The sequence below is a fragment of the Brevibacterium sp. Marseille-P9724 genome (assembly GCF_902500275.1).
Classification (GTDB): domain Bacteria; phylum Actinomycetota; class Actinomycetes; order Actinomycetales; family Brevibacteriaceae; genus Brevibacterium.
Genome location: NZ_LR722991.1, coordinates 1 through 115,343 on the forward strand (window position 1 = coordinate 1; position 115,343 = coordinate 115,343).

The window sequence follows — 115,343 nt, forward strand, 5'->3', positions numbered from 1 at the left end:
CGCGACAGCCGGCCGAGCCCGCAGCAGGCTCGGCCGCTCAGCGCAGCCGCTGGGGCTTCTGGCAGGCGGGACACCAGTGGGATGAGCGTCCTGCGACGGCGCTGCGCCGAACGGTCGCCCCGCAGCGCGTGCACGGACCACCGGCTTTTCCGTACACTCCGAGGCTGCGGTCGAAGTAGCCGGATTCGCCGTTGACATTGACATACAGCGAATCAAAGCTCGTTCCACCGGCTTCAATGGCCCGGGCCATGACTTCCCGAGCGGCGCGCAGAGTGTTTTCGATCCTGCTGATGCGCAGCCGGTCGGTGCGGGCGGCGGGGTGGACTCTCGCGGCGAAAAGCGCCTCGTCAGCGTAGATATTGCCGATTCCCGACACCAGACTCTGATCCAGCAGAGCCGCCTTGACAGCAACGCGCCGCCCTTTGAGCGTGCGGGCAAGGGCGGCCGCGTCGAAGCCCTCTTCAAAAGGATCCGGTGCAATCCGGGCCGCGGATGCTGCGACCAGACGCGGCGAACCAATCCCTGTCACAAGCGGTTCCAGGCCAATATGGCCGAAGATCCGCTGATCGACAAAGCGCATCTGCCACTGGGTCCCATCGGCTGAGCGCATGTCGAACACGGCGCGCGTGTGCCGGTGCATGGCTTCTGCGGCGGTGTGGATCCTCACCTGCCCTGACATGCCGAGGTGGAGGGCCACTGCCCAGCCGGACGGCACCTCGGCTGCGGAGTCGGGAAAGACGGTGCCTGCTGCCAGGGGCAGCCACATGAACTTGCCTCGGCGGCACGCCCCTTCGACAAGAGCTCCGGGCACAGCCGCAGTCAGCCTGTCAACGGCGGCGGGCTCGACAGTGCGCTGCGATGTTGTGCCCAGAATCCGCGGGTCGAGCACCCGCACCGCTTCTATCCGCGAACCGACCGCCCACGGTTCAAGCCCGGCACGGACGTGCTCGACCTCGGGCAGCTCCGGCATCAGGCGCGGGACCAGTCGGGGTGTTTGGCCCGAATCGCCTTGACAGCGGCTTCTGCTGCAGCGAGTTCGGCATTCTTCTTCGACGTGCCCTCACCGCTGCCCCACGTGGCTGTGCCCAGGCGGGCGTGCGCTGTGAAGACACGCGCGTGGTCGGGGCCCTCAGAGGTGATGTCGTAGGCAACAACCCCAAGGTTCAAGTCTGCGGCAGCTTCCTGCAGGGTGGTTTTGTAGTCCATGCCGGCGCCGAGGTTGACGGCGTCATCGAGCATGGGGTCGACAAATCTGTGCACGAGGTCTTCCGCCGTCTGCCGACCCTGGCTGACATAGCAGGCGCCGATGATCGCTTCGCCCGTGTCGGCCAGAATGGAGTCCTTGTTCCGCCCGCCGGTGAGCTCTTCCCCTTTGCCCAGCAGCAGATAGTCGCCTATCCGGTACTGGCGGGCCACGGCTGCCAGGGCGCGGGTGTTGACGACAGCGGAGCGCATTTTCGCCAAACGCCCTTCGGCCATCGCCGGATTGTTGTGGAAGAGCCATTCGGTGGCCACCAGCTGCAGCACGGAGTCGCCCAGGAACTCCAAACGCTCATTGGTGGGGATGCCGCCGTTTTCAAAGGCGTAGGAACGGTGTGTGAGTGAAAGACGAAGCGTCTCGAGATCAATGTCGATCCCGAGACGCTCGTTGAGTTCACGCAGATTCTGCGCTTGAGTCATAGTGTCAGGCGTCAGCGACCTTACGTCCCTTGTATTCAAGGAACAGCGGGTTGCCGTTGGAGTCTTCCACCAGCTTTGCGTGGTGGGGGCGCGAGTACACAACGCGACCGTTCTCCACAGTCTTGACCAGGCCGGGGACCTGAGCCTTCCACTGCGAACGACGGTGGCGGGTGTTGCTGCGCGACATCTTACGCTTCGGAACAGCCACGTCTAGCTCTCTTTCTTCTCTAACTGATGTTTCAGTGCCGCGAGGCGATCGTTGACCGATCCCGCTTCTTCGTCTTCGGGGAATTCGCCGACGGTGTACGTGAATTCACCATCGTCGTCGGAGTTCACCGGGTTGAGCGGAAGCGCCATCACGACTGCATCGCGGATGAGCGGTTCGAGGTTGATCTTATCGCGTTCAACGGCGTAGGAGTCTTCATCTTCTCCAAGTTCGTAGACGAAAAGCTCCTGGACGTCGACCGACAGCGGCAGTTCGAGATCCTCGAGCGTCCGCGCGTCCTGGCCTTTGGCCAGGGCTTCGAAGGTTCCCGAGGCATAGATGCCGTCGACAACGCTTTCCAGCCGCAGACTGACCCTGAGTGGATCCCCTTCCGGGACGCCGATCATTTCGTTCCGCAGATCCTCAGGGGCGGCAACGGTCTCTTCGACGTCCGTCCACGCGCCGGGCTTGTCGGCAATGCCGAGCTTCCGCAGGTCGAGCTGCAGATCTTTGCGTTCCACGGCTCTTCCCCTTTCGCGTTTCCCAAGCGTCGATCACCGTCGAAATCAGTGCGCCCCTGATGACACACAGCGCTCTATCATAGTCCAGTCCGCCACGGCCGGGCAAATCACCTGCGCACCGTGCAGATAGAGCCCTTTGCACACTGTTCTGTGCTCTGTCGCCGCGGCATCGGAGTGGCCGCCGGCTTCTGCCCGTAGAATCGTTCTGACCCGCATTTCAACAGTGAGGACCCTCCTATGGCCGGTGGTCTTGCCGCCCTTCTTGACGATGTTGTCGCACTCTCGCGCGCAGCCGCCGCATCCATCGACGACATCGGTGCGGCCGCCGGGCGCGCTTCGGCCAAGGCCGCCGGCGTTGTCGTCGACGACGCCGCTGTGACTCCGCGCTATGTCGACGGCTTTTCACCGGCCCGCGAACTTCCCGTGGTGTGGAAGATCGCCCGCGGGTCGATTATCAACAAACTGGTGTTCATCCTGCCTGCGATTATGCTGCTCAGCCAGTTTGTCCCCTGGGTGCTCACCCCTCTGCTCATGATCGGCGGGCTCTATCTGAGCTATGAGGGTGCCGAGAAGCTGTGGGAGCTCGCGCTGGGCCGTTCGCAGGCGAAGGAAGCCCCTGCGGTCGAACGCGGTCCCGAACAGGAAAAGCAGATTGTCCGCGGCGCTGTGCGCACCGACTTCATCCTGTCGGCCGAAATCATGGTCATCGCGCTGTCCACGGTTGACCACATGGGCTTTTGGACCCGGCTTATCTCACTCGTTGCAGTCGCGCTGTTCATCACCGCTTTGGTCTACGGTGTCGTCGCCGTCATTGTGAAGATGGACGACATCGGCCTGCACCTGGCGCAGAAGCCGACAACCGAAAAGCTGGGACTCGGCATTGTGAAGGCCATGCCGATTGTCATGAAGACCCTGTCGATTGTCGGCGTCATCGCCATGCTGTGGGTGGGCGGACACATTCTGCTGGTCGGCATGCACGATCTGGGCTTCAGTCCCCTCTATGAGTTCGTCCACGCCTGTGAAACAGCTGTCGCCTCTGCGACCGGAGCATTCGGGGCCGCCCTGGGCTGGCTGGTCAACACGTTCTTTTCGGCAGTTTTGGGTGCAGCAGCCGGCACGGTCGCCTTTTGGGCTCTCTACCCCGTGCTCCACAGAAAGGGCGAGGCGAATGCCGACGAAGACGACGCTGAGGCAGCCGGGCACGACTCTGCGGGGCGGACACAGTGAAAGCGCTGCTCATAGGCATGGGCACCATCGCCAACGACATTCGGAGTCTGCTTGAGAACCGCGCCGTTGAGCTGTGCGGAGCCGTCGTCCACCGTGACACCGACCGTGAGGCCGATATCCCGATCTTCAGGCAGGAGCGCCTGGAAGAGGCTGCTGAACGAGCCGATGTCATCGTTGAGTGCGCTGGTGGTGCCGCGGTGCGCGCCTACGCCCAGCGGATAGCCGCGATCGGCAAGCCCTTCGTGCTGACCAGTGTCGGAGCCCTCGCCCACCAGCCGACTGCCCAGGCGCTGCTGGACATGCCTGACCTGGTGGTCACCAACGGCGCGATCGGCGGTTTCGACGTGCTGCGCTCGGCTGCTCTGCTCGGTTTTGACCGTGTGTCCATCACCACCACGAAAAAAGCGCCGACCCTCATGCAGGACTGGATGAGCAAAGATGAGCGCACTCGGCTGGCGCAGCTGCCGGCGGGGCAGACTGCGCGCGTGTTTGACGGCGACCCGGCAGAGGCGATTGAGAAGTTCCCCTCGAACCTCAACGTGGCAACAGCGCTGGCATGGGCAACCGCCGAAAGAGATCTCTCCGACGGCCGTATTTCGCCCGAGTCCCTGCGAACCTCGCTGGCCAGGGTGCGCGTTGAGCTGATCGGGAATGGATCGGATGATCCCACCTTCCACGACATCGAAGCGGCAGGACCCGCGGGTGACTTCACCTTCCGCATCTCCAGTGCGCCCTCACCGCACAACCCGTCGACGAGTGCACTCACTGCCATCTCGATCGTGGGCGACCTGCTGGACCTGGCAGGCAGATGAGCTTAACGGTCAGACGCCTGGGCTGATTGCGGGCGCGGTGCCCGCATTGTGAGTCCTGCCGCCAGCACCAGCACCGAACCGGACAGGAAGAAGATCGCACCGACCCCGGCCAAGGATGCCACGGCAGATGCCGCAACCGGCATGACCACCTGTGACAGCCGATTGCCCGCCAGGCGAATCGCCATGACAGCCGCCCGGTTGCCAGATGCCGCGAGCATCGACACCCACGTCATCGTCAGCGGCTGAGTCAGCCCGAAGGCGAAACCCGACACCACCATAATGAACACCAAAAACGGCACCCACACCCACAGCGGTATGGCAAAAACCGTGATCCCGGCAGCCAACGACGACAACCACAGCAGCAGCATCGAATCGAACCGAGCCGTCAGAGAACCCATAACAGCACGCGACACAATCGTGGCTATCGTGCGCACCGTGATGAGAGCGGTGACCACGACAACAGACAGGCCGTGTTCCTCTCCGATGACCGGCAGATAGGCGCTCATCAGATCAATGGCGGCCAGGGTGGCCATGGAGGCGAATATTGCGGACTTCATGCCCGGAGTGCCCAGAAGCGTCAGCGGCGGAACCGCGGCAGCTTTCGCCTGGGCCTTGGCAACCCGCTCGGCGGCGGGACGGCGCATGACAACAAGCACACAGGGGAACGCAAGAACCGCGAGCGCGCACATTGCCCACAGCCCCGCCTCGGCATTCGGGCCGTCACCACTGCTCGCCCAGGCAGCGACAGCCCCCGCCAGCGGCATGCCGAGCGTCTGCCCAATCGACACACCCAGCGTGAGAGTGCCGAAACGAGAATTGAGCTCTCTCGGACCAAAGGAAGCCGGAATGAACGCCTGCGACGACACCGTCATGAGCAGCTGTCCCAACCCCAGAAGCATCGAGAACAGCAGGAGAGCCGGTATCCCCGAACACAGTGCGGCACCAGCCAAAGCTGCAGTACAGGCAGCCGTACCCACCCAGAGGACAGGCACGTACAGGCCGCGGTCCACAAGCCTGCCGACCGCAAGTGCTGCAAACAGCGGAACGAACGAATAGGCCGTGACCATCAGACCGACGGCAAAAGCATCCCCGCCCTCAGCCAGGGTCTTATAGGACACCATGACCTTTGCGGCATTGAACGTGCCGTGCAGAAGGACCGTGTGGAGAACGAGCCCGAAAAACCAGCCTGGGCGCACTACTTGTTCTTCAGAGAGTCAAGCGCTGTGAGAACGGGGCTGGGCACCATAGATGAAACATCTCCGCCGAGTGCGTGCACTTCGCGGATGAGCGACGACGACACGTGTTCCAAACGCGGCGAGCCGGGCAGAAAAATGGTCTCGATATCCCCGATCTCGCTGTTCATCCGCGCCATCGGGAGCTCATAGGCATAGTCGGTGCCGCCTCGTATGCCCTTGACCACACCAACTGCGCCCACTTCGCGGCAGTAGTCGACCAGCAGACCACCGGGCACATCGTCAATTGTGAGATTGTCAGGCCCGCCGGCTTCGGCGAGAGATTCGCGGATCAGCCGGACCCGCTCGGCAACGGGAAAGGTGCCGGTCTTATTCGGATTGTGCACAACGGCGAGCACAACCTCGTCAAAAAGCTTTGCCGCACGCAGCGCCACATCTATGTGTCCCAGGGTGATCGGGTCGTAGGAGCCCGGGCAGACGACCTTCATTCTCCGCTCCTCTCAACAAGCCACAGCGCGGTTTCGCCGTGAAGAGACTTCGCGTACACGCTAAGACTATGCGGCAGCCGGGGCCGAGGCGAACGTGCGCTTCGCTCTATGACAAGAAGCGAAGCATCGTCTTTCAGCAGCAGCGCGGCAGTTTCGAGCAGCTGGGCGAGCTCGGACTCCCCCAGCGGATAGGGCGGGTCGGCGAAGATGACATCAAAGCGCTCGTCTGAACCCGCAAGGGCTTCGACGACCGGCTGGGCGGCGCGCACCTGCACGGAACACACATCTTCAAGATCCAGCATGCGAATGTTCTTCTTCACGACCTGGGCTGCCTTGCCGGCGCGCTCAACAAACACGGCCCGGGCGGCACCCCGGGAGATCGCTTCGAGGCCCAGGGACCCAGAACCGGCGAACAGGTCGAGGACGTTTGAGTCGACGAGCATTCCCAGGGAGTCCAGGCGGGCGAAAAGGGATTCGCGCACCCGGTCAGATGTGGGACGGGTATCAGACCCAGAAGGGGTGTCGATCCTGCGCCCGCCCAGCTGACCTGCGATGATGCGCGTCATGACACCTCCATGAGGTCATCGCCCACAAGGCCGTCAACATAAGCGTGCAGTTCGGCAGTGCCATCCGGGTGAGCGTCCATATAGGCGTGCGCGGCGGTGCGAGCCGCAGCGACAATACCCTCGTCGCGCAGAACCCGCAGATAGCGCAGCGAACTGCGCGAACCCCACTGGCCGCGGCCCAGAACATCACCTTCGCGGCGGTTGTCGACATCGTGTTCGGCAATCCGGAAGCCGTCCAAGGTGCTGGCGACCGTGGTCAGTCGCTGCACAGCCTCGTCGTCGGTGCTTCGGGACGTGACGAGGAAGCAGATCGCCTGCTGGCCGTCACGGCCGATCCGGCCTCGCAGCTGGTGCAGTGTGGCCAAGCCGAAGCAGTCAGCGTCGAGGATGACCATGGCGCGGGCCCGGTGGACGTCCACGCCGACCTCGATGACGGTTGTCGAGACGAGAACGTCAATGTCACCGGCGGTGAACTCCGCCATGACGGCGTCCTTGTCCTCCTGCGACATCTGCCCGTGCAGTGCTTCAATCCGACGGCCTGCCAGCCGAGGAACAGAGTTGATCGCAGCCAGCGCCGAATCAATCCCGAACAGCTCTGGGTCGTCTTCAATCCTGCTGACGACAACATAGGCCTGCAGTCCCAACTCGACGTGCTCGGCCACAACCTCCCACACCCGGGAGATCCAGTGCGGATGGGTGCCCAGAGCGACAACGTGAGTTGCGATCTTCTTCGGCCCGCCCGGCATGTCCGTCAGAGTGGACACGTCGAGGTCACCGAAGACCGTCATGGCTACCGTCCGCGGGATCGGAGTTGCGGTCATGACGAGAGCGTGCGGGATGACTCCCCCGGCTTTTGTGCGCAGAGCTTCGCGCTGATTGACGCCGAAGCGGTGCTGTTCGTCGATGACAACCAGGCCAAGGGCCGCGAAGATCGTCGTTTCCGACAGCAGAGCGTGAGTGCCGACGATGATGTCGATCTGCCCGCTGGCCAAATCCAGCAGGGTGGTGCGCCGCTGAGCCTGCGGTGTCGAACCTGTCAGCAGCGCAATCCGCACCCCTTCAGCACGCGAGAAAAGGGTGTCATCGGTGCGCAGCTGACCGAGCATGCGGGAGAAGCTCTCAAAGTGCTGTGCCGCGAGAACTTCCGTGGGAGCCATAATCGCCGCCTGCCGACCGGAGTCAACCGCCTGCAGCATTGCCCGCATTGCCACGAGAGTCTTACCCGAACCGACGTCACCGTGCAGAAGCCGGTTCATGGGCGAATCCGAATCGAGATCGCGCGAGATCTCCGTGCCCGCCCGCCGCTGCGATTTGGTCAGCGACCACGGCAGGGACTCATCGAAAGCGGCCAGCAGCCCGTCGACCTTGCCGGGCAGGCGAACGGACTGTTCGGCCTTAGCCCGCTGCCGCCGACCGTAGAGTTCCGCCTGCAGAGCAAAGGCCTCTTCGAAGCGAAAGCGCGCCATGGCTTCTTTCACATCGGACTCGCTGCCGGGACGGTGAATCATGGTGAGGGCCTGGCGAAGACCGGGCAGGCCGTGGTCGGCGAGCACTTCTGCGGGGATGGGGTCTGCGAAGTCTTCTGGGCCGAGGGCATCGAGGACGGTGCGGATGGTTTTTGCCAGCCGATCGGATGCGAACTGTTTGCTTGACCGGTAGATGGGGATGGGATTTTCGATGTCGCCGCGGTCGATGTAGTCCTCGTGTCCCAGCCAGCGGGGATTCTGAATCTGCAGGGAGTTTCGGTAGACCTTGATGTCGCCGGTCAGGACCATGCGAGTGCCGGTCTTGAGCTGTTCTGCGAGGTATTTCTGGTTGAAGAAGGTCGCAGTGATCTTGGCGTGTTCGTCTGCCAGTGTCACTTCGGTGATGGTGCCGCGCCGGTTGCGCATGGGCCTGGTGTTCACCGATTGGATGGTGGCGTAGACGATTGCTGTCTGCCCAGCCTCCAGTCGACTGATTTCGGTGACGGTGCCGGGGTGGATGTAGGTGCGCGGGAAGTACCGCAGCAGTTCGCCGACCGTGCTGACGCCCAGCTTGGCGAGCGCTTTTTCATCACGGCTGCTGACGAAGTCTGTCAGTGTTGTCATTCCACACCCACATCAGCGCAGACCCCGCTGAGGTCAGAATCGAAGATTTCGGCTTCCGCCTGCGGGTAGGTGCTGCGGACGGCGGCTTCTATCGCCCCCCGCATGTGCGGAGCTGCCTGCTGGCCGTAGCTGATGGTGATGAGTTCGGGGTCACCTTCTGGGGCCAGACGCGCAATGGCCTCGACGATGGCAGCTTCCGGAGTGTGTTCAATGAAGAGGATGCGGCCCTCGGACAGGACCAGCACATCGGTTTTCGAATACACCAGCGGGCCGGCTGCGGACTGTCCGGCAAAGCACAGCCTGCGGATGTCGATTCCAGCCGCATCGGCCATGTCGTCTGCGACTTCGGCGGCGTCTGCGTTCGGGTCGAATACCGCCAGTGCGCTGACCATCGAAATGGGACTGCCGGTGGTGATCGCGTGAACCCCGTCAGCGGCTGCGGCGTTGATGGCGGCTTGCCCTTCGGGGCTGTCGGCAACGAGCACCGTCGTGTTGCCGTCGGAGACAACGTCAAGCAGGGTGTGAGCTTGTCCGCCGCGGTCCAGCAGGACGGCGACCGCCCCTGTCAGCGCGGCCCGCAGCATGAGCGGCGCTGTGGAAACCGCAGCCGCTGCGCGCAGCGGCCCGTGGTCTGCGCCATTCACCAAGTCTTCCGCGCGCAGCTGCGCCAGCCCGTACTGTTCAACCTCGCGCAGAACGCGCAGCGCGTGGTCTTCATTCTTCACGTGCACGTGCACCATGGGCCACGAAATGACAACCGAGCGGGCATCAGCCTTCGCGAGAATGCGCTTGAGAGGGCGTGTTCGATCCTTGCTGTCGCTGAGTGTGAACACGAGTTCCAAAGTGTCGGCCCCAGCGGCAGCCTGCCCCGCGGCACCGGCCCCTCGGGCACTGGCAGCACCGTCCTCGTGCGGCCTGCACCCCAGCTCTCCGCTGGTGACTTTCGGCGGGACTGCCGTCAGATTCGCGGTGGGACTGGCGGCTTCGCCGACCGCTCCCCCGGTGACGGTGAGGTACAGCAGGTCGAAGATCTCAACAATTCCGGTGGCGCCGGCGTCGACGACCTGCGCCTGACCGAGCACGTCCAGCTGCCCCGTTGTGTCCCGCAGCGCGGCAATCGAGCAGGCCCGCACCGCCTCAATCTGCTCAACCAGTCCCGCACCCCTATCAGCCTGTGCGCGGGCGGTTTCAGCCATTGCGTGCAGCACCGTCAGCATTGTGCCGTGGGTCGGTTCGGCAATCGCATCCTGTGCCCGCTGTGCGGCCAGTTCAATTGCCGAGGCAAAGCGATCGGGCGTGAGACTGCCGTCGGCAAGCTGCGCCTGACCGAGCTCGTCGGCCACTCCCCGCAGGGCCACAGCCAGGATGAGACCCGAATTGCCCCGGGCACCGCGCAGCGCACCGGCGGCCATCGCCTCGACCACTTGGGGAAGAGTCGCCGACCCGTCGAGGGCTTCAACTGCACTGTAAGCGGATTTCACGGTCGCGTACATGTTCGAACCCGTGTCACCGTCAGCCACCGGGAACACGTTGATGGAGTCAATGCTGTTGCGCTGGCGGCGCATCCGATCCACTGCCTGCCGCGCCCAGCGGGCAGCCAGCAGTCCGCCCAAGCGCATGCTGTTGTCGTTTGCCATGTCCGTTTCCGCCAAGCCGTGTCAGAAGTGTCGATAGGCGCTGTCAGCTGCCGAGCGGGTGCCCACGAGGACATCCGGCTGGCCTTCTTCGCACGCGCCGATTCGCGTCCACCCTACCGGAGCGGAGTCGGCTGGGCCGCAGGCGAGGAAACCATGGTCTTCCCCACCGCCGAGCACCCATTCGCGGGCGACTTCCGGGGTGCCCAGGTGCTGTGCTGCCGGCAGCAGCGGCTCAGCAAGTCGCTCAACAGCGGCTTCATCCAAGCGGATGCGCACACCGGAGGCTCGGGCAACGCGGCCCAAGTCGCCGACCAAACCATCCGAGGCGTCGATCCCGGCTGCCGCCCACCTCGCCAGGTCCCGCACCGCCGCATAATCAGGGCGAGGCGCCAACTGCACCTCGATAAACGGGTCGAGCCGGAGGTCGTCTCCCAGCCGCACTCCGGCAAAGAGCAGAGCGAGTCCCGCAGCCGCCCAGCCGACGGTTCCGGCAAGGAACACATCGTGGCCGGGCTCGGCCGCAATCCGTGTGACCGGGGTCAGGCCCCGGTCGAGAAAACCCAGTGCCGTCACAGTCGAGGTGAGACAAGCCGAAGACGACAGGTCTCCCCCGATTACAGAAGCTCCGCCTCGTGCGGCTTCGTCAGCCAACCCCTGCGCCAACAGGCGGACCGTGCTGACGGGGGTGTCATCTGGGGCTGCCAGAGCCAGCAGCAGACCGTGCGGCTGCGCACCCATGGAGCAGATGTCGGCGAGGTTCTGTGCGGCGGCTTTCACGCCCAGTCTGTAGGGGTCGAACCATTCGGGCAGGAAGTCAGCACCCTCGGTGAGGATGTCGACGCTGGACACCAGATTTCCTTGCGCCCGGGACACGGCGGCGTCGTCGCCGGGGCCGACGACCAGCCCGGAGGCAGGTTCCGACGCCTGCCCCAGAACCGAGAAGATCTGGTCGAGAACCCCGTCTTCGCCGACATCGCTCAGGTTCAGATCTGCAGGGTCAGGACTGCATTGGGACGCGGAGCCAGAGCTCGCGACGTTGGCTGTGCCGTCGCTGGTCTCGGGTTCGGCGGACCCCGGATGGTTCGGCTTGCTGGACATGGGCCTCAGCCTAGTGCGAAACGGCGGGCGATACCCTTAATGACATGGTTTTGAGGAAGCTCTCCGCCGCAGCCATCGGCCTTTCGACGGTTGTCGGGCTGGCGGCGTGTGCGCCGGTTGTCGTCGTCGAACCGCAGCCGCACGCAACTGACCCGGCCTGTGCCGACGTCATGCTGCGACTGCCGGAAGTCATCGGCGAACACGAGAAGCGCCGCGCGTCTTCCCAGGCCACAGCCGCGTGGGGTGACCCAAGCGCCATTGTTCTGCGCTGCGGCGGGGAAATGCCCGCCCCGTCGACCGACCACTGTGTGCGCGCTGACGACGTCGATTGGGTCTCCCGCGAAGGCGAAGGAGACACGTGGACTTTTGAATCCTACGGCCGCAGCCCCTCCGTTGAGATCACGCTCGACACCACGCAGGCTGCCGGCGCTGAGTCTTTGTCGGCTCTGTCAGCTGCCGTCAAGCAGATCGAAGCGCAGCGCGAATGTGTTGGAGCCGAGGACGTAGGCGGCAAAGCCGAAGGCTGAGGCTCTTTGCCCAGCCCACCGCGCCCAAATCTGCTGGTCAGGGGAAACATTGCGGCGAAATCGCACGGATCGCCTCAACCTTCGCCCTTATCAGCAGAACCTACTGTGGCGAGCAGAGGCGGGAGCACTCGTCTGGGCCCACTCCCCCGGCCCAGCTTTCACCGCCGGTCGACGTCGACGAGCGCGATCTCGATAAGCCGTGAAATGAGTTCGGAGTAGCTCACCCCGGACTTACCCATCATGTGCGGATACCCCGATGTCGGGGTGAAGCCCGGCGACGTGTTGATCTCATTGACAAGCACGGTCCCGTCGGCTTGCACAAATGTATCGACCCTGGTCAGTCCGGAGCACTCAAAAGCGCGGAACGTGGCTTCTGCGATGTCCTGCACGGTGCGAGCGGCGTCATCCGGGATGTCTGCGGGAGCCTCGAGGCGGACATCGTCCGCGGAAAGGTACTTGGCTTCGAAGTCGTAGAATTCGTGGTCCCCGGAGATGACGATCTCACCCGGCACGGACGCGGTGAGTTCGTCGTCCCAGTGGGAGCCCAGAACCGCGCACTCGATTTCACGGCCGTCAATGCCGGGTTCGACAATGACCTTGTGATCGTGTTCGAAGCCCTCTTCCATAGCCGCGTCGAGGTCTTCGGCGGACCCGACTTTGCTGATCCCGACAGAGGATCCGGCCCGAGCCGGTTTGACGAAGACCGGCAGCCCCAGCTCAGCTATCCGCGCCCGCACCCCGGCGGGGTCATCTGCCCACTGTTTCGCGGTCACGGTCTGCCACTCAGCCGTGGGAATCCCAGCCGAACGCAGCACGGTCTTCATGAAGTGCTTGTCCATGCCCGCGGCCGAGGTGAGCACACCGGGTCCGACAAAGGGAACGCCTTTGAGCTCCAGCAGTCCCTGCAGCGTGCCGTCTTCGCCGAACTGACCGTGCAGCACGGGGAAGAAGACATCGATCTCACCAAGATCTCGAACAGCGCCGTCGGCGGTGCGCTCAAGCAGCGAAGCACCCTGCGTGGACGGCGACACGAAGACAGCCGAACCGTTCTCTTCGACTTCTGGCATTGCGCCGTCGGCAAAGCTGAAGGCGGTCGGGTCTTCGACCGTGACCCAGGTGCCGTTCTTGGTGATGCCGATGGGCACGGGACGGTACCTGTCCGGGTCAAGGGCGCCGATGACGCCGGCTGCGCTGACGCAGCTGACCGAGTGTTCACTGGAACGACCGCCGAAGAGAACGGCGACGGTGGTGCGCGGGGTGCTCATAGGGGCTCTCAGAGTTCGTAGTGCGTTTCGATCCAGGCGCGCCCGATCGACTTGAAGAAGATGTTGAAGCCGACGAAGGCCGGTGTCGCGTTTTCGTCAACGCCCAGCGGCTCCGACAGAGCGTGGACGATGAAGAAATACCGGTGAGGACCGTGGCCTTCGGGCGGTGCGGCCCCGACAAAGCGGCGGTCACCGGCGTCGTTGCGGACCGTGACTGAGCCTGCTGGCATAAGCCCCGCCTCGGGATTTCCGGCATCGGCCGGAAGCGAGGTGACGGTTCCGGGAATATCGGCGACAGTCCAGTGCCAAAAGCCGGATCCGGTGGGTGCATCCGGGTCGTAGCAGGTGACGGCAAAGGCCTTGGTCTCTTCGGGGAAGCCGCTCCACGAAAGCTGTGGAGATACGTCTTCGCCGCCGTCAACGCCCATGAGCCCGGAGGCCTGAGCCTGCGGAAGGCGCTGCCCTTCGGCTACATCGGTGCTGGTCAGTTCGAAACGCGGTACGTCGTTGAGCCTGGCAAAAGGTGAGTTCGGCATTGTTCCTCCTCTGTTGGGCTTGCGCGGCCAGCCTATCCGCCCGGCCTTCAGATGCTCTGTGATTCGTCTTTGCGCTTGCGGGCAAGGAGCAGGCCTGCGACATCGTCAACGTGCAGGCGCCCGTCGATGACTGCGGACACAGCCTGTGTGATGGGCAGGTCGACGTTGTGTGCTGCGCCGAGTCCCAGCACCGCGGGGGCTGACTTGACGCCTTCGGCGGTCTGCTTGGTCTTTTCTGCGGCTTCTTCGACACTGAGGCCTTCGCCCATCAGACGGCCGAAAGAGCGGTTGCGCGACAGGGGTGAGGCACACGTGGCAACGAGGTCGCCCATTCCGGCAAGACCGGCCAGAGTGTGCGCCTGTGCTCCCATCACCAGACCCAGACGGGTGATTTCCGCCAGGCCGCGGGTGATGATCGACGCCTTCGAATTGTCGCCGAGCCCCTGACCGTCGGCAACGCCGACTGCCAGCGCGATGATGTTCTTCACGGCGCCGCCGAATTCGACTCCGACAACATCGGAGTTCGTATACGGGCGGAAGTAGGAGTTTGCGCTGCGCCGGGCGATTTCCTCCGCGTTTTCAGGGCAGGAGCACGCAACAACCGTCGCGGTCGGCTGATGTTCGGCGATTTCACGGGCCAGGTTGGGTCCAGACACCACGGCGATCTGCTTGTCGTCAAAGCCGGTGACTTCTGCGATGACCTGGCTCATGCGCAGGCCGGTGTCCAGTTCGATGCCCTTCATGAGGCTGACGATGATCGCGCTGGGCCGAATGTGGTCTTTCCACTGCTGAAGGTTCTCCCGCAGCGACTGCGCGGGAACGGCGAGCACAACGACTTCGGCATCGCGCAGTGCTTCCACGGGGTCGCTGGTGGCACTGACCCGATCGTTGAAGCGAATGCCCGGCAGGTACTTGGAGTTCGTGTGCTCTTCCCGCAGTTCGCGGGCAGCCTCTTCCGAACGCGCCCAGACAGTCACGGGGAACCCCGCGTCGGCAATCACACCGGCATAGGTTGTTCCCCACGATCCGGCGCCCATGACGGCTGTTGTCACGCTTTCCTCCATTCAAGTGCAGTGCGGAACCGATCGGGCACTGCCTCTCCGCGCAGATCGGCCAGCTGAGAGGCGATGCGAGCGGTGATGTGCTCGGTCAGCGACACGACGTTGTCCTGAGTGTCAGGGACGCTTTCGGTGACGATCGGCTCGGAGAAGTCTACGGTCATCACGCGGCCTGGTCCAAGCTTCGGGCGCAGAGATTTGCCCGGCAGCGCATCCTGCACACCCCAGTGGGCAGCGGTGATGATCGGCGTGCCCGTCTGCAGGGCCAGCCTCGCGGTGCCGGACTTCGACGGTCCGGGCCACATGTCGGGGTCCTTTGTGTGGGTGCCCTCGGGATAGATGGTGACTGTTTGGCCAGCGGCGAGAGCAGCTTTTGCATACGCCAGGGAGTCCCCTGCCTCGCGGGACCCGCGGACCACCGGGATCTGGCCCAGAGTGCGGGTCAGCAGTCCCACGGGGAACGTGAACAGGGTGTGTTTGGCCATAAAACGCGGCAGCCTGCCCTGGTTGTATATGGCCACGCCCACGACCAGCGGGTCAAGGTTCGACTGGTGGTAGGAGGCGATAATGAGCGGACCGTCCTGCGGGATGTTTTCGGCACCGCGGACGGCGATCTTTCCCAGGGGGCGGAGAGCTCCGCGCACCACAGGAGCGAGAAGTGACGCCCGCCGGTGCTGGCGCTGGGTCGACTTCGGGTCGTAGGAGACTTCGAAGCCGAGGCTTCCCCTCGGTTCACCCCCGCTGCTTTGGTCTTTGCTCACGACAGGCTCACCTGGGCCCCCAGGCCGCCGAGCTTGGCGATGAAGTCTTCGTAGCCGCGATTGATGATCTCGATTCCGGACACTTCTGACCGGCCCTCGGCGGCAAGCGCGGCAATGATGTGGGAGAACCCTCCGCGCAGATCGGGCACGTCGATGTTTGCGCTCTTAAGCGGTGTGGGCCCGTAGATCACAGCGGAGTGGCGGAAGTTGCGCTGTCCGAAGCGGCAGGGTGTGCCGCCGAGGCATTCACGGTACAGCTGGATCTGCGCGCCCATTTTGACAAGCGCACCCGTGAATCCCAGCCGGTTTTCGTACACGGTTTCGTGCAGGATCGACAGACCGGTGGCCTGTGTGAGTGCTACGACGAAGGGCTGCTGCCAGTCGGTCATGAAGCCCGGGTGGACCGCTGTTTCCAGTGCCAGCGACTGCAGGCGCCCGCCGGGGTGGGTGAACCGGATGCCGTTTTCCTTCACTGTGAACTGCCCGCCGGCTTTGCGGAAGGTGTTGAGGAAGGTCAGCATGCTGGGCTGGTCTGCGCCTTCGACGAAGATGTCGCCGCCGGTTGCCAGAGCCGCAGAAGCCCACGATGCCGCTTCGATCCTGTCCGGCAGCGCCCGGTGGGTGTAGCCGCTGAGTGAGTCGACTCCCTCGATCCGAATGACCCGGTCTGTGTCGACCGAGATGATGGCGCCCATTTTCTGCAGAATGGCCACCAGGTCGAGGATTTCGGGTTCGACAGCGGCGTTTTTGAGCTCGGTCAGGCCCTGGGCGCGCACCGCGGTGAGCAGCACCTGTTCTGTTGCGCCCACCGACGGATAGGGCAGTTCGACTTTGGTTCCGGCAAGTCGAGTGGGTGCGGTGAGGCTGATGCCGCCTGCGGTCTTTTCGATCTGCGCACCGAAAGAGCGCAGAACGTCGAGGTGGAAGTCAATGGGCCGGTCTCCGATTCGGCAGCCGCCGAGGTCGGGAATGAAGGCGCGTCCCAACCGGTGCAGCAGCGGACCGCAGAAGAGAATCGGGATGCGCGACGAGCCCGCGTGGGCGTCGATGTCTGCGACTGATCCCTGTTCGACGCGCGAGGGGTCCATGCGCAGCTCTCCGTCGGGGCGGTCACCGTCGGGATGCTGGGTGACGCTGACCCCGTGGAGTTCGAGAAGTCCGGTGACAATGTCGACGTCGCTGATTCGCGGCACCCCGCGCAGCGCCGATGGCGTGTCCGCCAGAAGACTGGCCACCATCGCCTTGGGCACCAGGTTCTTTGCGCCTCTGACGCGAACGGTGCCTGTGAGCGGATTGCCGCCGTTGACCTCGAGCATGTTCCTCCTGTACTTCTGCGTATCAGCCGGACTCTATGCTATCCGGTACGGCTGAGGCCCAGGACCTTCAGTGGGTGTCGGTCCTGGGCCTTGCGCGTTTGGTGCTCTCTGCCCTGCCCTGTCTGGCCTGCCCGTCGTCTGAAGCGCAGCTGCGCCCGGGTCAGTCTTCCGTGCGGGCCGGCAGCGTCAGCGGCTTGTAGCTTGGCCGCTGTGCTTCAAAAGCGTCGATTGCGTCGGCATCGCGCAGGGTCAGGCTGATGTCGTCGAGGCCTTCCATCAGCCGCCAGCGGGTGAAGTCGTCAATCTGGAACGGCACCGTGACGGTCTCAGCCGACACGGTCTTCGTTTCGAGGTCTACCGTGACTTCCGCGTTCGGGTTGTTGTCGATGACCTTCCACAGCAGTTCGATGTCGGACTGTTCAAGCTGTGCTGCGACGAGGCCGTTTTTGCCCGCATTGGACCTGAAGATGTCGGCAAAGCGGCTGGAGAGCACGGCTTTGAACCCGTAGTCTTTCAGCGCCCACGCTGCGTGTTCGCGGCTGGAGCCCGTCCCGAAGTCCGGCCCAGCGATGAGCACGGATCCACCCGAGAACGGTTCGCGATTGAGGATGAACTCGGGATCTTTGCGCCAGTGGGCAAACAGTGCGTCGTCAAAGCCGGTCTTGGTCACCCGTTTGAGGTAGACCGCCGGGATGATCTGGTCGGTGTCGACGTTCGAACGGCGCAGCGGTACGCCGATCCCGGTGCGCTTGGTGATCTTCTTCACAGCTTTCCTCCCTCAGTCCAGATCCGCCGGGCTTGACAGTGTTCCGCGCACCGCGGTCGCGGCGGCTACGAGCGGGCTCACCAGGTGGGTGCGTCCGCCCTTGCCCTGACGCCCTTCGAAGTTGCGGTTCGAGGTCGATGCACAGCGTTCGCTTTCTGCCAGCTGATCAGGGTTCATGCCCAGGCACATCGAGCAGCCTGCAAAGCGCCACTCAGCGCCGAAGTCGGTGAACACCTTGTCCAGCCCCTCCTGTTCGGCCTGCAGGCGGACACGAGCCGAACCGGGCACCACGAGCATCCGAACCTCAGGGTCTTTGGTGCGGCCTCGGATGATGTCGGCGGCACCTCGGAGGTCTTCAATCCGGGAATTCGTGCACGAGCCCAGGAAGACCGTGTCCACCCGAATGTCCCGCAGCGGTATGCCGGGTGTCAGCCCCATGTATTCGATTGCGCTTTCGGCGGCGAAGCGCTCGGTTTCGTCAGCAATTTCGGCGGGGTTGGGCACGGAAGCCGACAGCGGCAGGCCCTGCCCGGGGTTGGTGCCCCACGTGACGAACGGTTCGATGTCTTCGGCTTCGAGGACGACTTCGGCATCGAAGACGGCGTCGTCATCGGTGCGCAGGGTCTTCCAGTATTCGACGGCTTCATCCCAGTCTTTGCCTTGTGGGGCGTGCGGGCGGCCCTTGATGTAGTCGAAGGTTGTCTGGTCGGGCGCGACCATTCCTGCGCGAGCACCCGCTTCGATAGACATATTGCAGATGGTCATGCGCGCTTCCATCGACAGCTTTTCGATGGCCTCACCGCGATATTCGAGGATGTATCCCTGCCCCCCGCCGGTGCCGATCTTGGCGATGATCGCCAGGATGATGTCCTTTGCGGTCGATCCTTCCGGCAGTTCGCCGTTGACGGTGATCGCCATGGTCTTGAACGGTTTGAGGGGCAACGTTTGGGTTGCCAGGACGTGCTCGACTTCCGAGGTGCCGATCCCCATGGCAATCGATCCGAATGCTCCGTGGGTCGAAGTGTGGGAGTCACCGCAGACAACCGTCATTCCCGGCTGGGTCAGACCGAGCTGGGGTCCGACCACGTGCACGATGCCCTGTTCGGCATCGCCCAGGGAGTGCAGGCGAATGCCGAACTCTTCGGCGTTTGCCCGCAGGGTTTCGATCTGGGTGCGGCTGGTGGGATCGGCGATCGGCTTGAAGATGTCGAGCGTTGGGGTGTTGTGGTCCTCCGTCGCGATTGTGAGATCGGGACGGCGCACGGGGCGTCCGGCCAGGCGAAGGCCTTCAAAGGCCTGCGGCGATGTCACCTCGTGGACAAGGTGGAGGTCAATGTAGATGAGATCGGGGTCTTGGCCCTCTCCGGCTTTGACCGTGTGGTCATCCCACACTTTTTCCGCAAGCGTCTTGCCCACAGTGCGCGTCCTTTCGCATCGGCTTTCCCTGATGTGGCTTTCACTGTACGAGCGAATGTCCAAGCATCGGACTTGCATCTTGAATCCTGAGACGCTTGAATAGTGGCATGAGCAGTCAATCCGGAAGCGGCGTCGGTGTTATAGACAAAGCATCGGCCGTTCTAGCCGCACTCGAAGCCGGGCCCGCCTCGCTGGCAGAACTTGTTGCGCTCACAGGGCTCGCCCGCCCGACAGCGCACCGCCTGGCAGTCGCGCTGGAATACCACCGTTTTGTCGGCCGCGACCTCCAGGGTCGGTTCATCCTAGGCCCCCGCCTGACCGAACTTTCTTCAGCCGCCGGCGAAGACCGCCTGCTGGCTGCAGCCGGGCCGATCCTCGCCCAGCTGCGCGACCGCACGGGCGAATCAGCTCAGCTGTTTCGCCGTCAGGGCGATCTGCGCCTGTGTGTTGCCGCTGTTGAGCGCCCCGTCGGTCTGCGCGACTCGGTTCCGGTTGGAGCGACCCTGTCGATGCGCGCCGGCTCTGCCGCCCAGGTGTTGCTCGCGTGGGAAGAACCCGACCGCCTGCACTCCGGTCTGCGCGGGGCGCGCTTTTCTGCCACCATGCTCTCCGGTGTTCGCCGGCGCGGCTGGGCGCAGTCGATTGCCGAACGCGAACGAGGTGTCGCCTCCGTTTCCGCGCCCGTCCGGGGGCCGTCAAACCGGGTTGTTGCCGCAGTGTCGATTTCCGGTCCGGTTGACCGTCTGACGCGCCAGCCCGGTCGTCTGCACGCACAGTCTGTTGTTGAAGCTGCGCGCGCACTGACAGAAGCTCTCAACCGCGCCTGAGCTTGGCGGGCGATACTGCTGATTCGGCAGTAAACAGAGGCGAACCGAGCCCTGGGTTCAAGGGGTCGTTGCAACACCTCTGGTCAGAAGAGGTTTTGGTTGTGCCTAGGTATCGGTTGCCGGTGGAAAAAGAGGCTGAGTTTTGGGATTGGGTGCGTGAAGGGAAGGTTCCTGATGCGGTTCCTGCGTTGATTGGCGTGTCAACGGGGTCGTGTTTTCGGTGGTTGGCTGATCGTGGTGGTGTGAAACCACCAGTGGGATATGGACGTTCGAAACGGTATTTGACGTTTGCTGAGCGTGAAGAGATCGCTGTGTGCAACGCGGAGGGGCTTAGCGTGCGTGCTATCGCGACGTTGTTGGGGCGCAGTCCTTCGACGATCAGTCGTGAACTGCGTCGTGCTCCGCGTAATCCGAATAATGTCAGGCCTAGTAGGCCGTCGTATCGGGCAGGGGCAGCGCAGGAAGATGCGGACCTGAAGCGCAAGCGGGCCAGGGGTGGCAAACTTGCCTGTAATGAGCGGCTGCGTCGTGAAGTGCAGGAACGGTTGAATAAGAACCATTCGCCTGAACAGATCAGCTGCCGTTTGCGTGCAGACTTTCCCGATCAGCCGGAGATGTGGGTGTCACACGAAACGATTTACAAAGCCCTCTACGTCCAAGGCCGGGGTGAGCTCAAACGCGAACTGGTACGCCATCTGCGTACCGGCAGAAGCCTGCGCAAACCCCGCAGAACCACAGACAAACGCCCAGGCCGCATACCGGGGATGGTCAACATTTCCAAGCGCCCGAAGGAAGCCACAGGCCGTGCTGTGCCCGGACACTGGGAAGGGGACCTGATCCTAGGCAAAGCAGGAACCGGTTCTGCCATCGGCACCCTGGTCGAGCGAGCCAGCCGGTTCACCCTGCTGCTGCACTTTCCCGGTAAACACACCGCCCAGGAAGTCGCTGATGCCATGATCACCAAGATCCACCAGCTGCCGGAGCAGCTGCGCATGTCCTTGACCTGGGATCAAGGAAGAGAAATGGCTCAACACGAACGCATCACCGATGAAACCGGTATGGAGATCTACTTCTGTGACCCGCACTCACCCTGGCAGCGCGGCACCAACGAAAACACCAACGGACTACTGCGCCAGTACTTCCCCAAAAGCACCGACCTGAGCCAATGGGGACCGGGATACCTCGATACAGTCGCAGCCGAACTCAACAGCCGACCCCGAAAAACCCTCGAATGGGAAACCCCAGCCGAACGACTCGTTAAACTACTCAACCAAGACAACACACCAGGTGTTGCAACCACCACTTGAATCCACCAGCGTTTTTGCCTCAATATTCCACCTAGCCAGCAGAATCGCCCTCCCGGTGACAAAGCCGCGCTCTGGAAAGCAGAAAGCCCCAGCCGACTGGCTGGGGCTTTCGCCTTTTGCACCCCCGAGCAGGTTCGAACTGCCGTTTCCGCCTTGAGAGGGCGGTGTCCTGGACCGCTAGACGACGGGGGCAAGACTGTTGAATTCTATGAAGGTTGGCTGGGGTACCAGGACTCGAACCTAGACTAAATGAACCAGAATCACTCGTGCTGCCAATTACACCATACCCCAATGAGCTGGCGGGAATTCCCGCTCGGCAACAGAAGTAAACTCTACATCATTGCCGGGCAGGAATGCAAAACCCAGCTCAGGCTTGCGCGTTCAGCCCCTGCAGGAGCCCGCCCAGCCTCCGCAGAACCTCGCCCCCAGAAGCGGCCAGACCGTTGTGCTCATAGGCATCGGTCTCCCACACTTCACAGTTGGCGAGCATCCCGGCCGTCTCCAGAGACATATCGCGGGGCACAAAGGCGTCGTGCGTGTAGACCGCGGCCGCGGTCGGAACCGATGCCGCACGCAGCTTCTCGACATCCCACATGACAGGCCAGTCCCGTTCAGCGAGCGCCTGTGCAACGTCGTCCCACACGGCCAGTGGACCCGTGCGGAAGAGCTCGGGGTCCACGTGTTCACCCGACAGCCACAGCGGATCATCGGCAACTTCGGCCGGGCGTGCGCGCAGAGCAGCCCAGGCGGTCTTAGCGCCGCTTGCCCAGCAGGTTTCGTGGAAGGCTGCGTACAGCGGATTGCGCGCACTGAACGGCAGCGAGGCCTGAAGGTCGTGCCCCAGGGCTGCCGAATCGATGTCGTGCTCCAACAGGAAGCGCAGCTGCTGATCTCCGCCGCTGGCACCCAGCAGGAGTCCGAGCGAACGGACGTGGGCCTCTGCGGCGACAGTGCCGTCCGGCAGGGCTATGCCGTCGGTGACAGCACGGGCGTGAAGCCTCTTCATGGCGTCAGCCGCACCGGGATACTCCGCAAAGAACTTCTGTGATTTCTCGCGCATAATCTGCCACGTACGGGCGTATGCAATCGCCGGATCGGGGTCGGCGCCGGGCTGTGGAACACGGGTCAGTCCCCCGGTGATACGCGCACTCAGCAGAGATTCGGGGTGTTCGGCCAGGTATCGCAGCGAGGTGAATCCGCCGAACGACTGACCGAGGATCGCCCACTGCTCCACCCCGAGAGCCCGGCGGACGGCTTCTGCGTCCTCAACGATCGCATCGGCCCTGTAGAAGCTCATGCGTTCAGCGACCGCTTCGGGATCCTGTGCTCCCCCAGTGCCGACAAACCGGCCGTCCACCCAGCCGATTGGCGAAGACAGCCCGGTGCCGCGCTGATCGAGCATGACCACCCGGTGGGTTTTCAGTGCTTCTGGCAGCCACGAGGGGCTGTTCACTGTCGGTCGGAAAGCCTCAACACCGGGCCCGCCCTGCAGGTAGAGCAGATACGGCTTGCTGTCGCTGTCGGCAGTGCCCACGATGCGCGCGTAGACCTCGATTGTTCCGGGTGTGTCCCCAAAGTGATCGAGGGGAACCTCAATGCGCAGGTCTTCGCATTTCAGCACAGTGATTCAGCCCTCCAGGTGGTTGAGAAGGCCGCGCAGACGGCCCATCGTGACGTCCTTGCCGAGGATTTCCATCGACTCGAACAGCGGTGGGGAGATCCGCCTGCCCGACAGCGCAGTGCGCAGCGGGCCGAAGGCAAAGCGCGGTTTGATTTCCATTTCCTCAACGAGCTTCGTCTTAAGAACCGCCTGCAGCGTTTCCGCCGTGAAGTCCTCCAGCGGGTCCAACACCTCGATGGAGGCACGCAGAACCTCGGGCGCGGTTTCGCGCAGGGTCTTCAGCCCGTCTTCGTGGAGTTCGAACTTATCTTCGTCTACAAACAGGAAGCTCATGAGGTCTGGAGCTTCGCTCAGCAGGTTCATGCGGGTCTGAACGAGAGGCACGGCCTGGCGCAGCACCTCGAGCTGACGTTCGGTGGGCTCAGCGTCAATCAGCCCGGCATTCTGCAGGAACGGCAGGAGCCTGCGGCCGAAGTCGTCTTCGTCGAGCATGCGGATGTGGTCGGCGTTGATGGCCGTGGCCTTCTTCACATCAAAGCGGGCCGGGTTGGGCAGAACGTCGTGGATGTCGAAGGCCTGCAGCATTTCTTCGACCGTGAAGACATCGCGGTCGGCAGCAATCGACCAGCCCAGCAGAGCCAGGTAGTTGATGAACCCTTCGGGAATGAAGCCGTTGTCGCGGTGGTGGAACAGGTTCGATTCGGGGTCGCGCTTCGACAGCTTCTTGTTGCCCTCGCCCATCACATAGGGCAGGTGGCCGAACTCGGGGGTGAATTCAGCAATGCCGATGTCCTTGAGCGCTTCGTACAGCACAATCTGACGAGGTGTCGAGGACAGGAGGTCTTCTCCGCGCAGCACGTGGGTGATCCCCATGAGTGCGTCGTCAACCGGGTTGACGAGCGTGTACAGCGGCTGGCCGTTGGCGCGCACAACCACAAAGTCCGGAACTGAGCCCGCCTTGAAGGTGATTTCTCCGCGCACCACGTCGGTGAACGTGATGTCCTCATCCGGCATGCGCACGCGCAGCACGGGTTCGCGTCCCTCTGCGCGGAAGGCGGCCTTCTGTTCTTCTGTGAGGTCGCGGTCGTAGCCGTCGTAGCCCAGTTTGGGATCGCGCCCGGCTGCGCGGTGGCGCGCTTCGGTTTCCTCCGGGGTGGAGAACGATTCGTACAGGTGGCCTGCGTCTTTGAGTTTCTGGATGACGTCCTGGTAGATCTCACCGCGCTGGGACTGGCGGTAGGGGCCGTGGGGGCCGCCGACGTCAATGCCCTCATCCCAGTCCAGTCCCAGCCAGTTCATCGCTTCGATGATCTGCTGGTAGGACTCTTCGGAGTCGCGGGCGGCATCGGTGTCTTCGATGCGGAAGACGAATGTGCCGCCGGTGTGGCGGGCATACGCCCAGTTGAACAGTGCGGTGCGCACCATCCCGACGTGCGGGGTTCCGGTAGGCGAAGGGCAGAAGCGAACTCGTACGCTCACGTTTTTCCTTTTCTTGTTTCAGGCGTCCATGGCTGGGTTGGACAGCAGTCCCAGCCCTTCGACTGCGATGTTCATGCGCTGGCCGGCTTCGACTTTTCCAACACCGGCCGGTGTGCCGGTGAGGATGATGTCTCCGGGCAGCAGCGTGATGGTCTCGGTAATGGATTCGATGAGTGCGGGGACGTCGAACACCATGTCTGCCGTGGTGCCGTCTTGGCGCAGTTGACCATCGACCCACGAGCGCACTCTGAGGTCTTCCGTGTCGAGCTCGGTTTCGATCCAAGGTCCCAACGGGGTCGAGGTGTCAAAGCCCTTCGCGCGGGCCCACTGCAGATCGGTTTTCTGCAGGTCGCGCAGCGTGACGTCGTTGGCCACCGTGTAGCCGAGCACGTGTTTGAGTGCGTCTTCGCGGCGGACCTGCTTGGCCACGCGGGAGATGATGACGGCCAGTTCGGCCTCGTAGGACACCTCTTCGGACACTGCGGGCAGGCGGACGGGTTCATTCGGCCCGACCACGGCGGTGTTGGGAATAAAGAAGTACTGCGGGCTTGCGGGAACTTCGTTGCCGAGTTCCCGGGCGTGGTCGGCGTAGTTGCGGCCGACGGCGATGATTTTCGAGCGCGGGATGATGGGGGCGACCAGGCGCACGTCCGCGTACGGCAGGCGTTCGCCGGTGGACCCAGCGGGGCTGAAGAAGGGGTCTCCTGACAGGACCGCGATTTCCAGGCCCGATGTGTCGAAAGTGCCGTCGTCTGCGGGTTCGGGAACCTGGCCTTCGAGCACCCCGTAGGTGGGTTCGTCGTTGTGGACAAATCTGACAATGCGCATGCCCCTTAGTCTACTGGGGTGAGTGTTTTCGACCTCGATGCCATTGGGCGCGGACTTCCGGCGGCTTCTCTTGTCCCCCGCTTGGCTGACTGCTGTGTGCCTGGACCTTTGCGCGCGGTGATCGAGGCTCCTCCCGGCACGGGCAAGACGACGATTGTTCCGCCTGCGGTCGCGAATCTGGTGCCCGGTCGGGTGGTGGTGACTCAGCCCAGGCGGGTGGCGGCGCGTGCCGCCGCGGACCGTCTGTCGGACCTCTCGGGCGAGCGCGTGGGCCTTGCCGTGCGCGGTGAGCATCGGCGGGGTGATCGGGTTGAGTTCGCAACGACGGGCGTTCTTCTGCGCCGCCTGCTGAATGACCCCGAACTGTCCGGCATTGGCGCTGTTGTCATGGACGAGGTGCACGAACGCGCCCTCGAATCTGATCTTGTCTTCGCCATGCTGCGCCAGTTGGCAGATCTGCGCGAAGATCTGAGCCTCGTGGTCATGTCCGCCACGGTGGATGCGCAGATGTGGGCTGACCTTCTGGGCGAACCGAGTACTCCCGCACCTGTTCTAAGCGCCCCAGCCCAGCTGTATGACCTGAAGCACAGCTGGGCGCCCGGGCCTGCCGCTCTGGGTGTGCGCGGGGTTGAGCGGGATTTTCTCGATCACGTTGCCCGGATCGCTGCTGACCACGCTCACGAGGTGGCACACGACATCCTCGTTTTCCTTCCCGGTAGGCGCGAGATTGCCCGGGTGGAATCAGCTTTGGCTTCGCTGACCGACACGGAGGTTCTCACCCTGACGGGCAGCACCCCGGCGCGTGAGCAGCGCCGAATCACCTCTGGCGGCGGTGATCGCCAAAGAATTGTTCTGGCCACGAATGTCGCCGAGTCTTCTCTGACGGTGCCCGGTGTTCGCACCGTGGTCGATGCCGGGCTCGACCGGCAGGTGCGGCTGGATTCTGTGCGCGGCATGTCAGGTCTGGTGACGGTCGGCGCGGCGAAGGACTCTATGGTGCAGCGGGCCGGGCGCGCTGCCCGACAGGGGCCTGGAACCGTGGTCCGCTGTATGGCCGAGGCGGATTTTGCCGCACGGCCAGCGCACGCTCCCGCGGAGATCACCACTGCCGATCTCACGCAGGCTGCCCTCGACCTCGCCTGTTGGGGTGCTCCCCGAGGTGAGGGTCTCGCACTGCCGACTCCGCCTCCTGAGCCGGCCCTGGACCAGGCCGAGGCGGTGCTGAACAGGCTGGGGGCACTCGAGGCGGGACAGCCCACTGACCTTGGGCGACGGCTGGCCGCGGTTCCAGCTGATCCGCGTTTGGCCCGCGCACTGTTTGACGGTGCGGACTTCATTGGAGGCACCGCGGCTGCGCAGGCGGCTGCGGCTCTGGTTTCGGATGTCCGCTCCCCCGGCGGTGCTCTGTGGCAGGGGTATCGCGCGGTCCGTGAGGCTGCGGATTTCCGCCGGGAGGTTGCCCGTTTCGCGGCTCTTGTCGAGGCGGAGGCCGGACCGAATCTTGATGAAGCCGGTCTGGCTTTTGTCACCGCGCTGGCTTTTCCAGAGCGGATTGCCCGAGCGGTCGACGAATCGACGTACAAACTGGCAAGCGGGACAGCGGGCGAACTTCCACGCGACAGCGCTCTTCGCGGCCACGAATGGTTGGCAATAGCGGACATCCGCCGTGCGGGCAGCCGCTCCGTCATCGGTGCGGCGGTGCCGATTGACTTTGAGCAGGCCCAGTTGGCGGCGGATTCTCTTCTGGGTGAAGACGACATCGCTCAGTTCGACGGTCGGTCAGTGCGTGCACGCAGAGTTCGGCGCTTCGGCGCAATTGAACTGTCATCTACCCCGGTTCAGGCAAACACCGAGACCGCCCGCCGCGCAATTGAGGAAGCAATCTCCGCTCGGGGACTGGCCGACGTGCTCCCGCTGTCGGAACAGGCCGAAGCTCTTCGCAGGCGCATGGCGCTTCTGCACCGCGAACTGGGCGAACCATGGCCGGATGTCAGCTTCGAGGCGCTGTCAGATGACCCAGCGTGGCTGGCCGGTGAAATCTCTGCTGTTGCTGCAGGCGGCAAACCGGATATGGAACGAGCGCTGACCGGTCTGCTTCCGTGGCCGGAGGCAGCGCGTCTGGACGAACTGGCTCCTGAGCGCATCCAAGTGCCCAGCGGTTCGCGCCACCGGGTGCACTACCCCGACGGCGACGAACCGCCGGTGCTGGCGGTCAAGCTCCAAGAGTGCTTTGGGTGGGAAGCCAGTCCGCGGATCGTGGACGGTCGCGTTTCCGTTCTGCTGCACCTGCTCTCCCCCGCCGGGCGGCCGCTGGCGATCACCGCCGACCTCGAATCGTTTTGGAACGGGGCCTATTCTGATGTGCGTGCCGAAAACCGCGGCAAGTACAGAAAACACCCGTGGCCGGAAGACCCGTGGAACCACGTGGCGACCGCGAAGACCACAAGGAGACTGAAGTGAACCGGGAAGCGGTCCTGGCGCCTCGTGAGTGGAGGGCGCGGCGTGATACTCACGTACAGGCCGTCAACAGCAGAACAGCCGCCCACCTAGCCAGGCGCTCCCGGGGCGAAAAGCACCCGGTCGAAGACTTCCTGTTCACCTACTACCCGTTCAAACCGGCAAAGATCGCCCAGTGGAACCCGGCCCCCGGCACTGTGCTGGGCATAGAAACAGAAGACGACCGGCAGTATTTCTCGCGCCGCTGGTACACCGTGACCGACCACGCCCGGGTCGATGCCGCCGAGTGGTGGCAGGATCGGGGCGACGGAGCGGTGTTCATCCGCGACCTGCTGCGAAGCACCCTGGGCAGGCAGGCAGCGTTCGGCTGTTTCGGCCTGCACGAATGGGCCATGGTGTACAAGCTCAAACCCGGCCAGCAGCGACACGAAGACGTCCCCCTGCGACTGAGCCAGGAGGAAACGGACAAGGTCGTCGAGAACCACCGAATTCAGTGCACCCACTTCGATGCATTTCGCTTCTTCACCCCCGATGCGCGCGGACTCAACACCGTCCAACCCACACGGGAGGGTATGCGCGACAATGAACAGCCCGGCTGTCTGCACGCCGGAATGGACCTGTACAAGTGGGCCATGAAGCTGCAGCCCATGGTTGAGGGAAGCATTGTGCTCGAAGCCTTCGACCTGGCACTCCAGCTGCGCACACTCGACATGGAGGCCTCGCCGTATGACGTCAGACCGTGGGGCTATGGTGTCGTTGCAATCGAAACCGCCGCCGGCAAAGCCGAATACATGAAGCGCCAGCAGAGTCTTTCCGAAAAGGCCAATAGACTCAGAGTCGCGCTCATCGACTCCGTCGACCGCGCCGAAGAACTCGCCCTCAACCAGTCGAACTGAGACCGTTATGAAAAGTCCCGTCAATTCTTTCCTCGAACGCATCTACGCCAACTGCAAGAACGAAGATTCGGGGAACCTGGCGGACTATATTCCAGAACTCGCATCGGTCGACCCTCACCGCTTTGCGATCTCTCTGTGCACCCCCGACGGAACGGTGTACTCCGCCGGTGACAGTGACGCACTGTTCTCCATCCAGTCGGTCTCAAAGCCCTTCGCCTACGCGCTGGCTTTGCGTGAATGCGGCTACGACGCGGTCATGGCCGCAGTCGGCGTCGAACCTTCCGGCGACGCCTACAACGAAGCTTCCCTGCAGGAGGGCACGGGACGACCGGACAACCCCATGATCAACATCGGGGCGATCGCCACTCACGGCGTGCTGCGCCAAGCTGTCGGCTGGGAGGGCGTCTATTCGGGACTGTGCGAATTTGCCGGACGTGAACTCGAAATCGACGAGGCGGTCTACGAATCCGAAGTCAGCACGGGATGGCGCAATCTGGCGCTGGCCTCGTTGGTGCGCGCCAACGGCATTTTCGATGCCGACCCGCACCAGGTCTTCGCCGGCTACATCCGGCAGTGCGCCGCCAAAGTGACGGTCGACGACCTTTCCGTCATGGCGATGACCCTGGCTTCCGGAGGCATCAACCCCGTGACTGAACGGCGTGTCATTCCCGAATGGGTGGCCCGTCAAGTGCTCTCTGTAATGACCACGTGCGGTATGTACGATGCGGCCGGCGACTGGCTCACAGGCATCGGCATCCCGGCGAAATCCGGTGTCGGCGGTGGCTTGGTGGGTGCACTCCCCGGCCAGGTGGGCATCAGCGCCTTCTCGCCCAGACTCGATTCCTATGGCCACTCGGTGCGCGGAGTCAAGGCCTTCCAGAAGATGAGCGAACAGCTCAACCTGCACATCATGGCAACTCCCGCTTCATCGGTCGAGGCCGTCTCGCAGCGCTCCACCACGCTCGACGGCGACACCCTCATTGAGATTCAGGGCGTGCTGGACTTCTCCACAACGGAGATGGTGCTGCGCCACCTGGAGCAGATCGAACAGGACGACAGCGACATCGTGTTCGATGTCAGCTTCGTCTCTGCCATCCCCACCGTCGGCGGGGAGCTCATGGCCGAAGCGCTGCGCCGTTTGGCAGCCGAAGGCCACGACATTACGATCGTCGACCCGCACGGTCGCCTGCCCCACAAGATCACGGCCCGCTTCGACCTGCTGGATGAGCGCCCCGAAGGCTATGTGGATGGCCTGGAAGTCCAAGAATGGGAAGAAGCGTAGGCCGCTCCCTACCGGCCAGCCCCACCCCGACAGCCAACGAAAACCGTACCTCCACCTCGTGGTGCCGTGTGGCCCTCGACCGCTAAAAGTTACTCTTCCACCTAGACGGTAGAGTTGCGGCACACAACAGAAAAGGCGCACAGCCTCAAGCTGTGCGCCTTTGCGGTCGAGATCAACCGCTGAAAGTCAATTGAATATGCTGACACCGCCGGGGCCGACAATCAGGCCGACAACGATCAGCACGATGCCCCACAGAAGCTGGCCGCGAAAGAGCGCGAAAACGCCGGATATGACCAGGATCGCTGCGAGGATCCACAGAATAACTGTAAGCATTGTTCTCCTTATCAGTGCTTAGCTGCTCAATGCACCCTAGCCGGGCTTGAGCATGAATGTCACACGCAATGCTGCTGTGGTGAGAATAGTCACCGGCATTGTTCACACGTTGTGGGCAGTCCTTGGACAACGCCCGCGGCATTGCAGAACCGCCCGACCAGGGGCGTGTCGGCGCTGCTCAGAGGAGGCTTGCAGCGGCTTCGTCCAGGGCGAACACGACGCTCGGGTGGGTCTGCAGGACCGACGCGGGAACGTCTTCTGTAACGGGGCCGAGAACTGAATCACGGACAGCTTCGGCCTTGTTCTCACCAAAGGCCAGCAGAACGATCCTGCGGGCGTTCATGATTGTGCCGATGCCCTGCGTGACCGACAGGATGGGAACTTCTGCCGTGTAGTCGAAGAAGCGCGCATTGTCGGCCCGGGTCGACTCGGTGAGAGGTTCCACGTGGGTCACAGAGTCAAAGGGCGTGCCAGGTTCGTTGAACGCAATGTGACCGTTGGAGCCAATGCCCAGAATCTGCAGATCGATGCCGCCGGCCTCAGCGATTTCAGCGTCGTAGTCGTCAATGACATCGCCCTGCGAATGGCCTTCGGCCAGCGGCACCCTCACATTCTGCGGCGCGAGCCCAATCTGCTTGGTGACGTGTTCGTCGATGAAGAAGTGGTAGCTCTGCGGGTGTGTGGTGTCCAGGCCCAAGTATTCGTCAAGGGCGAAAGCACGCAGGCGGCTGACGTCAATGCCGTCCGCCTGGACTCTGCGCGCGATTTCGCTGTAGACACCGGCAGGGCTCGAACCTGTCGCAACACCCAGATTCGCCGTGGGGTTGGTCTGGATGATGTCGCAGACCTGCTGAGCAGCCCACGCACTAGCCGCCGCTTTGTCGGCGAACACTTTGCATTCGATCACGCTGAAGTCCTTTCCTGCCGGTGACGTGATTTTAACGGCAGGGCAAACAGCCTACGCCAGCAGACGTGCTGATACGTACTCGTCTGCGTCGACTTTCACCTGCAGCTGGCCGGAAGGGGCTTCGAGCGCATCGACTGCCACCGGCGACGGCACCCGGAGGAAGCCGAGCTTCACTTCGCCGAGAACTGCCAGTGTGAGATCCCCGACAGTTTCGACAGTGACCTGAACCCTATCGGCATCTGTGCCCTGCGGAAGGTCGGAGATTGTCAGATTGGGTTCTGTGGTTCCCCACGCCTCAGCCGTATCCGTATTCTGCTCGAAACCGGTGTCAGTCTGCCAGAACTCGTCGACAGAGCGTCCGCCCGTGACGATAGCCCGCAGCGTCTCCAAAACGCACACGGGGTCGGCCACACCGTCGTACACCCACCTGTGGCCGAGTTTCGGATGATCCATTTCGGTGATCAGGTGCTGTTGCGCCCCGGCCAGCGGCGCGCCGCGGTACGTCAGCGGCACCTGGTAGACGGTGCCGTCTGGTGCTTTGACCAGATGAAACTCAACCCCGACCTCGCCAGCGGGATCGTCAAAGCGGAAAGACGAAACACGGCTCAGCTTGGCGCCGGGTTCGAGTTTCGCCCACGGCTGCTCGGGCAGCCACTTTTCGATCAGTTCGATTTTGCCGGGTGACAGATCAACATCGTAGAGAATCGCCATGGGAGCCTCCTTGCTCAGGCCTTGCGGGTGCCGGGTGTCCATTCGCCGTCTTCGACGGTGTAATCAGCGAAAACGGCGGGGGCTTCTTCGCGCATGATCTGACCGACTTTGTCGAAGATCAGGCGGATTTCTTCTTCTGCGCCCTTTGCGGTGCGCATTTCAATCACGTGACGCAGGGTGCGCAGGTTCGCGGTGAAGACGATTCCCGTGGCCAGACCTTCTGGCGCAAAGCGGCGCATGAAACTGGTCATGTGCTTCTTGTGCGTGAAGTTCTGGCCCTCTTCGTCGAGTTCAAAGTGCTCGGCCATCCACCGCTGGTGTTCTTCCAGCTGGTCCAGAAGCCCAAGGCTGCGCTCCATGAGTTCGGCGTCTTCGCGCGCCCAGTCGGGAAACCAGAAGGGAATGTCTTCCAGCCGCACGTAGCGCAGCGATTCCTGCGAATAGGCGGCACCGGCGCGGTGGCGAATGAGTTCGTGAGTGAAAACGCGTGACACGTTGTGGAAGATGAACGTGTAGTTGGCGTGTTCGAGAACAGAGCCGTGCTGGGAGCCGATGACATTGCCCAAGTATTGGGCCGAATCGGTGCGAACGCGCGACACGTTCGGGTTGAGGCCGGGTTCCCACGATCGGTAGCACATACGGCCGGCGAATTCGAGAAGATCTTCACCGTCCGGCGATTCTTGGGAGTGAACGCGATCCGACCAGGCGGTCCCGCCGACCTCGTCGAGGTAGCCGGTCATGGCTTCCCAGTCGATATTCGGTCGCGCGATGAGCTCTACGCGGGGTTCGACCTGGCGCACGGGCACTCCTCTGTCTGCGGAAGCTGTCTGTTCAGATCCTAGGCGAGGCTGGGACCTGCGACAACAGCAGGTGGTGGAAAGGCTCAGGCCAAAGTGTCCAGGCCCTGCTGCCCAGACCGAGCGATCAGTGCGACTGAACGTTGATGATCGTCAGTTCCGGGTTGATGGCCCACACCGTCGCCGGTGCGCCCTGCACGGGGCGCTTGCCATCGGAAGCCACGGAGCACACGCGCATCAGCGTGCCGCCGCAGTCCAGGATCACTTCGAGCTGTCCGCGCACGACTTCGCATCCGGCAACCCGTGCCGGCTGGCCGGCCTCGGTCGAGGTGAAATCTGCAAAAGCGCGCTTCTGCCGCTCAATCAGCCGCGCCCGCACGGGCAGCTTGCTGAATGTGCGGGCACCCAGGCTGCGGTCCGAGCGGCCTGCAATCCGGTAGTCTTCCGCACCGTCTAGGAGAACATCGGCGTCGTCGACGACCGCTGCGAAGGCGTACGGGTTGGTCCAGGCGGCGTCAGCCAGAAGCTCCGGCGGATACAGCGCGCCTGCACCGCGCTGGCGAGCGCTGGGTTTGTGAAGATCGCGTTCGAGGGTGTGTGCAGACATGCCATCACCATGACCGGCCCGCGTGAAGAGCGAGCCACCCCTGTGTGACGACAAGGTTACGGGACCCTGTGAGTCCATTCCTCAGTCCCGAACTTCTCCGCGACCAGAGTCCGGGCGCGCTCCACCTCGTCAGGGGTGACTTCGCCGAGTTGGGCGCCGGTTGCCCTTCGGAACGCTTCGATCATGGTCTCTAAGACCTCTTCGCGCGGCATGCCCGTCTGACTGCGCAGCGGGTCGACTCGCTTCTTGGCCGAGCGGATGCCCTTGTCGGAGATCTTCGCTTTGCCCACGCGCAGCACCTCGAGCATTTTGTCCGCGTCGATGTCGTAGCTCATGGTGTCGTGGTGGAGGATGACTCCCCCGCCTGCGGCCAGCCGCTTCTGTGCGGCTCCGCCGATTTTTCCCTTGTCGGAGGTGATGTCGTTGATGGGCTCATAGAATGCGTTGACGCCCATGCTGGAAAGGGCGCCCAGGACCCACTGGTCGAGGAACCTGTAGGACTCTTCGTAGTCCAGCCCGGCGACCAGCGACAGGGGCGCATACAGCGAGAATGTGACGCAGTTGCCGCCCTCCATGAACATGGCGCCGCCGCCGGAGATCCTGCGGACCACCTCGACCCCGTGGCGCTTTGCGCCAGCGGCGTCGATTTCGTTTCGGAAGGACTGAAACGATCCGATGACGGCGGCCTTGTCGTCCCATTCCCAGAAGCGCACGGTGGGCCCGCGTCGGCCGGCTGCGACTTCGCGCAGGAGCACTTCGTCAAGTGCCACGTTTTCGCGGGTGGGGCGGACCTTGTCGTGGATGATTTCCCATTCGTGGTCGTAGAACTCGGTGGCCCCGGTCATGCCGCGTTTGAGTGCCCACGCGATGTCGTAGGTTGTCACCCCCTGCAGGTCAGGCCGCAGTGGCTGTTCACCGGCTTCCACCAGTTCTCGGTACACAGTGTCGAAAGCGGCGTCGAGGCGGGCGGCGATGTCGGCTTTTGAATCGCTTAGGCTGACGCCTTCAAGGGCTGGCCCCAAAGCGGCGAAGGCCTCTTCCGGTTCGAGGAAGAAGTCACCGGAGATGACGACGTCTCTGGCCAGCTCGTCTTCGATCGTGCCGTCGACAACCACGAGTTTGCCGCCGGGCACTTTGCGCTGTGCTTGGAATGTGCGTGCTTCTGTTGTCGACCCTGTCTCAGTCATTGCGGTCCTCTCCTGTCAGCGCCCGCCACATGAACCGGTAGGTCAGTGCGCGAACGGCTGCGATCTGTTTGTTGTCCGATGCTGCCGAATGTCCGCCCTGGGTGTCTTCGAAAAACCACACGTCGGGGATTTCCTTCGCCTGCATCTTGGCGGCCATTTTGCGAGCCTGTACAGGGCCGACGCGGTCGTCCGAGGTTGCCGTCCAGAACAGCACCGGCGGGTATTCGTCCCGCGGTGCGGTATCCAGCAGGTGGTAGGGGCTGAAGTGCTGGATGAAGTCCCAGTCGTCAGTCGCGGGGTCACCGTATTCGGCAGCCCACGATGCTCCTGCGGACAGTTCGGTGTAGCGCAGCATGTCCAGAAGCGGCACGCCGCAGCTGATGGCGCCGAAGAGTTCCGGGTACTGGGTGAGCATGTTGCCCACCAGCAGTCCCCCGTTGGAACCTCCCGAGGCGCCGATTGTGTCGGCGCTGCCCACTCCCCTGTCGCTGAGGTCGCGGGCGACTGCCGCGAAGTCTTGGTAGGAACGCTGTTTGTTTTCGCGCCGGGCCGCTTCGTGCCAGGCGGGCCCGTATTCGCCGCCGCCGCGGATGTTGGCAAGTACGTACACGCCGCTGCGGCCGGCGGGAAGCGCGCCGGTTCCGTCGGTTGTCTGGTTGAGCCAGGCGATGCCGCTGATGACGGCGTAGCGGGGTGTGCGGGAGACTTCAAAACCGCCGTAGCCGTCTAGGAAGACGGGGTTCTGCCCGTCGAGCACCAGGTCACGCGGGGCCACTTGGAAGTACGGGATGCGGGTTCCGTCGTCCGATGTTGCAAAGTGCTGGGTGACTTCGAGGTTGTCAGCGTCGAACCGTGCCGGTGAGGTGCGCACGACCTGTGGTTCGGCAGTTGAGCCGAGTTCGCCTCGGGCCAGTGTTGTGGGGGTGGTGAAGCCGCTGATTGTCAGCCACACGTCATTGCCGATAGCTGGGTCATCTGCATCGACCGCACCGATGCCGATGACGTGGTTGGCCGGTGCTGCCGGTGCGGGAACTTCGCTGAAGTCATCCAGGCGGAGTGCGCGCAGGGTGGACTGCACGTGCTCCATGAGTGAGAGCACCAGGTAGTCCTGTGTGACGGCCCAGCCCTGGAGCGAGGTTGAAGCACTCGGTTCGAAGATCACCCGCGGAGCGGCCCCGGCCAGGAAGTCGTCGAGTTTGGCTGCAGCGAGTGCTCCGGCAGGCACGTTGAATTCAGTGCCGTCACCGGCGGTGCCCGTCCAGTCGGTGCGAGGGCGCAGCAGCAGGAGGTCCCGGTCAATGTCGACAACGACGTCGTCGGGAACGTCAATGCGCTGCCACCCGGAGGTGTAGTCGCTGCCGACCCCAAGTGGGCGCACCCACACGCGGGAACGGTAGAAGTCAATGGCGTCGACGAAGACCATGCGCTCCCAGCCCGGCGTGTGGTCAACGCCGACCGCGGCGAGAATATGGCTGCGGTCAACTTCACCGATCTGCTGGGCATCACTCAGGCTTTGGCCGCGCGTGAGAATGCGCGCGGTGGCCGGGTAGGACGATTCGGTCATGGAGCCTTCGCCGAAGTCGGTCGTCAGCGCCAGCGTGTTGTCGTCGACCCAGCTGGCAGAGCCCTTTGCCGCCGGTATGTGGAAGCCGTTTTCAGCGAACCTCTTGGTGGGAAGGTCGAATTCGCGGTGGGCAACCGCGTCGCCGCCGTCGGGGCTGAGGGCAATGAGTGCCCGCGCGTAGTCGCTGCGGCGCAGACGTGCTCCTCGGAACACCCACTCGATGTTCTCTTCTGCCGCAAGCGCATCGACATCCAGCAGAATGTCCCATTCTGTGGCCGCGGTATCGTCGCGTCCTGCCAGATAGGACTCCCATGTGGTGCGTCGCCACAGCCCGCGGGGGTGATCGGCGTCCTGCCAGAAGTTATAGAGCCAGTCGCCGGCTTTGGTCACAAAGGGGATGCGGTCGTCGTCATCGAGGGCCTCGCGCAGCTGTTCAGCGAGTGCGCGCGTGCGTGCGTCGGTGAATTCAGCCTGTGTGAGTTCATTCTGCTTTTCCACCCATTCCAGTGCTTTTTCACCGTGAATGTCTTCAAGCCAGAGCCAGTCATCGTGTGGGTTATCCGGAGTGAGGCGCATGGCTCCACACTAGTCCGTACCGGTTCAGACTGTCTGAGCCTCATGTGTGTGCATGCTCAGTCTGTGCGGACGAGCTCGCGGTCTTCCCGGCCCCACACCAGCATGAGCACCAGCCCGATGACGGTCAGAGCGCCGGTCGCCCCGAAAGTTCCGGTCAGCCCGATTCCCGGCAGCAGCCACGCCCCGTAGACAAACGGAGCGATGCCCGTGGCGATCCGGGACACACTCGAGGCCCACCCGAAGCCGGAGGCGCGCAGCTGCGTGGGATACGCCTCGGACCCGTAGGTGTAGAGGGCGGGCACTGCGGTTTGGATGGTGAAGCCGAAGCTGACGATGGCGAGCTTGGCCGCCGTTGTCAGCTCGCCGGGATGGGAAGTCAGTTCTATCGCGAACAGCGCCAGCAGCACAGCCGAACTGAACCCCGAAAGGGTCAGCAGCAGCCTGCGCCCCACGTAGTCGATGACGAGCGCGGCTGTCACAACGCCCAGCAGCCCGGCTCCTGTCATGGCGCCGGTGACGAGGAACGCGGCCTGGTCTGTCTGACCCTGTTCGCGCAGGACTTTCGGCAGCCATGTCAGTGCCGCGTAGTACAGCAGGAGTACGCCGATAAACACCGCCCACGTCGATGCTGTCAGCCGTGCCGAGTGCTTCCACAGGTGGTTCAGCTGGCCCAGAGCCGAGCTGATGCGGCTGCGCAGGGTGCGACTGGTCTGGACGGCTGCAGCCTGTGCGGTTGGCTGCGGGTGCTGCCAGGCGTCGATCTGCGCTCCTGTGCGCTTGATGAGCCTGCGCAGAACCGCATCGGCTTGAGCGTGCTTGCCCGCAGCAGCCAGGTGGAGGGGTGATTCGGGGACGAACAGGCGCACAAAGAACAGCAGGATAACCGGTGCCGCCATGAGCAGCATCATTGTTCGCCAGCTGCCGAAAGACAGAATCCACGCACTCGTCACGGCAGCGCCGGTTGCGCCGATCGGCCACCAGCCGTCCATTGCGGTAAGCACTCGACCCCTGTGCCGGGCCGGTGTGAACTCGGCGACGAGCGCGTAGTCAACAGGGATCGCTCCGCCCAGTCCGATGCCGGCTATGAAGCGCAGAACGAGGAAGGTCTCCAGGTTGGGGCTGAAAGCGCCGGCGGCGGTGAACAGCGAGAAGATCAGCAGCGTAATGGAAAACGCTGTGCGTCGGCCCAGCCGATCGGCAATGCCTCCCCACAGCACTGCGCCGACTGCCATGCCGATGAGGTTGGCAGTCGCTGCAAAAGCCGCTGTGCCCAAGGGCACGTCCCATTCGGCGGCCAGCAGCGGAATGAGCAGACCGCCGAGAGCGACATCCCAGGCGTCGAACATGAAGCCCAGACCGCCGACGATGAACACCGCCCCCTGGGTGTTCCACTTCCATGGGAGGTCGTCGATCACCTGGGCGGGTGTGGGCCGCTGTTTCGTCACTCGTGTGTCCATTCACATTTTCGGGCCGCCTCCGGTGTGGCGGAGACGGCCCGAAGATCTTGCTGTATGAATCTGGTTGTCAGCTCTCGGCGAGTTTGACCATCCAGCCTTCAGGGCCTTCTGCTCGACCGTACTGGATGTCCAGAAGAGTGCTGCGCAGCTTCATGGTGGCTTCGCCGGGCTCTTCGCCCATGTCGATGGTGTAGTCCTTGGACTTCAGCTGACCAATCGGCGTGATGACTGCTGCGGTGCCGCAGGCGAAGGCTTCGACGATTTCGCCGGAGGCCGCGCGGTCACGCCATTCAGCAACTTCGATGGGGCGTTCAACCGGGGTCAGGCCGAGCTGCGGGGCCAGTTCAAGCAGCGAACGGCGGGTCACACCGTCGAGGATGGCCTCAGAAACCGGCGGGGTCAGCAGTTCGCCGTCCTTGGTGACGAGCATGAGATTCATGCCGCCTAGCTCTTCGAGGTAGGTCGAAGTTGCCGCGTCAGTGAACATGACCTGCTGGCAGCCGCTGTCGGCAGCTTCGGCCGATGCGGCCAGGGAGGCCGCGTAGTTGCCGCCGCACTTGGCGAATCCGGTGCCACCCTGGCCGGAGCGCTTGACCTTTTCGGTCAGCCAGATGCTCACCGGCTTGATGCCGCCGCTGAAATAGGCGCCGGCGGGTGAGGCGATTACGTAGTAGTCGACTTCGTGGCTGGCCCTCACACCCAGGAAGGACTCCGAGGCGATCATGAAGGGGCGCAGGTAAAGCGAAACTTCGTCGGCGGAGTCCGTGGGTGTGGGCACCCAGTCGCGGTCGAGGCTGACGAGAGCGCGAATGGATTCGAGGAAGTCCGCTTCGTCCAGCTGTGGCAGGGCCAGGCGCTCGGCTGAACGGTTGATGCGGGCGGCGTTGCGCTCAGGCCGGAAGGTCCAAACGGAGCCGTCCGCGTGACGGTAGGCCTTCAGACCTTCGAAGACTTCCTGCGCATAGTGCAGGACCGCGGCGGCGGGATCCAGGGTCAGCGGGCCGTAGGGAATGACTTCGTGCGCGTGCCACCCCTGGTCTTGCGTGTAGCGGACGTGGGACATGTGGTCGGAGAAGTATTCGCCGAAACCGGGATTTTCCAGCACTGCCTGACGCAGAGCCGGTGCGGTGGGGTCTTGGCGTTTGCGCAACTGGAATTCAGTCATCGTCACTCTTTCCTGACGAGTCGGGTTGGGGATCTATGGGTGATCCTATTCACTCTGTCAACACGCTTTTCGGTGACATGCCGCACACGCCCGCCGCAAAGGCGGCCACTGGGCCCAGTTTTGGGCCCTTACGGTACTGTAGACCCAGATATCAATACTGGTGTTGCACTGCGCCGCAATCTGACCCGGTGCAACTTCGGCCGGGGCCGCGCTCTCCCTTCCCAGGGCTGCCGCGAGCGTCGCTCAGGATTTTCAGGAAGGACTGAGGGATGGACTCCTCAAACAAACCGGCATTGCGAAAGCGCTTTGCGCGTACCCCAATTGCCGCCTTGTCAGCCCTCGCTTTGGCTGCAGGCACATGTGCTGCGCCCAGCCTCATGCCCACCGAGCCAGCCGCTGCCGCGTCAGCGCTCTCCGGCGGCATTCGGGATAAGTCGGGGGCTGTTGAGCAGGACCAGCAGAAAGCCTCGGATTTGCCTGATGGTTCGTGTGCTGTCGAAAATGGCGACCCGTCTGGCAGTCAGGCGGGTTTCACCTGGACCACCCTGGAGCCAGGCCAGGCCAGCTCCGATAAGACCAAATGGGGTTTGAGCCTCGCTTTCGACAATTCGAAGGATCGTACGTTTGCCGAATGGAGTTTTAGCAATTCTGGACTCCTTGGGGGTGTCCTGAACCCTGGAACCGTTTCCTCTATGGACGTCGGCCAGACTCTTTTCGGCGCTGAGGGACCGGTGACTGCTAAGGCCGACGAAAAGATCGCCATCACAAGCTCTCGCGTTCAAAGGAACCTAAACCTCAACTCCGAACTAACCGGGGATAAGGTCAAGCAGTTCGCAGAGGCGGACGCCTCTAACCCTGTGCGTTACGCCTGGCAGGGAAAGTACACGAAGGATAATATTGACGGCCTTAAAGCGACCCGGGGGTCTAACGCTGGATTTGAGGCTGTCGTAAATCCGTGGCCGAGTGAGAACGACAACTGCTCACCCATTTCTGTGTCCTGGGAGAACCAGGAAAAGCTGGTCGTCAAGCCGGGCGAGAAGCTCAAGGTGGGCCGTATCAGCGCAGATGCCGCGTCGATGCCGCGCATGGTGGTTGAGGCTTATGATTCTCAGGGCAAATTCATCGGCACCAGCAACACTGAAGCCTCCGGTGGCGAAGCACGTTTGAGCATCGAAGACAACGGCGACGTGTTCTTCACGATGCCCGAATACAAGGGCACTGTGCTCAGCGCCCAGCAGGGTGTGCGCTTCAGTGTTCTCGCCCTTCCGCGCTCAGTTGAACAGCTGCAGGCTGCGATCGACGATAATGGCGGCTACGGCCAGGCGTTCGATGAGTCCAATGCGCTGCCTCGCTACAGCAAAGCCAACGTCATCGGATCGCACCAGTGGAGCCTTGACGATACCCAGTTCCACGACCCGAAGTACGACAAGCGTGACGCCTCGATCATCTCTGGCGTTGAAAGTGCCCAAGGCCCGCTGGCGAAAGATCGCCAGTCAGTGACCTTCACCCAGGTGCCGGACCTGATCAAGGACCTGGTGAAGAAGAAGGAAGACGGCGGCTTCGATGCTGAAGTCGAAATGGACGAGAAGTACGTTTTCGAGGGCTGGGACGCAGCCCTGGACCCAGACACCTATAACGTCACCGTCACGGCACCGAAGAACCCGACCCCCGGCACATTCGCACAGCCGCGGGTTGTAATCACGTACTCCAACGGTTCAAAGGACGAACTCCCCCTGCTTGTGGTTGTTGATCCGAACAACACGCAGGTAACGGACCTGGTCAAGCCCGACATCGCGCAGGGCAAACCGAACCAGGACATCGAATCCCAGATCAAGACCAAGGCCATTATGAAGGGCCACAAGGCTGTGGTGCCGGCCAAGTACGAAGTCGATGAATCTTCTGTGCCGTCGGGCTGGACCGTCACGGTGAACAAGAACGGCAAGGTCACTGCGAAGGCTGACGACACCGTTCCGCTTGGCACCGTGATCTCCCCGAAGGTCAAGGCCACCTACCCGGACCAAACCACCGACGAGGTCGAGGTCCAGTTCCAGGTCATCAACGACATCAAGGTCCCCACTTACGGCACCGAAGTCAAGAAGCCCGGCGAAAAGGCCAGCCTGAAGCCAACCCTGCCCGAAAAGGGGCTGAGCGGTAAGGAAAGTGACGAAGCACCAAACCGCTACACGTTCGAAGACGGCAAGACCGAGTTCTCCAAGGATGGGTGGACCGTCACAATCGATGAGAGCACTGGGGAGCTGACCACAACAGTGCCGAAGGGCGCGCAGCCGGGTGATCAGCTCGATATCCCGGTTCTCGCCCACTATGAGTCCGGTGCTAAGCCGCAGAAGGCAACCGGCACGGTCTACGTCATCAAGGGTGACGACGTGCCGGTCTACTCCGTCGAGTCCACCGGTCCCGGCAAGTCCGTAGACCACCAGGTTGAGGACGCCCCGAAGGGTTCGAAGTTCTCGTTCGGCACGGACGGCGATCAGCCGATCCTCGAACAGGACGTTGACGGCTGGAAGTACAAGGTCGACCCGAACACGGGTGTTGTGACGGCAACACCGCCGCAGGACGCCAAGCCGGGTGACCAGAAGACAGTGTCGGTGACTGTCACAGCGCCGGACGGCTCGAAGCCGAAGGTGCCCGTCACCACCGTGGTCAACCTGACCAACAATTGGGAAGCCGAACCGTCATACCCCACGGAAACGGTGTACCCGGGCGAAACTGTGAAGCTGCCGGTGACCATTGACAAACCGGACAACGTCAAGGTTGCCAAAGAGAACCCGTTCACGGTGGGCGATGTCCCTGCCGGCTGGACCGTCACGGTTGACGACAAGGGTGAGATCACCGCGACTGCACCGAAGGACGCGAAGCCTGGAGACGAAGTCAAGATTCCAGTAACGGTGACCTACGAAGACGGGTTTAAGGACACCGCCGCCGCTGTGGTCAAGGTTGTCGACGTCCCGACCCGCGAAGTTCCGTTCAAGGTCGAATACAAGTACGACGACTCTCTCCCCGCCGGCGAGTACAAGGTAGAAACCGAAGGCAAGCCCGGCAGGGAAAAGCAGAACAAGGACGGCACGTGGGAGCGCACCGCAGAGCCGGTCAATGAGGTTGTTCGCGTCGGCACGAAGCCTGCCGAAAGCGCGAAGGACATCACCTGGACGGTTCCGATCCCGTTCCCGACTGAGGTCCGCGAAAACCCGAACCTGGCACCTGGCGAAACCAAGGTTGTCCAGGAGGGCAAGGACGGCGAAAAGACCTTCACCGCGAAATTCAACGCCAAGGGCGACAAAGCCGAAGTGGCTGAAGAGAAGACCACTAGGGAACCCGTCACTCGCATCGTTGAGTACGGTCCGCGCCTGGGCGCTGATGAGCTGGTCACCACTGTGAAGAAGCCGGTTCCGTTTGAGACCGAGATTGAATTCGACGACACGCTCGAAGCTGGCAAACAAGAGGTCAAGCAGGCGGGCGAACTCGGCGAAGACACCGTGACTTCGACACAGAAGTTCGCTGACGGCAAGCCGTCTGGTGACCCTGTTGTGGAAACCAAACGCACCAAGGAGCCGAAGAAGCAGATCATCCGCGTCGGCACCAAGACGACTGGCACTCACACCTCTGAGTACGAAGTCGATGTTCCGTTCGAAACTGAGATTCAGTTCGACAACACGATGGAAGCCGGAAAACAGGAAACTGTTCAGGAAGGCAAACTGGGCAAGGACAAGGTCATCACGACCCAGACCATCGAAAACTCGAAGGTCACGGACACGAAGACCGAAACCAAGCGTGTGACCGAGCCGGTCAACAAGATCGTCAAGGTCGGCACGAAGGGCAAGACCACCTCCAAGACCGTCGAATGGACTGAGAACACGCCGTTTGAGGTCGAGGTTCGCCTCAACCCCGAACTCAAGGCCGGGGAAACCAAGGTGATCCAGGAAGGCAAGCCCGGCGAGGTCAAGCACACTGTGACTGTGACTTCCGACAACGGTGAGATCTCTACTGAGGAAAGCACCGAGGAGCTGCGCAAGCCGACCACCCACATCATCGAAGTGGGCACGGCGCCGACCCTGACCGAGCTGACGGACAAACACACGGAGAAGATTCCGTTCGAGACCGTCATTGAGGAAGACCCGAACCTCGAAGCCGGCACGATTATCGAAGACCAGGCCGGTGCGTACGGCGAAAAGGAAATCACTAAGACCTGGAAGCTCAAGGACGGCAAGACCGTGGGCGAGCCGGAAACATCCGAAAAGGTCACGAAGGAGCCAACAGCTCGCAAGGTCCGCGTGGGAACCAAGTGCAACTGTGACGAACCCACTGAGCAGCCGAGCGAAACACCGACCGAGGAACCTTCTGACAAGCCGAGTGAGTCGCCAAGTGAGTCACCCAGTGACAAGCCCAGTGAGTCGCCGAGCGTGTCGACGAGCGAAACACCGACCGACGAACCGTCTGACAAGCCGAGTGAGTCAGCCAGCGAGACTCCAACTGAGGAACCTTCTGACGAACCGAGTGAATCGCCGAGCGAAGCCCCCAGTGAATCACCCACTGAGACGCCAAGCCACAAACCGAGTGAGTCAGCCAGCGAGTCACCGAGCGGCACGCCCAGCAACAAGCCGAGCGAGTCGCCAAGTGAGTCACCGGACGACTCCCCCAGTGACAAGTCCAGCGAGACCCCAGGTGAGTCAGGCAGCGAGTCACCGGACGACTCCCCCAGTGACAAGTCCAGCGAGACCCCAGGTGAGTCAGGCAGCGAGTCACCGAGTGACAAGCCGGACGAGTCCCCGAGCAGCCAAGCCGGTGAACCGGGCAAACCGGGCGACAAGCCCGGCCAGCCCGACGATCAGCCGAGTGAGGAAACGGCTGCTCCCGGCACCTCGGGTGAGGATGACAACAGGCCGGCTGAGCCGAGCGGTTCTGGCAGCTCGCCTCTGCCGCGCACCGGCGTGAGCATTGCGGCGACACTGGCTGCCGCCGCCGTGCTGATCGCCGGCGGTGTCGGACTGCTGTCAGTGCGCAGGCGCGGCTCGCGCCGCTGATGTCAGCGGTAAGTCAGCAGCAGTGCTGAGTCGCTGACTCCTGCTGAACGCGGCGGGGGCCCGGGGGGGACATCCCACGCCCCCGCCGCTGTTCCGTGCTCATTCGAATGCGAATGTGCCCTTGGAAAAGCGAACTGTAAAGCCGCACCCAGCTGTTACTCGCCCAACGTTAGAAAACTGGTGGCGCAGCTCAAAAGAGGATGAAAAAGCGGCTGCCCAACCCAAAATCGCCTTCCCAGCCAGACCTCCAAGCGTAACGTGAATCACGCCTGGAGGACTTCCAGGACGTCTAGATTATGGAGAGTGACATGCTCAAGAAAGGTCTAACACGCACCCTCACTCACGGAGCGCTGGCTGCGGCAATCGGCGCAGGAAGCCTCCTCGCCGCAGCAGGAGCCGCACAGGCAGCTGCACCAGCAGAAAACCCCGGCGGATCACCCGCACAGGCCCAAGCACAAGCCGCACCCGCCCAGGCTCAGAAACAGGGCATCAGCCGTCAAGAAATCATCAAGCGCGCTGAAGACCGCATGGCCAAGGCCCCCTACTACTCACAGGGCCAAGACTACTTTGACAACTACCGCAGGGACTGCTCCGGATTCGTCTCCTACGCATGGAACTCCGGTGGCCCCGGCGAAGCATCCTTCACCTTCGTTCCCAAGGGCGTTGCCCACAAAATCAAGTGGGAAGAAATCCAGCCCGGTGACGCTGTGACCGGCCCTGACCACATCGTTCTGGTCAAGAAAGTGAACCCGGACGGTTCGTTCGAACTGCTTGAACACGGCGGTGGACAGTCCGGCAAAGAAGCCCCCAACCCGCGCCACGCAACCAAACAGGACCTCATCAACCAGGGAGTCGGCGAACCGATCCGCTACAACGGAGTCGCCTAAAGCTCTTCAAGGACAGCACTGGGCCCGGCCGCTGTGGCCGGGCCCAGTCGTATAAGGACAGCGCTTTCCTCAGCTCAGACGGTCGCGAATAGCCGCACCGACCTCCTCGGTTGAACGCCGGGCGTCGCCGCGCTGGGCAAGATCAGCTTCAACAGCAGAGCGAATAGCCTCTGCAGCTTTGCCCAGGCCGTTGTTTTCAGCCAGAAGCGCCGCCGACAGAATTCCAGCGGTCGGGTCGGCAATGCCCTTGCCTGCAATGTCGGGCGCCGAACCGTGAATCGGCTCAAACAGCGACGGACCGGTGCCGGAAAGGTTCAGGTTTCCCGAAGCGGCAAGGCCAATGCCGCCGGTGACAGCGGCTGCCAGGTCGGAAAGAATATCGCCGAAAAGGTTGTCCGTGACGATGACGTCATAGCGTCCCGGGTCATTGACCATGTACATGGTGCTGGCGTCCGCATGCTCGTAGTTCACCGCGACGTCCGGGAACTCTGGTGCAACAGCCTCAATGACCCGTCCCCACAGGTGTCCCGCGTGGACGAGAACGTTGTTCTTGTGCACCCACGTCAGCTTCTTCGAACGCTTCTGCGCCAGTTCAAACGCGTAGCGCACCGTGCGCTCCACGCCGAACCACGTGTTGACCGAAACTTCATTGGACACCTCTTGGGGCGTACCCAGACGCAGGGACCCTCCCTGCCCCGTGTAGGAGCCCTCCGTGCCTTCGCGCACAACCACGAAGTCAATGTCACCGGGGTTTGCCAAGGGCGACGAGGTGCCGGGAAAGAACCGCGAGGGCCGCAGGTTGACCGCGTGATCCAGCCCGAAGCGCATTTTGATGATGATGCCCCGCTCGAGCACACCCGATGGCACCGAGGGGTCACCGCAGGCGCCGAAGTAGATCGCGTCGAAGCCGCGCAGCTCGTCCAGTTCTTCATCGGTGAGCGTCTCACCGGTCTTGTGCCAGCGGTCAGCGGAGGCTTCGAACTGCTTGGTCGTAATGCTGACGTCTTCGCCCGTGACTTCAACAGCGCGGCCTAGGACATCGAGTCCGACGGGAACAATCTCTTTGCCGATGCCGTCACCCGGCATAACTGCGATCTTCAAATCCATGGGGCCAACAGTACGCCCTGATCTCGACATTCGGCCGCCTGTCTTGAAGTCCGGACATACTGCGCGAAGCCTCCCCTTGGCCCGCGCATGTTCATAGACTGGTGGCATGTCCGATCAGCTGCGCAACAAGCGCGCCCTCGCACTGCCCGCCCGACTGTCACGCTCCTGGCTCTTCGTCAATGCGGCCAAGCCCGAACTGTTCGCATCCGGTCAGACGAGCGACGCGGACTCCATCATCTTCGATCTTGAAGCCGCAGTGCCCGAAGACCAGAAGAACGCTGCGCGAGACAATGTCGTCAGCGCCCTGGAGGGCGGGATGGTCGGCTGGGTGCGCGTCAACAATACATGGACTCACCACTGGGAAGAGGACCTTGACGCTCTGGCTGGGCTGTCGGGTCTGCGCGGCGTTATGCTGCCGAACACGGAAGAGCCCGAAGAGGTCACACTGACATCGATTCGGGCCGGTGTGGGCATGCCGATTCTTGCGCTCATTGAAACAGCGCTCGGTGTGGAGAACGCAACCCGCATCGCATCGGCGGCAGGCACCTTCCGTTTGGCGTTCGGAGTCAATGACTTCCGCAAAGACACCGGCATCGGTGACGACCCGGTCGCTTTGGCCTACGCACGATCCCGCCTGGTGGTAGCTTCACGCGTCGGCGGTCTGGCCGGTGCGATCGACGGGCCGTCCTCACCCGGTGCAGGGCAGTCCACGGTCAGCGCCGACTGTACGTGGACCATGAAAATGGGCATGACCGGCAAGCTGGTGCTCAGCGAATCCCAAGTTCCCTACGTCAATAACGGCCTCGCACCGTCCGAAGAAGACCGCGCGTGGGCCCGAGAAATGCTGGAGGGGGCCGAACACGCCGATGGGATCACCGACGGTTCGTACCTCCCCCGCATCGCCCGCGCTGAGAAGATCGCGGACCTTGCCGATTCTTACGGCCTGTGGAAGCGCTGAGTCACTCCGCCAAGGTGACCGTGGCGAAATCCGAAGCGTCCACGGCCCCTGCCACCGCCTCGGCGATTTCATCGCTGACAGGCGAATCGACGTCGATCACCGCAAGCGCCTGTGAGCCGGCGTCGGTGCGCGCCACCTGCATGCCGGCAATATTGATGTTCGAACGGCCCAGCGCCTGGCCCAGCTGGCCGATGACGCCCGGACGGTCTTCGTACTTGAAGATCACGAGGTTGTCGGACAGCTGAATCTCGATGTCGAAGCCTGCGACTTCCGTGAGCTTCTGCATGAGCTTCGGACCCGTCACGGTGCCCGAAACGCTCATCTGCTTGCCCGAAGCGGTGGTCGCAACAATCGACGTGATGTTGCGGTAGCGTTCACAGTCCGTGTCAGCAACGAGCTCAGTGGTCACACCGCGCTCTTCGGCCAGGACAGGTGCGTTGACGTAGGTGACAGGTGTGGACACGATGTCAGTGAAAACACCCTTCAGCGCTGAGAGCTTGAGCACGGAAACATCGAGTTCGCCGATCTCACCGTGCACTTCGATCCGCAGGTGTGCCAACGGCTCATCGACAAGTGCCGTGAGCGTACGCCCCAGGCGCTCCGCCAGGATGATTCCGGGCCGGACATCCTCATGGATTGCACCGCCGGCAACATTGACCGCGTCCGGTACGAGTTCGCCTGCCATGGCGCGGCGCACCGACCGAGCGACTGAAATGCCGGCCTTTTCCTGCGCCTCGGCGGTTGATGCACCCAGGTGCGGGGTCGCGTTGACTTCAGGAAGCTCAAGCAGCGGGTTGTCAACAGGGGGCTCTTGCGTCCACACGTCAATGCCTGCGGCAGCCACCTTGCCGGTGCGGACAGCATCCGCGAGGGCCTCTTCGTCGATGATTCCGCCGCGGGCGACATTGACCACTCGCACACCGGGCTTCGTTTTGGTGAAGGCCTCCGCACCGATCATGCCGGTGGTCTCCTTCGTCTTGGGCATGTGCACCGTGATGAAGTCCGAACGCTCCAGTAGCTCGTCAAGGCTGACAACCTCAACGCCCATCTGCCCTGCGCGAGCCTGCGTAATGTAGGGGTCGTAGCCGATGAGCTTCATACCGAAGGCTCGCGCACGCTCAGCAACAAGTCCGCCGATGCGGCCAAGGCCCACAATGCCGAGGGTCTTCTCGAACAGTTCGGCGCCCGTCAAAGCGCTGCGCTTCCATTCGCCGGCTTTCAGCGAACGGTTGCCCTCACCGTAATTGCGCGCCGCACCCAGAATGTGCGCCATCGTCAGTTCTGCCGCCGAGGTGATGTTCGACGTCGGCGCGTTGACCACCATAACGCCGGCCTTCGTCGCCGCCGGAATGTCAACATTGTCAAGGCCCACGCCGGCGCGCGCGATGACCCGCAAGTCAGTTGCTGCTGCGATTGCCTCTTCATCCATCTGCGTAGCCGAGCGAATCAGCACAGCCGAAACGCCGGGCAGAGCACTCAGCAGATCGGCACGATCAGCTCCGTCGCAATAGCGAACCTCGAATTCCGAGCCGAGCTCGCCCACGGTCGCATCCGACAGCTTCTCGGCAATAAGGACGACAGGTTTGGTCACGTTTCCCCCTACAGTGTGTGCTTGACAACATCTTAGGGATCGCTGTGGGAGGTATGCGTCCCGCCCTCGCCACGGGCACCGCAACCGGGCCCACCACCCCCGAACAGCACGCGAGGCGCCGTGGTGAGCGGCGCCTCGTCAGTGTGCTTGTGGGATCAGAATTCGTACGGGGTGTACGGGGCCCGGGCCATTGCGAACATCAGCCGGGCCCGCACAGCCGCACCCGGTGTGCACTCGGTGATGCGGCCGGCGCGAGTCAGCAGCGACGGGTCAGCACCGCCCAGGTAGATGGAGCCAAGCTCAGCGACATCGAGTTCGAGGTCTGGCTGGGCATCCGGGGTCTGCTCGACGGTGGCGTCGGCACCATCGGAGTCAATGCGCCACGTGCCCTCCGCATAGCCCAAGGAGTCCGTGACCTTGAGCGTAAGGCTTCCCGGCACCAGCCACTGGCGGGCTTCAAGAGCCTTCTTGACGTCGAGAATGCGCAGCCACAGAAGGTCCCAGTGAGACTTCTGCTGCACGCGGCGGGGATTCTCCAGCAGCCACGGCAAAGGCGAGGGCTGGGCCCCGTCATATTTGACTCGCTCCACCAAGTCGATGGAGCCGAGGAACGACCACAGGCCGGAGTATGCCTCGTCCGACACCGCGATCAGGTCAAGAACCTGCACCGCGGGGGTGGGCTTGTCCCAGCCGGTGAACTTGTAGGTCGCGTAGCCGTCCGGCTCACCGGATTCGTCATAGTGCAGCGCTGCACGGACAGCGGGGTCGGGACCACCGGACTCGAAATCGTACTTGCCCGCGGCGACATCCCACCAGCGCTGCTGGCGGCCGCCCGCGCCCGGGGTTGTGCGCATAAAACGCTCGTAGATGACCGGCGCGAGGTCCTTCAGCACAGCCGGTTCGCACATCTCAACGCGAGAATCAGCTTCGGCAGCCAGCCGGAAGCCCGGGTTGGTGTCAACTTCGAACGAACCCATCCAGGACGCCGTGCCGAAACCATAGCGACGATAGATGCCGCCCTCCGTGGCCGTCAGGGCAGCAAACGGGTAGCCGGCTTCCGCAGCAGTCTTGAGGTTGTCCGTCATCATGGTGCGCAGCAGACCACGGCGGCGGTGCGTAGGGCGCACTGTCACCCACGTAATCAGATGGGCATCCTGCAGGCGGTTTTCGCCGACGTTGATCGGGGCTTCGAAATGGACGAATGTAGCCACCGGAACATCGGTGCTGAGCGCGTGCTTCTGGGTTTCAGGGGCGTAGACGCCGGTGAAGACACGACCGTCGGCCTTGCTGCGCTCATAGCGCTGAAGCATCTTTTCGTCATCTTCGCGCTTATCGTGAAAACCCGCATTGACGGCTGCAAAGAAAGCGGCAGTACGCGCATCCACCTTCTGCTTGCCGGTTTCGGGGTCAGTCTCGACACCTGGACGGAATGTTTCAAAACGATAGTTCAGCACTCAGCCCAATTTACAGGACGCAGTTTAAGGCCGGTAGGGGTTCTGGGGCGCATTCCCGGAGCCCCTGGCGTTTGCGCCGGGCTGCGGTTCGGCCTGCAGACGGCCAGCCGACACCTAGCCCCGCAGCCGGGCGGTGCCTCGTCCGTATTCCTACTTCCACCCGGTGCGCACAACCCCACCGTGCCTCAACAGGTCGCCCGGCACTGGCACCGCACCGCATGAATGCAGTTGGTGGTTCTTCACCCGGGGTATTGCCGGTTATTACAGCTAGAACGCCCCAAAAATGTAATCCGTCACAAACTTCATTCTTAACGCTCCCTGTGGAATAGCGGGGAGGTACAACCGGTTATCCGGTTGGCTTTGCGCCTACCCACAGCCTTTACCCATACAGAGGAACCGAATGGAACGTGTTGCGACGCGCATCAAATGGCCGCGCCTGTTGAGCAGTTCAACTGCTCGCACAGGATTCGTCATTGTTGTGTTCTTTCTGTGCATGGTTCCTGCTGCTCCAATCCTGACGGCGCTGACTGGCAACGACCCTCACTCGTTCAACACCGACCTGCTGCGCCCGGATGCTGTTCCGGCAGGCGCGTTCGGCGGCATGAGTCTCCAGCACCCGCTCGGCGTTGAGCCGAAGACCGGACGTGACTTGCTCGCGATCGTGACCTGGGGTTCGCACGTGTCTCTCTTCATTGGGCTCGCGTCAACCGCAGTGTCAGTGCTGATCGGAGTGGTGATTGGCGTGGCTGCGGGTTTCTTCGGAGGCGTGTGGGACAGGCTGCTGAGCCGCATCACCGACATCGTGTTCGGCTTCCCGTTCCTGATCTTCGCCATCGCACTGGCGGCCGTCATCCCACCTGAGGTCAATCGGTCGTTAGTCTTGGTGGCGGTCATCGGCCTCTTTGGCTGGCCTTCTATCGCCCGAGTGGTGCGCGCAGAAACACTGAGCCTGCGCAGCCGCGGCTTTGTTCGCGCAAGCATTGCTCAGGGCGCAAGCGGCTTCCGCACCATCACACGCGAAATCCTGCCTAATCTCCTGGCGACGATCCTGGTTTTCACCACTCTTTCCATTCCCGGCAAGATCGGTGCCGAGGCCACACTGAGCTTTTTGGGCGTAGGCGTTGACCCCTCCACGCCATCGTGGGGCCGCACCATTTCAGACGCCATCGACTGGGTCCAAGTCGACCCCGCGTACCTCCTGTTCCCGGGACTCGCGATCTTCCTCATCACGTTGGGGTTCACTCTCTTAGGCGACGGTCTGCGCGACGCAGTGGCAGGTGAAAAAGCATGAAATGGTGGCCCATTACTCGTTTCCTCTTGTCACGACTGGCCGGTTCCCTGGTGGTGCTTCTGGTCATCGCAGTGGCAAGTTTCGCAATCTTCTACATGCTTCCGAACGACCCAGCTCAGCTCAGCTGCGGCAAACCGTGCACACCGGACCGGCTCGCTGAGGTTCGCGCGTACATGGGCGTTGACAAACCGTGGCTGGTCCAGCTGGGCGCGTTCTTGTGGGGCATCGTGGCCGGTCGCACGTTTGGCTCCGGTCAAGCCGCCATCGAATGTGCCGCCCCCTGCTTTGGGTACTCCTTCCGCCTGCGTGCCGAGGTCAGCGACCTCCTGGTGGACCGCATCCCGGTGACCCTGTCGATTGCAATCGGCGCCCTGGTGCTGTGGACGATCGTGGGTGTTGCCATGGGCACGTGGGCGGCCCTTCGCCGCGGCAGTTTCACCGACCGTGCCCTCACAGGTTTGTCTGTGGTTGGAGTCTCGGCCCCCACCTATTTGGTAGGTCTGCTGTTTATTCTGCTGTTCGGGTTCACCCTCAACGTGCTCCCGATCGGCGGGTACGTTGCATTTAGTGATAGCCCGTTCCAGTGGGCGTTCCACCTGATTCTGCCGTGGGTCACGCTTGCGATCGTCAACGCCGCGATCTACGTCCGGTTCACCCGTGGTTCGATGCTCGACATTATGAGCCAGGACTTCATTCGCACCTCCCGCGCAATCGGCCTCACTGAGGGCCAGGTTGTAGGCCGGCACGGTCTGCGCAACCTCGTTGTTCCCATCGCGACTCTTGTGGCGCTGGACTTCGGTTCGCTTCTAGGCGGCGCAGTTGTGACTGAAAAGGTCTTTTCAATCCAAGGTGTCGGCTCACTTCTTTTGGACGCTGTGAACAACTTGGATGTGCAGCTGGTGGTGGGCGTGACCCTGTTCGCTGCACTGGCAGTGGTTCTTGCGAACTTCTTGGTCGACATCGTCTACGGGATTCTCGACCCCAGGATCGGAGCTGCCACGTCATGATGATTGTGTGGCACTTAACCAGGAGCCCGCGCCTCGCGTTTGTGTTTCCGCCCGGATTGCGATGTTGAGAGCACGCGAACTGACGCACTCACTCGCCGCGCACACGCGGCGTCCTCAACAGCTTTCTTGGAACAAAGGAAACAATGAAACCCTTCAAAACTCTGTCTGCCATTTTTCTGGCGACCACCATGGCAGTCACCGGCTGCAACGCAAACAACTTTGACGAAGAGCAAGCCGGGCTGGGCGAAACCGCCAAGGGCGGAGACTTGACGATCCTCACCTCGGGCACAGAAATGGACATGGACCCAGGCAAGAGCCAGGGCCTTGCCATTACGTCCCTGGGTCTTGTGGCACGGCGTTTGACCACGTGGGATATCCAACCGGACGCCGCCCCCGAGGTCGTTCCCGACTTGGCCACGGACACCGGGACTCCCAGCGAGGACGGTAAGACGTGGACGTTCACTCTCAAAGACGGTGTGACGTTCGAGGATGGAACCCCGATTACGTCAAAGGACATCAAGTACGGCATCGAACGGTCCTTCTCGAAGGAGCTTTCCGGCGGTCTGAGCTACCACAAGACACTTCTGAAAGGGGCGGAGAAGTATTCCGGCCCGTTCGATGGCAAGGAGCTCGACTCGATCGAAACACCGGATGACAAGACGATCGTGTTCCACCTCAACGAAGCGTTCGGTGACTGGCCGTGGATCGCGTCGATGCCCGCCTTCACCCCCGTGCCCAAGGACAAAGACAAGCCGGCGGAATACGGGAACGCGCCTGTCGCCTCGGGACCATACCGGGTTGAATCAAACACCCCGGGCACCTCGATGGTTCTCAAACGCAACGACAACTGGAACCAGGACACCGACGAGGTACGCACAGCCGGCCCGGACACCATTACGTTCAAGATGAGCCAAGACCCGACGGTGGCAGCTCAGTCGCTGATCAGCGACTCGAATGAAGCGCAGACCTCATTCGGCGCGGACTTCATTCCTGCCGCTCAGCTGGCGCAGGCGCAGAAGAACCCGTCCGCGAAGTCCCGTTTGGTGACCAGCGGTGATGGTGCGCTGAAGTACCTTGCGATCAACACCGAGCGCATTTCAGACGTGGATGTTCGCAAGGCGCTGAACTACGCGATCGACAAGAACGCTGTTCGCATTGCTTCCGGTGGTGAGATCTCCGGCAGCTTCGCCTCCACGCTCATTTCACCCGGAATCCCCGGACGCCAGGATTACAACCTGTACGAAGCACCGGACTCTGGGGACTCTGAAAAAGCCAAGCAGCTGCTCGAAGGCAAGGACGTGGGCACGCTGACGCTGCTCACCTGCAACGACCCGATCTCGTCAGCCCAGGCTCAAGCGATTTCGCAAAGCCTCAGCAAAGCAGGAGTGAAGGTGCGGATCAAGGCTGAGGACACCAACTCGTTCTCTGCGGACGCGACGCAGGGCGAGGGTGATTACGACCTGGCGTTGTCGTCGTGGCAGCCGGACTTCCCATCAGCGAATGCCAACATTGAGCCGCTGTTCGCGTCGTCGCAGATCGGCAACGGAAACTACAACATTTCGCGGTATTCCAACCCCAAGGTCGACGACATGATCAGCAAGGCAACGCACACGATCGACGATGAAGAGGCGCAGAAGCTGTGGGCTGAAGTCGACAAGACGATCATGGAAGACGCGCCTGTTGTTCCGCTGATGTACACCAAGAACTCGTTCATGCACGGTTCTAAGGTTGAGAACTTCATCATCGGCTCGTTCCCTGCTTATCCCAACTACCTCAAGGTGTCGCTGTCTCAGTGAATGCTCTAGAGATTCGGAATGTGTCGGTGTCGTTTGACGGCGCCGAGGTCACCCACGACGTGAGTTTTGATGTGCCGACTTCGTCGGTGGTTGCGCTTGTGGGTGAGTCCGGTTCCGGTAAGTCCGTCACGGCGCTTTCGCTGTTGGGTCTCACCGGGGCTTCGGTTACCGGTGAGGCCCACCTGGCCGACGGCACGGAGCTTATTTCCGCTTCGCCTCAGCTGCTGCGTTCCGTCCGCGGGAAGCGCATCGGCATGATCTTCCAGGAGTCCATGGGGGCTTTCGACCCGATGTACACGATCGGGTATCACGTGCGTGAAGCCATGCGAGCGCACGGAACGGAAGCATCCGTTGCCGAGGTGTTGAAAAAGGCTGGTCTGAAAGATCCCGAGAGGATCGCGGGGTCGTACCCGCATCAGCTGTCGGGTGGGCAGCTGCAGCGTGCGATGATCGCGCTGGCAACTGTGCATTCGCCTGAAGTCCTCATAGCCGATGAGCCGACCACGGCATTGGACGTCACGGTTCAGGCGGGGATTCTGGATCTGCTGCGCAACATCGCGCAGGAACGCGCGGTCCTGCTGATCACGCACGATATGGGGGTTGTTGCCGATGTTGCGACCCATGTTGTGGTGATGAAGGACGGGCGCGTGGTTGAGACTGCGGGTGTTCGTGACCTGTTTGAAAACCCGCAGCACCCGTACACGCGCACACTGTTGGAATCAGTGCCCCGGATTGCAGACCGTGCCGTGGACGAACAGGGCGCGGGCGAGGCTGTTGCGGCTCAGGTGGAGCACGCTCGGGTGGAGCACGGGTCTACGGTTGCGCTCGATGACGTTTCACTGACGATTCCAGCCCACACGATCGTGGGGTTGGTTGGTGAGTCGGGCTCCGGTAAATCGACGATCGCCAACGTGCTCACGGGGGCGCAGAAAGTTGCCAGTGGGACCGCCGAGGTCGCAGGGACTGCCGTTGTTCCGGGGATTTCCCGACAGCAGCGGAAGCTGCGGTCACGGGTCGGAGTAGTGTTCCAGGACCCGGCTGGTTCTCTGAATCCGCGGCGCACGATCGGGGCTCAGATTGCTCAGCCCTTTGAGCTGCACACGCGGCTGTCGCGCCGTGATATCGCCCGCAAAGTGGATGAGCTGCTGGACGACGTTCAACTGCCCGCGGAGTTTGCGCGCCGTTTTCCGCGAGAGCTTTCCGGCGGGCAGAAGCAGCGTGTGGCGATCGCCCGAGCCCTGGCGCTGGATCCCGACCTTCTCATCGCAGATGAACCCACCTCGGCTTTGGATGTTTCCGTGCAAACCGGGATCCTGGAACTCCTTGCCGAACTGCACGAGAAGCACCAGTTCGCTTCCCTGTTCATCAGCCACGACCTGGCGGTGATCAGTCAGGTGGCGTCGCGCGTGGTTGTTCTGCGCGATGGCCATGTAGTGGAAGAAGGTGAAACAGGACGGGTTTTGGGCTCGCCAGATTCGGACTATACGCGGGCGCTCATTGAAGCAGCGCCCGTGCCCGACCCTGTTGAACAAGAATTGCGCCGAAAAAAGTCGCGTGGAAATCTATAGAGCATGACTACTTCGCATGGCGTAACCCCACCGAATATTCCTCATCCCCACAACGGACCGTTTGAAACGTCTGCGCCAGAGCAGCGGAACGAACCGTTCGAAAACCACTACCGCACCGCGCATAACCGCTGGTGGATGGGGCTCGTGGGAATGATTGCGACTATAGTCGTTTTCTTTGCTGTGTCGATTGTGGGTGGCATCATCGCTGTGGCGATCGACATCGCCACTGGTGCGACTTCACAAGAAGACGCCATGGCCGGAAAGATCAACAACACTCCGCTGTTGCTGCTCACGGTGAACCTTTCGCTCATTGTGGGTGGACTTGCGGCTTTGCTTGCGCACCGGATTCTGCACAAGCAGCCGTGGTCGCGCATGTTCTCGGTGTTGCCGCACATGCGTTGGAAGTGGTGGGGATTGAGCCTGGCGTGTACGGTGCCGTTGTTCGTTCTGTACATCGGAGCCGGGTTTCTCTTTGATAACAGCGCAATTATGGGGTCTGGCGACTCGTCGCTCACATTTGACGGTACGGCGCTGGCGTATCTGCTCATCATTGTGCTGACCACGCCGTTTCAGGCAGCGGCTGAAGAGATCATGTTCCGCAGCTACGTTCCGCGCGTCTTTGGTTCGTGGATCCCGCAGGCGGGCGGCATCATTGGTGTCATTGTTGCCACGATCCTGTTCACGCTTGCGCACGGGGCGTCCGATCCATGGTTGTGGGCGTACTACGCGGTGTTTGGCCTCGCCTTGGCTGCGCTCACCCACTTCTCTGGTGGTATTGAGGCTCCCATCGTTATCCACGCGGTGAACAACGTGACCATGTTCGTCATTGCGCTGTTCTCGGGAAGCATGTCCAGCGCATTCGACCGAGGTGTAGGCTCCGGTGGCGCGTTCATGATGTTCCCCATGGTGGCTGTCATTGTCATTGCTGGCGTTTTGACGCTTGTTGCGCGTTGGAAGAAGGTCGAGACGGCGGCCCCCGTTCACGTTCGTCCGGTTATGCGGGCCCAGGTTCCTTATAGCCTGCAGGGGCAGGGCGGCGCCCAGGATGATCAGGTTCAGCCTGGCCAGCAGAGGCAGGTTCCTCCAGCTCAGCCTGGCCAGGTTCCTCCGGGCCACCCGCACTCATAACACGCATTTACCCAACACCTCTAGCTAAAAACCGTCTTGCCTGATCAGCAGAATCTGGCAAGAACGACGGCTTTCAACGTGTCACAACAGCACCAACCGGTGCGCGCAACCTCACCGAAATCAACAGATAGGCATATGAACACTCCATGACATGGGATTCGACGTTTAACGTGGCCTGATCACACTAACCCCGACTCGGCCGGCAGCTTGCGCAGATCAACAGGCGCGCTGCGTCAGACCAGTCAGCTCAAGAAAGCAGCCAGCCAAAGCGGAAAGTCGGGCCAGAAGAGCAGTCGGAACAGTCCGACTGCGACAGTCGAAAGGAATCCAATGAAGGTGCGAGCATCGCTTCGTTCTCTGAAGAACCAGCCGGGCGCGCAGGTGGTCAAGCGCAAAGGCAAGATCTACGTGATCAACAAGCAGAACCCGAGGATGAAGGGCCGCCAGAAGTAACTCTGCCGTCTAGTCGGAAGAACGAGGCGATCCGTGCGTTTTTGCCTCAGTATTCCGCCTAATCAGCAGAGTTCGGCTAACGGTCGTTCTACCCACCTCCCCGTTAGACACACAAAACAGCCGAGGTGGAACTCCTCCGCGGAGATCCACCTCGGCTGTTGTTGGCGGAAGGTCAGCTGACGATCAGCGAGCGGCAGTGCCCTCGGTGTAGTCGTCTTCGGTGTACTTGAGCCATGCGAACATCTTGCGCAGTTCGCGGCCGGTGGCTTCGATCGGGTGCTGTTCTTCCTTGGCGCGCAGTTCGCTGAATTCCTTCGCACCGTTCTTCTGGTCGTCCATGAAGCGCTTGGCGAAGGTGCCGTCCTGAATGTCGGCGAGCACTGCCTTCATGTCTTCCTTCACCTGCGGGGTGATGACGCGCGGACCGGACACGTAGTCGCCGTATTCGGCGGTGTCGGAGCAGGACCAGCGCTGCTTGGCGATGCCGCCTTCGACCATGAGGTCGACAATGAGCTTGAGTTCGTGCAGCACCTCGAAGTAGGCGATTTCCGGCTGGTAGCCGGCTTCGGTCAGAACTTCGAAGCCTGCCTGCACGAGGTGGGACACACCGCCGCAGAGAACTGCCTGTTCGCCGAACAGGTCGGTTTCGGTTTCTTCCGTGAACGTGGTCTTGATGCCGCCTGCGCGCAGACCGCCGATGGCCTTCGCGTAGGACAGGACGGTGTCCCAGGCCTTGCCGGATGCGTCGACTTCAACAGCGACGAGCACCGGAACACCGCGGCCGTCAACGTATTCGCGGCGCACAACGTGGCCAGGGCCCTTCGGGGCGACCATGATGACGTCAACACCCTGTGGAGCTTCGATGTAGTCGAAGCGGATGTTGAAGCCGTGCGAGAACACGAGAGTCTTGCCCTCGGTGAGTTTGTCAGCGATTTCAGCGCTGTAGATGTCGGCCTGCACCTGGTCGGGTGCGAGGATCACGATGACATCTGCCCATTCGGAGACTTCGGCGGGAGTGCCGACCTTGAGACCTTCAGCTTCGGCTTTGTCGCGGCTCTTGGAGCCTTCTTTCAGACCGATGCGCACGTCGACGCCGGAGTCGCGCAGGCTCAGCGCGTGTGCGTGTCCCTGCGAACCGAAGCCGATGACGGCGACTTTCTTGCCCTGGATGACGCCGAGGTCGGCGTTGTCATCGTAGTAGCGCTCTGCTGCCATGGGATTCTTTTCCTTCCTTTGAGACCGCTCGCCCAGTCGGCGCGTCTCAGATGTTGGGTGTTATTTCGAGATTATAGGAGCGTGCAGTCTCACCGCGAATTGAGCGTGCACACTGTGAGATAAGGGCCGAGGTGCCAGCCCCGGTGCTGCTGGGGAACTCACGCTGCCGAGGGCTCGGGTCAACAGATCACGCCCACGTGGACCGATCGGAGATCGACCGGGAACCGCGGCTGATGGCCAGCAGCCCCGACTGGACGATTTCGCGGATGCCGAACGGCTCGAGCACTGCACGCAGTGCGGCCAGCTTGGATTCTTCGCCAGTGGCCTCAACACACACTGCATCCGGGGCGACATCGATGATGCGCACCCGAAACAGTTCGCAGGCGTCGGCAATCTGCCCTCGGGTGACAGAATCGGCCGCCACTTTGAAGATCACGTGGCCGCGCTCCACGGAGTTCGCCGGTTCGAGTTCAACGACTTTGATGACGTTGACAAGTTTGTTCAGCTGCTTGGTGACCTGCTCCAGCGGCACGTCTTGAACATCGACGACCATTGTCAGACGCGAAATCTCTTCAACTTCGGTGGTGCCCACCGCGAGCGAATCGATGTTGAACCCGCGACGTGCGATAAGGCCGGTCAGGCGGGTGAGCGCGCCGGGCTTGTTCTCCAGCAGGACTGACAGAGTATGACGGCTCACAGCTCTTCCTCTTCCTCTTCGAATTCGGGACGCAGGTTCTGCGCGTACTCAATCTGGTCGTTGCTGACACCGGCGGGCACCATAGGCCACACCATCGCCTCAGCCGGGACCGTGAAGTCGATGACCACAGGACGGTCATTGATTTCCAGTGCCTTGGCAATTGCGGCATCGGCGTCTTCATTGCGCTCAACCCGCAGCCCCGCACAGCCGTAGGCTTCGGCGAGTTTCACGAAGTCCGGCACCCTCCTAGAACCGTGACCGGTGTCGAGGTTGGAGTGCGAATAACGGCCGTCGTAGAACAGGGTCTGCCACTGGCGAACCATGCCGAGTGACGAGTTGTTGATAATCGCCACCTTGATCGGAATGTTCGAGATGACGCACGTGGCCAGTTCCTGGTTTGTCATCTGGAAACAGCCGTCGCCGTCGATCGCCCACACGGTGCGGTCGGGTTCGCCGACCTTTGCACCCATGGCGGCCGGAACGGAGTAGCCCATGGTGCCGAGCCCTCCGGAGTTGAGCCACGAATTGGGACGTTCGTAGTTCACGAACTGGCTCGCCCACATCTGGTGCTGTCCAACACCTGCGGCGAAAACCCCTTCGGGGCCGGTCAGCGCGGAGATGCGCTTAATGACGTACTGCGGGTCACACAGTCCGACATCGTTGGCTTCGTAGCCCAGCGGGTACGTTTCCTTCCAGCCGTTGAGCTTCGCCCACCAAGCGGGGCGTTCATTTTCGAGTGCTGACGAATGGGATTCGCGCAGCTCGCTCAGCAGTGCGCCAAGCACTTCGCGAGCATCGCCGACGATCGGCACATCGACCGCACGGTTCTTGCCGATTTCAGCCGGGTCGATGTCGGCGTGGATGACTTTCGCGTACGGGGCAAACGACGCGAGGTCGCCCGTGACTCGGTCGTCGAAGCGCGCGCCTACCGCGATGAGCAGGTCAGCCTTTTGGAACGCGGCAACAGCAGACACGTTGCCGTGCATGCCGGGCATGCCCACGTGCTGCGGGTGGGAGTCCGGGAACGCGCCGCGGGCCATAAGCGTTGTGGCCACCGGAATCTTGGTCGCTTCGGCCAGGCGCAGCAGCTCCGCCGAGGCGCGGGAGCGGATGACACCCCCGCCGATGTAGAACACCGGCTTTTTGGACTGTGCGATGAGCTGCGCGGCTTCCCGAATCTGCTTGCTGTGCGGTTTGGTGACGGGCCGGTAGCCGGGGAGGCTGGGAGCTTCGGGCCAGATGAAGGGTGCCTGGGCTTGCTGGGCGTCCTTTGTCACGTCTACGAGAACGGGTCCGGGCCGACCGGTCGAGGCGATGTGGAACGCCGACATGATTGCCTGCGGGATGTCTTCGACCCGAGTCACCAGGAATGAGTGCTTGGTGATGGGCATTGTCATGCCCACAATGTCCGCTTCCTGGAATGCGTCGGTGCCGAGCATCTTGGAGGACTGCTGGCCGGTGATGGCCACGAGCGGCACGGAGTCCATGTGGGCGTCGGCGATCGGGGTGACGAGGTTCGTGGCACCGGGGCCGGAGGTGGCCATGCACACGCCGACTTTTCCTGTGGCGGCCGCGTAGCCGGTTGCCGCGTGACCGGCTCCCTGTTCGTGACGGACGAGGATGTGGTTGATGGATTCTGCGTCCATCAGCGGGTCATAGGTCGGGAGGATAGTTCCGCCCGGCAGTCCGAATACGGTGTCGACGCCCAACAGCTCTAGGCTGCGGATAATGGCCTGCGCGCCCGTCAGGACCTCGGGGGCCGTCCGCCCTCTTTTGGCTGGCTGTTGAGCCTGGCGCGATGGCGATGGCGCCGGCACGGGCTTTGATGCCACGGTGAACTCCTCTGCTGTGTACCTGTGTGTCGCCTTCGTCCTGGCGATCACCCATAAAAAAAGCCCCTGCCAGATTCTGGAGGGGCGCGCGGTGATCGTCCAAGCGAACGCTGGGAGGGATTACCTCGCGCGCCTGCTAATAAGGACAATAACGTCGGTGAACATGGAATCTAGTGAACTAGGCCACGTCAGCAATGTCAATTCGCGGAAACCGTTTGTCCATTTTCTGAGACACGAGGCGGGGGTCCGGTATCCGCGTCGACGTCCGCCAAGGGAGCGTGCCCACGTTCGCGCATGAGCAGCAGCGCGGGAATCCCAGCGGCCAGCACAACGGCTGTGGCGTAGCCTGGCGGGGCAAGGTTCCAGCCGGTGGCCTGGACCAGGCTGGCGGCAATGATCGGCGACAGACCCCCAAAGGCCACGGTTGCCGTATTGAACCCGATCGCCATGCCGGAAAAGCGGCCGATGGCGGTGAACTGTTCAGGGATGGCAGCAGCGGCAACAGCTGACCACCCGGCAGCGGGCACTGCAAGAAACGCCGCGGCAGTCGCTGCGGTTGTCGGGTTGACGTGGGACAGCAGCGCGTATGCGGGAATTGTTGTGAGCACTAGAACCGCGCTGAGAGCCGCAAACATGGTCCGCCTGCCGAACCTGTCTGAGGCCAGCCCGATCAAGGGTGTGACGATGATGGCCGCCACTCCTGCAATTGTGCCGAACGCCAGCGAACCGGCGCCGTCCATTGCAACAACGGTTTCGAGGAACGTGGGCACGTAGGTGATGTTGAGAAAGTACGACACGGATCCAACCGACGACACCAGAAACGCCACGACAACGGCCTTGGGGTGACGGCGCAGAACGTCGAGCAGCGGTGAGCCCGCGTTCGCTCCGCTGTCCTGCGTTTTCTTAAAGGTATCGGTTTCCTCCAGGTGTTTGCGCAGCGGAATCATCACTGCTGCCAGCAGCCCGCCGATGATGAACAGCACCCGCCACCCCCAAGAGTCCATCTGGTCTGGGGTCAGCAGATTGGCCAGAAGAGCACCGGAGCCCACTGCCAGAAGCGCACCGACCTCAGAGTTCGCGGCCGCCCAGCTGGCAGCCAGACCACGGCGTCCTTTTTTGGCTGTTTCCATGAGGAAGACCATGATGCCGGTATATTCGGCACCGACGGAAAAGCCCGCCAGACAGCGCAGGGAAATCATGATGATTCCACCCCATATGCCGATCTGTTCATAGCCGGGCGTTATGGCGATTCCGAACATGGCCACCGCCATGAGCACTGCCGAAACCACGAGGGCTGCACGCCGACCGACTTTGTCACCGAGGTGCCCGAAGACCATGGCGCCCAGTGGGCGGAAGAAGAAACCAGCCGCGCCCACGCCAAGGGTGAGCAGCAGCGAGTTCTCCTGCCCGGGAAAGTACACGCGCGCCAGATTGACGGACACGTAGAAGAAAACGGAGAAGTCGAACCATTCGACAATCGTGCCGAAGGCAGCCACAAGGATGGACCGGCGTCGATTCTTGTCTTCTGCTTTCAGCTGCGAGTGTGTCATGGCGCTCTTCCTCTTTGGATGCTCGAACACTAACAGCAGGGTCTGACACAGCACCTAGGATTGCCGTATGTTCTGCGCCCACTTTGCCGCTGACCGCTGCCGGACCTGCTCTCTCATCGAGGTGCCCGCGAATCAGCGGCTGACCCGCATTGAACGAGAACTGGCCGCAAACATCGAACACGCCCTGGGCGGCAGAAGCCCCGAAGAGGTTTTCGAAGCTCCCATCACCAGCCCGGATTCGGGATTCCGCAACACCGCGAAAATGGCTGTCGGCGGCACCACCAGCGAACCCACACTCGGCATTCTCGACGAAGACTTCGCCGGCATCGACCTATCGGACTGTCCGCTCTACTCTCCCGTCATCCACCGCGCCCTGGAGGCCATCCCGGCAGTCATCAAAGCCGCACAGATCCCTCCTTACCGGGTGCGCGCACGCAAGGGAGAACTCAAATACGTCATCGTGACAGAAGGCGATGCCGGCCAGCTGGCCATCCGCTTCGTTCTGCGCACCGACAGCGCTCTGCCGCGCCTGAAAGAAAAACTGCCTCGCCTGCTGGAGGCGGTTCCTGACATCGCGGTCATCAGCGCAAACATCCACCCCGAACACACGGCCATCATCGAAGGCCCAACGGAAATTCACCTGTACGGCGAGCACTCCCTGCCGGTCACCCAGGGCGACGTCACGCTCCTGCCCGGCCCGCAGTCCTTTCTCCAAACGAACAGCGCTGTAGCCGGCGAGCTCTACCGGACCGTCAGACAGTGGATTGCCGACACCGCGGCCGCACACCCGACCGCAGCCGCAGGCCCCAACTCATCAGCGCACCCCACCGCCCCTCTCACAGTGTGGGACCTGTACTGCGGTGTCGGCGGCTTCGCCCTCCACGCCGCACTCGCCTCGCCGAAGGTCCGCGTCCGCGCAGCCGAACTCAACCCAGAAGCAGTCCAGCGGGCACGTGAAGCTGCCAGGCGCCTCGTGAGTGAGCATCCGGAAGTCGAAGGCCGTATCGAGTTCACCGCGGAAGACGCCTTTACGTGGGCTCGCGAGCAGAGCGAACCGGCCGATCTGCTGATCATCAATCCGCCCCGGCGTGGGCTCGGCCAGCCCATGAGCGAGTGGATTGAGAACTCCGGCATTGCGACGGTCATCTACTCCAGCTGCAACCCGCGCACCCTGGCGGCGGACCTTGAGAACATGCCCGGCTACAGGACCGAAACCGTCCGAATAGTCGACATGTTCCCGCATTCACCGCACGCAGAGGTTCTCACTCGGCTGACGCGCCTATAGGCTGATTCAAATGCGAGCACTCCTGCGATTCTGGCCAGACATCCGCGCCCGTCTGTGGGTGTATTCCCTGGTCATGGTGCTCACACTCATTGCCAACGCAATTTCGCTGGCCACCCCCATGCTCACCGGCCACATCATCGACGGCCCCATCGCCCACCGCGACCCTGCCGGTCTGTGGTGGCCTGCGGCCGCAATTTTGGCGGTCGGAATCGCCGAGGCGTCTGCCCTGTGGGCGCGCCGCCGTCTGGTTGCCGGGGTGGTGTCGGAATGGGAGGTCACGTGGCGGGGCCGACTGTTCTCCCGCCTTCTGTACCTGCGGGTCGGCAAGCACGATGCGTGGGATTCGGGCCAGCTGCTGTCGCGGGCCACGCAGGACATGTCGCAGCTGCGGCGCTTCTTTGCCTTCGGCGGACCGTTCATGCTGGTCACACCGGTGACGATCGTCATCGGCACCGTCATGCTGTGGCTTATTCACCCGCTGTTCGGGCTCATTGTCGTAGGTATGGCCATTCCGCTGACGGGTGCCGTCGCCCTTTTGGAGGGCCGATACCTGCGGGCTTCGCGCGCTTCCCAGGACACGATGGGCGAAATCACCACCAACGTCGAAGAGTCAATTCTCGGCATTCGGATTCTGCGCTCTTTCGGACGGTCATCGTGGGCTTCGCAGAGGTTTTCTGAACTCTCCCACCGTCTGGCCGGCTGCGAGGTACACCTGGCAAAGCTCGATTCCTGGATGTGGGCCACGATGCTGATGCTGCCGGCCGCCGCGCAGGTCGTCATGCTGGGGCTGGGCGCGTGGGGCGTGCTTGAGGGCTGGGTGACCATCGGCCAGGTTGTTGCTGCGCTGACAATCACGTGGATTCTGCGGATGCCGATTGAAATGCTCGGCTTCCTTCTGGCCGACTTCCTCATCAGCATCACCGCCGCACAGCGGTATTGGGAAGTGCTCGATGAAGAGATCGGCATCGAAGACCCCACTGGCGGAATCGACGATGCAGCCGCCGTGCCTTCTGCCGAGGGAAGGCTGGAGTTCGCGGACGTCGGTTTCACCTTCGACGATGGCGAGAGCCCACTGCTGCACGATGTGAACCTCACCGTTGAACCCGGTGAAACGCTGGCGCTCGTGGGACCCACGGGCTCTGGTAAATCGACGGTTGTCTCGCTCATCCCCCGCCTGCACGATGTGACCTCCGGCGCCATCACGATTGACGGCCGGGACATCCGCGCCATCCCGCTCAACTCACTGCGAGGCTTGGTGTCATTTGCCTTTGAAGACCCCATTCTGTTCTCCGACACCATCCGGGCGAACGTCGAAATGGGCGCGCCCGGTGCCGGTGACGACGAAATCGAGCAGGCGCTGCGCATTGCCGCCGCGTGGGATTTCGTGCAGGACCTGCCGGAAGGTCTGGAAACGCAGGTGGGCGAACAGGGGCTGAGCCTCTCAGGCGGTCAGCGCCAGCGGGTCGCCCTGGCACGGGCCATCATCGGCAAGCCGCGCGTGCTTGTGATGGACGACCCGCTTTCAGCCGTTGACGTCGACACAGAAGACCGCGTGCAGCGCGCTCTGGCCGAGGTGCTGCCGGACTCCACAACGATCGTCGTGGCCCACCGCCCGTCGACCGCCTTGCTGGCAGACAGGGTTGCCGTGTTGGACGGCGGCACGGTCGTTGAAACCGGCTCCCACCGCGAACTCACCGCCAACTCTGCCACCTACCGCAACCTCATGGGGGCGCAGGCATGAGCGAAACAGTGACCTCCACCTCGGATATTGATGCCCTCCCAGAGGCCATTTCGAAACGCTCCCGCGCGCTCCTCCTGCAGCTGATCCGGCCCTACCGCGGGGTCCTCATCGTGCTGACTCTGCTGGTTCTGTTCTTCGCCACGGCCGGCACGCTCGGCCCGGTGTTCATAGCACGCGCCCTTGACCACGGCCTGCCCGCTGCGACAAACGGCGATTTCGGCCCCCTGTGGACCAATGTGGGCCTGTTCGCGGCGTTTGTGGTTCTTGGCGCATCTGCGTCCTGGGCAGCTACCCGAGGCATTGGGATCGTCAGCCAGAAGATCATGGTGACCCTGCGCGGTCGCCTGTTCGACCACGTGCAGAAACTCGACATCGCCTATCACGAAAAGCAGAGCTCAGGCCGGCTGGTGTCACGGCAGTCATCCGACTTGGAGTCGGTGCAGGAGTTCCTCGGCTATACGCTCATTTCGGCGATTTCCGGGGTCGTGCAGATGGCGGTCATCGCTGCGATTCTCATTTTCCTCGACATCCCGCTGGCACTCGTCACCTTCGCCGGCTTCATCCCGCTGTACTTCGTCACCCGCGCCGCCCAGCGTTCACAGCGTGCGGCATACCGGCGGACGCGCACGTCGATTGCCAGGGTGATCATCGATTTCACGGAGTCGATGGGCGGCATCCGCGCTGTTCAGACCTTCCGTCGGCAGCCGCAGCGCAAATCCAGCCTGGCCGCCCATGATGACGACTACCGCAAGGCCAACACCGACGCTCTGCGGGGAGTGGCAGCTTTTGCCGGGCTGACCAGGCTGATCGGCAATCTTTCGCAGTTCGCGATCATCCTCTTGGGTGCGTGGCTTGTGATCGGCGGGCACACGCAGGTCGGGGTCTTGGCCGCTTTCGTCCTCTATGTGCGCCGCTTCTACGGGCCGCTTGATGAGCTCGTGCAGACGTTCAACATGTACCAGTCGGCGCAGGCTGCGCTCGAGAAGATCACAGCTGTCCTCGAGGTCGAACCCACCATTACTGACCCCGAAACTCCCCAGGCTGTCGAGGCCGACGGCGAGGTGGTCTTCGATGCCGTCCGCTTTGCGTACGGGGACGGACAGGATGTGCTCCCCCGCTTTGATCTGCGCCTGCAGGCCGGGCAGACGGCCGCGCTCGTGGGCGCGACGGGTGCTGGCAAGTCAACGCTGGTGAAGCTGCTGACCCGCTTCTACGATCCGCTGGAAGGTGCGGTGAAGCTCGATGGAGTTGACCTGCGGAACATTGCGGATGCTGATCTGCGCAAAGCCGTTGTCATGGTCACGCAGGAATCGTTCCTGTTCGGCGGAACGATTGCCGACAATATTCGGATCGGCCGCCCCGATGCTTCTGATGACGAAGTCCGCGCAGCCGCACGCGCCGTCGGTGTGGACGAATTCATTGAGAGCCTGCCGGATGGCTATGACACGGATGTGCGCAAGCGCGGCGGGCGTTTGAGCTCCGGGCAGCGTCAGCTGGTGAGCTTTGCGCGCGTGTTCTTGGCTGACCCCGCGGTTCTTGTTCTTGACGAGGCCACTGCTCACCTGGACGTGCCCTCAGAGAAGCTGGTCCAGCAGGGACTGGAGACGATCCTCGCCGGCCGGACCGCGGTCATCATCGCCCACCGCCTGTCGACGGTCGAAATCGCCGACCGCGTTCTTGTCATGGATGCCGGCAGGATTGTCGAAGACGGCACTCCCGCCGAGCTCATTGCCGGTGAGGGACGCTTCGCTCATCTTCACGCGGCCTGGAGAGACTCGCTCCTGTAGAGCTCGATATGGTCTGACGAGGTGCCGGGTCGGGGCGCTTCTCGGGTGCTCCGCTGTGGTTCGGGGCGCCTGCTCAACTCTTCGATGTCAAAGATTCTTGCCTTTATGTCAGGTTTACTTGACATGCCATGTCTAGTTTCCTTAACCTTGTGTCAAACAAAATAGACATGAGGACAGATGAGCACACACCCCAAACCGAAAGTGAAAAGCGCCAGGCTGCTTGCCGAACTCACGCAGGCCCAGCTGGCAGCCAAGGTGGGTGTATCGCGGCAGACGATCATTTCGATTGAACGCGGCGACTACGCCCCCAGCGTCTACCTAGCACTGTCAATCGCACAGTTGCTGAAACACACAGTCGAAGATCTTTTTCCCACCGCACAGGAGGACAACTCATGACAAACTCCCCGACACCTCGCATTGACCGGATGATGGGCTACTACCCCGCAACGAGGGGCGATGAACGCGAAGCTCGCATTCTGCTGCAGGCACCGTCGTTCGGCGCGGTCGTGAGCGTCTACACGGCAACCGCCGTTGCCGCCGCACTCGCACTGACCGGCAACGGCGCATGGGGCGCCGTCCTGCTGGTGCTGTCGTCGATTCCGTCGTTTGCCATCTACTTCTACGCTGAACGTCACGGTGTCCAGGTCGACAAGCTGCTGGCCAAGGGCACCTTGGGCCAGCTGGTGTGGCCCCACGTGATTATGGGCGTCATGGTTGCCGCACTGCTGTTCGGAATCGTGTTCCACCTGACCACAGGACAGCCCGTCATCCCTGTACCGGATGTCACTCAGGGCCTTGCCGACAACTTCAGCCGCGACAGCACCACGCCGCTGTCCCGCGGCCTGTTCAGCGGAGGTGCTGTGGCACTCATCCCGATTGTGTGGGCGATCGTCTCCGTGCGCCGCACCAAGACCCAGAACCCCGACCCTGCCGACATTCCCGACGAAGACTGAGCAGCTCAGCTCACGGCAATAAAACGGATCTGCTGTGGTGGGAACCTTTCCCCACCACAGCAGATCTCGTGTTTTCAGCAGCACCCAGGGGGCACCTCGGGAGCGTTTGCAATGCTCCCCTGACGTGGCTCAGTCCGCCGTGACGGCTCCGAGTGCAGCCGAACAGGAACCTCAGTTCGGCGCGTGAACACCGGTTCCAGGAGCTCCATAGTCGGTGTTGAACCCGAAAGCTCTGCGTTCGAGCTCTGGCAGCGATGTGTTCGAAGTTGTCGACACGTACTGTCGAATCGAACCGGTGAATTCCCTGTTTGAGCTGTTCCGGCCGTAGGCGTCCGTGTAGATGAACTCCGAACCGCCGCGGTTATCGATCGTCGAGTTCTGAACATAGACGTCTCGCTGCGCTCCGTTGAATGGTGAAGCAGGGTCGGTCTGATCAAGAGCGCCGGACATCGTCGACCACGGCCAGCCGACTGTCTTCTCACTGTCGAACAGCAGGGAAACCGGTTTTGCCTCACTGCCCGAGGCAAAACGCGACGGGTTGCGCACACCGAACCAGGGGTCGAAGCGGGCGATAGTCTTGCCGCTTGGATCTGTGATCGTCGTGTCCGACTCCCATAGTTCGTAAAGCCCCCACACATCGCTGGTCTTCGGGCCATTGAGCACATTGGCACTGACGCACTTCTCATCAGGAATTCGCCGCGTACCGGTGTTTGCACCCGGCAGATCGGATCCGCTGGTCTGCACCTTTTCGTCCGTGCAGTTGCGGACGTATTCGTTCGGCTGGCCGAAGGGTGTCAGCGTCGTAACGGCCATTTCGGTCCCATCACTGCAGCGAACCGCATAGAACAGTTCGTGAGCATTGTTGCTCAGAGCGTCCTTCGAGTGGGAGCCCTGATGCACCTTCATAAGGTAGTCGCATTCGATCGGCTTGCCGGACGCATCACGCGCATAGCCTGCCCGATCTGCCCGCACCTGCTTGACGTTGTTGCGAACAACGAACTTGTGACCATAGTGATCTTCGTGCCGGTGAGGTACTGAACCGTGCTCTTCAGCGGCCACTGCCGAAACCTCGTTTGCATAGCTGAATGGAATGCCGGTTGCCTTGTCACCCGTCTTCTTAACAGCCCATTCGTAGATATCGGAAGTGCGCGGATCGTCTCCGTGCTCATGGCCGAAGGTGCACTTCTTTCCGGTGGCCGGGTCAACCGCAGAAATCGGGTGCCACGAGTCGTAGCGCTTGCCGTCGGGTCCTGTCACCGTGTATTCGTCGTGCAGCGAGGCTGGGCACGTGTCGTACTTCGACGGCTCCCAGCCGTATGTCTTGCGCGCTCCGTTGTCATGATGTTCATGACCGCGGTGCGCATCAGCTGCGCTGTGGTCATCACCGCCGTTGTCATCTGCCGGCGCGCTGGATTCGGCAGTGCCTGTTGGCGACGGTTTGTCGGTTGGAGTTGTCTCCGCAGTTGGTGTGCGGTCCTGCTCCGTCGGCTCCTCTGAGGGTGCCGCAACAGGCTCAGCGGCTGCGGCGGCAGCGCCGCAGAAAGCCAGAAGAGCACTGAGCGCGGCGGCAGCTGCCGTCTTTCGATTGATTTTCACTTTGCCCTCCTGCGGAAAAGCATGATTGCGGTAATGCCGACGGTGATCAGAGCCGCACCAGCGGCGAGCACACCGGCAAACTGTGCTCCTGTACGCGGCAGCGGACTGTTGTTGCCGCCGTGCTGCTGGGCTTCCGCGCCAGCCGCTTCGCCGGCTTCGGCACTCGAACCGGCTGAAGTGCCTGCACCGTTGTCAGGAGCATCGCCTGAAGAACCGGCGTCGCCTTCTGGTTCAGATCCCTCGGGAGCCCCTGTGTCAGTATCGGAATCGTCTCCGGGAGCTGCTGGCGGCTGCGTGCCATCGTCGGGATCAGAAGTCGGCGCGGTGTCGTCTGTAGGCTCTTCTTCAGGATCCGGAACTGCCGGAGGCTCGTCGTCGGTCGGACCCTGGGCGGGCAGATCTGCCACCCTCACGGTTCCGATGCCTCCGATTGCGTCGCCGCCGGCCACGAACTGGTGACCGTCGCGGCCGTTCATGCCTGCGACGACCCCGACGCCTCGTCCTAGGCGCTCGGCTTTTGCCTCACCCTTGAGAACCGAAATGTACTCGTCTGAGACATCACCAACAGAAATCCGCGGAGCGTTGAGCGCGCGGGTATCGAGCGCCCATGCGCGGTTCGCCGAGTAGTCGCCGATCACCAGCGTGCCGGAGCTTCCCTTCTTCTGCGGCAGCAGTGCGGACACCGCGAAGCCGAAGCTGCCGGCGTCCTCACCACCGTCGATCCACCATCCGCGGTCCTTGCCGTCTGCTTCGACTGACTTGCCGTCAGTCGCCTCTGGATCGGTGGTGACTGTCTGCTTGGAATCGGCACCGCGGACGATTGCCACCGCACCGTTTCGCTTTCCTGATGCCCCAGTCGGCACGCCGTCAGCACCGATGATCAGGTCGTCTTTGCCGTCGTTGTCGACGTCACCAGCGGAGGCAGCAGATATGCCCAAGCGGTCCCATCCGCGCTCAGGGCCGTTGACGGCGAAGCCCTCAAAGTCTTCGCCGAGCTTGACTTCACCCTTGACATCGCCGAATACAACCCACGCCATGCCGTGGGCTCGCCCCTCATAGCCAGCCGGCCTGGCAACATAGCCGCCCAGGACGAGGTCGGGCTTGCCGTCGCCGTTGACATCTCCGGCCGGAGCGATTGTCGACAGTCCCTGATCGGGCACACCCTCAATTGTGGCGATGATCCGCTTGGAATCGGGAATCTCTACGGTTGCGATGTCGTCGCTTCCTGATACCACGGTCGCTGCACCGGCCCTGTTGTTGCGGGTCAGCGAAATGACTGCGACATCGTCCTTGCCGTCGCCGTCGATATCACCGACGCCGGTTGCAAAGTAGCCCGTCCTGTCGTCCTGCTTGCTGGCGATGATGAAACCGCGATCGCCCAGGTGATCCAGCTGGATGTGCTCGGGCTCTCTGCTGCCGAAGACCACGTATGCCCGCGATTTGGTGAACTGGGTGAGGATGATGTCGTCGATTCCGTCGTCGTTGACATCACCAGCGCAGTTGACGCTGAAGCCTACGAGTGCGTTTTCCTCCGAAGGTCCTTCGATCCTGATGACGCCCGTTGTCGGGTCATCGAGTTGACCCTGCTTCGCGTCGCCCGGAATCACGTAGCCGACGCCTACTGAGCTTGTGCCCAAGCGGTCCCACATCCACGCACTGGTGACGATGTCGTGTTTGCCGTCGCCGGTGAAATCGCAGGAACTCTGCGAGACGGCTGACCCTGTTGCGGCCCCCGTGGCTCCCGTCCACGTAAGCACGTCGTCAGCGGGAGCCGCTGCGGCCGGACCCGCCTGGCCGATCGCGAGTGCTGTCGCGGCCAAGAGAACGGAGACTGCTGATGCAGCAGCCCGTCTCGGCCACGCTGTCACTTGAGTTTTCATGTACTGCTTTCTGTGAGTGCCCCGTGCGGCTGCCGATGAATCAGCCGCCGACGAGGGCCCGAAGTCATTAGGTCAGGGTTTCCTGACCTAATGAGGTTAGCATTACCTAAGTTCTCTGTGAATTGCATTTCAGCAGGCCAGACGCCCAACTTTCAGCGATCAGAAACAAGACCCTCTACCGTGCCCTTCCCAGGACTCAGACAACAGCGGACCCCGCGCCGGACGACGGCTGGGTTGAGAGGATTCAGGACATGCGAAAGGGGCGCAGGTTTCCACCTGCGCCCCTTTCGCGTACTTCAGTTCTCAGCAGCACCCAGCGGGCACCTCGGGAGCGTTTGCAATGCTCCCCTGACGTGGCTCAGTCCGTCGTGACGGCTCCGAGTGCAGCCGAGCGGACCAGCTTGGAGTACTTGCCGAGCGTGCCGTGCAGGCGCGGGTTCTCCGGCAGCGTCCAGTTTTCGCGACGACGGTCGAGTTCGGCCTGATCGACGTGCAGGTCGATAGAACGAGCGGCAATGTCAACGGTGATCTTGTCGCCGTCTTCGACAAAGGCGATCGGTCCGCCGTCAACAGCCTCAGGAGCGACGTGGCCGATGCACAGACCGGTCGAACCGCCCGAGAAGCGGCCGTCGGTGATGAGCAGAACGTCCTTGCCGATGCCGGCACCCTTGATGGCACCGGTGATGGCGAGCATTTCGCGCATACCCGGACCGCCCTTGGGGCCTTCGTAGCGGATGATGATGACGTCGCCGGCCTTGAGCTTGCCTTCCAGAACGGCGTCCATTGCGGCCTGTTCGCGGTCGAAGACGCGCGCGGTGCCTTCGAAGACATCGGCGTCGAAGCCCGCCGACTTCACAACTGCGCCCTCAGGAGCCAGCGAACCGGTGAGTACCGTGAGCCCTCCGGTCTTGTGGATGGGGTTGCTCATAGCGCGGACAATCTTGCCGTCCGGGTCCGGCGGGTTGATGGTCTTGAGGTTCTCGGCAACCGTCTTGCCGGTGACCGTCATGCAGTCACCTTCCAGCAGTCCGGCATCAAGCAGAGCCTTCATGACCACGGGAACGCCGCCCATCTTGAAGACGTCGTTCATGACGTAGTCGCCAAACGGCTTGACGTTGCCCAGGTGCGGAACCTTGTCGCCGATACGGTTGAAGTCTTCGAGCGAAAGGTCAACACCGGCTTCGTGGGCGATCGCCAGCAGGTGCAGCACCGCGTTGGTCGAACCGCCGAAGGCCATCGTCACTGCAATCGCGTTGCAGATCGATTCGTAGGTGATGATGTCCTTCGTGGTGATGCCGCGGCGCAGCAGCTCGACAACAGCTTCACCCGATGCACGGGCGAACAGCGTGCGGTTGCGGTGGATGGCCGGCGGAGCAGCCGACCCCGGCAGCGACATGCCCATGGCTTCGGCGGCCGAGGCCATCGTGTTGGCGGTGTACATACCACCGCACGCACCTTCACCCGGGCAGACAGCGCGTTCAATTGCGTCAACATCGGCTTCGGTCATCTTGCCGGCACGGCAGGCGCCGACCGCCTCGAAGGCGTCGATGAGGGTGACTTCCTTTTCGGTGCCGTCCGACAGCTTTGCCGTACCCGGCATGATTGAGCCGTTGTAGAGGAACACGCTCGACAGTCCCAAGCGGGCTGCCGCCATGAGCATGCCGGGAATCGACTTGTCACAGCCGGCCAGGAGGACCGAGCCGTCCAGGCGCTCAGCACCGAAGACGGTTTCGACCGAGTCGGTGATGATTTCGCGGCTCACCAGCGAATAGTGCATGCCCTCGTGGCCCATGGAAATGCCGTCGGACACGGAAATCGTGCCGAACTCCAGCGGGTAGCCGCCTGCAGCGTGAACGCCTTCTTTGGCGAACCCGGCGAGCTTTTCCAGCGTGAGGTTGCACGGGGTGATTTCGTTCCATGAACTGGCCACGCCGATCTGCGGCTTTTCCCAGTCCTCGTCGCCCATTCCAACTGCCCGCAGCATGCCGCGGGCAGCGGCGCGTTCGAGTCCGTCCGTTACGTCGCGAGAACGCGGCTTGATATCTGGTGTTTCGCTCATAAGCGCAGTCTAGATCTTCTTGTCCACATGCTGGAGAAGGTGTGCACTATTCGGACAGGTCGGGTGCGTACCAGCAGATTCAGACCTTGTTGAGCGGCTCCTCGCCCGCGGCGATCCGTTCAAGCTGCTCCGTGAGGATCCCCAGGATCCGCGGGAAGAAAGCGCTCGTGTTGCCGCCGACGTGCGGGGCGATGAGCGTGTTGGGCGCCTTCCACAGCGGGTGGTCCTCTGGCAGCGGTTCGGGGTCGACAACATCGAGCGCAGCGTGCAGTCGGCACGATTCGAGCTCAGCGAGCAGCGCGTCCGTGTCGACGATCTTGCCCCGGCCCACATTGCACACGAGCGCACCATCGGGCAACTGTGCGAGGAATTCCGCGTTCACCATGCCCTCGGTGTGTTCGTTCAGTGGGGTGACGATGATGAGCACTTCCGTATTCGGAAGGATCTCGGCGAGGTCGTCATTGCCGTAGACCGTGCCGTGTTCGTCTTCCCTGGCGCGGCTGCCCACGCGGGTGATCTCGACTTCGAACGGTTCCAGGCGGCGGCGGATCTCCTCGCCGATTCCACCGACGCCCAGGAGGGTGACTTTCCGGTCGGCCAGGGACAAACGACGCTGGTGGTCCCATGTGCCAGTCAGCTGGTTGCAGGCCGCCTCGTCGAGCCCCCGCAGCCGCGCCAGTACGAGGGCAACGGCAAGTTCCGCGGTCGCTGCCGCGTGCGCCCCCGCACCGGTGGTGACGGTGACTTTGCCGACCAGGTGGTTGACCACGTCGTAGCCGGTCGTCTGGGCCTGGACGAGTTTGAGGTCGTTGATCTCATCGAGTTTGGCGACGGTCGACTCCGCGCCCAGATAGGGCAGGATCACAGCGTCGAGATCCGCGGGGTCGGAATCTGGGTGTTCGGCCGACCATACCCGCAGGTCGAGGGCACTGCGGGCGCTTTCGCTCAGGCGCGAGCTCACATCGTCAAGAAGGTCGGGGTCCGGAAAGGCGATTTTCGTGATCGTGCTCATGGCCTCATTGTGTCAGCCTGGCTGCGCCTCTTCCTGGCGCAGTTCACAAGGCGGACAGAGCTGGCTGGGTTGACGGGTCAGGGCTCACGAGGCGGAGCTCAGCTTCTCGTCGGTTCGCGGCTGGGTACGGCTCCCCTGCCCTGGCTCAGCGGCCGAGCAGCTGTTCGAACGGGGTGATGGTGTTCGGATCGAACTCATCGACCGGTTCCACACCGCGCGAGGTGCCGTGGGCGCCCGAGGTGCTGGCACCTCGTGAGTTTCCAGTACCTCCCGCACCTCGTCCCGAGCCGAGCTCCAGCAGCTCTTCAACTGCCGCCTCGATCCGCCTGCACATACCGGTCTGCTCTTCCGGCAGACCCCAATCGTCGGTGGCCGCGAAGACCGTCGTCGGCAAGGCGAGCCCCTTGAGGTAGGCGATGATGGGCCGAATGTGCTGATCCATGGCCAGAGAGTGGCGGGCCGTACCGCCGGTGGAGGCCAACACGACGGGGATGCCGCGCAGACCGGCCTCGGGGAACAGCTGCAGGAACATGGTCAGCAGACCGATGGGTGCGGCGTTGTAGACGGGTGCCGCGAGCACGACGGCGTCGGAGGTGCGCAGTTTTGCGTAGACCTCGTCGAGCGCGTCCGATTGCACGCCGGTGAGCATCGAATCGACCAGCTGGTGGGACAGCTCGCGCAGATTGATGACCTCGGTTTCGAGTGGGTCTGCTGATGTTTCTGGCGCGGCTTCATTCGCAGTTTCTGCTGCGGTTTCTGTTGCTTGCTTCGCGGTGTCGAGGATTCTCTGAGCCAGCCTGTTGCTGGTGCTCGATTCTGACAGCGAAGCTGTCAGTGCTGTGATCTTCACGGTCAGCCCTCCTGGCGTTCTTCGGCGGCTTTTGCGCGTTCCTGTGCGGCCTTGGAGTTCGGGCCGCCACCGGGGGATGGGGTCTTCTCCGGCTTCGCGACGCGCCTTGAGTGATTCATGGGTTGGAGCTTCCGGAACTCCAAGCGAGCGCAGGGATGCGAATTCGCGGCGCAGGACCGGGACGACTTCTTCGCCGAGGATGTCGATCTGTTCGAGCACCGTTTTCTCCGGCAGGCCCGCGTGGTCGACGAGGAAAAGCTGGCGCTGGTAGTCGCCTGCCCATTCGCGGAAGCTGAGGGTGCGTTCGATGACCTGCTGCGGACTGCCGACTGTCAGCGGGGTTTGGGTAGAGAACTCTTCCAGGCTGGGCCCGTGGCCGTACACGGGAGCGTTGTCAAAGTAGGGACGGAACTCATTGACCGCGTCTTGGGAGTTTTTGCGCATGAACACGTGCCCGCCCAATCCGACGATTGCTTGTTCGGCTTTGCCGTGCCCGTAGTACTCGTAGCGCTGGCGGTAGAGGTTGACCATGCGCGCGGTGTGAGACGCGGGCCAGAAGATGTTGTTGTGGAAGAAGCCGTCGCCGTAGTACGCGGCTTGTTCGGCAATTTGGGGCGAGCGAATGGAGCCGTGCCACACAAACGGCGGGACGTCGTCCAGAGGGCGCGGGGTTGCCGTGAAGCCCTGCAGCGACGTGCGGAAACGGCCTTCCCAGTTGACGTTCTCTTCGCGCCACAGCCGGTGCAGCAGTGCATAGTTTTCGACTGCCAGCGGGATGCCTTCGCGGATGTCCTGACCGAACCACGGGTAGACGGGGCCGGTGTTGCCGCGGCCCATCATGAGGCTGATGCGCCCGCCGGCCAGATGCTGCAGGTAGGCGTAGTCTTCGGCCAGCCGGACGGGATCGTTGGTTGTGATGAGCGTCGTCGAGGTGCTCAGGTGGATTTTCTCGGTCCGCGCTGCCAGGTGCGCCAAGAGGACGGCGGGGTTGGCCGGTGCGACGAACGGCGGGTTGTGGTGCTCGCCGGTTGCGAAGACGTCGAGGCCGGCGGATTCTGCGTGTTCGGCGATCTTCACGGTGCTCATCAGCCTTTCGTGCTCGGTCGGGATGGTGCCGTTCACGGGGTCGCGGGTGACATCACCGATGGTGAAGATTCCGAATTCCACAGTGCGCTCCTAAGCTCAGAGGGCGTTGATTGAACTATCAACCAGTCTAGCGGAGCGGCGCCGGGGAAAATTCCCGATCCAGCCACGGATACACAGGGCATCTGTTCGCCTCGACGAAGTCTGCTCCTAAACGAAGCAGAGGGAGTGGCTAACCCTCACCGGCATGCGCATTGCCGCCATGCCTCAACGAAGTCTGCTCCTTGACGAAGCAGAGGGCGCCGCGCCCAAGGCCGGGAGTCGGTCAGGTAGCCGCTCGCCTCAACGAAGTCTGCTCCTTGACGAAGCAGAGGGGGGTGCTACGCCGCACCACCGGCCCCGCTGGTGGCGAGCCTCAACGAAGTCTGCTCCTTGACGAAGCAGAGGGGTCCGCGATCAGCCGGTCGGTCGGGGTACGCCTGCGAGCCTCAACGAAGTCTGCTCCTTGACGAAGCAGAGGGGGCTTTTTCCTGCCACTCCTTGACCGGCGCGCCACACGTGCCTCAACGAAGTCTGTTCCTTGACGAAGCAGAGGGTGTCCTCGCGAGGACAGGAACGCCCGCCATGATTGTGGGCCTCAACGAAGTCTGCTCCTTGACGAAACAGAGGGCGGCGGGCAAGGAGCGCGACGCAACCGCTAACCGGGTGCCTCAACGAAGTCTGCTCCTTGACGAAGCAGAGGGGTAGGGCCTCACGCACATAGCGCAAGATCATCTGGCCTCAACGAAGTCTGCTCCTTGACGAAGCAGAGGGGGGCGGAAGCGTCACCGACGTGGTGACAGAGATCGAGCCTCAACGAAGTCTGCTCCTTGACGAAGCAGAGGGCCCTGCGGATCGGTATCCCACACCTCTACAGTGCCGCCTCAACGAAGTCTGCTCCTTGACGAAGCAGAGGGTTTTCTCCCAGGTGTCGTGGACGTGCCCGCACAGGATGGGCCTCAACGAAGTCTGCTCCTTGACGAAGCAGAGGGCAGCGGGGGCAGTGTTCGAGGGCGTTGTGTTTGGCTTGTTGCCTCAACGAAGTCTGCTCCTTGACGAAGCAGAGGGTCGTCACCATGGATACCGGCTTCAACCGTCAGGGCGTTCCGCCTCAACGAAGTCTGCTCCTTGACGAAGCAGAGGGTGCCCCCTATATTTACCACATTTGACCTGGGAAAACGGAACGCTCGGCGAGAGCTTTCAAACCTGTCGGAAATTTTCAGAGGGGAAACCGTAACCTTGAATCGTGCAAGGCGGCGTGACCTGCAGAAACAGCTCGCGAGAGGTTCCCGGGGTTTCACCGTTGAGCTTGCTCTCGCAACACTGTCAGAGGATCATTGGACCCTGCTGCGTGACAGTACGCTGCTGACCCATGTAGGAAAAGTCTGCCTCAGTCAAAGTCTTAACCAGACCCAGATCGCACAAAAGGATGCTATCCGCACGGGGATCAATGACCTCTTTCAGACCACTCTTAAGCTGCAGAAGCTTTGACGGCAACAGGTCGACCACAAATACAGAATACTGAATGCGGTCACCGTACTGTTCTAACAAACGAGCAACACGCAGACGCCGACGATCATCAGGAACGTCGTACGCAATGAGCGTTCGCCTCATACGATCGCGTGAACTCATCGAATGCGGATCGCTTTGTACGTCGCTTGCGTTCCATCAAGAACCCCTAGGAACATTCTTGCCTGAACTTCAATAGCTCGCCGCCAGGTCAAGCGATATCCGAAAACAGGATGCGTAAACTCAGTCGACAATCGACGCTCAATAGTTGAAATGAGCTTCTTTCGCCCCTCCGCCGTAAAGCGGGCCCCACCAAGGGCGAAGTTAAAAGAGCGCCGCCCAATTTCACGGTTATTGAATGCAGTCAGCACGGCGGCATCAACGAGAGGCGAACGGAATTCTTCCATCAAGTCCAACGCCAATGCAGGCTTGTTGCGTTTGGAGCTGTGCAAGATCCCAGCGTGCGGGTCCAACCCGCACGCTAAAACACTTCTGATCACTTCGCCCAACAACATGCCGTACCCGTAGTTCAAAGCAACATTTATGCAATCGACAGCGCCGCGACCCACTCGGCCTGGAAAATCGTCTCCAATCACTGGATCAACACTTGAAGTCAACAACGTCGGAAACTCCGAGAAGTATGCAGAAGCAGCACTGCCCTCAGCCCCAAAAAGTTCAGTTTTCGATTCAGCAAGATTTGCATCCTTCGCTGCGTTCCTTAAAGCAGCAACAGTTGTTGAGCCACCGCCGAAGCGCCGAAAAATAGTGGCTTGATTACCGACTTTTGCACTCACAATCTCTTTTGCCACATCCAGCAGGCCATTGGCCGAAGCTTGGAACTGCAGAAATCGAGCGCCGCCGTTTGGTGGCTTCACACCATTCGTCCACCCGACCACTCTGCCGTAGCCGGTGCACCAAACAGTTGGAATGCCCCGCCACATCAATTCACGCAGCAAGGCGCCAGAGAGGTCAATGTTGCCATGAGCAATAATTGCCGCGACCCGTTCAATCGGTATCGTCGCGAGTTTCTCGCCGCTTTTCTCAACAACTACCCGACCTCCACTGAGTCGTGCTCTGCAGCCCGCAACTGTCAGGTGAACAGTTTCCGCACCTGGATCGGGAACGACAATCCGACGTTGGACCACAGTCTCTTGGCGTTCATCAGGCAAACAGATTGATGCGTGAGAACAACTCATACATCTTGGATCCTGAAGCAGTGGCTTTGGCGCAGCCGACTTGCTGATCGCTTTTCGCGTTTCCTCGACGGCGGCCGCAGCACGAGCTTTGACGTCCTTGGTTATTTCGACCGGTACGCGTTTATGGTGGGTGGAAAAGTACACCTCAGCGTCGCCAACTTTCGCACCACCGGCTTCGAGGGCCATAGTCTGCAATGCAAGCTGGACCACGTTGGCTTCGCTGACTGTTGGCGATTGCTTCACTGGCGTTGTTTTGTGTTCCACAACACACAGGTACCCGGTATCACTGCTGAACTCGACACGGTCGATACGTCCGTGTGTGCCCAGAACGGGATCGCGAACTTCGACACCGCGCATTGTCCGCGCTTCTGCCGTTGTCGATTTGTCAACTCTTCGATGAGCGTATGTACCTTCAGCAACTTGAGAAGACTGAGGCATCGTTTCATCAACTGCTTCCAACCACGCTCGCCGAGGGCAAAACATCCAATGGGCTACCAGACTAAACGGAATCGAATCGTCGTAGCTCGTCATATTCTTGTCGGTCAATCTACTGCCACCCCTTGCAGAGTTCTTCGCTCCCGTGCAGACCGATTGTCGGTTTCAAAAACGGGAAAGCGCATAAGGTGCTCAAACCCCCAACTCCGCAATAGAGCTCGAGCGATAACAGCATCAGACAATTCGGCAACTGTCGAAGACTGGAAGGCATCAACCAGCGCTCGGGACCTCAGCGCTGTCCTCCATCGTGACACTGTCACCCACTCGGTGGCCATTGGCATGAGCAGCTGACCTCGCTCTCCCCTACGGGACGGAACGGCGGCTGAGGCAACCGACTGATCCGTGCTCCTCTTCCACATGGGGACAGCTGAGATCCCCCACAAGGCAACCCATGCACGTGCGTTGTCTGCTGGCCCGAGTGGTGCAAGCCCTGTTGCAGTTCGCGAATCTGCCTTGTTTTCTCCCACTTCGTCACGAAGAGTGCGGCCGGTGAGTCCGTCTTTTATTCCACCAACACTTCTTTCAGAAACTGCTCGAGCTAATGGAAGGAGAGTGTCGGCTACAAACTCGCAACCGCCATTCCGCGTACGCATTTCCCATGGCGAGGCGCCAAAATCAGGGCGCCGTTTGCCCCCCTGGAACTGCCACCATGATCGTTCACCAATTCCGACTGTCATGTCCGAATCGATACCACGCAGCTCATCGGCAACTGCAGCCCTCTGAGCTAAAACACTGCTCCATTCTTCATCATTGGCTGGATCCTTCGTGCGGGCTGAAAACAAGGAACCGACGGCTGGGTTAGCAGCGTGAAGCCACGATTCAGCAGCTTCTACGTGCTGGGTTGCATGTTTCTTGACGATCGATGCCACGTCATCAATCGTGGCTTGCTTGAGTTTGATTTGGGGGTTCGGCTCAATTCCAGGCGACCACGCACACTGGACAGTGCCCACACCTAATTCCTCTTCGAGAATCATCGAAAGTCCCAGCATGTTCATGTGAGAAAGCAGCACTTGATGTGAGCCAGGCAATTCGATGAGTTCGGTGTTGATGCCCATCAGCGTCCCTCCTTCGACACTGTGACATCGGCGGACCGAAGAATCGCTTCAAACCAAGCTGCCGCCCAAACACCCCAGGAACGATCTGTCCGATCGATGAGGGAATCCCAAACCCCGGTATCGAACAGCTCTTCAGCCGTCGTGCGCAACTGTTCTGAGGCGGATTTCTCAAGCAGCTGGTCAGCATTCATCACAAACGCTCCTCTTCCATAGCCGTGGCTTGTTCCAACAAGTCGATAGGCCAGGGGGTTCAGGGTGTTGTTGACACTCCATAGAATTGCAGCTGAGAGCTGTTCGTGACGCCACCCCGCTGGTAAGAAATTCACTTGACGCTTGGGTAACTGGGTTAAGGAGCTTTTTGCTACCGGGCCTGCCGGTCGCTTAGATCCTTGAAGCAACCAGGCTTGAAACCGCTGGTCGGACTTGCCCGCATCGTGATATTCAGCAGCCACCTTCAGCAGCGCGATGAGTTCAGCAGGAAGACAAAGACGCGTGCCAATGTCTTCTGCGCGGTCGGCAACGTGTTTCTGGTGATCGTCCAGCCCCACCAGTTCTCCGGTTGTCACCTCTGACAGCATTTCGTCTTGAGAGCTTGGAGATTGAACAACGTTGAACACAACCCAGGAGACCTGGTTATGGGAACTAACTGATAATTCACCGCAGGCAACGGTTAGCTCACCCCCGGATTCAGGGCGAAGATCGTCGTCGAGACCCAAGTAATCTTTAAAGAAGCCCTCTTGGCCCCTGTCGACAAGCGCGTCAAAAATATTCACTACTGAAACCTCTTCACCTGTGCTCTGCAGGGAAGCACAGATCTCAAGGACAGAACACCGCCAATAGGAAGGTACGCCAGGCACATCGTTGCCGGTTACCAGCACCACACAGCGAACAGCGTTGCTGCCGACCTGAGCACTGTGCTCCCTGCCCTGGCCTATGGGGTCAAGCACATCGCCGAGAACCTGTTCACCTTCCGGGGCCAGGACGCTTTGCGTTGATCCCGTCAAGGTGTGGGGAACACACACAACATCACCAGCGCAGACCTCAGCCCCAGCTTCGCTGCCAACCCGCGCCCAAACACCACGACGGTTCACGAAGGCAATCGGGTTTCCAGCAGATTTCATCAAGGCATGAAATTTCTGAGTTGTAGTGGGGAACGCCTCATGAGGTTGCGGCGGGGCGGCTTTTAGCAGTGATGAAGCCGCATCGGCATCGATCGCAGAATCTTCAACAGAATCACTCTGCTCTGAAACCAGCGGTAGGGCGCGGCCTACGACAGTGATGTCGTTGTCTGCTTCGAGCGAGTCTCTGAGCCAAAATGTCAGATCAGGTTCGGCAACAAGCTGCTCAGAAGTCCTGCTTAACAACCGTGCACGGGACTCTTCCAGGTGGCTCAACGCGAGCTTCTGCGGTTCTGCCTGTGGTGGTGGACACTCGAGGATATTGACGGGGCTGAGGCCCTCGTCACCTAGACTGTTCAACCAATTGTGCGCGCGGAACAATTCGTCAGGAGAGTACGGCGCCGCGTCTTTCTCCCGAACTCCAGCAGGGTCTTCCGGGCAGAGAATGTGAGCCTTTGCTGATTTACGACTACCGCTGCGATTGAGGCGCCCCGCTCTTTGAGCAAGTGAAGCTCCGCTGGCAATATCAGTAATCAAACAACCAAAATCCAGATCAACACCGACTTCAACTGTCTGGGTTGCAACGTAGACATCGATATCTTCCCGATTGCGGTCATATGAATCTTCATAGCGTCTGCGTGGGCCGACCAGCAGGCTCATGGAGGGTGTGGAGTCTGCTTCCTTCCATGAAGCTTGCAGTGCTTCACTGACCTCAAGTGCTGATTTCACGCGATTCAACACAACACCAACCGGCTTCTGCCCGTTCTCCAGTGCCTGGTTGACCAGGTCAACGATATTTTGCACAGCAGCTTTCTTAGATGCAGCAGTTGTTGCACTAGGAAGCCAGCCGTCGTTTTTGTGCAAGGTCACCGGCTTGGGTCTGCTCAGCCGGCGATGCAGTTCAGGTTCGACGGCACCAGAGCGGATGTCTTCCGCATCGACGCCAATTGCATTAAATGTGCGGTCCTGTGGTGTTGCGGTGGTCTCAACGACTTGAAGAACAGGTACAAGTTCAGCCAAGGGCGATTCAGCGGCTAGGTCAGCAACCCGCCGAGCAGTGAGTGACAGTTGCCGGTTCAGGTGCGCTTCATCAATCACCAACACCGAATCGTAGGCAAGAAGGCCAGCTTCCCGCGGTTTAGCACCGCGTGAAGACCCGTATCCGCGGAAAAGCAGGCGGCTGCCAGCCATGTCAGGCGTTGCACAGACGATTTGGCACGCGACGGGGTCGTCCTGCCAGCCCCTGTCCGGAACGATACCTCCGCGCAACGTCGAAACAGAAAGCAGAGAATCAGATATAGCCAAGGACTGTAGCGATTTTGCTACGCGGTGCACGATTCCTTGAGACTCATCAGCCAATGCTGCGATTAGACGATCACGGATCATTTCCGACCGGCGTTTGACTTCGTCAACAAGCGCTCGGCGGCCAACAACATGGACAAGCCGACGTGGTGGCACCGGCCCGGCTATTTTTGTACTGGCTGCTGCAACGGCAAATACGTGGATGTCAACCACCGCCGACTTTCCAGAGCCTGTAGGCGCAGTGATATGTTCGGGCCACTTTCCCGTAGACAAAACCGCATGAGCCAAATCACTTTGCCATTTATACGGGCGTTGTCCATCATTCAGCTGGGAAAAGAAGTCCTCGAAATCCACGGAATCAATTGAGACGGTCATGGTTGCTCCTGAGTGATTACAGGGATGTCGATAGGAAGTAACAATCCACATCCCAGGTGCCGCGACTGGCCGATTGCTGTGATGGCCTGGTTTGGCAGTAGATTTCCGAGACTGAGCGAAAGCCGGAATGGCTGAACCGGATTACGGTGCGAGGTCCTGTGGACAAACGCACGCGGTCTCAACGTGCGAAGAGCCCGGCCTTGCAACCGGACACCGTATCCGGCTAGAACAGCGTGGCGCTCTGCGGGAGTTCCAGTTGATGCATCTGGAGTCAAGTCCCGCATGATATTTGCTAAGGACCACGATCCAGCCAAATCAATGGCTGAAAAGCTACCCGTCTGCTTTGTGTGTCGCTCTGGTACAAAGCCAGGGGACGCCTCCCATGAACGGCTGCAACCAGCAGGAACTTCGCTCCAAAAGCTATCCCCTGGATGCACTTCCATTTGGTCCGGCGCCAAACGCAGCCGGTGGGATGCGCTCACCACATGCGTGCATGCGTTGAGAGCCGCAACGAGATTTGAAAAGCCGGTGCTCGAGATATCGCGCGGGACAAGCACAAGGAATCGATCCTGCCCGTCTGAAAACGGAAGCTGGGGAACGTCCCCGGGCACAAAATGGATCGCCACTCGGTTAGCCGGCGGAGTCTCCCCTGGCGGATAATGACCGGTAATCTCCGGTGATGCATCCCGCCCTAGTTTCGAAACAAGCGCCCGGTGAAGGGCAACTGAGATTTCAACAAAAGCTTCGTCAGCAACAGCACCTCCGGTGAGAACTGGGACCGAAAGCACCTGACTCCACGGAACCATCGGCACGAGCGGGGAAACCGGACGATAAACACCAGTGGTCAATGCTTCTCTGGACGGCAGCGGTGATCCAGGCATCGCTGATGTGTTGTGTTTATCAGCGGCCCGAGTGGGTGGCTTGTTGGGCATAACCTGAGCGTGGGCGCGGTCAAGCTCAGCTAGACGTCCAGGTGTAACAATCGATTGTCTGAACTCACCCGGTTCACGGAAAAATCCTGCCTTTGGGTCAAGCACATGCGTCGGTTCACTGGGTTCCGTCACAGAGAGTTCGACCGGTGATGATGTTTCACCTAGGTAAGGAACATCCGCACATAGATCATCAAGCGTTAGGACTACGTCCCGGCGCGGAGGTTCATCCCAGATCCACTGGATGGTCCCCGCAAAGGCCGTTCCATCAGACAAGCGTCGTCCGGTGGTCTTGTAGACCGTCGGCTTACTGCCCTCTTTTTTAAAGACTCCTTCTTTTCGATAAGCAATCCTCTCAGTCCTGTCAGACACCGCCATGTGGGGCGGAACCCGCATGGCTGTTGGTGGATGCTGTTCTAGCCACTGAAGTGCTTCCAAAGCTGACTGCGAGTAGGGATCGTCCGGTACACCCGTGCCATGAACCCCTTGAGCAGCTGCATTGGTTAGAGCTGAGAAAAGACGAGCGAGTTCTGGTAAGGCTTCAGCCTCACCATCGGGGCTATGCCCGTTGTACACCCCAAGAGGAAACTCCGCGGAAATCGCCATTGCAGCCATTATCAAGCCTCGGGTTCATCAGCGCTAAGCGAGCCGAGTATGGCCGGATTACCGTCCAGAGCCATTACCTGACCCCTCCAGTCGACCCCGGCTTCTTTCTGAGCGTGAGCAAGAGCTTCATTAAACACACCCAGGGCAATTTCGGGCGTGATCGGCTCAAGCTCCTTCTTGTTGCCATAGCGCAAGTCAAGCGTGACTTCAGGCTGGCTGAGCTCAACCAAGTCACAATTTGCGCGCAAGTACAGTTCACGATCAGCCAGCGACAAAGCGAGCAGCCCATATGCCGCCAAAAGAGCACGGCATGCGATATCTGCCTCTGGAGTACCGCCAAACCGAAGTTGGCGAAGTGCCGAGAACGACAGGACGTTGCGGCGAATAATGGAACGGCAGGACACCCCACCTAACTCGCCGAGAGCAGGAGGGACGTTTCCAAGGCCCAAGGTGGACATCGAAGATCCTGCGGCGCCCTTCTTTTTGGCGTCACGAAGAATTTTGTCTTGCAGCTTATCGCTCAGTTCTCCGGCTTGGTCAGCTACGAGCGCTTCGACCGTTTTCTGGTCGGGTTTTACGCTCGCTGCAACAGGGTCAATCCGCCCTGCAGCCTTGCGGTTTACTGAGGTTTGGGGGTCGCGGTCCTGGTCAGCAAGAACACCGACAATTTCCCCAGTGAGGCAGGTTTGGTAGCGACCCTGATTCGATTTGCGCGTGGAATCCCACGCTCCGAAGATCAAAGCAGTTGGAGCTGTATCCAAAAGCGGGCGCGCATTGAGCTTGGTCGCATTGCGGAGGGCGCGGTACTCGTCGGTTTGGGTTACAGGTATCCCGTTCAGTGAGGAAGACCGAATATGACCGTCAAAGACGCGGTGAGGAAGACTTAGATCACTGAAAGAATGGTCACCGAACCGCATCTCAACGGTTGGGACACTTCGAAGCGCTTTGCCTTCGGCGGCCTTTTCCCTCCGAGCAGCTTGAACAGCGTCTTCGGCCCGGTTGGTCATCGACGGTTTGTGATCAATCATGACAACCCAGATTGATTCGGGTTCACCGGTCGAGGGATTGATTTCCATTCGACGCTCAAAGGCGTACGTGGGTTCGTTGCGATCGACGACCCGTGCAGGTGCGATAACTGCACCCACTCCGCCAGCAGGAGCGAGGTCAGTGAGGATTCGCAGCGATGTTCCACCGCCGGGTGCGCACGATGTGAGGAGGTCTTCCAATGTCAGTACCGATTTTCTGGCAGCCACTTCTTTGTCCTTTGTCTTGAGCATCGGCTGTAGCTCTCCCGGCGTTATGTCCGTGCCGGACTGTACCGTGAAGATATAGACAACGTAACACAAGCAATCCTTGCACGGATTCTAAGTATAGTTTTCGTGAGGACTGGTCCAGCGTGCGCCAATTGCAAGGACTGTCAGAGTGAAATATTGCGCTACCCTTGTCGAGGCGGTGAGCTTCCGGCCTTCGTTGAGGATTAGAGTCCGTCAAAACTGATAACGCTTATTGTCTTACGCGGCTTATGCCGCGTCTTCGCTACCCACTGCCGGAAGCTCACCGAACTTTGACTTCCCAGCGGTGGCGAAGACAAACTGCACGTCCCTACCCCACAAACGACTGCGGCCCCTGCCGTAAAGCAGGGGCCGCATACAAAACCTCGTCCAGATCAGATCCAGATGGCGGGATCGACCAGTTCCACCTCACCGTGGGTGGGTACGTGGCGTTCCTTGGGACGCTTGATCTTGGCGGGAATGCCGACAGCGATCGTGCCGTCGGGAACATCGCCCACGACAACCGCGTTCGCGCCGACCGACGAGCCATCGCCGACCTTAACCGGTCCCAGCACAGCAGCGCCGGCGCCAATGAGCACGTCATTGCCGATGGTGGGGTGGCGCTTGACGGCTTCAGTCGACGTCCCACCCAGGGTCACCTGGTGGTACAGCATGACGTCGTCGCCGATTTCAGCTGTCTCACCGATGACAACACCGCTGCCGTGGTCAATGAAGAACCGCCGGCCAATGGTGGCACCCGGGTGGATCTCAATGCCGGTCAGCGCCCGCACAGCCTGCGACAGCAGACGCGCGGGAGCCTCCCCACCGGGCCTGTTCCACAGCCGGTGAATCCCCCGGTGCGCCCAAATGGCGTGCAGGCCCGGGTAGCTCAGAGCCGTCACGACATCGTTCGTCGCCGCGGGGTCACGGCGGCGGGCATTGTCGAGATCTTCGCGCACAGTCGCCCGCACGCTCGGTTTGGAAAAACCGACCGCGGCGGCTGTGCTGAGTGCCGCACCGCCTGCCAGCAGCGCACCTTTGAGGAGTCGGCTCATCAGTGCATGTATTCCTGGAACAGCGGCGTCGACAGGTAGCGTTCGCCGAGGTCCGGGAAGATGACGACGACGTTCTTGCCGGCGTTTTCCGGACGCGATGCAACCTTTTCGGCTGCTGCCAGGGCGGCCCCTGCGCTGATGCCCACCAGCGTGCCGTCTTCGCGTGCCACGCGGCGTGCGGCTTCGAGTGCTTCTTCGTTGCCGATGGCCTGGACTTCGTCGTAGAGCTCAGTGTCGAGGACTTCGGGAACGAAGTTAGCTCCGATGCCCTGAATGGCGTGCGGGCCTGCCTGGCCTTCCGACAGAAGAGGCGAAGCTTCCGGTTCGACGGCAACGATCTTGACGTTCGGATTGGCTTCGCGCAGCGCGCGTCCGGCACCCGTGATGGTGCCGCCGGTGCCGATTCCCGCAACGAAGATGTCGACCGTGCCAGCGTCTTCGAGGATTTCTTTGCCGGTGGTGGCGTAGTGCTTTTCGGGGTTGGCCTTGTTGGCAAACTGTGAGGCCAGCAGACCGCCGGTTTCCTCGGCGATTTCCTCGGCCTTGTTTACCGCACCGTTCATACCGTCGGCCTTGGGCGTAAGCACGAGCTCAGCACCAAAGGCGCGCAACAGGGCGCGGCGTTCCATCGACATGGATTCCGGCATGGTGAGCACAACGCGGTAGCCGCGCGACCTCCCGATCATGGCCAGGGCGATGCCGGTGTTGCCGGAGGTTGCTTCGACGATCGTGCCGCCGGGCTTGAGCTGGCCGCTTTCCACAGCGGCGTCGATCATGGCTACGCCGATGCGGTCTTTCACCGAGTTGGCCGGGTTGAAGTATTCAAGTTTGGCGAGGATTTCAGCACCGGTGCGCTCACTGGCGTGCTTGAGGCGCAGGAGGGGTGTTTTGCCGACGAGTTCCGAAACACTGTTGTAAACAGTCACAGCTTTCCTTTGAGTTGATTCGAAAAGGTCCACGGAACTGCGGCCGGCAGTCCCGCATCTACACGTGACACACCAGCCAATGGCTTCAGCTGCTGATCTTCTGCCCGACCAACAGCACCAGCCGGGCGTATATTCCCGATTATGGCCTGTTGGCTCTGCCCGGGTACAGCCGGGGTCGGCCAGTGCTCACAACATCACATCCGATGGTCGCTTTCTGCGCGGGGACTGTCCGGAGCACTACTGTAGGGCGCACCCTGGGGACTGTCGGCCATGCCCGCCTGTGGGCCCTGCCCGTGTCAGGATTGCTGGTTAGGATGTGCGCATGGCAATTCATCCGATCGTCGTATACGGCGAACCTGTTCTGCACCGCAAAGCTGACCCCGTCGTCGATTTCGATGACGATCTGCGCTCTCTTGTCGCAGACATGTTCGAAACGCTGCGAGTGTCCAACGGCGTGGGGCTGGCCGCCCCGCAGATCGGCGTGGGCAAACAGATTTTTGTCTATGACGCGGATGACGAAGCTGAGGCCCGCCGTCGCCGCGGAGTGTTCATCAACCCTATTCTCACGGCTTCGCGCATTCCCGATACTCGGCCGAACCCGGACACCGAATCCGAAGGCTGCCTGTCCGTGCCGAGCCTCGATTTTCCGCTCAAGCGCGCAGGCAAGGTCACAGTCAACGGCTTTGATGAAAACGGTGAGCGCATTTCATTGAGCGCTGAGGGCTGGTTTGCCCGCATCATGCAACACGAATTCGATCACCTGCGGGGCACACTCTACGTGGACCGCCTGGATAGGCGGTGGGCGAAGAAGTGGACACGAGCCAAAGCTGAATACGGCTACGGCGAACCGGGGCTGTCCTGGTTGCCGGGCACCGACCCCGACCCCTTTGGGCACGACACCGTAGACGAAGACCTCAGCTGATCTTAAGAGGTGCCGGTCAGCTGTCCAGTTCGCGGTCCAGTTTGACCGCTTCGGTCTCTCCGCTGAACTCTGCGGCTGAGCTTTCCAGTTCGCCCAACAGCTGTTGAATAGATTCGACGTGCGATTCCGCCGCGAGCCCCAGATGTTCAAGGTTGGTCAGGGCGGCGTCGTCGGCAGCTGTGCGGGCAACAACGTCAAGCACCCTCTCCCCGATTTCGCGAGACTGCTCGCTGCGCTGCAGCTCGCTCAGTTTGACTGACAGGCGGCCCAGTCCGCCCAGGTAATCGTGCATTGCAGTGACTCGGTCGGCAATCGAACGGAACGCCGCCGCCAGCTGTTCCTGGTAGGCATCGATCTGCGGTGCGGTTCTTCGGTCCCGCAGGGATTCGAGTTCGCTGCGCAGCAGGTAGATCTCCTGGAGCCGCACGCCGATGGTTGATACGGCGTGGTCCAGGTCGATGTGGGACACGTGGTCTTCCAACACCGGGTTGTTCCAGGCGGGAGTGCGGCTGATCTGCTGTGCAATGTGCACTGTCAGGTGGAACAGCCGCTGTTCGTCAGTGTCCTGCCGTCCAAAGGAGTATCCGAGTGCCTGCGGAGTAAGCCACAGGGCGCTCTGAGATTCCTCCAGTGCTTTCTTATTCAGCCGTTTGGGGTCCCGAAGGTAGCGCACACCCGTGTACCCGGACGTGCCCAGTGTGCCGGCGGCTGACAGACCCGTGAGTATCACTCCGGGATCAACCAGGTCCCCGGCTACCAGCGAGGCAATTGCCGTAATGAACGCCAGCCCTCCGGTGACCATCCCGCCGACGGTTGTCGTGCCGATGAAGACGGCGCGACTGGCAAGCACATTCCGGTGCATCAGCGGTCCGAGCGCTTTTGTGCCCCCGGACGTGCTTGCCAGTTCGTACCCGCGGGCTTTCCACGCGCGGGTCACCGCGTCACTGACAGAATCCGAGATCAAGAAGCGGTAGCTGGGCACGGTTGAACCCAGTTCGCGTTCCCACAGCTTCCGCCAGCGTGCAGTCATATCAGCCAATCTTCTTCATGATGAGTTCACGGGCCTGCTTGGGGTCAGCCTGCCCGCGGGTGGCCTTCATGATGGGGCCCATGAGGGCGCCGATGGCCTGCATGTGGCCGCCCTTGATGCGCTCGACAACATCCGGGTTCTCAGTGATTGCGGCGTCCACCGCGGCTTCGAGCGCGCCATCGTCCTTGACGATTTCCAGGCCCTTGGCCTCCATGACCGCCTGTGGGTCACCCTCACCGGCCATGACGCCGTCGAGGACCTTGCGGGCCAGTTTGTCGTTCAGCTTGCCGTCGGCGATGAGCTTTTCGAGTTCGGCGACCTGAGCCGGAGCAACGAGGGTTTCGGGTTCGACGTCCTGCTGTTTGGCTTGGCGTGCGATTTCACCGGTCCACCATTTGCGCGCGCCCTGCGGCTTGGCACCGGCGGCAACGGTCGCCTCGATTGTTTCGAGCAGGCCGGCGTTGATGACATCGCGCATTTCGAGGTCAGAGAAGCCCCACTCCCCAATGAGCCTGCGGCGCTTGGCCGTGGGCAGTTCGGGCTGTTCAGCGCGCAGCTGTTCAACCCATTCGCGCGACGGCACAACCGGCACGAGGTCCGGTTCCGGGAAGTAGCGGTAGTCATCGGAATCCGATTTTTCGCGCCCGGGCGAGGTTTCACCGGTTTCGTCGTGGAAGTGGCGGGTTTCCTGCAGGATCGATTCGCCGGCATCAAGCAGTTCGGCCTGGCGGACGATCTCGTAGCGCACCGCACGCTCAATCGAGCGGAACGAGTTGACGTTCTTGGTTTCTGTACGCGTGCCCAAGGGTGCGTCTGGGGACTTGCGCAGCGACACGTTGATGTCGGCGCGGACGTTGCCCTGCTCCATGCGGGCCTCGGATACCCCGAGGGCGCGGAAGATGTCGCGCAGCGTGCGCACATAGGCGGCTGCGACTTCCGGTGCGCGTGCGCCTGTGCCCTCGATGGGACGGGTGACGATTTCGACCAGCGGAACCCCCGCGCGGTTGTAGTCGACCAATGAGTATTCGGCACCCTGGATGCGGCCGGAACCGCCCACGTGGGTGTTCTTGCCGGCGTCTTCTTCCATGTGGGCGCGTTCAACCGGAACCGTGACGATTTCGCCGTCTTCGAGCTCGACTTCAACCGAACCGTCATAGGCGATCGGTTCGTCCGACTGAGAGGTCTGGAAGTTCTTCGCCAGGTCCGGGTAGAAGTAGTTCTTACGCGCGAAACGGCACGATTCGGCGATTTCGCAGCCCAGTGCCAACCCGATCTTGATGGCCGATTCGACGCCCTTTTCGTTGACCACCGGAAGCGAGCCGGGCAGACCCAACGAGGTGGGGGTCACGTTGGCGTTTGCGGTGCCGCCGAAGGTGTTGGGGGCGGCGTCGAACATTTTGGTCTCGGTGCCGAGTTCAACGTGGACTTCGATGCCGAGGACCGGATCGTATTTGGATACGGCTTCTTCGTAGTTCATGTTTCCGCTCCTCAGTTCTTGTCCGCTGCGAGTGCGGGGATTTCATCGAGCACACTGTGTCCGCGTGCTGCGTTCAGCGCGGCTTCGAAGCCCGAACCGATCTGGTAGAGACGCTCATCGGCGCGTGCCGGTGCCAGCAGCTGCAGGCCGACGGGCAGGCCGTCGTCTGCCAGGCCCGCCGGGAGGCTCATGGCGGGGATGCCCGCGAGGTTTGCGGGGATCGTGGTGACGTCTGACAGGTAGATCTCCATGGGGCTCAGGCGGTCTTCCGCACCGAATTCCCACGCGGTGTTCGGCGTGGTGGGTGCGATGAGCGCATCCACCTGTTCGAAGGCTTGGGCGAAGTCGCGCTGGATGAGGGTGCGCACCTTCTGGGCTGAACCGTAGAAGGCATCGAAGAAACCCGCCGACAGGGCGTAGGTGCCCATGATGATGCGGCGCTTGACTTCGCTTCCAAAACCAGCGGCGCGGGTGGCGGCCATGACGGTTTCGGCGGTGACGGGACCGTTTTCAGGTTCTACCCGCAGGCCGAAGCGCATGCCGTCGTAGCGGGCCAAGTTCGATGAGACTTCGGAGGACATGAGGATGTAGTAGGCCTGCACTGCGTAGCCGAGGCTGGGCACGTCGATTTCGACGATTTCTGCACCCTGCTTCTGGGCTTCGTCGACGGCGGCCTGGAACTGGGCGCGCACAGCGTCCGATGTTGCGTCGCTGAGCAGCTGGCGAATAACGCCCAGGCGTTTGCCCTCCAGTCCCTCTTCGGCCCCGCGCTTGGCGGCTTCGAGGAAGTCCGGAACTTCATCCGGCAAGGATGTCGAGTCCAGTGGGTCGTGACCGGCCAGAACCTGGTGGAAGGCCGCGGTGTCGGCAACCGTACGCGCCGACGGGCTCACGGTGTCCAGGGAGCTTGCCATGGCGATCACCCCGTAGCGGGAAACCGAACCGTAGGTGGGCTTCATGCCGACGGTGCCGGTGAAAGCAGCAGGCTGGCGGATGGAACCGCCGGTATCGGTGCCCAGCGCCAGGGGCGTCTGGAATGCTGCGAGCGAAGCGAGCGCACCACCTGACGAACCTCCGGGGATCCGGTCGAGGTTCCACGGGTTGCGGGTGGGACCGAACGCCGAGTGTTCGGTGGACTGGCCCATAGCGAATTCGTCGAGGTTGGTTTTGCCGAGCATGGGCATGCCGGCGGCCTTTGTCTTTTCGTAGACGGTAGCGGAGTACGGTGGCACCCAGTCTTCGAGTATCTTTGAGGATGCCGTGGTGCGGATGCCTTCCGTAGCCACGAGGTCTTTGTGGGTGACGGGCACACCGGCCAACAGCGGGAGGTCCTCCCCTGCGGTACGGCGACGGTCGACGTCAGCGGCAGCTGCCAGAGCGGTATCGGCGGTGACGGTGACGAAGGATTTGACCTGCGGTTCGACGGCTTCGATGCGGTCGAGGTGTGCCTGGGTCACTTCGGTTGAGCTGTACTCACCGGCTTTGAGTCCGGCGGCGAGTTCAAGCGCGGAGAGCTGAGTCAGATCGACCATGTCAGTCCTCCCCGAGAATCTGCGGGACGAGGAACTTGTCGTCTTCCTGCGCCGGAGCGCCGGAGAGAGCCTGTTCCGGGGTGAGAACGGGACCCACAGCATCGGGCCGCAGGACGTTGGTCAGGGCGATGGGGTGGCTGGTTGCCGGAATGTCGTCCCCGACGGCTTCTTTGACCTGGGCGACAGCACTGATGATGGTGCCGAGGTCGTCAGCGAGTCCTGTGAGTTCTTCATCGCTCATTGCGATGCGCGACAGCTGCGCCAAGTGCGCAATCTGTTCGGATGTGATTGCGGATTCCTCCGACATCGTCACCCTTTCTGATTGATCTAACTGCTGGTCTGATTGTACTTCCGCCGGTTCAGTCGTCTTTTCCGGCCAACAGTGCGTTGAACTGCTCTTCTGTCAGGACCGGGATGCCGAGTTCTTCTGCTTTTGCGAGTTTCGAACCGGCCTTTTCGCCTGCCAGAAGGTAGTCGGTTTTCTTCGATACGGAACTGGCTGCTTTGCCCCCGGCGGCGATGATGGCCTCTTTCACGGAGTCTCGCGTGTAGCCTTCGAGGGAACCGGTGGCCACGACTGTTTTGCCCTCAAGCGGTTTAGGGCCAGCTTCTTCGGGGCTTTCGGCGGCTTCGTCTGCCATGGACACCCCGGCTGCGCTCCAGCGGTCGACGATTTGTGCGTGCCAGTCAACGTCGAACCAGTCGATGAGCGACTGGGCGATTGTCGTGCCCACGCCTTCGACTTCGGTCAGCGCGTCGAGGTCTGCTGCCCGCAGCGCCTCCATTGAACCGAAGTGAGCCGCGAGCGCCCGTGCCGCAGTGGGGCCCACGTGGCGGATGGACAGCGCAACGAGCACGCGCCACAGCGGTCTGTCTTTTGCACCTTCGATTTCCTGGAGCATGCGCAGAGTTCCCGCAGACGGCTGGGCCGGGGTTTTGATCTGGCCCTTGTCCGGGCCCGAGGTGTAGTACTCGGGCTGGTTGTAGAAGTAGCGGACGCGCTTGATGTTGCCGGTGGGCACACCGTTCTTCTTTTCTTCGCGTTCGACCCACACGTCTGCGAGGTCTTCGGCTTTGAGGTCGAACAGGCCGGCCTCTGAGAGCAGCGGCGGTTCGTCTGGGCTCAGGGGGTTGGTCAGGGCGAGCGCAGCTTCTTCGCCGAGGGCTTCGATGTCCAGTGCTGCGCGGGAGGCCAGGTAGAACAGGCGGTTGGCCACTTGCGAGGGACACGTTTGGGAGTTCGGGCAGCGCAGGTCGCGGTCGCCCTCTTTCTGTTCGACCAGTTCCGTGCCGCAGTCGGGGCATGTGGTGGGCATGTGCCATTCGGTTTCTGTGCCGTCGCGGTTTTCAACCACCGGTCCGAGGATTTCGGGGATGATGTCGCCGGCTTTGCGCAGAATGACGGTGTCGCCGATGAGCACGCCTTTGCGTTTGACCTCGTAGCCGTTGTGCAGGGTGGCCTTTTCGACCGTGGACCCGTCGACCAGGACGGGTTCCATAATGGCGAAAGGTGTGACCCGGCCGGTGCGGCCAACCTGCACGCGGATGTCCAGCAGTTCTGTGGTGACTTCTTCTGGCGGGTACTTGTACGCGCACGCCCAGCGGGGTGCTCGCGATGTATAGCCCAGCTGTTCCTGCACCGCGAAATCGTCGATTTTGATGACGATGCCGTCGATGTCGTGCAGGAGGTCGTGCCGGTGTTCGGCGTAGTGCTCGATGTAGGCGTGGACGTCGTCTTCGGTTTCGCAGTGCTTGTAGTACTGCGAAATGGGCAGACCCCACTTACCCAGAATGTCGTAGACCTCAGACTGGCGCTTGGGCAGTTCTTGGCCGCCACCGGTCACCCAGGCGGCAACACCGTGGACGAGCATGCGCAGCGGCCTCTGGGCTGTGACCTTGGGGTCTTTTTGGCGCAGCGAGCCGGCCGCGGCGTTGCGCGGATTGGCGAAGGGGTCCTTGCCGGCGTCAATGAGGCCCGCGTTGAGATCTGCGAAGTCTTTCAGCGGGAAGAAGACTTCACCGCGGATTTCGACCTGTGCCGGTGGGGTGTCGGTGTCCAGTTTCAGTGGGATGTCTTTCAGCGTGCGGATGTTCCCCGTGATGTCTTCGCCGGTGTAGCCATCACCGCGGGTGGCAGCACGCACCAGTGTGCCGTCGCGGTAGAGCAGATTGCACGCCAGACCGTCGATTTTGACTTCCGACAAAAACTGCGTGCCGGCGGGAACACTGCGCTTGACCCGGGCAAACCAGGCATCGAGTTCTTCTACCGAGAAGACGTCCTCCAGAGAGTACATGCGGGCCACGTGATCGACCGGTGCGAAGGCTTCTGTGTCAACGCCGCCGCCGACTTTCTGAGTGGGTGAATCCGCCGTGGCCAGTTCCGGAAACTCAGCTTCGAGCTGTTCGAGTTCTCCCATGAGAGCGTCGAAGTCGGCGTCGGGAATCGTGGGGGCGTCCCGCACGTAATAGGCCTCGCGGTGTTCTTCGATTTCAGCGCGCAGCCGGGCAGCGCGTTCGGCTGCCTGTTCCGGTGAATAGGTGCTCATTCTTCTTCTTTCAGCGCGTTGTGAATATCCGCAGCGGCCGCCATGAGACTGCGGGATGTGCCCGTGTCAGCTTCTGCTGGCAGCAGACCGGCCGAAACTGGTTCGGCAAAGCCGGTGAGAACCCCGAACTGGGCTGCCGAGGCGCGGCTCATGCCGATTCTGTTCCACGGTTCCCACACTAACTCCAGGGTCTGACGCAGCCGCGCCCGCTGGATGCTGTGCGGGAAGTTAAGCCACACCTCGTGCCCGGCATCGGCCCATTCGGCCAGCCGCTCCCACTGGGCAAGAACGGCGGGCGCTTCACCAGGAGAGCCGATTGACCCAGACCCAGTCGGCAGGTCGACCACAATCGAGCCAACACCGATGTCGAGCAGCTGGTCAGCGTGCCGAATGTCCTTCCCGCCGATGCGCACCGTGGCGAGTTTCGGCACGTGCAGCAGCGGAGCACTGCCACACCGGGCCAGAAATGACTGCAGTCCCGTGAAAACGGCCTGCTCTGGCAAGCTGGGCAGGGTCCGAAAGCCGGAATCTGTGGGCACTGACCCGGTGAGGATCGGGTCCAGGTGCCTCTCCACAATCCGTGCCCGAGGCGCCCGTCCGGTCCTGCGCTCCACTTCGGCCAGGTGTGCCTGGGCGGCGAAGGCGTAGGCCTGCAGGACATCGCGGACAGCCCCGAAGTCTGACAGAACGGGTGCGCCCGACGGCAGTGACATGTGGCGAATCAGGTGCCACGGGCCGGGCAGGGTGAGGAGTGTGGGGCGTTCGTCGTGGTATTCCTCAACAGCGTCGAGAATCTGGGCGGTGTGGGAGCGGCTGAGCCGCTGTTCGCGTCCTTCTCCCCTGGCCAGTCGCCATCCTGCGGCGGTGAGGTCGACGGGCAGGTCGAGCATTCCCGTCGCGGGTGCGAGGAAGTCCAGTGCCCAGCGGGTTCCGCCTTCGGCCGGCTGGGCAATCTGGGGAATCGCAGGAAGCCCTTCACCGAGTGCGGTGACGGCGGCGCTGAAAGCTTCGCGCGGTTCAGTTCCCGCCCACACCCCGGTTGTTGCCGTTGAGGATGCGGTGGGTGTCTCCAGCGACGCGGCGTGCGGCAGGGCGGTCTGTCGATTGGAACCGTCGTGTTCGGCTGCCGCCTGTGTCAAGCGGTCGTGGTTCACCGTCCGCGGCCTCGCAGCTGCACGGGCGGAACGTCAACGGCGAAGCCCATGATGCGGCCGTAGAAGCTTAGCTCCTCTTCCAGTGAGGTGCGAATGGCTTCGGGATCGGTGAAGCCGTGCCCTTCGTCGGGGAAGAATCGTGCGGCGTAGGGCAGGTTGGCCTTTTCGAGCGCCTCGATGAGCGCACGTGCTTGGTTCGGCGGCACGACGGTGTCTTTTTCGCCCTGGAAGACGGCCACGGGCGCGCTGATGTCTTTGAGGTTCGTCAGCGGTGATGCCTTCCTAAGAGCTTCGGAATCCCCTGATCCACCGCCCACGAGGCCTTCCAGGTAGCGGGATTCGAAGTCGTGGGTGTCTTCGGCGAGTGAACGAAGGTCGACAACCCCGAAGTAGGAGCTTCCGCACGCAAAGACATCCGTGGTGGTCAGCGCCTGCAGAACAGTGAGCCCACCGGCGGAACCGCCGCTGATGGACACCCGGTTCGGATCGATGTCGCCGTCATCGGCCAAGCCCCTGACGACGGTCGCGGTGTCGGCAACGTCAAGAACGCCCCACTGGCCGTTGAGCGCTTCCCGGTACTGCCTGCCCATTCCGGTGGAGCCGCGGTAGTTGACGTCGACGACCGCTATCCCGCGGGACGTGAAGTACGCGTGGCGCAGGCTCACACGCGGCACGGCGCGGGAGGTCGGTCCGCCGTGCACAAACGCCACGCACGGAGGGACCTGATCAGTGCTGCTGTCGAGGCGGAGGTCCGGGTCCGCTGCGCTGTCCGGGTTGGTCTCGCTGGCGGGACCCGAGGCGGTGCCCGGCCTGCGCGGCGGGTACCAGACGGCTTGGATGCCGGAGTATTCGCGCACTTCGGCTCGCGGCAGGTATTCGGCAATAGCCGACCAGTCCTCCGGCAGCACGATCGAAAGAGCAAGCGGGTCGAGTTCACCCGATGCAATGTCAAAGGTGTACAGGCCGTCAACCCGGTTGCGCCCACCTGCCCGAATAAGGGCGACAGTGTCGTTGAAGTCCTCGATTTCGGCCCAGTCGATATCGGCGCCGAAGTCCAGCGGGCCGCCGTCCTGTTCGTCGGGCTTGCTGTCAGCCCACAGAAGCGCGCTCGTGCGCTCAGTTGTGATGCCATCGCGTGCGGCTGCCGCCACAATCCTCTGTCCGCCCAGAACCGGCAGGTACCAGCGTGTGCCCAGTGTCCACAGCGGACCGCCGATCTCACCGTGATCTTCAAAAACTGGGACTAACTCCGCCTCGCGAGTTCCTGGTGTGCCGAGTGCGCGAGCCCGGAAAACCGGCACATCGAGGTTCACCAGGCTCCATTTGCCGGAGATGTCCGTGCTCACCGTGAGGGTGGAGCGGCTGCACCATTCGGGCTGGAGGATGGACTGGCGCTGCTGTGTGCCCATGATCGCCACGGGCGGGCCCTGCGGTTTGAGGGTCTGCGGGTCGAGGTCTGCAAGCCACAGGCAGGTGGCGTCCCACGGCATGTCCGGATGATCCCAGCCGATGAACGCGACGTGTTTCCTGTCGGGTGACAGCCGCGGATAGGCGATGAAGTGCGGGCGGTCCTCTCCCGTCCAGTCCGCGGGGAAAAGGGAGCGCACGGGCTCCTCGGCGTGCGGGTCGATGAGCACAAGGTCCCGCACAATCTCATGCGGGTGCGCCCCTCGGAGTTCCCGCACCGCGGTGAAAACGGCCCCCGCGGCGGTGATGTCACCGAAGCACACCCGCCCGCCGGAATCGTCCGTCAGCGCCTGCGGATCGGTGGTCGGGCTGACTGTGTAGAGCCGCTGGGAAGCCTTGTCAACGAATACGACCGTGCCGTTATCCGCACAGTCCCACGCGCCGCCGCCGTACTCGTGAACGCGCGAACCGGCGCTGAGGTTCTCCGGCAGAATGTCGCGGGACTCGCCGTCGCCGTCGCGGAAGAAAATGCCCACACCCGGCTGGCCGGCCCGGCGCTGGGAGAAGAGAACACCGCCTGGGGTGAAGCGGGCCCGGTCAATGGGCCTGGTTCCTGCCGCTGCGAGTGCGGCCGTGATGGGCGAAGTGAGCGGTGAGCCGCCTGTCGGCCCGAACGACGAACCGGGTGCTGCGGACTGGCCGGGCATGTCAGGCCGCCGTACGGTCGATGGTGGCTTGTCCGAGCACCCTGGTGCCGTCGTAGACGACCATTGTCTGGCCGGGTGCAACACCGCTTAAGGGTTCGTCAACGCTGATGTGCATGAGCTGCCCGGCAGGGCGAGCCTGTGGGACGTTGAATTCGGTTTCCGGAGGATCAGGCAGGTAGTCGCCCATCCACATCCGTGCTGGAACGGGCTCAGCGTGCGCGCGGATCTGCACTTCACAGTCCATGGCGTGTTCTTCGGAGCTTCCGGCCGCTTCTGGCGGCTGGCCGCACCACGTGGTGCGGATGCCCGTCAGTCGGGTAATAGAAAGATCCGGTCGCTGGCCCACCGTGACGGTGTTCGTTCGAGTGTCAACGTCGACCACATAGCGGGGTTTGCCGTCGGCGGTCGGCTTGTCAATGCCCAGGCCCTTGCGCTGGCCGATGGTGTAGGACTGTGCGCCGTCGTGTTCGCCCAGGATTTCGCCCTCTTTGTCTTTGATGAGACCGGGACGCATGGGGATCTTGTCTGCCAGCCACGCTTTTGTATTGCCGTCGGGAATGAAGCAGATGTCATAGGAGTCCGGCTTGTTTGCCACGGGGAAGCCGCGCTCGGCGGCTTCGGCCCGAACATCGGCTTTTGCAGCGCTGGCGCCGATGGGGAAATAGCAGTGGCGCAGCTGCTGTTCTGTCAGCACACCCAGCACATAGGACTGGTCTTTGTTCATGTCCTGGCCGCGGTGCAGCTGTGGGTGATCGTCAACCCACTGAATTTCCGCGTAGTGGCCGGTGGCAATCGCGTCAAAGCCCAAGGCGAGCGCACGGTCGAGCAGAGCGGCGAACTTGATGCGCTCATTGCAGCGCATACACGGGTTCGGGGTGCGGCCCTGCGAGTATTCGGCAATGAAGTCATCGACGATGTCCTCTTTGAAGCGCTCGGAGAAATCCCACACGTAGAACGGAATGTCGAGCATGCCCGCCACGCGCGCGGCATCCCGTGAGTCTTCGATGGTGCAGCAGCCGCGCGAACCCGTGCGCAGGGTGCCGGGCATACGCGACAGCGCCAAGTGCACGCCGACGACTTCGTGTCCGGCGTCCTTGGCTCGTGCGGCGGCAACGGCGGAGTCCACACCGCCGGACATGGCTGCCAGTACCTTCACGGTCCCTCCTTCAGTTCAGCGCCTGGCTGTTAAGCGCTCGGGCCATTGATTCTATTCCGAACTGCGGGTCAGTCCGCCTGGCTCCAGTCATAGGCGGAGTTCATACCGGCTTTGCGCGCCTGCTCAACAACACCGGGCAGCGCCTCAATGAGCTTGTCGACTTCCTCTTGCGTGGTTCCGTGGCCCAGTGTGAAGCGCTGGGATGAGCGCGCCTGGTCTTCGCGGCACCCGCAGGCCAGGAGCACGTGGCTGGGCCGGTTGACCCCGGCGCTGCAGGCCGAACCTGCCGAGGTGGCAAAGCCGGCAGCGTCCAGCAGGAACAGAAGGGAATCGGCTTCCGCCCCGGGGAAGGTGAAGTGGACGTTCCCCGGCAGTCGGTCCTCGCGGTGACCTGACAGGTGAGCATCCGGGACATTCGCCTCGATACCGGCGATCAGCCGGTCACGAAGACCGGACAGACGCGGCGCCTCGTGCTCTATGCCGCCTGCTGCCTCCTGAGCGGCGGCGGCAAAAGCGGCAGCCCCGGCAACATCGAGAGTGCCCGAACGCAGTGAGCGCTCCTGCCCACCGCCGTGCAGCACGGGAACGGCCTTGACGTCGCGGGCCAGAATGAGCGCGCCGATGCCAACCGGGCCGCCGATCTTGTGGGCCGTGACCGTCATCGCATCCACGCCCAGATCGGCAAAGTTCAGGGGCAGCTGGCCGAATGCCTGCACCGCGTCAGTGTGGATGGGAACTCCCGCGGCCTTTGCGAGCGCCGCTGCCTGTTGGACCGGCTGAACCGTTCCAATCTCATTATTGGCGAACATGATCGACACGAGTGCGGTGCGCTCACCGTGTTCGTCCAGAAGCTCTTCGAGGTGTTCGAGGCTTATCCGGCCATCGGCGTCAACATCGACCAGAAGCACCTGCGCGCCCTGCGTTTCCAGCCAACCGGCGGTGTCCAATACGGCGTTGTGCTCAATCGGGGTGGTGATGATCACCGGATGGGACAGCTGAGAGATGCTTTCCGGTGTGCCCGTCCCTTCCGCGGGCACGCCGTTGCGGTGCCAGAACAGGCCCTTGATAGCCAGGTTGTCGGCTTCTGTGCCGCCGGAGGTGAGCACCACCTCGGCCGGGGTTGAAGCGCCGACTGCCTCAGCCAGTGCTTCGCGCGAATCTTCCAAACGCAGACGCGACTGCTGGCCCAGCGAATGCAGGGCCGACGGGTTGCCGATTCTCTGCAGCTCGTCCGTATACGCCGCAAGCGCGGTCGGGCGCATGGGCGATGTCGCTGCATAGTCGAAATAGGAACGCACACACTGAGTCTAACGACCCCGGCGCTACACTCTTAGGCGTGATTGCGTTCCTCACCTACGCCCAGTATGCGGCCGCTGCGGTGCTCGCCATATGGGGCACCGTCCAGGCTCTGCGAAACCGTCCGGCGCCGATCTCAATGATCGTGTGGGCAGGTGCGGTGCTTGCGCTGCTGATAGTTCAGCTGATCACCGGCATTGTGCTTTTCGGGCAGACGAACGCCGACCCGCTGCTGTTCTTCGGGTACGTACTCACCGCAATCATCCTCGTGCCGATTGCCGCGGTGTGGGGTTACATTGAGCCCAGCAAGTGGGGGCCGTGGGTGCTGGCGGCTGCCGGCGCCACCGTTATCGTCATGATTCTTCGAATGGACCAGATCTGGCTGTGAACACCGCTGTGAACACCAAGGCTTACTCTGCAATGCACTCCGGGCCGGGGCGGGCCCTGACCGCGGTGTACGGAATCTTTGCGCTGTCGGCATCGGCCAGAGCGGGCTACCAGCTTGTTTCGCATTTCGACCGGGCGCCTCTGGCCTACGGACTGTCGGCGTTTTCGGCTGTTGTCTACATTGTTGCGACTGTCTGCTTGGCAATTGCCAACCGCTCAGCGCACCGTATTGCCCTGGTGTCGGTGCTCATCGAGCTGGTCGGTGTCATCGCCGTCGGCATCTTCAGCCTGGTTCGCCCTGAGCTGTTCCCCGAAGCCACCGTGTGGTCCGGCTTCGGAATCGGCTACGGCTTTGTGCCGCTGGTGTTGCCGATACTCGGCCTGCTGTGGCTGGTCCGGGTCGACCGCATCGCCCAACAGTACAGCGCCTGAGCCGCGGGCACCTCGACCAGCGCAGTCCCGTCCCCGTCCCGGCCAGCAGCGGCTCGCACTGAGCAAGCAGCAGCTCGCCCAGCCCGTGCAGAACTCAGTCGTCGGAGTCCTTGCCCTTTGTCGAGGTCTGCTCGCCCGACAGCGGGAACCAGTCAGAGCTGGTGAGTTTTGTCTTGCCGTCACCGGTTTCAATCATGAACGGAATCGAGGCTTCGATCTCTACTCGATTGCCGCTCTTCTTCCCGGTGGTGATCGCCGAGACCTGTTTGGGAAGCGAGAAGTTGAAGTCCTTCGGCACCTCGATCGTGATGGTGCAGCGCATTTCGGCCATTGAGGTCGCCCCGCCGCTTTCGGTCTCAGCGGCGTAGTTCTCGAAGTCGATTTCCGTGTACGGCTGGCACTGCGATTCGACGCGCTTGAACGACTTGGAGTCTTTTGCATACTCGTCGACGTAGGCGCGGTAGCTCTTGAAGCCATCACCGCTGAGGTCATAGTCCTTCAGCGCTCCGCCGCCATCACCCTTAGCTCCGCTGAGGAAGTCCTTGACCGCAGTAACTGATTCGCCGAAATCCACGGCGTACTGCTTATCCGCCGGTGCCACCTGACCGTCTTCCAGGGCCAGCTTCGGCACGCGCTTGCCGTCTATGAACAGCCCCTGCTGCACACTCCAGTCGTCGTTGGCGCTGGCACGCATCACCAAAAGCGCCTGAGTGCCCGCATCGGCATCGTCGCTGCTGGCGAAGGCAAAGAACCACAGCGGATAGTCCGACTGCGCCGGACCTCCGGCGAGCACCTTGTCGAAGCCGACCGTGCCCAGCTTCTTCTTTTCGGCTTTTGCCACGAGCACTTCGGCTTTTGTCCGGTCGAGCATCGGACCGGCCTGAATCTGGTCCAGTCCCTTGCCGTCATCGGCCAGCGACTTCTGCAGCTTCTTCGTGTAGTCGGTGATGAACGCTGAACCATCGCCTGCGCGCAGCGGCTCTTTTGTATACTCACTCGACTGCGGAACAGCGGGCCTGGCGATCGGCGGGGCGCCCGAACACCCGCTCAGCAGCCCCAGTCCCGCCAGAGCTGCGGTCATTGTGCTGAGTGCGCGCTTCATCGGGATTCCTCCGCTGTCCGTGCTCTGCTTCGCGAACCGCCGACGGCGACTTTCGGCTGATCCTGTCGCCACGAGAGGAACAGCCAGACAGCAAGCGCAAAGATCATCACCGTCAAAGCCAGACCGATAAGCGCCATCGGCACAACTCCGGGGGCGTCGACCGTGATGGTGATTTTGGTGTTGGCCAAAGATCCTTCTTGCGCTGCGATCACGACCACCTGCGGGTCGCTGTCAAGGCCCAGCCGGACCGTCTGCGAGGTTCCCGTTTCCTGTGTAATCCACCAATCGCGGCTTTCGGGGTCGGAGGCAAGCTGCTCGTCCCCGGCCACAAACCTGTGGCTGATTTCGCCGGGAAGTTCGATTTCGGTGGCTTCGTCATGCGCTGTCCCCGAAAGGTAGCTGCGCACGTCCACCCCGTTGGCGGTGCCGACGAACACGGGAGTGTCGGATTCGACGGTGACTTCTGCAACCGCGTTGGTGACAGGAATGAGCTGTTGGTCGAGCATGACAGCCTGACTGCGTTCGTCAGGGGTCATCGTCTCGGTGCGCGCCTGCCCGTCGAAGCCGACGACGGACAGGGCCGAAATCACCAGCACCAAGCCCAGTATTCCCACCAGCCCCAGCAGTCCGGAGCCAAGAAGCCGCAGCATCAGAACAGCGCGCGCATCAGACGTCCGCGGGCTTTGACTACGCGCGCGTCTTCAGCGCCGACTGCATCGAACAGGTCGAGAAGGTGCAGGCGAAGCTTTTCGCGGTCGTCGCCGGCGGTGGTTCCGATCAGCGTGATCAGGCGTGTGAACGCGTCTTCAACGTGACCGCCGGCAACATCGAGGTCGGCGCAGTCGATTGCCGCATCGACCGATGTGGGGTTGTCAGCTGCGGCCTGGCGCACAGCGGCGAGGTCTATGTCGCGGGTGCGGCGCAGAAGGCCGACGCGGGCGATTCCGGCTTTTGCCTCGGCATCTGCCGGCGATTCTGCAAGTGCGTCCTTGTACACCTGTTCGGCGCGGTCGAGGTCGCCCGCTTCCAATGCCTCGAGGGCTTCGGGGTGGCGGGGGCCTTCCTGCGCCTGGGTGCCTTTGACCCAGGCGGTCTTGTGCAGGCCCGCCTGCGCGGCTGCCTGGGCGATCTGGTCGAACAGCTGGCGGATCTGCGCTTCGGGCTGCACGCCCTGGAACAGCGGGACGGGCTGGCCTTTGATGACGGCGACCACCGTCGGCAGGGCCTGCACCTGAAATGCCTGTTGGATTGCCGGGCTGGTGGCAACATCCACCAGTCCCAGCACTGCGCGGCCGGCCTGGTCTTCGACGATCTTCTGGAGGACCGGCAGAATCTGCTGGCTGTCCGGCTGCTGCCCGGAGTACAGCACAAGAACCACCGGCAGTTCCATCGACAGCCGTGCCGCCGATTCGAATGTCTGCTCGTTGACCTCGAAGGCAAGAGCGGGCACTTCGACCTGGTTGGGGCCGGGAGTTTCGCTGGACTGTTCCGCGCTGCTGGGTGTCGAACCCGCCGAGGTGCCGTGACCGCGGACTGCCGACAGGTCCAGGCCCTCCTGTTGGGCGGGCTGCTGGCCTTGTTCGTGCTGAGCCGACGCCTGCGGGCCGCCTCCGGTGTGATCAGGCTGCTGGGGAATAGTCATGTTCTCCTCGTCAGTTGTTGCCGGCCAGTTCGGCGTTGACCATTGCGGTTGACACGCCGATCAGCCGCACCTTGCCTTCGCCCTTCTTGGGCACCACAAAAGCGTAGACCTGCAGGTATTCGGTCTTCAGCGTCCGCTTGGTTTTGGTTTCGCCGACGACTTTAGCCTGGGGGTTGGGGACTGTGAGTTCACCCGTTTGGCCTCCGCGCGATTCGGGTGACAGAGACAGTGTGTGCGATGCCGAACCGATCACGATAGCCGATCCGTCCTTGGCCGACTGGGCTGCGACCTGCTGGCCGGGGCTGTATTCGACTTTGGCTGAGCCGTTGCCCTTTTCGATTTCCTTTTTGACCTTCTTGAAGGATTCGCGTTCCTGTTTGGCGAAAGCGTCGTCTTGGAAGTCGCCCTTGCGCTTGGCGCTGTCGGGCTTCTGGAGCTTTTCGGCGTAGTTTTTGACGGCGTCCTTCGGCGTCATGACCAGTCCGTCCTGGTCGGCAGGCAGAAGGCCGGAGCCGACGCGGGCGTCTTCGACTTCGGGGAACTCAGCACCGGGCAGGAGCACGGTGAGCGACCACAGGCGGTAGGGGCTGCGGGGATCCTGCTGACTGAGCATGACCAGCTGGGTCTGGTCGTTTCCGCTGACGACAGCGGATGTGACCCGCGGCCACGTGTCCGTTGCCGAAGTGAAGTTCACCTTGACATCGTCAAATGCCGGGGCGGCGGGCAGCTTGGCCTTTTTGTCTTTTTTCTTGATCTTGTAGGCACCTTCGCGCTGCTGGTGGAAGGTGCCGTCGGCACGATCGCCGAGCTTCTTCGCGTCAAGCTTGTCGTCGGCTTCCTTAACGGTGGTGTGGATTTCCTTCAGGACCCGTTCAAGCTGTTCGTCAGTGACGGAGGCTGCCGGCGCGGTGGGCGTTTGCAGCGGCTGGGGTTCGGGAAGTTCAGGAGCCCCGCAGCCGGCGAGCGCCAGGCCGGGAACAATCACGAAGGCGGAGCCCATCTGCGCCAGTCTGCGCCGACGTTCAAGGCGGGCTTCCTCACGGTCTTTTTCGCGTTTCTTCGCCCGTGTGCCGGAGATGAACAGCAGGATGCCCAGAATGATCAGAATGAGTCCCACCACGATCAGCGGCGTCGACCACGGGTTGGTGGCGTCGTTCTTCCACTCCACGGAGATCTGCAGGTTCGACTTTTCACTGCTGCCGATCAAGAACGCGGAGTCGTCGGATGGTTCGCTCCATTTGAAGGTCACCTGTTCGGGTTCAGTTGTCGAGTTTTCCCACAGATCTGCTCCCGCCGGGTTGGGCACGCTGTCTTCTTTGCCCTCGACTTTTTCTGTGCGCAGCTCGTCCTGCGATTTCAGCCCGGTGATGTCGAGATACGCAGCTTCGCCGAGCCATGCCTCGACATTGGGCTTCGATGCGTGGGCGACGGTGATGTCGCCTGCGCCCTTGACGGTGACGTGGGCTTCGCCGGGGTACAGGTTGAGGACTCCGGGCTCGATGACGGCCGCAGCAGAGCCTTCATCTGTCTGTGTGGACGCGGTAATATTGTCCGGCGGTGCCCACACGGTCTTCTGAAGAACTCCGACGACGCCGAGAACAGCGCCCAGGACGATCATCACGACTGCAGCTATTGAGCGCACGCGCTCCCCTTCGATCAGCTTGTGGTTCAACTGTCTATTCTACGTACCCCGAAATATCGAGTTCTGGGCGGACTCCCAGCGGTGCTGGCACGTGCACCGGGCTGTGTCAGACCACAACGCTAGTATTGGGCTCGTGGCTGTAGACAGAATTGTATGGATTGACTGTGAGATGACCGGCCTTGAGGTCGGCACGGACGAACTGATCGAAGTCGCGGCGATTGTCACTGACTTCGATCTCAAACCGCTTGATGACGGCATCGACATCGTCATCAAGCCGTCCGAATCCGCGCGGAACAACATGAACGATTTCGTGACCAACATGCACCGCGAATCCGGGCTGATCGACGAACTCGATCGGGGAACCACTGTCGCGCACGCGCAGAAGCAGGTGCTCGACTACATCCGCTCACACGTTCCCGTTTCCGGCAAAGCTCCGCTGGGCGGCAATTCCGTCGGCACTGACAAAATGTTCCTCCAGCAGCAGATGCCCGAACTCGTCGACTATCTGCACTACCGCATCATCGACGTCAGTTCGATCAAAGAACTCGCCAAGCGCTGGTTCCCATCGTCGTACTACTCCGCACCGGCCAAAACAGGCAACCACCGGGCTTTGGGCGATATTCTCGATTCCATAGCCGAACTGGCGTACTACCGTCGCGCTGTATTCACCTCGGAGGCCCCTGATTCGACCGCGTCGGCGCAGATTGCCTCCGCCATCACCGCTGAGTACTTTTCAGCAGAACCTTCCACCGACTCTGCCGAAAGTGACCTTCCCCAGTCCCCCGGCGCCTCGACAGACAGCTGACTATGACTACTGCCACCGCTCCCCTCGCTGCCGCTGACGAAAGTAATGAAGTCCCGCTGGGCAAACGCGACTCCAAATATCGCTTCTTCGAAATGATCCCGGCTGTCTTCAGCTACGGGAATCTCGCGGCCGTCGTCGTTCTTTCGCTCATACACCCCACGTGGGGTGCGCTGTGGGTGCTTGTAATCGTCGCCTACATGTTCATTCGGGGTGTGCGCGGTGCAGTCGATCTTGTGCGCGGGCTGCGCCGCTTTCGCCTCGCCGCTCGAGTCGACTGGAATGCGCGTCTTCTTGATCTTGCGCTGGTCATGGACGGCAAGCGGGTGCCGCCGACCCCACCGGGGTCGTTTCGCGCAGACCAGCATCGGCAGCTTCTGCGCCAAGTGAGGAAAAACCCCCAGAACTACCCTCACCCTGCCCGGGTCCAGCACGCTGTCATCATCGCGGCGTACAACGAACCGTACGAAGTCATCGAACCCACCATCCGCGGGCTGCTGTACACAACAACCCCATCGGAGCACCTGCACATCTTCTTCGCCTACGAAGAGCGCGGCGGCCCGGACATGCAGCTGACAGCCCAGCGGCTGAAAGAAAAGTACGGCGCGAAGTTCGGCACCTATGAGCTTGTTGAACACCCGCGTGACATCCCCGGCGAAATCACCGGCAAGGGCGGCAACATCACCTTCGCGGGCCGACGTGCGGCCGTGTGGGCAGAAGAAAGAGGCTTCGACCCTGCCGAAGTCATGGTCACCACGCTCGACTGCGACAACAAACCGTATGAAAGCTATTTCGACTACGTCGCGTATGAATACATCCGGGCTGAAGACCGCCAGCGCGCTTCCTACCAGCCCATCGCGCTGTACCTGTCGAATATCTGGGACGCCCCCGCGGTGACCCGCGTGATTGCTTCGGCCAACTGCTTCTTCAACCTCACACAGACGGTCCGACCCTTTTCGCTTCGCAACTTCGCGTCTCACTCACAACCGCTTGATGCGCTTATCGACATGGATTTCTGGTCCACGCGTACAATCGTCGAAGACGGCCACCAGTACTGGCGGTCGTACTTTCACTTCCGCGGCGACTACCGTGTGATCCCCGTCCACGTGCCCATCTACCAGGACGCCGTGCTGGCAGGAAACCTGGGCCAGTCGATCAAAGCGCAGTTCAAACAGCTCGCGCGGTGGTCCTACGGCGCTTCGGATGTTCCTTACGCCATCAAGGGCTGGGCCAATTCGAAGCCCAGGTTCTTCGGCACGCTGTGTCGCTTCATCCTGCTGTTGGAAAGCCACGTCACGCTCGCCAGCGTTTCCCTCATCATTGCCGTAGGCGGTTGGGTGCCCTTCCTCGTGCTGCGCGCCACAGGAGAAAGCGCGCCCGAATTCACCAGCAATATGCCGTTCTTGGTCGGCAGCATCCAGCAGGTTGCCATGATCATGCTGCTCACATCGCTGCTGGTGTTCGTGAATCTGCTGCCGCCGCGGCCCGTGCGCTACTCACGGCTGCGCTCAGTGTCGATGCTCGCCCAGTGGCTGCTGTTCCCCTTTACGCTCATGATCTTCAATTCCTCGACCGCGCTCGTTTCACAGGGCCGCCTGCTGTTCGGCAAATACCGCGAAAACTTCGAAGTCACGCAGAAGACGGTCGTGAAGTCGAACGTCGAGCCCTCAGCACGGCAGATCGGCCTGCAGCGCATGGACATCGAAAAAGATCGGCTCTGATCTGTGGATTCAGCCCGTCACGCCTATCTGACCCTGCCGACCGGACCCACTGTCTTCATTGCACACGGCGGGCAGCTGGTCGGCGTGCACCACGTGCCCATCAAGCACAGTCCCGAACAGGAGTTCTTCGGGCAGGAGCTCAGCTCCGCCTCGGCAGAAGACGATCCGGTCATGGGGCCAGCACTTGCACAGCTGAGTGAATACTTTGCCGGACACCGGCAGACATTCGACGTTCCGTTTGCCCTGCATGGCACGGCGGGTCAGAAGCGCATCTGGAACCTGCTGCTGGAGATTCCCTACGGCGAGCTGACCACATATGGCGAGATCGCAAAGCAGCTGGGCAAGCCCGGTATGGCTCAGGCAGTCGGCGGGGCTGTGGGACACAATCCGATCAGCATCATTGTGCCGTGCCACAGAGTGATGGGCGCCGACGGCAGCATGGTCGGCTACGCCGGCGGTATCGAGCGCAAGCGAATGCTCTTGGAGCTCGAGGGCCACACGCCTGACCGGCCCCTGTTCTAACCAGTCCCGGCTTTTCTTACCGACGGCGCTGTGAAGGGCGGTGCTTCACCGCCCTTACTCTGCTGAGCCGGCCGGGTTGTCTTCTGTTGAGCCCGCTGTGTCTTTAGCGGGCTTCGGTGAGCGGCGCAGGAACAGCCACGCTGACACGATGACCGCCAAGCCCAGCACGATTGTGAGCCCGCCCCACAGCAGGCTGGCGCTGCGGGCCTCGGGATTGTCAGAGGCACCGGCCTGGCTGCCCTTCAACGCAAAGCTTTGCTTGCCCTGCTTCTCCGATTCGGCCTGTTCGGGGGTGGGGACCGGGTCGGTCACGGTTCCTTCATTCTGCTGGGACGAAGATCCAGAACCGCTGCTGGGTCTCTGCGGAACCCAGTTGGCTCCGCCGTTGCCGGTGTCCGGCTGAGGAGCCCTCCCGCTTGAACTCTGGCTGCTGAAGCGGCCGTCCGGTGGCCGGGGACTGTTTCTGTGCGGACTGGTACGCGGCTGTCGGCGGGTGTCGTACGGAGAGTTCTTCGAGCCTTCCCGTCTGTCAGCTTCAGACTTGTCCGTCGGCTTCTGCGTGGATGATTTCGGCGGCAGTCCACCGGGTGGCCGCTGTGAGGGTTTGGGCGTCAGCGTGCCGGTTGGCCTGTCAGCAGGTTTCCGGGACGGTTTTGGATTCGGTTTGTCGGTTGGCCTGTCCGGCGGCTTCGGCGATGACTGTGTTGTCCGATTGTCCGTTGGCGGATCGGGCGGATTGCCCGCTGACCCTTCAGTGTTCTCAGCGGGCTCTTGCGACGGTTTTTCACCAGAGCCTCCGGTAGGCGGATTCGACGGCGAAGTCGGGTTGACTTTGCCGTCGGGCTGAGTGGGCACATACAGTTCTTCATTTTTGGGTTTCGCTGGCGATGCGGGCGGGTTCTCGGATGCCCCGTTGTCAGGCTGTGAAGCCGCAGGGGTGGCAAGCGTGAGGATCAGACCGAACACGGCAAAACAGCACAGTGCTGCGGCCGTGGCTTGGCGCCTGAATACCTGCTTCATGCTGCCTTCCGGTGTGTGCTCAGCGGTGCGGACTCTTCGGTGATTTTACGGATAAAACGCCCGTTATCGTCCTTTGTGTGCTTTCGCGTAGCCTCTGATTATATCGGATTCGCTGCGGACAATCGCATAGTCGCCGTCAGCGTCAACTGCCATGAGGTTGTTCTTGGTTTCGTAGGCCGCATCGCCGGCGATGATCGAAGGGGATCCGTCAACTACGGCCGGTGTGTACGACCCGCGAGGTTCACCGAAGCGCACATCATCTTCCGAAGCGTCGCGCACCAGCAGACCGCTCTTCATGTCGAACAGGTAGGGGCCGAAAACAGCCAGGCTGAACCCCTGCCCGCGTTCCCACTTGGCATCGGCGATTGCATCAGCCTGAGTTTCAACCGTTGACACGATTTTTCCCTGCTCGGTGTCGCTGACCACAATCTGCACGGGCTCGGCGGAATCGAGGCCTGTATCGCTTTCACCCCACACGGTGACGATCTTCCCGTGCCCGGCTGTCACCCATTTGAGGATCACGAGGTCCTGGCCGGGCTTTTCGAGTGCAAACTTTTCGGCCAGCCCCGTTTCGGTGTCAGAGACCGCAACCTCGCCGGAGAAGTCTGCTGTGATTACTTTTCGCCCGTCGAGCCCCATGGGTGTGAAGCCGGTTTCGACACCCACAACGGCGTGAACCTTGTCGTCGTGGAAGTGGTAGAGCTTATCGCCCGCGACGACCATGGGGGTTGTCCCAGCCAGGGAGATTTCGGCGTCGGCGGGAAGCGTGTACTTCTGTGTGGTGGTTTCACCGTCGTAGAGGACTTCCGCTTTGTCGCCTGAGCGCAGCAGCAGAGCGGGCTTGTTGTTGATTCTGGTGTCGGCTGCGATTTGAACGCTGCCGTCCATGGTGATGCTGGTGCGCTTTTTTCCGGTCGTGGGATCGAATACGTCAACACTGCGGTCTTTGACTGCAACGATCCCCCTTTCGGAGGCACTGACTGACGCGGCGGGATCGACGGGAAGTTCCCACGCGGGTTCGTTTTTGAAGCCCGGGACGATGCTCTCTGACTTCTTCAGGCTCAGCTTGGGCTGCTCAGTCGCGCCGGAAGAATCGGCCGTCGATTCCTGCAGGCCTCCATTCGGCGCTCCGACGAATGCGGGTATGACCCACAGGACGATGACCACAATGAGCATGACAGCCAGAATGATTGACGGCACGATCATCGACGGCTTGCGTTTTCTGCGCTCACCGCGGTCGGAGGGGCTGCGTGCTGGATCGTCTGAGAGAAGTCGGGTGAGAAGTGATCCGCTGCCCGGCTTGGCTGGGCCTTTCCCCACGGGCTGCGCTGTGGTGTTTTGTCCTTCGTCGCCGTTGTCTTCTTCTGCCTGGTCGTCCACCTGCGCGGGTCCGTTCGCAGGATCGGCTTCTGGGCCAGTCTCGGCTGCGGCAGTGGACTCTGCACCAGCCGAGGTGCCTGCCTGGCTGTCTGGCGCTTCCTCGGACCCAGAGGCGTCCGCCTCTGCTGTTTCTTCGGCAGGACGGTCTGTGCTGTTTGTGACCGCGTTATGCGGCTGGATAATGGGCAGTTCGCTCGTTGCAACCGAACCGTCTGTCCCGATGACTACGGAGTGGGAAGATTCGCCGTCGGCGATCTGCACGAAAATAGGGTGCTCATCGGATGCCGCCATGTCGCGGACTTTGGCGAGCGCTGCGCCCAGGTCATGGCACTGTTCCGAGGCGCCGTCGATCGTCAGAAGGACAGTTCTGTCCTCAGCAAAGCTGACGTCGGCGTGCTTCATCCTCGGGGCTTTCTACTGGGGATGGGGGTCTGTTTTCCACCTGTCAGCGGGTGTCCCGCTGTTTTCACCTGAGTGATTTTACGCGGCCCATATTGGAGTTCCCACCCGGCCCACAAAACGTTATGGCTCGTTAACCTGAGACCGATTTTGGGTCTGCCTTCTTGTTCTCACCTCGGTGTCAGCTGTGTGCCAGCTGAGCGGATTTGGCCTTGGGGCAATGTGTGGCTTAGCATGGTCAATGCTGTCTGTGAGGCAGTGATGGTGGCTATAGCTCAGCTGGTAGAGCACCGCGTTGTGGTCGCGGGGGTCGCGGGTTCAAGTCCCGTTAGCCACCCCAGGCCAAATCCCGGAACATCATTCATTCGATGTTCCGGGATTTTTGTGTTTTGGGGCTGGTGGTGTGCCGGGTCATGGTTCCCGCGCTGCGGGGCAGCCGCAGTGGTGGCCGCGATGGCCAGCCTCACCTCGTGTGCTTTCACATAGGGCTCCGGCAGAGTTTGGTGAAGCTCTGCCGGAGCCCTATGTCAGTTCTTGTGGGGTGCTGTCTTCGTCAGCTCTGAGGAGGACGAGGCGGCATCGGCGGACCACCCGGCCGCTCCGGCGGTGCCTGCGGCGCCTGCGGGCCGGGATTGTTGTACGGAGCTGCCCCCGGCTGCTGGACAGGGTAGTTGGGGCCGCCCTGTCCGAAAGGCGCGGGAGGCTGGTTCTTCTGCTTCTTCTTCGCCACGACCACAACGACGATGACGACTGCCGCAACGATCGCCAGGAAGACAAAAAGTCCGATCACGATGAAGACGATCAACCATGGGAAGCCCGAGGCTTTCGCAGTCACGCTGATGACGTCCTTGTCGTATGAGCGCAGGTCGTAGGTGACTGTCTTGCCGGAGATCTGGCCGCCTTCAGCCTCGACGACCTTACCCGGGAAGGTCAGCTTAACCTCGGCTTCTTTGAAGATCTCTGACGTCGACGGGGCCTCGCCTCCTGTGTTGAAAGCCGGAGAATCCGTGTCTTTTGCGATGTTCGGCAGTTCCATGACGATGTTGTCGCCGTCTTTTTTCAGGACGATGCGTCCGGGTCCACTCCCGGTGGTGCTGGTGAAGTCCTCTGCTGCGACTTTGTCGAACGTGACCCTGTACCCGAGTTCACTGTCAGTCGAGATCTTTTCAGCCTGGGCCCCTTCTGGGATGGTGTCTTTTACGTCTTCGACAGACTGGTCAAGCTGCTTCTCGATGTCACTTTCTTGGGCAAGACCGCCGAGCTCGGACACCTTTTCGTTGACTTTCTGTCGTTCGACAGTTGCGACGAGGCCACCGCTGACGCGCAGGTCTTTGTCAATGGTGAGATCCATTTTGACAACGGCGTTGAGGCCCGCACATCCGGCCAGCACCAGTGTGACCATCAGCATCGCGCCTACCGTCAGGGCTCGCCCGAGCCTGTTGTCGATGGTTGCTGTTGGGGCACCTTGTGAATGTCGACTGTTATGCAATGCGGGCCGCGCCTTTCACCTGTTTCCTGGTTTGAACGTTCAGAGGAAGTCTAGCTGTACTGACCACAGAACGGTGCGCTCAGAAGGACAGTCCGCCGACCACGAAAATGTCTGTGACGATTTGTTACCGATTCCGGCCGAAATTTCTGCAGCTCCAGTATGTTGTTCGCTGGTTCAAGAGCTGCAGCTTTCAGTACCTGGCTGGCTGCACGGCAACCCTCTCCATCGAGTGGGGTGCCCCAGGGGAAGAACCGGCATGAGCAAACGTTCATGCAAGTCGATGGATCTCTGCGCGCAGACGCACCGGGATCCGGTAAGGAACATTCCCATGTCTACTCACCATGGCAACAGCGGTACAGGAAATCCTCACGACGTCGACCCTGCGGATGGTTGGGGCGAAGTCCCTGAAGCTGATCGCCCCCTGTGGTCTCGCTATATGCTCGACCACTGCCCTGCATTCCCAGGGGCGACCATCATGAATTTCATTGCAGGCAGCGTCGTCAAGGGCGGTACGCGCGTCCCTCAATCTTGGAAGGACACAGCCGCCGAACTGCACAATGCCGGTTTCAGCCCGCTCCAGTACTTCCTACTTGCTGAGCTGCTGTCAGGCGCGCGAAAACAGGGCGAATTGCAGGAAGCCGTACACGGCCATCTTTTTAAACAGTGGTTCGGCTATCCTTACCCGGATTTTCGGCTCAACGCTGATGCCTGGCGGCCCTG

At 61.9% G+C, this 115,343-nt stretch carries 94 protein-coding genes, 3 tRNA genes, 1 pseudogene, 1 CRISPR repeat array and 1 riboswitch (1 of these 100 running past the window's edge); of the genes and pseudogenes, 30 read left to right on the forward strand and 68 right to left on the reverse strand.

What is annotated here, in order from left to right; all coding sequences use genetic code 11:
- Positions 1-37: 37 nt before the first annotated feature.
- From mutM to GC119_RS02810, 4 genes are read right to left on the reverse strand one after another with little or no spacing between them, the layout of a single operon-like run.
- The gene (mutM, locus tag GC119_RS02795; protein ID WP_151952389.1) at positions 38-970 is read right to left on the reverse strand and encodes a bifunctional DNA-formamidopyrimidine glycosylase/DNA-(apurinic or apyrimidinic site) lyase; all 933 of its coding nucleotides are present in this window, start codon (positions 968-970) and stop codon (positions 38-40) included.
- Positions 970-1,680 carry a ribonuclease III gene (gene rnc, locus GC119_RS02800; RefSeq protein ID WP_151952390.1) on the reverse strand — a complete coding sequence of 237 codons (711 nt, stop codon included), beginning with the start codon at positions 1,678-1,680 and terminating at the stop codon, positions 970-972. The genes mutM and rnc overlap by 1 nt, the downstream gene beginning before the upstream one ends.
- A 4-nt stretch (positions 1,681-1,684) precedes the next feature.
- Positions 1,685-1,888: a 50S ribosomal protein L32 gene (gene rpmF, locus GC119_RS02805; protein ID WP_019174811.1), complete on the reverse strand. Its 204-nt coding sequence runs from the start codon at positions 1,886-1,888 to the stop codon at positions 1,685-1,687.
- 2 nt (positions 1,889-1,890) lie between these two features.
- The gene (locus GC119_RS02810; protein ID WP_070777585.1) at positions 1,891-2,406 is read right to left on the reverse strand and encodes a YceD family protein; all 516 of its coding nucleotides are present in this window, start codon (positions 2,404-2,406) and stop codon (positions 1,891-1,893) included.
- Between the two features lie 237 nt (positions 2,407-2,643).
- Between GC119_RS02810 and GC119_RS02815 the strand changes: the two genes are divergently transcribed.
- The gene (locus tag GC119_RS02815) at positions 2,644-3,633 is read left to right on the forward strand and encodes a DUF808 domain-containing protein (RefSeq protein ID WP_151952391.1); all 990 of its coding nucleotides are present in this window, start codon (positions 2,644-2,646) and stop codon (positions 3,631-3,633) included.
- A complete protein-coding gene (locus tag GC119_RS02820; RefSeq protein ID WP_151952392.1) occupies positions 3,630-4,445 on the forward strand; it encodes an aspartate dehydrogenase domain-containing protein in 816 nt (271 codons plus the stop codon). The genes GC119_RS02815 and GC119_RS02820 overlap by 4 nt, the downstream gene beginning before the upstream one ends.
- A 2-nt stretch (positions 4,446-4,447) precedes the next feature.
- On the opposite strand, the gene GC119_RS02825 is transcribed toward GC119_RS02820, so the two are convergent.
- From GC119_RS02825 to thiL, 6 genes are read right to left on the reverse strand one after another with little or no spacing between them, the layout of a single operon-like run.
- Complete coding sequence (locus GC119_RS02825; RefSeq protein WP_151952393.1) at positions 4,448-5,641, reverse strand: MFS transporter; 1,194 nt, start codon at positions 5,639-5,641, stop codon at positions 4,448-4,450.
- Positions 5,641-6,126: a pantetheine-phosphate adenylyltransferase gene (coaD, locus tag GC119_RS02830; protein WP_151952394.1), complete on the reverse strand. Its 486-nt coding sequence runs from the start codon at positions 6,124-6,126 to the stop codon at positions 5,641-5,643. The genes GC119_RS02825 and coaD overlap by 1 nt, the downstream gene beginning before the upstream one ends.
- The gene (gene rsmD / locus GC119_RS02835) at positions 6,123-6,692 is read right to left on the reverse strand and encodes a 16S rRNA (guanine(966)-N(2))-methyltransferase RsmD (protein ID WP_151952395.1); all 570 of its coding nucleotides are present in this window, start codon (positions 6,690-6,692) and stop codon (positions 6,123-6,125) included. The genes coaD and rsmD overlap by 4 nt, the downstream gene beginning before the upstream one ends.
- Positions 6,689-8,782 (reverse strand): ATP-dependent DNA helicase RecG, encoded by a 2,094-nt coding sequence (locus tag GC119_RS02840; RefSeq protein ID WP_151952396.1) that lies wholly within the window; start codon positions 8,780-8,782, stop codon positions 6,689-6,691. Before GC119_RS02840 ends, rsmD begins: the two co-directional genes overlap by 4 nt.
- Positions 8,779-10,419, reverse strand: a complete 1,641-nt coding sequence (locus GC119_RS02845; RefSeq protein ID WP_151952397.1) for a DAK2 domain-containing protein — start codon at positions 10,417-10,419, stop codon at positions 8,779-8,781. Before GC119_RS02845 ends, GC119_RS02840 begins: the two co-directional genes overlap by 4 nt.
- Before the next feature lie 21 nt (positions 10,420-10,440).
- Complete coding sequence (gene thiL, locus GC119_RS02850; RefSeq protein ID WP_151952398.1) at positions 10,441-11,517, reverse strand: thiamine-phosphate kinase; 1,077 nt, start codon at positions 11,515-11,517, stop codon at positions 10,441-10,443.
- Positions 11,518-11,561: 44 nt separating this feature from the next.
- On the opposite strand from thiL, the gene GC119_RS02855 reads away from it, so the two are divergent.
- Complete coding sequence (locus GC119_RS02855) at positions 11,562-12,044, forward strand: DUF3515 domain-containing protein (RefSeq protein ID WP_151952399.1); 483 nt, start codon at positions 11,562-11,564, stop codon at positions 12,042-12,044.
- A gap of 158 nt (positions 12,045-12,202) precedes the next feature.
- On the opposite strand, the gene GC119_RS02860 is transcribed toward GC119_RS02855, so the two are convergent.
- From GC119_RS02860 to leuC, 7 genes are all read right to left on the reverse strand, one after another.
- Complete coding sequence (locus tag GC119_RS02860; RefSeq protein ID WP_151952400.1) at positions 12,203-13,309, reverse strand: D-alanine--D-alanine ligase family protein; 1,107 nt, start codon at positions 13,307-13,309, stop codon at positions 12,203-12,205.
- A gap of 8 nt (positions 13,310-13,317) precedes the next feature.
- Positions 13,318-13,845 (reverse strand): YbhB/YbcL family Raf kinase inhibitor-like protein, encoded by a 528-nt coding sequence (locus tag GC119_RS02865; RefSeq protein WP_070573571.1) that lies wholly within the window; start codon positions 13,843-13,845, stop codon positions 13,318-13,320.
- Positions 13,846-13,892: 47 nt separating this feature from the next.
- Positions 13,893-14,897 (reverse strand): NAD(P)H-dependent glycerol-3-phosphate dehydrogenase, encoded by a 1,005-nt coding sequence (locus GC119_RS02870; RefSeq protein WP_083304089.1) that lies wholly within the window; start codon positions 14,895-14,897, stop codon positions 13,893-13,895.
- A complete protein-coding gene (locus tag GC119_RS02875) occupies positions 14,894-15,664 on the reverse strand; it encodes a lysophospholipid acyltransferase family protein (protein ID WP_083304090.1) in 771 nt (256 codons plus the stop codon). The genes GC119_RS02870 and GC119_RS02875 overlap by 4 nt, the downstream gene beginning before the upstream one ends.
- Positions 15,661-16,980 carry a UDP-N-acetylglucosamine 1-carboxyvinyltransferase gene (gene murA, locus GC119_RS02880; RefSeq protein WP_070573575.1) on the reverse strand — a complete coding sequence of 440 codons (1,320 nt, stop codon included), beginning with the start codon at positions 16,978-16,980 and terminating at the stop codon, positions 15,661-15,663. Before murA ends, GC119_RS02875 begins: the two co-directional genes overlap by 4 nt.
- A gap of 160 nt (positions 16,981-17,140) precedes the next feature.
- The gene (gene leuD / locus GC119_RS02885) at positions 17,141-17,746 is read right to left on the reverse strand and encodes a 3-isopropylmalate dehydratase small subunit (RefSeq protein ID WP_151952401.1); all 606 of its coding nucleotides are present in this window, start codon (positions 17,744-17,746) and stop codon (positions 17,141-17,143) included.
- Positions 17,747-17,758: 12 nt separating this feature from the next.
- Positions 17,759-19,162: a 3-isopropylmalate dehydratase large subunit gene (gene leuC, locus GC119_RS02890; RefSeq protein WP_070573579.1), complete on the reverse strand. Its 1,404-nt coding sequence runs from the start codon at positions 19,160-19,162 to the stop codon at positions 17,759-17,761.
- A 107-nt stretch (positions 19,163-19,269) separates the two neighbouring features.
- Here leuC and GC119_RS02895 point away from each other — a divergent pair, with 107 nt between their 5' ends.
- Positions 19,270-19,989: an IclR family transcriptional regulator gene (locus GC119_RS02895; RefSeq protein WP_070573581.1), complete on the forward strand. Its 720-nt coding sequence runs from the start codon at positions 19,270-19,272 to the stop codon at positions 19,987-19,989.
- A 68-nt stretch (positions 19,990-20,057) separates the two neighbouring features.
- Positions 20,058-21,296, forward strand: a complete 1,239-nt coding sequence (locus GC119_RS02900) for an IS30 family transposase (protein WP_083318963.1) — start codon at positions 20,058-20,060, stop codon at positions 21,294-21,296.
- Between the two features lie 119 nt (positions 21,297-21,415).
- Here GC119_RS02900 and GC119_RS02905 read toward each other — a convergent pair.
- The 5 genes from GC119_RS02905 to GC119_RS02925 form a co-directional block, all read right to left on the reverse strand.
- A tRNA-Glu gene (locus GC119_RS02905) sits at positions 21,416-21,488 on the reverse strand.
- A gap of 24 nt (positions 21,489-21,512) precedes the next feature.
- Positions 21,513-21,587 (reverse strand) — tRNA-Gln (locus tag GC119_RS02910).
- Positions 21,588-21,663: 76 nt separating this feature from the next.
- The gene (locus GC119_RS02915; protein ID WP_151952402.1) at positions 21,664-22,917 is read right to left on the reverse strand and encodes an alpha/beta fold hydrolase; all 1,254 of its coding nucleotides are present in this window, start codon (positions 22,915-22,917) and stop codon (positions 21,664-21,666) included.
- Positions 22,918-22,923: 6 nt separating this feature from the next.
- Entirely contained in the window at positions 22,924-24,396 is a 1,473-nt protein-coding gene (gene gltX / locus GC119_RS02920) for a glutamate--tRNA ligase (RefSeq protein ID WP_070777596.1), read from the reverse strand.
- 18 nt (positions 24,397-24,414) lie between these two features.
- Positions 24,415-25,224, reverse strand: coding sequence for a fumarylacetoacetate hydrolase family protein (locus tag GC119_RS02925; protein ID WP_070777597.1), 810 nt, complete (start codon positions 25,222-25,224; stop codon positions 24,415-24,417).
- Positions 25,225-25,242: 18 nt separating this feature from the next.
- Here GC119_RS02925 and hrpB point away from each other — a divergent pair, with 18 nt between their 5' ends.
- The 3 genes from hrpB to glsA are packed head-to-tail and all read left to right on the forward strand — an operon-like array spanning position 25,243 to position 29,859.
- A complete protein-coding gene (gene hrpB, locus GC119_RS02930; protein ID WP_070777598.1) occupies positions 25,243-27,684 on the forward strand; it encodes an ATP-dependent helicase HrpB in 2,442 nt (813 codons plus the stop codon).
- On the forward strand, positions 27,681-28,577 hold the full coding sequence (locus GC119_RS02935; RefSeq protein WP_070777599.1) for a 3-methyladenine DNA glycosylase: 897 nt from the start codon (positions 27,681-27,683) through the stop codon (positions 28,575-28,577). The genes hrpB and GC119_RS02935 overlap by 4 nt, the downstream gene beginning before the upstream one ends.
- 7 nt (positions 28,578-28,584) lie before the next feature.
- Positions 28,585-29,859, forward strand: coding sequence for a glutaminase A (gene glsA, locus GC119_RS02940; RefSeq protein ID WP_070573593.1), 1,275 nt, complete (start codon positions 28,585-28,587; stop codon positions 29,857-29,859).
- 186 nt (positions 29,860-30,045) lie between these two features.
- On the opposite strand, the gene GC119_RS10910 is transcribed toward glsA, so the two are convergent.
- From GC119_RS10910 to GC119_RS02980, 9 genes are all read right to left on the reverse strand, one after another.
- Complete coding sequence (locus GC119_RS10910; protein ID WP_193215599.1) at positions 30,046-30,192, reverse strand: GPGG-motif small membrane protein; 147 nt, start codon at positions 30,190-30,192, stop codon at positions 30,046-30,048.
- A gap of 178 nt (positions 30,193-30,370) precedes the next feature.
- Complete coding sequence (locus GC119_RS02945; RefSeq protein ID WP_151952403.1) at positions 30,371-31,099, reverse strand: glucosamine-6-phosphate deaminase; 729 nt, start codon at positions 31,097-31,099, stop codon at positions 30,371-30,373.
- A gap of 51 nt (positions 31,100-31,150) precedes the next feature.
- Positions 31,151-31,810 carry a maltokinase N-terminal cap-like domain-containing protein gene (locus GC119_RS02950; protein WP_151952404.1) on the reverse strand — a complete coding sequence of 220 codons (660 nt, stop codon included), beginning with the start codon at positions 31,808-31,810 and terminating at the stop codon, positions 31,151-31,153.
- Positions 31,811-31,824: 14 nt separating this feature from the next.
- Positions 31,825-32,610 (reverse strand): FAD-dependent thymidylate synthase, encoded by a 786-nt coding sequence (thyX, locus tag GC119_RS02955; protein WP_151952405.1) that lies wholly within the window; start codon positions 32,608-32,610, stop codon positions 31,825-31,827.
- Between the two features lie 124 nt (positions 32,611-32,734).
- Positions 32,735-33,214 carry a hypothetical protein gene (locus GC119_RS02960; RefSeq protein ID WP_070777603.1) on the reverse strand — a complete coding sequence of 160 codons (480 nt, stop codon included), beginning with the start codon at positions 33,212-33,214 and terminating at the stop codon, positions 32,735-32,737.
- A 56-nt stretch (positions 33,215-33,270) separates the two neighbouring features.
- The gene (locus GC119_RS02965; RefSeq protein WP_151952406.1) at positions 33,271-34,401 is read right to left on the reverse strand and encodes a biotin/lipoate A/B protein ligase family protein; all 1,131 of its coding nucleotides are present in this window, start codon (positions 34,399-34,401) and stop codon (positions 33,271-33,273) included.
- The gene (locus GC119_RS02970) at positions 34,394-36,541 is read right to left on the reverse strand and encodes a prolyl oligopeptidase family serine peptidase (RefSeq protein ID WP_151952407.1); all 2,148 of its coding nucleotides are present in this window, start codon (positions 36,539-36,541) and stop codon (positions 34,394-34,396) included. Before GC119_RS02970 ends, GC119_RS02965 begins: the two co-directional genes overlap by 8 nt.
- A 56-nt stretch (positions 36,542-36,597) precedes the next feature.
- On the reverse strand, positions 36,598-37,986 hold the full coding sequence (locus GC119_RS02975) for an MFS transporter (protein WP_151952408.1): 1,389 nt from the start codon (positions 37,984-37,986) through the stop codon (positions 36,598-36,600).
- Positions 37,987-38,065: 79 nt separating this feature from the next.
- Positions 38,066-39,163, reverse strand: coding sequence for a branched-chain amino acid aminotransferase (locus GC119_RS02980; RefSeq protein WP_151952409.1), 1,098 nt, complete (start codon positions 39,161-39,163; stop codon positions 38,066-38,068).
- A 269-nt stretch (positions 39,164-39,432) separates the two neighbouring features.
- On the opposite strand from GC119_RS02980, the gene GC119_RS02985 reads away from it, so the two are divergent.
- A complete protein-coding gene (locus tag GC119_RS02985; RefSeq protein ID WP_151952410.1) occupies positions 39,433-44,202 on the forward strand; it encodes a G5 domain-containing protein in 4,770 nt (1,589 codons plus the stop codon).
- A 308-nt stretch (positions 44,203-44,510) separates the two neighbouring features.
- Entirely contained in the window at positions 44,511-45,089 is a 579-nt protein-coding gene (locus GC119_RS02990) for a hypothetical protein (RefSeq protein ID WP_083304091.1), read from the forward strand.
- A gap of 69 nt (positions 45,090-45,158) precedes the next feature.
- Here GC119_RS02990 and GC119_RS02995 read toward each other — a convergent pair whose 3' ends face one another.
- Positions 45,159-46,196, reverse strand: coding sequence for a 3-isopropylmalate dehydrogenase (locus GC119_RS02995; RefSeq protein WP_070777855.1), 1,038 nt, complete (start codon positions 46,194-46,196; stop codon positions 45,159-45,161).
- Positions 46,197-46,302: 106 nt separating this feature from the next.
- On the opposite strand from GC119_RS02995, the gene GC119_RS03000 reads away from it, so the two are divergent.
- Entirely contained in the window at positions 46,303-47,154 is an 852-nt protein-coding gene (locus GC119_RS03000; RefSeq protein WP_070573616.1) for an HpcH/HpaI aldolase/citrate lyase family protein, read from the forward strand.
- Between the two features lies 1 nt (position 47,155).
- Here GC119_RS03000 and serA read toward each other — a convergent pair whose 3' ends face one another.
- Together serA and GC119_RS03010 are read right to left on the reverse strand one after the other, a co-directional pair.
- On the reverse strand, positions 47,156-48,745 hold the full coding sequence (gene serA / locus GC119_RS03005; RefSeq protein WP_061943297.1) for a phosphoglycerate dehydrogenase: 1,590 nt from the start codon (positions 48,743-48,745) through the stop codon (positions 47,156-47,158).
- A 155-nt stretch (positions 48,746-48,900) separates the two neighbouring features.
- A complete protein-coding gene (locus GC119_RS03010; protein WP_151952411.1) occupies positions 48,901-50,199 on the reverse strand; it encodes a GNAT family N-acetyltransferase in 1,299 nt (432 codons plus the stop codon).
- Between the two features lie 400 nt (positions 50,200-50,599).
- Here GC119_RS03010 and GC119_RS03015 point away from each other — a divergent pair, with 400 nt between their 5' ends.
- The 6 genes from GC119_RS03015 to ykgO all read left to right on the forward strand — a co-directional run bounded on the left by GC119_RS03015 (position 50,600) and on the right by ykgO (position 57,442).
- The gene (locus tag GC119_RS03015) at positions 50,600-51,490 is read left to right on the forward strand and encodes an ABC transporter permease (protein WP_061943303.1); all 891 of its coding nucleotides are present in this window, start codon (positions 50,600-50,602) and stop codon (positions 51,488-51,490) included.
- A complete protein-coding gene (locus GC119_RS03020) occupies positions 51,487-52,497 on the forward strand; it encodes an ABC transporter permease (protein WP_151952412.1) in 1,011 nt (336 codons plus the stop codon). The genes GC119_RS03015 and GC119_RS03020 overlap by 4 nt, the downstream gene beginning before the upstream one ends.
- A gap of 143 nt (positions 52,498-52,640) precedes the next feature.
- Complete coding sequence (locus tag GC119_RS03025) at positions 52,641-54,293, forward strand: ABC transporter substrate-binding protein (RefSeq protein ID WP_151952413.1); 1,653 nt, start codon at positions 52,641-52,643, stop codon at positions 54,291-54,293.
- A 20-nt stretch (positions 54,294-54,313) separates the two neighbouring features.
- Positions 54,314-55,861 (forward strand): ATP-binding cassette domain-containing protein, encoded by a 1,548-nt coding sequence (locus tag GC119_RS03030; protein WP_226829215.1) that lies wholly within the window; start codon positions 54,314-54,316, stop codon positions 55,859-55,861.
- A 3-nt stretch (positions 55,862-55,864) separates the two neighbouring features.
- Positions 55,865-56,989 (forward strand): CPBP family intramembrane glutamic endopeptidase, encoded by a 1,125-nt coding sequence (locus GC119_RS03035; RefSeq protein WP_082784768.1) that lies wholly within the window; start codon positions 55,865-55,867, stop codon positions 56,987-56,989.
- 330 nt (positions 56,990-57,319) lie between these two features.
- Positions 57,320-57,442 (forward strand): type B 50S ribosomal protein L36, encoded by a 123-nt coding sequence (ykgO, locus tag GC119_RS03040; RefSeq protein WP_019174766.1) that lies wholly within the window; start codon positions 57,320-57,322, stop codon positions 57,440-57,442.
- A gap of 183 nt (positions 57,443-57,625) precedes the next feature.
- Here the strand turns inward: ykgO and ilvC are convergent, their stop codons facing one another.
- The 4 genes from ilvC to GC119_RS03060 all read right to left on the reverse strand — a co-directional run bounded on the left by ilvC (position 57,626) and on the right by GC119_RS03060 (position 62,736).
- A complete protein-coding gene (ilvC, locus tag GC119_RS03045; RefSeq protein ID WP_151952415.1) occupies positions 57,626-58,657 on the reverse strand; it encodes a ketol-acid reductoisomerase in 1,032 nt (343 codons plus the stop codon).
- 187 nt (positions 58,658-58,844) lie between these two features.
- Positions 58,845-59,354: an acetolactate synthase small subunit gene (ilvN, locus tag GC119_RS03050; RefSeq protein WP_061943320.1), complete on the reverse strand. Its 510-nt coding sequence runs from the start codon at positions 59,352-59,354 to the stop codon at positions 58,845-58,847.
- The gene (locus GC119_RS03055; RefSeq protein ID WP_413462989.1) at positions 59,351-61,171 is read right to left on the reverse strand and encodes an acetolactate synthase large subunit; all 1,821 of its coding nucleotides are present in this window, start codon (positions 61,169-61,171) and stop codon (positions 59,351-59,353) included. The genes ilvN and GC119_RS03055 overlap by 4 nt, the downstream gene beginning before the upstream one ends.
- A gap of 212 nt (positions 61,172-61,383) precedes the next feature.
- Complete coding sequence (locus GC119_RS03060) at positions 61,384-62,736, reverse strand: MFS transporter (protein ID WP_061943326.1); 1,353 nt, start codon at positions 62,734-62,736, stop codon at positions 61,384-61,386.
- A gap of 67 nt (positions 62,737-62,803) precedes the next feature.
- Here GC119_RS03060 and GC119_RS03065 point away from each other — a divergent pair, with 67 nt between their 5' ends.
- The 5 genes from GC119_RS03065 to GC119_RS03085 all read left to right on the forward strand — a co-directional run bounded on the left by GC119_RS03065 (position 62,804) and on the right by GC119_RS03085 (position 68,502).
- Complete coding sequence (locus GC119_RS03065) at positions 62,804-64,021, forward strand: methyltransferase (RefSeq protein ID WP_151952417.1); 1,218 nt, start codon at positions 62,804-62,806, stop codon at positions 64,019-64,021.
- Between the two features lie 10 nt (positions 64,022-64,031).
- Positions 64,032-65,762, forward strand: a complete 1,731-nt coding sequence (locus GC119_RS03070; protein WP_151952418.1) for an ABC transporter ATP-binding protein — start codon at positions 64,032-64,034, stop codon at positions 65,760-65,762.
- A complete protein-coding gene (locus tag GC119_RS03075; protein WP_151952419.1) occupies positions 65,759-67,549 on the forward strand; it encodes an ABC transporter ATP-binding protein in 1,791 nt (596 codons plus the stop codon). The genes GC119_RS03070 and GC119_RS03075 overlap by 4 nt, the downstream gene beginning before the upstream one ends.
- A gap of 177 nt (positions 67,550-67,726) precedes the next feature.
- Positions 67,727-67,945 carry a helix-turn-helix transcriptional regulator gene (locus GC119_RS03080; protein WP_070573640.1) on the forward strand — a complete coding sequence of 73 codons (219 nt, stop codon included), beginning with the start codon at positions 67,727-67,729 and terminating at the stop codon, positions 67,943-67,945.
- Complete coding sequence (locus tag GC119_RS03085; protein ID WP_151952420.1) at positions 67,942-68,502, forward strand: hypothetical protein; 561 nt, start codon at positions 67,942-67,944, stop codon at positions 68,500-68,502. Before GC119_RS03080 ends, GC119_RS03085 begins: the two co-directional genes overlap by 4 nt.
- Positions 68,503-68,673: 171 nt before the next feature.
- On the opposite strand, the gene GC119_RS03090 is transcribed toward GC119_RS03085, so the two are convergent.
- The 14 genes and pseudogenes from GC119_RS03090 to cysK form a co-directional block, all read right to left on the reverse strand.
- Positions 68,674-70,098: a hypothetical protein gene (locus GC119_RS03090; protein WP_151952421.1), complete on the reverse strand. Its 1,425-nt coding sequence runs from the start codon at positions 70,096-70,098 to the stop codon at positions 68,674-68,676.
- On the reverse strand, positions 70,095-71,978 hold the full coding sequence (locus tag GC119_RS03095; RefSeq protein ID WP_151952422.1) for a VCBS repeat-containing protein: 1,884 nt from the start codon (positions 71,976-71,978) through the stop codon (positions 70,095-70,097). The genes GC119_RS03090 and GC119_RS03095 overlap by 4 nt, the downstream gene beginning before the upstream one ends.
- Positions 71,979-72,336: 358 nt before the next feature.
- Complete coding sequence (ilvD, locus tag GC119_RS03100) at positions 72,337-74,037, reverse strand: dihydroxy-acid dehydratase (RefSeq protein ID WP_151952423.1); 1,701 nt, start codon at positions 74,035-74,037, stop codon at positions 72,337-72,339.
- Positions 74,038-74,116: 79 nt separating this feature from the next.
- A complete protein-coding gene (locus GC119_RS03105) occupies positions 74,117-75,049 on the reverse strand; it encodes an NAD(P)-dependent oxidoreductase (protein ID WP_151952424.1) in 933 nt (310 codons plus the stop codon).
- Between the two features lie 145 nt (positions 75,050-75,194).
- Positions 75,195-75,899, reverse strand: coding sequence for an NAD(P)H-dependent oxidoreductase (locus tag GC119_RS11015; protein ID WP_226829217.1), 705 nt, complete (start codon positions 75,897-75,899; stop codon positions 75,195-75,197).
- Positions 75,900-75,901: 2 nt separating this feature from the next.
- Positions 75,902-77,066: pseudogene (locus GC119_RS11020) on the reverse strand (LLM class flavin-dependent oxidoreductase).
- 107 nt (positions 77,067-77,173) lie between these two features.
- Positions 77,174-78,165: a CRISPR direct-repeat array (repeat unit 36 nt; unit sequence GCCTCAACGAAGTCTGCTCCTTGACGAAGCAGAGGG).
- A 182-nt stretch (positions 78,166-78,347) separates the two neighbouring features.
- Positions 78,348-78,653, reverse strand: a complete 306-nt coding sequence (gene cas2, locus GC119_RS03115; RefSeq protein ID WP_151952426.1) for a CRISPR-associated endonuclease Cas2 — start codon at positions 78,651-78,653, stop codon at positions 78,348-78,350.
- On the reverse strand, positions 78,650-80,272 hold the full coding sequence (gene cas1 / locus GC119_RS03120; protein ID WP_226829222.1) for a CRISPR-associated endonuclease Cas1: 1,623 nt from the start codon (positions 80,270-80,272) through the stop codon (positions 78,650-78,652). Before cas1 ends, cas2 begins: the two co-directional genes overlap by 4 nt.
- The gene (locus tag GC119_RS03125) at positions 80,269-81,276 is read right to left on the reverse strand and encodes a hypothetical protein (RefSeq protein WP_151952427.1); all 1,008 of its coding nucleotides are present in this window, start codon (positions 81,274-81,276) and stop codon (positions 80,269-80,271) included. The genes cas1 and GC119_RS03125 overlap by 4 nt, the downstream gene beginning before the upstream one ends.
- Positions 81,276-84,071, reverse strand: coding sequence for a type I-U CRISPR-associated helicase/endonuclease Cas3 (cas3u, locus tag GC119_RS03130; RefSeq protein ID WP_193215600.1), 2,796 nt, complete (start codon positions 84,069-84,071; stop codon positions 81,276-81,278). The genes GC119_RS03125 and cas3u overlap by 1 nt, the downstream gene beginning before the upstream one ends.
- Positions 84,068-85,606, reverse strand: coding sequence for a type I-U CRISPR-associated protein Csb2 (gene csb2 / locus GC119_RS03135; RefSeq protein WP_193215601.1), 1,539 nt, complete (start codon positions 85,604-85,606; stop codon positions 84,068-84,070). Before csb2 ends, cas3u begins: the two co-directional genes overlap by 4 nt.
- Before the next feature lie 11 nt (positions 85,607-85,617).
- Positions 85,618-86,883, reverse strand: coding sequence for a type I-U CRISPR-associated RAMP protein Csb1/Cas7u (gene cas7u, locus GC119_RS03140; protein ID WP_151952430.1), 1,266 nt, complete (start codon positions 86,881-86,883; stop codon positions 85,618-85,620).
- Between the two features lie 389 nt (positions 86,884-87,272).
- Positions 87,273-87,932: a serine O-acetyltransferase EpsC gene (gene epsC / locus GC119_RS03145; protein WP_151952431.1), complete on the reverse strand. Its 660-nt coding sequence runs from the start codon at positions 87,930-87,932 to the stop codon at positions 87,273-87,275.
- Positions 87,932-88,858 (reverse strand): cysteine synthase A, encoded by a 927-nt coding sequence (gene cysK, locus GC119_RS03150; protein WP_151952432.1) that lies wholly within the window; start codon positions 88,856-88,858, stop codon positions 87,932-87,934. Before cysK ends, epsC begins: the two co-directional genes overlap by 1 nt.
- A 322-nt stretch (positions 88,859-89,180) precedes the next feature.
- Between cysK and def the strand changes: the two genes are divergently transcribed.
- The gene (gene def / locus GC119_RS03155; protein WP_151952433.1) at positions 89,181-89,780 is read left to right on the forward strand and encodes a peptide deformylase; all 600 of its coding nucleotides are present in this window, start codon (positions 89,181-89,183) and stop codon (positions 89,778-89,780) included.
- 16 nt (positions 89,781-89,796) lie between these two features.
- On the opposite strand, the gene GC119_RS03160 is transcribed toward def, so the two are convergent.
- The 9 genes from GC119_RS03160 to GC119_RS03200 all read right to left on the reverse strand — a co-directional run bounded on the left by GC119_RS03160 (position 89,797) and on the right by GC119_RS03200 (position 102,087).
- A complete protein-coding gene (locus tag GC119_RS03160) occupies positions 89,797-90,810 on the reverse strand; it encodes a hypothetical protein (RefSeq protein WP_070573765.1) in 1,014 nt (337 codons plus the stop codon).
- A 1-nt stretch (position 90,811) separates the two neighbouring features.
- Positions 90,812-92,287, reverse strand: coding sequence for an Asp-tRNA(Asn)/Glu-tRNA(Gln) amidotransferase subunit GatB (gene gatB, locus GC119_RS03165; RefSeq protein ID WP_070777822.1), 1,476 nt, complete (start codon positions 92,285-92,287; stop codon positions 90,812-90,814).
- Between the two features lie 11 nt (positions 92,288-92,298).
- A complete protein-coding gene (gene gatA, locus GC119_RS03170; RefSeq protein WP_151952434.1) occupies positions 92,299-93,819 on the reverse strand; it encodes an Asp-tRNA(Asn)/Glu-tRNA(Gln) amidotransferase subunit GatA in 1,521 nt (506 codons plus the stop codon).
- A gap of 1 nt (position 93,820) precedes the next feature.
- Positions 93,821-94,126, reverse strand: a complete 306-nt coding sequence (gene gatC / locus GC119_RS03175) for an Asp-tRNA(Asn)/Glu-tRNA(Gln) amidotransferase subunit GatC (protein ID WP_070573758.1) — start codon at positions 94,124-94,126, stop codon at positions 93,821-93,823.
- Between the two features lie 52 nt (positions 94,127-94,178).
- Complete coding sequence (ligA, locus tag GC119_RS03180) at positions 94,179-96,365, reverse strand: NAD-dependent DNA ligase LigA (RefSeq protein WP_151952435.1); 2,187 nt, start codon at positions 96,363-96,365, stop codon at positions 94,179-94,181.
- On the reverse strand, positions 96,362-97,519 hold the full coding sequence (locus tag GC119_RS03185; RefSeq protein ID WP_070573754.1) for a hypothetical protein: 1,158 nt from the start codon (positions 97,517-97,519) through the stop codon (positions 96,362-96,364). Before GC119_RS03185 ends, ligA begins: the two co-directional genes overlap by 4 nt.
- Positions 97,516-99,633: a S9 family peptidase gene (locus GC119_RS03190; RefSeq protein ID WP_070777815.1), complete on the reverse strand. Its 2,118-nt coding sequence runs from the start codon at positions 99,631-99,633 to the stop codon at positions 97,516-97,518. The genes GC119_RS03185 and GC119_RS03190 overlap by 4 nt, the downstream gene beginning before the upstream one ends.
- Position 99,634: 1 nt before the next feature.
- Entirely contained in the window at positions 99,635-100,789 is a 1,155-nt protein-coding gene (gene mnmA, locus GC119_RS03195; RefSeq protein WP_070573750.1) for a tRNA 2-thiouridine(34) synthase MnmA, read from the reverse strand.
- 68 nt (positions 100,790-100,857) lie between these two features.
- Entirely contained in the window at positions 100,858-102,087 is a 1,230-nt protein-coding gene (locus GC119_RS03200; RefSeq protein WP_151952436.1) for a cysteine desulfurase family protein, read from the reverse strand.
- A 38-nt stretch (positions 102,088-102,125) separates the two neighbouring features.
- Here GC119_RS03200 and GC119_RS03205 point away from each other — a divergent pair, with 38 nt between their 5' ends.
- Together GC119_RS03205 and GC119_RS03210 are read left to right on the forward strand one after the other, a co-directional pair.
- Positions 102,126-102,473, forward strand: coding sequence for a hypothetical protein (locus tag GC119_RS03205; RefSeq protein ID WP_070573747.1), 348 nt, complete (start codon positions 102,126-102,128; stop codon positions 102,471-102,473).
- Between the two features lie 32 nt (positions 102,474-102,505).
- Positions 102,506-102,904: a hypothetical protein gene (locus GC119_RS03210; protein WP_070777865.1), complete on the forward strand. Its 399-nt coding sequence runs from the start codon at positions 102,506-102,508 to the stop codon at positions 102,902-102,904.
- Positions 102,905-102,998: 94 nt separating this feature from the next.
- Here the strand turns inward: GC119_RS03210 and GC119_RS03215 are convergent, their stop codons facing one another.
- Genes GC119_RS03215 through GC119_RS03230 form a run of 4 tightly spaced genes read right to left on the reverse strand, consistent with a single transcriptional unit; the run spans position 102,999 to position 107,320 of the window.
- The gene (locus GC119_RS03215; protein ID WP_070573745.1) at positions 102,999-104,006 is read right to left on the reverse strand and encodes a hypothetical protein; all 1,008 of its coding nucleotides are present in this window, start codon (positions 104,004-104,006) and stop codon (positions 102,999-103,001) included.
- Positions 104,003-104,656 (reverse strand): hypothetical protein, encoded by a 654-nt coding sequence (locus GC119_RS03220; protein WP_070573743.1) that lies wholly within the window; start codon positions 104,654-104,656, stop codon positions 104,003-104,005. The genes GC119_RS03215 and GC119_RS03220 overlap by 4 nt, the downstream gene beginning before the upstream one ends.
- Complete coding sequence (locus GC119_RS03225) at positions 104,656-105,648, reverse strand: tetratricopeptide repeat protein (RefSeq protein WP_151952437.1); 993 nt, start codon at positions 105,646-105,648, stop codon at positions 104,656-104,658. The genes GC119_RS03220 and GC119_RS03225 overlap by 1 nt, the downstream gene beginning before the upstream one ends.
- Positions 105,649-105,658: 10 nt before the next feature.
- Entirely contained in the window at positions 105,659-107,320 is a 1,662-nt protein-coding gene (locus tag GC119_RS03230; protein ID WP_151952438.1) for a hypothetical protein, read from the reverse strand.
- A gap of 103 nt (positions 107,321-107,423) precedes the next feature.
- Between GC119_RS03230 and orn the strand changes: the two genes are divergently transcribed.
- Genes orn through GC119_RS03245 form a run of 3 tightly spaced genes read left to right on the forward strand, consistent with a single transcriptional unit; the run spans position 107,424 to position 110,335 of the window.
- Positions 107,424-108,095, forward strand: coding sequence for an oligoribonuclease (orn, locus tag GC119_RS03235; RefSeq protein ID WP_226829224.1), 672 nt, complete (start codon positions 107,424-107,426; stop codon positions 108,093-108,095).
- Positions 108,096-108,097: 2 nt separating this feature from the next.
- Positions 108,098-109,813 carry a hypothetical protein gene (locus tag GC119_RS03240; RefSeq protein ID WP_070777813.1) on the forward strand — a complete coding sequence of 572 codons (1,716 nt, stop codon included), beginning with the start codon at positions 108,098-108,100 and terminating at the stop codon, positions 109,811-109,813.
- Between the two features lie 3 nt (positions 109,814-109,816).
- Positions 109,817-110,335, forward strand: coding sequence for a methylated-DNA--[protein]-cysteine S-methyltransferase (locus GC119_RS03245; RefSeq protein WP_070777812.1), 519 nt, complete (start codon positions 109,817-109,819; stop codon positions 110,333-110,335).
- Between the two features lie 54 nt (positions 110,336-110,389).
- Here the strand turns inward: GC119_RS03245 and GC119_RS03250 are convergent, their stop codons facing one another.
- The gene (locus GC119_RS03250) at positions 110,390-110,647 is read right to left on the reverse strand and encodes a hypothetical protein (protein WP_070777811.1); all 258 of its coding nucleotides are present in this window, start codon (positions 110,645-110,647) and stop codon (positions 110,390-110,392) included.
- Between the two features lie 771 nt (positions 110,648-111,418).
- Positions 111,419-113,137: a hypothetical protein gene (locus tag GC119_RS03255; RefSeq protein ID WP_070573735.1), complete on the reverse strand. Its 1,719-nt coding sequence runs from the start codon at positions 113,135-113,137 to the stop codon at positions 111,419-111,421.
- Positions 113,138-113,398: 261 nt separating this feature from the next.
- On the opposite strand from GC119_RS03255, the gene GC119_RS03260 reads away from it, so the two are divergent.
- Positions 113,399-113,474, forward strand: a tRNA-His gene (locus tag GC119_RS03260).
- A 213-nt stretch (positions 113,475-113,687) separates the two neighbouring features.
- Here the strand turns inward: GC119_RS03260 and GC119_RS03265 are convergent.
- Positions 113,688-114,542, reverse strand: coding sequence for an LppM family (lipo)protein (locus tag GC119_RS03265; RefSeq protein WP_070573734.1), 855 nt, complete (start codon positions 114,540-114,542; stop codon positions 113,688-113,690).
- A gap of 253 nt (positions 114,543-114,795) precedes the next feature.
- Positions 114,796-114,908: riboswitch (SAM riboswitch) on the forward strand.
- Positions 114,909-114,951: 43 nt separating this feature from the next.
- Between GC119_RS03265 and GC119_RS03270 the strand changes: the two genes are divergently transcribed.
- Positions 114,952-115,343 carry the 5' portion of a hypothetical protein gene (locus tag GC119_RS03270; protein ID WP_226829226.1) on the forward strand. The gene runs 130 nt beyond the window's last position, so the window shows 392 of its 522 coding nt (coding positions 1-392); its start codon is at positions 114,952-114,954; the stop codon falls past the right edge of the window.

Coding starts and splice junctions, on each gene's coding strand:
- mutM (WP_151952389.1), bottom strand. CDS start 970: ATGCCGGAGCTGCCCGAGGTCGAGCACGTCCGTGCCGGGCTTGAACCG.
- rnc (WP_151952390.1), bottom strand. CDS start 1,680: ATGACTCAAGCGCAGAATCTGCGTGAACTCAACGAGCGTCTCGGGATC.
- GC119_RS02815 (WP_151952391.1), top strand. CDS start 2,644: ATGGCCGGTGGTCTTGCCGCCCTTCTTGACGATGTTGTCGCACTCTCG.
- coaD (WP_151952394.1), bottom strand. CDS start 6,126: ATGAAGGTCGTCTGCCCGGGCTCCTACGACCCGATCACCCTGGGACAC.
- rsmD (WP_151952395.1), bottom strand. CDS start 6,692: ATGACGCGCATCATCGCAGGTCAGCTGGGCGGGCGCAGGATCGACACC.
- GC119_RS02840 (WP_151952396.1), bottom strand. CDS start 8,782: ATGACAACACTGACAGACTTCGTCAGCAGCCGTGATGAAAAAGCGCTC.
- GC119_RS02845 (WP_151952397.1), bottom strand. CDS start 10,419: ATGGCAAACGACAACAGCATGCGCTTGGGCGGACTGCTGGCTGCCCGC.
- thiL (WP_151952398.1), bottom strand. CDS start 11,517: ATGTCCAGCAAGCCGAACCATCCGGGGTCCGCCGAACCCGAGACCAGC.
- GC119_RS02855 (WP_151952399.1), top strand. CDS start 11,562: ATGGTTTTGAGGAAGCTCTCCGCCGCAGCCATCGGCCTTTCGACGGTT.
- GC119_RS02860 (WP_151952400.1), bottom strand. CDS start 13,309: ATGAGCACCCCGCGCACCACCGTCGCCGTTCTCTTCGGCGGTCGTTCC.
- GC119_RS02865 (WP_070573571.1), bottom strand. CDS start 13,845: ATGCCGAACTCACCTTTTGCCAGGCTCAACGACGTACCGCGTTTCGAA.
- murA (WP_070573575.1), bottom strand. CDS start 16,980: ATGCTCGAGGTCAACGGCGGCAATCCGCTCACAGGCACCGTTCGCGTC.
- GC119_RS02895 (WP_070573581.1), top strand. CDS start 19,270: ATGAGCAGTCAATCCGGAAGCGGCGTCGGTGTTATAGACAAAGCATCG.
- GC119_RS02925 (WP_070777597.1), bottom strand. CDS start 25,224: ATGCGCATTGTCAGATTTGTCCACAACGACGAACCCACCTACGGGGTG.
- glsA (WP_070573593.1), top strand. CDS start 28,585: ATGAAAAGTCCCGTCAATTCTTTCCTCGAACGCATCTACGCCAACTGC.
- GC119_RS10910 (WP_193215599.1), bottom strand. CDS start 30,192: ATGCTTACAGTTATTCTGTGGATCCTCGCAGCGATCCTGGTCATATCC.
- GC119_RS02950 (WP_151952404.1), bottom strand. CDS start 31,810: ATGGCGATTCTCTACGATGTTGATCTGTCACCCGGCAAAATCGAACTG.
- GC119_RS02960 (WP_070777603.1), bottom strand. CDS start 33,214: ATGTCTGCACACACCCTCGAACGCGATCTTCACAAACCCAGCGCTCGC.
- GC119_RS02965 (WP_151952406.1), bottom strand. CDS start 34,401: ATGACTGAGACAGGGTCGACAACAGAAGCACGCACATTCCAAGCACAG.
- GC119_RS02970 (WP_151952407.1), bottom strand. CDS start 36,541: ATGCGCCTCACTCCGGATAACCCACACGATGACTGGCTCTGGCTTGAA.
- GC119_RS02980 (WP_151952409.1), bottom strand. CDS start 39,163: ATGACTGAATTCCAGTTGCGCAAACGCCAAGACCCCACCGCACCGGCT.
- GC119_RS02985 (WP_151952410.1), top strand. CDS start 39,433: ATGGACTCCTCAAACAAACCGGCATTGCGAAAGCGCTTTGCGCGTACC.
- GC119_RS02990 (WP_083304091.1), top strand. CDS start 44,511: ATGCTCAAGAAAGGTCTAACACGCACCCTCACTCACGGAGCGCTGGCT.
- GC119_RS02995 (WP_070777855.1), bottom strand. CDS start 46,196: ATGGATTTGAAGATCGCAGTTATGCCGGGTGACGGCATCGGCAAAGAG.
- GC119_RS03000 (WP_070573616.1), top strand. CDS start 46,303: ATGTCCGATCAGCTGCGCAACAAGCGCGCCCTCGCACTGCCCGCCCGA.
- GC119_RS03015 (WP_061943303.1), top strand. CDS start 50,600: ATGGAACGTGTTGCGACGCGCATCAAATGGCCGCGCCTGTTGAGCAGT.
- GC119_RS03020 (WP_151952412.1), top strand. CDS start 51,487: ATGAAATGGTGGCCCATTACTCGTTTCCTCTTGTCACGACTGGCCGGT.
- GC119_RS03025 (WP_151952413.1), top strand. CDS start 52,641: ATGAAACCCTTCAAAACTCTGTCTGCCATTTTTCTGGCGACCACCATG.
- GC119_RS03035 (WP_082784768.1), top strand. CDS start 55,865: ATGACTACTTCGCATGGCGTAACCCCACCGAATATTCCTCATCCCCAC.
- ykgO (WP_019174766.1), top strand. CDS start 57,320: ATGAAGGTGCGAGCATCGCTTCGTTCTCTGAAGAACCAGCCGGGCGCG.
- ilvC (WP_151952415.1), bottom strand. CDS start 58,657: ATGGCAGCAGAGCGCTACTACGATGACAACGCCGACCTCGGCGTCATC.
- GC119_RS03060 (WP_061943326.1), bottom strand. CDS start 62,736: ATGACACACTCGCAGCTGAAAGCAGAAGACAAGAATCGACGCCGGTCC.
- GC119_RS03065 (WP_151952417.1), top strand. CDS start 62,804: ATGTTCTGCGCCCACTTTGCCGCTGACCGCTGCCGGACCTGCTCTCTC.
- GC119_RS03070 (WP_151952418.1), top strand. CDS start 64,032: ATGCGAGCACTCCTGCGATTCTGGCCAGACATCCGCGCCCGTCTGTGG.
- GC119_RS03075 (WP_151952419.1), top strand. CDS start 65,759: ATGAGCGAAACAGTGACCTCCACCTCGGATATTGATGCCCTCCCAGAG.
- GC119_RS03080 (WP_070573640.1), top strand. CDS start 67,727: ATGAGCACACACCCCAAACCGAAAGTGAAAAGCGCCAGGCTGCTTGCC.
- GC119_RS03085 (WP_151952420.1), top strand. CDS start 67,942: ATGACAAACTCCCCGACACCTCGCATTGACCGGATGATGGGCTACTAC.
- GC119_RS03095 (WP_151952422.1), bottom strand. CDS start 71,978: ATGAAAACTCAAGTGACAGCGTGGCCGAGACGGGCTGCTGCATCAGCA.
- ilvD (WP_151952423.1), bottom strand. CDS start 74,037: ATGAGCGAAACACCAGATATCAAGCCGCGTTCTCGCGACGTAACGGAC.
- GC119_RS03105 (WP_151952424.1), bottom strand. CDS start 75,049: ATGAGCACGATCACGAAAATCGCCTTTCCGGACCCCGACCTTCTTGAC.
- cas2 (WP_151952426.1), bottom strand. CDS start 78,653: ATGAGTTCACGCGATCGTATGAGGCGAACGCTCATTGCGTACGACGTT.
- GC119_RS03125 (WP_151952427.1), bottom strand. CDS start 81,276: ATGGGCATCAACACCGAACTCATCGAATTGCCTGGCTCACATCAAGTG.
- cas3u (WP_193215600.1), bottom strand. CDS start 84,071: ATGACCGTCTCAATTGATTCCGTGGATTTCGAGGACTTCTTTTCCCAG.
- csb2 (WP_193215601.1), bottom strand. CDS start 85,606: ATGGCGATTTCCGCGGAGTTTCCTCTTGGGGTGTACAACGGGCATAGC.
- cas7u (WP_151952430.1), bottom strand. CDS start 86,883: ATGCTCAAGACAAAGGACAAAGAAGTGGCTGCCAGAAAATCGGTACTG.
- epsC (WP_151952431.1), bottom strand. CDS start 87,932: ATGAGCCGACTCCTCAAAGGTGCGCTGCTGGCAGGCGGTGCGGCACTC.
- def (WP_151952433.1), top strand. CDS start 89,181: ATGGCAATTCATCCGATCGTCGTATACGGCGAACCTGTTCTGCACCGC.
- GC119_RS03160 (WP_070573765.1), bottom strand. CDS start 90,810: ATGACTGCACGCTGGCGGAAGCTGTGGGAACGCGAACTGGGTTCAACC.
- gatB (WP_070777822.1), bottom strand. CDS start 92,287: ATGAACTACGAAGAAGCCGTATCCAAATACGATCCGGTCCTCGGCATC.
- gatA (WP_151952434.1), bottom strand. CDS start 93,819: ATGGTCGATCTGACTCAGCTCTCCGCGCTTGAACTCGCCGCCGGACTC.
- gatC (WP_070573758.1), bottom strand. CDS start 94,126: ATGTCGGAGGAATCCGCAATCACATCCGAACAGATTGCGCACTTGGCG.
- ligA (WP_151952435.1), bottom strand. CDS start 96,365: ATGAGCACCTATTCACCGGAACAGGCAGCCGAACGCGCTGCCCGGCTG.
- GC119_RS03190 (WP_070777815.1), bottom strand. CDS start 99,633: ATGCCCGGCCAGTCCGCAGCACCCGGTTCGTCGTTCGGGCCGACAGGC.
- GC119_RS03210 (WP_070777865.1), top strand. CDS start 102,506: ATGCACTCCGGGCCGGGGCGGGCCCTGACCGCGGTGTACGGAATCTTT.
- GC119_RS03215 (WP_070573745.1), bottom strand. CDS start 104,006: ATGAAGCGCGCACTCAGCACAATGACCGCAGCTCTGGCGGGACTGGGG.
- GC119_RS03220 (WP_070573743.1), bottom strand. CDS start 104,656: ATGCTGCGGCTTCTTGGCTCCGGACTGCTGGGGCTGGTGGGAATACTG.
- GC119_RS03225 (WP_151952437.1), bottom strand. CDS start 105,648: ATGACTATTCCCCAGCAGCCTGATCACACCGGAGGCGGCCCGCAGGCG.
- GC119_RS03240 (WP_070777813.1), top strand. CDS start 108,098: ATGACTACTGCCACCGCTCCCCTCGCTGCCGCTGACGAAAGTAATGAA.
- GC119_RS03255 (WP_070573735.1), bottom strand. CDS start 113,137: ATGAAGCACGCCGACGTCAGCTTTGCTGAGGACAGAACTGTCCTTCTG.
- GC119_RS03265 (WP_070573734.1), bottom strand. CDS start 114,542: ATGCTGATGGTCACACTGGTGCTGGCCGGATGTGCGGGCCTCAACGCC.